100 protein-coding genes and 1 other RNA gene (2 of these 101 cut by a window edge) are annotated in these 115,343 nt (G+C 61.1%); 53 read left to right on the top strand and 48 right to left on the bottom strand.

Annotation, left to right across the window (positions count from 1 at the left end; all coding sequences use genetic code 11):
* Window positions 1-1,245 carry the 3' portion of a 2-methylcitrate dehydratase gene (gene prpD / locus KSS96_RS21420; RefSeq protein ID WP_217855308.1) on the top strand. 240 nt of this gene lie to the left of the window's left edge, so 1,245 of the gene's 1,485 nt are visible here — the last part of the coding sequence; its start codon lies beyond the left edge, outside the window; the stop codon is at window positions 1,243-1,245.
* A 60-nt stretch (window positions 1,246-1,305) separates the two neighbouring features.
* On the opposite strand, the gene KSS96_RS21415 is transcribed toward prpD, so the two are convergent.
* From KSS96_RS21415 to KSS96_RS21395, 5 genes are read right to left on the bottom strand one after another with little or no spacing between them, the layout of a single operon-like run.
* On the bottom strand, window positions 1,306-2,034 hold the full coding sequence (locus KSS96_RS21415) for an alanyl-tRNA editing protein (RefSeq protein WP_017527448.1): 729 nt from the start codon (window positions 2,032-2,034) through the stop codon (window positions 1,306-1,308).
* Between the two features lie 2 nt (window positions 2,035-2,036).
* A complete protein-coding gene (locus tag KSS96_RS21410) occupies window positions 2,037-3,029 on the bottom strand; it encodes a serine O-acetyltransferase (protein ID WP_017527449.1) in 993 nt (330 codons plus the stop codon).
* A 37-nt stretch (window positions 3,030-3,066) separates the two neighbouring features.
* Window positions 3,067-3,981, bottom strand: coding sequence for a PLP-dependent cysteine synthase family protein (locus tag KSS96_RS21405; protein ID WP_065878211.1), 915 nt, complete (start codon window positions 3,979-3,981; stop codon window positions 3,067-3,069).
* A gap of 14 nt (window positions 3,982-3,995) precedes the next feature.
* A complete protein-coding gene (moeB, locus tag KSS96_RS21400) occupies window positions 3,996-5,858 on the bottom strand; it encodes a molybdopterin-synthase adenylyltransferase MoeB (protein ID WP_017527451.1) in 1,863 nt (620 codons plus the stop codon).
* A 26-nt stretch (window positions 5,859-5,884) separates the two neighbouring features.
* On the bottom strand, window positions 5,885-6,778 hold the full coding sequence (locus KSS96_RS21395) for a DMT family transporter (protein WP_217856500.1): 894 nt from the start codon (window positions 6,776-6,778) through the stop codon (window positions 5,885-5,887).
* 160 nt (window positions 6,779-6,938) lie between these two features.
* Here KSS96_RS21395 and KSS96_RS21390 point away from each other — a divergent pair, with 160 nt between their 5' ends.
* On the top strand, window positions 6,939-8,363 hold the full coding sequence (locus KSS96_RS21390) for an aminotransferase-like domain-containing protein (RefSeq protein ID WP_017527453.1): 1,425 nt from the start codon (window positions 6,939-6,941) through the stop codon (window positions 8,361-8,363).
* 53 nt (window positions 8,364-8,416) lie between these two features.
* Here the strand turns inward: KSS96_RS21390 and ppsR are convergent, their stop codons facing one another.
* Window positions 8,417-9,235, bottom strand: a complete 819-nt coding sequence (ppsR, locus tag KSS96_RS21385; RefSeq protein ID WP_003193298.1) for a posphoenolpyruvate synthetase regulatory kinase/phosphorylase PpsR — start codon at window positions 9,233-9,235, stop codon at window positions 8,417-8,419.
* Window positions 9,236-9,413: 178 nt separating this feature from the next.
* On the opposite strand from ppsR, the gene ppsA reads away from it, so the two are divergent.
* From ppsA to KSS96_RS21345, 8 genes are all read left to right on the top strand, one after another.
* The gene (gene ppsA, locus KSS96_RS21380) at window positions 9,414-11,789 is read left to right on the top strand and encodes a phosphoenolpyruvate synthase (RefSeq protein WP_017527454.1); all 2,376 of its coding nucleotides are present in this window, start codon (window positions 9,414-9,416) and stop codon (window positions 11,787-11,789) included.
* A 106-nt stretch (window positions 11,790-11,895) separates the two neighbouring features.
* Window positions 11,896-12,885 (top strand): alpha/beta fold hydrolase, encoded by a 990-nt coding sequence (locus KSS96_RS21375; RefSeq protein WP_065878210.1) that lies wholly within the window; start codon window positions 11,896-11,898, stop codon window positions 12,883-12,885.
* A 187-nt stretch (window positions 12,886-13,072) separates the two neighbouring features.
* Window positions 13,073-13,564, top strand: a complete 492-nt coding sequence (rraA, locus tag KSS96_RS21370) for a ribonuclease E activity regulator RraA (RefSeq protein WP_017527456.1) — start codon at window positions 13,073-13,075, stop codon at window positions 13,562-13,564.
* A gap of 25 nt (window positions 13,565-13,589) precedes the next feature.
* Complete coding sequence (gene cmaX, locus KSS96_RS21365) at window positions 13,590-14,585, top strand: divalent cation transporter CmaX (RefSeq protein ID WP_017527457.1); 996 nt, start codon at window positions 13,590-13,592, stop codon at window positions 14,583-14,585.
* Between the two features lie 87 nt (window positions 14,586-14,672).
* Complete coding sequence (locus tag KSS96_RS21360; protein WP_017527458.1) at window positions 14,673-14,918, top strand: hypothetical protein; 246 nt, start codon at window positions 14,673-14,675, stop codon at window positions 14,916-14,918.
* Window positions 14,919-14,920: 2 nt separating this feature from the next.
* A complete protein-coding gene (locus KSS96_RS21355; protein ID WP_017527459.1) occupies window positions 14,921-15,745 on the top strand; it encodes a mechanosensitive ion channel family protein in 825 nt (274 codons plus the stop codon).
* 87 nt (window positions 15,746-15,832) lie between these two features.
* The gene (sigX, locus tag KSS96_RS21350; protein WP_003175518.1) at window positions 15,833-16,423 is read left to right on the top strand and encodes an RNA polymerase sigma factor SigX; all 591 of its coding nucleotides are present in this window, start codon (window positions 15,833-15,835) and stop codon (window positions 16,421-16,423) included.
* Between the two features lie 107 nt (window positions 16,424-16,530).
* Window positions 16,531-17,511, top strand: coding sequence for an OmpA family protein (locus KSS96_RS21345; protein ID WP_017527460.1), 981 nt, complete (start codon window positions 16,531-16,533; stop codon window positions 17,509-17,511).
* Window positions 17,512-17,570: 59 nt separating this feature from the next.
* On the opposite strand, the gene cobA is transcribed toward KSS96_RS21345, so the two are convergent.
* From cobA to KSS96_RS21320, 5 genes are all read right to left on the bottom strand, one after another.
* Window positions 17,571-18,314 carry a uroporphyrinogen-III C-methyltransferase gene (gene cobA / locus KSS96_RS21340; RefSeq protein ID WP_065878206.1) on the bottom strand — a complete coding sequence of 248 codons (744 nt, stop codon included), beginning with the start codon at window positions 18,312-18,314 and terminating at the stop codon, window positions 17,571-17,573.
* Between the two features lie 24 nt (window positions 18,315-18,338).
* On the bottom strand, window positions 18,339-20,009 hold the full coding sequence (locus KSS96_RS21335) for a bifunctional protein-serine/threonine kinase/phosphatase (protein WP_065878204.1): 1,671 nt from the start codon (window positions 20,007-20,009) through the stop codon (window positions 18,339-18,341).
* The gene (locus KSS96_RS21330; protein ID WP_017527463.1) at window positions 20,009-21,220 is read right to left on the bottom strand and encodes a nitrate/nitrite transporter; all 1,212 of its coding nucleotides are present in this window, start codon (window positions 21,218-21,220) and stop codon (window positions 20,009-20,011) included. The genes KSS96_RS21335 and KSS96_RS21330 overlap by 1 nt, the downstream gene beginning before the upstream one ends.
* A gap of 211 nt (window positions 21,221-21,431) precedes the next feature.
* Window positions 21,432-22,007 (bottom strand): ANTAR domain-containing response regulator, encoded by a 576-nt coding sequence (locus tag KSS96_RS21325; protein ID WP_017527464.1) that lies wholly within the window; start codon window positions 22,005-22,007, stop codon window positions 21,432-21,434.
* Window positions 22,008-22,020: 13 nt separating this feature from the next.
* Window positions 22,021-23,247 (bottom strand): CmpA/NrtA family ABC transporter substrate-binding protein, encoded by a 1,227-nt coding sequence (locus KSS96_RS21320; protein ID WP_135196190.1) that lies wholly within the window; start codon window positions 23,245-23,247, stop codon window positions 22,021-22,023.
* A 249-nt stretch (window positions 23,248-23,496) separates the two neighbouring features.
* On the opposite strand from KSS96_RS21320, the gene sctC reads away from it, so the two are divergent.
* From sctC to KSS96_RS21295, 5 genes are all read left to right on the top strand, one after another.
* Window positions 23,497-24,960: a type III secretion system outer membrane ring subunit SctC gene (gene sctC / locus KSS96_RS21315; protein ID WP_439653342.1), complete on the top strand. Its 1,464-nt coding sequence runs from the start codon at window positions 23,497-23,499 to the stop codon at window positions 24,958-24,960.
* A 15-nt stretch (window positions 24,961-24,975) separates the two neighbouring features.
* A complete protein-coding gene (locus tag KSS96_RS21310; RefSeq protein WP_017527467.1) occupies window positions 24,976-25,194 on the top strand; it encodes a FliM/FliN family flagellar motor switch protein in 219 nt (72 codons plus the stop codon).
* Window positions 25,195-25,349: 155 nt separating this feature from the next.
* Window positions 25,350-25,736, top strand: a complete 387-nt coding sequence (locus KSS96_RS21305) for a winged helix-turn-helix domain-containing protein (protein ID WP_065878199.1) — start codon at window positions 25,350-25,352, stop codon at window positions 25,734-25,736.
* A complete protein-coding gene (locus KSS96_RS21300; RefSeq protein WP_017527469.1) occupies window positions 25,729-26,181 on the top strand; it encodes a transglycosylase SLT domain-containing protein in 453 nt (150 codons plus the stop codon). The genes KSS96_RS21305 and KSS96_RS21300 overlap by 8 nt, the downstream gene beginning before the upstream one ends.
* Before the next feature lie 89 nt (window positions 26,182-26,270).
* The gene (locus KSS96_RS21295) at window positions 26,271-27,299 is read left to right on the top strand and encodes a quinone-dependent dihydroorotate dehydrogenase (RefSeq protein ID WP_017527470.1); all 1,029 of its coding nucleotides are present in this window, start codon (window positions 26,271-26,273) and stop codon (window positions 27,297-27,299) included.
* 124 nt (window positions 27,300-27,423) lie between these two features.
* On the opposite strand, the gene rmf is transcribed toward KSS96_RS21295, so the two are convergent.
* The gene (gene rmf, locus KSS96_RS21290; protein ID WP_002553055.1) at window positions 27,424-27,639 is read right to left on the bottom strand and encodes a ribosome modulation factor; all 216 of its coding nucleotides are present in this window, start codon (window positions 27,637-27,639) and stop codon (window positions 27,424-27,426) included.
* A gap of 531 nt (window positions 27,640-28,170) precedes the next feature.
* Here rmf and rlmKL point away from each other — a divergent pair.
* Together rlmKL and KSS96_RS21280 are read left to right on the top strand one after the other, a co-directional pair.
* Entirely contained in the window at window positions 28,171-30,435 is a 2,265-nt protein-coding gene (gene rlmKL, locus KSS96_RS21285) for a bifunctional 23S rRNA (guanine(2069)-N(7))-methyltransferase RlmK/23S rRNA (guanine(2445)-N(2))-methyltransferase RlmL (protein ID WP_017527471.1), read from the top strand.
* Between the two features lie 138 nt (window positions 30,436-30,573).
* Window positions 30,574-32,961: a sensor domain-containing diguanylate cyclase gene (locus KSS96_RS21280; RefSeq protein ID WP_065878197.1), complete on the top strand. Its 2,388-nt coding sequence runs from the start codon at window positions 30,574-30,576 to the stop codon at window positions 32,959-32,961.
* Between the two features lie 34 nt (window positions 32,962-32,995).
* Here KSS96_RS21280 and dacB read toward each other — a convergent pair whose 3' ends face one another.
* Window positions 32,996-34,471, bottom strand: a complete 1,476-nt coding sequence (gene dacB, locus KSS96_RS21275; RefSeq protein WP_017527473.1) for a D-alanyl-D-alanine carboxypeptidase/D-alanyl-D-alanine endopeptidase — start codon at window positions 34,469-34,471, stop codon at window positions 32,996-32,998.
* A 237-nt stretch (window positions 34,472-34,708) separates the two neighbouring features.
* On the opposite strand from dacB, the gene KSS96_RS21270 reads away from it, so the two are divergent.
* Complete coding sequence (locus KSS96_RS21270) at window positions 34,709-35,053, top strand: YggL family protein (RefSeq protein ID WP_003193255.1); 345 nt, start codon at window positions 34,709-34,711, stop codon at window positions 35,051-35,053.
* A gap of 37 nt (window positions 35,054-35,090) precedes the next feature.
* On the opposite strand, the gene KSS96_RS21265 is transcribed toward KSS96_RS21270, so the two are convergent.
* Window positions 35,091-36,281 (bottom strand): benzoate/H(+) symporter BenE family transporter, encoded by a 1,191-nt coding sequence (locus KSS96_RS21265; protein ID WP_017527474.1) that lies wholly within the window; start codon window positions 36,279-36,281, stop codon window positions 35,091-35,093.
* Window positions 36,282-36,514: 233 nt separating this feature from the next.
* On the opposite strand from KSS96_RS21265, the gene KSS96_RS21260 reads away from it, so the two are divergent.
* Window positions 36,515-37,279 carry a GntR family transcriptional regulator gene (locus KSS96_RS21260; RefSeq protein ID WP_015885332.1) on the top strand — a complete coding sequence of 255 codons (765 nt, stop codon included), beginning with the start codon at window positions 36,515-36,517 and terminating at the stop codon, window positions 37,277-37,279.
* A gap of 126 nt (window positions 37,280-37,405) precedes the next feature.
* Here KSS96_RS21260 and guaD read toward each other — a convergent pair whose 3' ends face one another.
* The 4 genes from guaD to xdhA are packed head-to-tail and all read right to left on the bottom strand — an operon-like array spanning window position 37,406 to window position 43,453.
* Entirely contained in the window at window positions 37,406-38,710 is a 1,305-nt protein-coding gene (guaD, locus tag KSS96_RS21255; protein WP_068933572.1) for a guanine deaminase, read from the bottom strand.
* A 7-nt stretch (window positions 38,711-38,717) separates the two neighbouring features.
* Window positions 38,718-39,560, bottom strand: coding sequence for a xanthine dehydrogenase accessory protein XdhC (xdhC, locus tag KSS96_RS21250; protein ID WP_065878193.1), 843 nt, complete (start codon window positions 39,558-39,560; stop codon window positions 38,718-38,720).
* A 52-nt stretch (window positions 39,561-39,612) separates the two neighbouring features.
* Window positions 39,613-42,012, bottom strand: coding sequence for a xanthine dehydrogenase molybdopterin binding subunit (gene xdhB, locus KSS96_RS21245; RefSeq protein WP_017527477.1), 2,400 nt, complete (start codon window positions 42,010-42,012; stop codon window positions 39,613-39,615).
* The gene (gene xdhA / locus KSS96_RS21240; protein WP_068933568.1) at window positions 42,005-43,453 is read right to left on the bottom strand and encodes a xanthine dehydrogenase small subunit; all 1,449 of its coding nucleotides are present in this window, start codon (window positions 43,451-43,453) and stop codon (window positions 42,005-42,007) included. Before xdhA ends, xdhB begins: the two co-directional genes overlap by 8 nt.
* A 280-nt stretch (window positions 43,454-43,733) precedes the next feature.
* Between xdhA and KSS96_RS21235 the strand changes: the two genes are divergently transcribed.
* The 9 genes from KSS96_RS21235 to KSS96_RS21195 all read left to right on the top strand — a co-directional run bounded on the left by KSS96_RS21235 (window position 43,734) and on the right by KSS96_RS21195 (window position 55,910).
* The gene (locus KSS96_RS21235) at window positions 43,734-44,393 is read left to right on the top strand and encodes a GntR family transcriptional regulator (RefSeq protein WP_017527479.1); all 660 of its coding nucleotides are present in this window, start codon (window positions 43,734-43,736) and stop codon (window positions 44,391-44,393) included.
* A 2-nt stretch (window positions 44,394-44,395) separates the two neighbouring features.
* Window positions 44,396-47,884, top strand: coding sequence for a chromosome segregation protein SMC (gene smc, locus KSS96_RS21230; protein ID WP_065878189.1), 3,489 nt, complete (start codon window positions 44,396-44,398; stop codon window positions 47,882-47,884).
* A 259-nt stretch (window positions 47,885-48,143) separates the two neighbouring features.
* On the top strand, window positions 48,144-49,013 hold the full coding sequence (gene zipA, locus KSS96_RS21225) for a cell division protein ZipA (protein ID WP_217855305.1): 870 nt from the start codon (window positions 48,144-48,146) through the stop codon (window positions 49,011-49,013).
* 87 nt (window positions 49,014-49,100) lie between these two features.
* Window positions 49,101-51,467, top strand: coding sequence for an NAD-dependent DNA ligase LigA (gene ligA / locus KSS96_RS21220; protein ID WP_137219841.1), 2,367 nt, complete (start codon window positions 49,101-49,103; stop codon window positions 51,465-51,467).
* A gap of 116 nt (window positions 51,468-51,583) precedes the next feature.
* The gene (locus tag KSS96_RS21215) at window positions 51,584-52,747 is read left to right on the top strand and encodes a zinc-binding metallopeptidase family protein (RefSeq protein WP_065878185.1); all 1,164 of its coding nucleotides are present in this window, start codon (window positions 51,584-51,586) and stop codon (window positions 52,745-52,747) included.
* 115 nt (window positions 52,748-52,862) lie between these two features.
* Window positions 52,863-52,959, top strand: an RNA gene (gene ffs / locus KSS96_RS21210) — signal recognition particle sRNA small type.
* A 208-nt stretch (window positions 52,960-53,167) separates the two neighbouring features.
* On the top strand, window positions 53,168-54,109 hold the full coding sequence (locus KSS96_RS21205) for an N-acetylmuramidase family protein (protein WP_065878184.1): 942 nt from the start codon (window positions 53,168-53,170) through the stop codon (window positions 54,107-54,109).
* 156 nt (window positions 54,110-54,265) lie between these two features.
* Window positions 54,266-55,312: an N-acetylmuramidase family protein gene (locus KSS96_RS21200; protein WP_017527485.1), complete on the top strand. Its 1,047-nt coding sequence runs from the start codon at window positions 54,266-54,268 to the stop codon at window positions 55,310-55,312.
* Between the two features lies 1 nt (window position 55,313).
* Window positions 55,314-55,910 carry a hypothetical protein gene (locus KSS96_RS21195; protein WP_065878182.1) on the top strand — a complete coding sequence of 199 codons (597 nt, stop codon included), beginning with the start codon at window positions 55,314-55,316 and terminating at the stop codon, window positions 55,908-55,910.
* Window positions 55,911-55,967: 57 nt separating this feature from the next.
* On the opposite strand, the gene KSS96_RS21190 is transcribed toward KSS96_RS21195, so the two are convergent.
* Window positions 55,968-56,873 (bottom strand): DUF2167 domain-containing protein, encoded by a 906-nt coding sequence (locus KSS96_RS21190; RefSeq protein WP_065878180.1) that lies wholly within the window; start codon window positions 56,871-56,873, stop codon window positions 55,968-55,970.
* 61 nt (window positions 56,874-56,934) lie between these two features.
* The gene (locus KSS96_RS21185) at window positions 56,935-57,798 is read right to left on the bottom strand and encodes a LysR family transcriptional regulator (protein WP_017527488.1); all 864 of its coding nucleotides are present in this window, start codon (window positions 57,796-57,798) and stop codon (window positions 56,935-56,937) included.
* A 102-nt stretch (window positions 57,799-57,900) separates the two neighbouring features.
* On the opposite strand from KSS96_RS21185, the gene KSS96_RS21180 reads away from it, so the two are divergent.
* Window positions 57,901-58,860 (top strand): DMT family transporter, encoded by a 960-nt coding sequence (locus KSS96_RS21180; protein WP_116079342.1) that lies wholly within the window; start codon window positions 57,901-57,903, stop codon window positions 58,858-58,860.
* Here the strand turns inward: KSS96_RS21180 and KSS96_RS21175 are convergent.
* Both KSS96_RS21175 and KSS96_RS21170 read right to left on the bottom strand, forming a co-directional pair.
* Window positions 58,774-59,145, bottom strand: a complete 372-nt coding sequence (locus KSS96_RS21175; protein WP_017527490.1) for a VOC family protein — start codon at window positions 59,143-59,145, stop codon at window positions 58,774-58,776. The genes KSS96_RS21180 and KSS96_RS21175 overlap by 87 nt on opposite strands.
* 55 nt (window positions 59,146-59,200) lie before the next feature.
* Window positions 59,201-59,962, bottom strand: coding sequence for a substrate-binding periplasmic protein (locus KSS96_RS21170; RefSeq protein ID WP_217855303.1), 762 nt, complete (start codon window positions 59,960-59,962; stop codon window positions 59,201-59,203).
* Window positions 59,963-60,094: 132 nt separating this feature from the next.
* Between KSS96_RS21170 and dnaX the strand changes: the two genes are divergently transcribed.
* The 4 genes from dnaX (at window position 60,095) to recR (ending at window position 64,388) form a co-directional block, all read left to right on the top strand.
* Entirely contained in the window at window positions 60,095-62,149 is a 2,055-nt protein-coding gene (dnaX, locus tag KSS96_RS21165; protein ID WP_217855301.1) for a DNA polymerase III subunit gamma/tau, read from the top strand.
* Window positions 62,150-62,192: 43 nt separating this feature from the next.
* On the top strand, window positions 62,193-62,531 hold the full coding sequence (locus tag KSS96_RS21160) for a YbaB/EbfC family nucleoid-associated protein (RefSeq protein ID WP_017527493.1): 339 nt from the start codon (window positions 62,193-62,195) through the stop codon (window positions 62,529-62,531).
* A 153-nt stretch (window positions 62,532-62,684) separates the two neighbouring features.
* The gene (gene curA, locus KSS96_RS21155; protein ID WP_116079346.1) at window positions 62,685-63,719 is read left to right on the top strand and encodes an NADPH-dependent curcumin/dihydrocurcumin reductase; all 1,035 of its coding nucleotides are present in this window, start codon (window positions 62,685-62,687) and stop codon (window positions 63,717-63,719) included.
* Between the two features lie 66 nt (window positions 63,720-63,785).
* A complete protein-coding gene (gene recR, locus KSS96_RS21150; protein ID WP_017527495.1) occupies window positions 63,786-64,388 on the top strand; it encodes a recombination mediator RecR in 603 nt (200 codons plus the stop codon).
* A gap of 171 nt (window positions 64,389-64,559) precedes the next feature.
* On the opposite strand, the gene KSS96_RS21145 is transcribed toward recR, so the two are convergent.
* Together KSS96_RS21145 and fnr are read right to left on the bottom strand one after the other, a co-directional pair.
* Entirely contained in the window at window positions 64,560-65,108 is a 549-nt protein-coding gene (locus tag KSS96_RS21145) for an adenine phosphoribosyltransferase (RefSeq protein WP_017527496.1), read from the bottom strand.
* A gap of 79 nt (window positions 65,109-65,187) precedes the next feature.
* Window positions 65,188-65,922 carry a fumarate/nitrate reduction transcriptional regulator Fnr gene (gene fnr / locus KSS96_RS21140; RefSeq protein ID WP_017527497.1) on the bottom strand — a complete coding sequence of 245 codons (735 nt, stop codon included), beginning with the start codon at window positions 65,920-65,922 and terminating at the stop codon, window positions 65,188-65,190.
* 154 nt (window positions 65,923-66,076) lie between these two features.
* Here fnr and KSS96_RS21135 point away from each other — a divergent pair, with 154 nt between their 5' ends.
* Window positions 66,077-66,541 (top strand): hypothetical protein, encoded by a 465-nt coding sequence (locus tag KSS96_RS21135; protein WP_026067235.1) that lies wholly within the window; start codon window positions 66,077-66,079, stop codon window positions 66,539-66,541.
* Window positions 66,542-66,547: 6 nt separating this feature from the next.
* Here KSS96_RS21135 and hemN read toward each other — a convergent pair whose 3' ends face one another.
* From hemN to ccoN (KSS96_RS21065), 14 genes are all read right to left on the bottom strand, one after another.
* Window positions 66,548-67,930 carry an oxygen-independent coproporphyrinogen III oxidase gene (gene hemN / locus KSS96_RS21130; RefSeq protein ID WP_017527499.1) on the bottom strand — a complete coding sequence of 461 codons (1,383 nt, stop codon included), beginning with the start codon at window positions 67,928-67,930 and terminating at the stop codon, window positions 66,548-66,550.
* 102 nt (window positions 67,931-68,032) lie between these two features.
* The gene (locus KSS96_RS21125) at window positions 68,033-68,716 is read right to left on the bottom strand and encodes a sulfite exporter TauE/SafE family protein (RefSeq protein WP_065878166.1); all 684 of its coding nucleotides are present in this window, start codon (window positions 68,714-68,716) and stop codon (window positions 68,033-68,035) included.
* Complete coding sequence (gene ccoS / locus KSS96_RS21120) at window positions 68,709-68,927, bottom strand: cbb3-type cytochrome oxidase assembly protein CcoS (protein ID WP_017527501.1); 219 nt, start codon at window positions 68,925-68,927, stop codon at window positions 68,709-68,711. The genes KSS96_RS21125 and ccoS overlap by 8 nt, the downstream gene beginning before the upstream one ends.
* 22 nt (window positions 68,928-68,949) lie before the next feature.
* Complete coding sequence (locus KSS96_RS21115; protein ID WP_065878165.1) at window positions 68,950-71,400, bottom strand: heavy metal translocating P-type ATPase; 2,451 nt, start codon at window positions 71,398-71,400, stop codon at window positions 68,950-68,952.
* Between the two features lie 113 nt (window positions 71,401-71,513).
* Window positions 71,514-72,053 carry a FixH family protein gene (locus tag KSS96_RS21110; RefSeq protein ID WP_017527503.1) on the bottom strand — a complete coding sequence of 180 codons (540 nt, stop codon included), beginning with the start codon at window positions 72,051-72,053 and terminating at the stop codon, window positions 71,514-71,516.
* Between the two features lie 15 nt (window positions 72,054-72,068).
* Window positions 72,069-73,484, bottom strand: a complete 1,416-nt coding sequence (ccoG, locus tag KSS96_RS21105; protein WP_135196186.1) for a cytochrome c oxidase accessory protein CcoG — start codon at window positions 73,482-73,484, stop codon at window positions 72,069-72,071.
* Between the two features lie 290 nt (window positions 73,485-73,774).
* Window positions 73,775-74,752, bottom strand: a complete 978-nt coding sequence (gene ccoP / locus KSS96_RS21100; RefSeq protein WP_065878163.1) for a cytochrome-c oxidase, cbb3-type subunit III — start codon at window positions 74,750-74,752, stop codon at window positions 73,775-73,777.
* Entirely contained in the window at window positions 74,749-74,934 is a 186-nt protein-coding gene (locus KSS96_RS21095; RefSeq protein WP_003175465.1) for a CcoQ/FixQ family Cbb3-type cytochrome c oxidase assembly chaperone, read from the bottom strand. The genes ccoP (KSS96_RS21100) and KSS96_RS21095 overlap by 4 nt, the downstream gene beginning before the upstream one ends.
* A gap of 6 nt (window positions 74,935-74,940) precedes the next feature.
* Window positions 74,941-75,549 carry a cytochrome-c oxidase, cbb3-type subunit II gene (ccoO, locus tag KSS96_RS21090; protein WP_003193167.1) on the bottom strand — a complete coding sequence of 203 codons (609 nt, stop codon included), beginning with the start codon at window positions 75,547-75,549 and terminating at the stop codon, window positions 74,941-74,943.
* Window positions 75,549-76,991 carry a cytochrome-c oxidase, cbb3-type subunit I gene (gene ccoN / locus KSS96_RS21085; RefSeq protein ID WP_065878162.1) on the bottom strand — a complete coding sequence of 481 codons (1,443 nt, stop codon included), beginning with the start codon at window positions 76,989-76,991 and terminating at the stop codon, window positions 75,549-75,551. Before ccoN (KSS96_RS21085) ends, ccoO (KSS96_RS21090) begins: the two co-directional genes overlap by 1 nt.
* A 423-nt stretch (window positions 76,992-77,414) precedes the next feature.
* A complete protein-coding gene (gene ccoP, locus KSS96_RS21080; RefSeq protein ID WP_017527507.1) occupies window positions 77,415-78,362 on the bottom strand; it encodes a cytochrome-c oxidase, cbb3-type subunit III in 948 nt (315 codons plus the stop codon).
* Entirely contained in the window at window positions 78,359-78,559 is a 201-nt protein-coding gene (locus tag KSS96_RS21075) for a cbb3-type cytochrome oxidase subunit 3 (RefSeq protein ID WP_010208563.1), read from the bottom strand. The genes ccoP (KSS96_RS21080) and KSS96_RS21075 overlap by 4 nt, the downstream gene beginning before the upstream one ends.
* Window positions 78,560-78,562: 3 nt before the next feature.
* Window positions 78,563-79,171: a cytochrome-c oxidase, cbb3-type subunit II gene (ccoO, locus tag KSS96_RS21070; protein WP_017527509.1), complete on the bottom strand. Its 609-nt coding sequence runs from the start codon at window positions 79,169-79,171 to the stop codon at window positions 78,563-78,565.
* Window positions 79,172-79,181: 10 nt separating this feature from the next.
* Window positions 79,182-80,606, bottom strand: coding sequence for a cytochrome-c oxidase, cbb3-type subunit I (gene ccoN, locus KSS96_RS21065; RefSeq protein WP_017527510.1), 1,425 nt, complete (start codon window positions 80,604-80,606; stop codon window positions 79,182-79,184).
* Window positions 80,607-80,685: 79 nt separating this feature from the next.
* Here ccoN (KSS96_RS21065) and KSS96_RS21060 point away from each other — a divergent pair, with 79 nt between their 5' ends.
* Window positions 80,686-81,378 carry an alpha/beta family hydrolase gene (locus KSS96_RS21060; protein WP_217855299.1) on the top strand — a complete coding sequence of 231 codons (693 nt, stop codon included), beginning with the start codon at window positions 80,686-80,688 and terminating at the stop codon, window positions 81,376-81,378.
* Between the two features lie 32 nt (window positions 81,379-81,410).
* Here the strand turns inward: KSS96_RS21060 and KSS96_RS21055 are convergent, their stop codons facing one another.
* Entirely contained in the window at window positions 81,411-82,976 is a 1,566-nt protein-coding gene (locus KSS96_RS21055; RefSeq protein ID WP_017527512.1) for a methyl-accepting chemotaxis protein, read from the bottom strand.
* 451 nt (window positions 82,977-83,427) lie between these two features.
* On the opposite strand from KSS96_RS21055, the gene KSS96_RS21050 reads away from it, so the two are divergent.
* From KSS96_RS21050 to KSS96_RS21040, 3 genes are all read left to right on the top strand, one after another.
* A complete protein-coding gene (locus KSS96_RS21050; protein WP_116079357.1) occupies window positions 83,428-84,870 on the top strand; it encodes a mannose-1-phosphate guanylyltransferase/mannose-6-phosphate isomerase in 1,443 nt (480 codons plus the stop codon).
* Between the two features lie 443 nt (window positions 84,871-85,313).
* Window positions 85,314-86,348, top strand: a complete 1,035-nt coding sequence (gene gmd / locus KSS96_RS21045) for a GDP-mannose 4,6-dehydratase (RefSeq protein WP_017527514.1) — start codon at window positions 85,314-85,316, stop codon at window positions 86,346-86,348.
* Between the two features lie 95 nt (window positions 86,349-86,443).
* Window positions 86,444-87,394, top strand: coding sequence for a GDP-mannose 4,6-dehydratase (locus KSS96_RS21040; RefSeq protein ID WP_217855297.1), 951 nt, complete (start codon window positions 86,444-86,446; stop codon window positions 87,392-87,394).
* A gap of 27 nt (window positions 87,395-87,421) precedes the next feature.
* Here the strand turns inward: KSS96_RS21040 and KSS96_RS21035 are convergent, their stop codons facing one another.
* Both KSS96_RS21035 and KSS96_RS21030 read right to left on the bottom strand, forming a co-directional pair.
* Window positions 87,422-88,306, bottom strand: coding sequence for a DMT family transporter (locus KSS96_RS21035; RefSeq protein WP_116079360.1), 885 nt, complete (start codon window positions 88,304-88,306; stop codon window positions 87,422-87,424).
* A gap of 52 nt (window positions 88,307-88,358) precedes the next feature.
* Entirely contained in the window at window positions 88,359-89,969 is a 1,611-nt protein-coding gene (locus tag KSS96_RS21030; RefSeq protein WP_370737724.1) for a methyl-accepting chemotaxis protein, read from the bottom strand.
* 404 nt (window positions 89,970-90,373) lie between these two features.
* Here KSS96_RS21030 and aceK point away from each other — a divergent pair, with 404 nt between their 5' ends.
* The 5 genes from aceK (at window position 90,374) to KSS96_RS21005 (ending at window position 98,487) form a co-directional block, all read left to right on the top strand.
* Window positions 90,374-92,083, top strand: a complete 1,710-nt coding sequence (gene aceK, locus KSS96_RS21025) for a bifunctional isocitrate dehydrogenase kinase/phosphatase (protein ID WP_065878156.1) — start codon at window positions 90,374-90,376, stop codon at window positions 92,081-92,083.
* 118 nt (window positions 92,084-92,201) lie between these two features.
* Window positions 92,202-96,113 (top strand): ATP-dependent RNA helicase HrpA, encoded by a 3,912-nt coding sequence (gene hrpA, locus KSS96_RS21020; protein ID WP_116079365.1) that lies wholly within the window; start codon window positions 92,202-92,204, stop codon window positions 96,111-96,113.
* A 267-nt stretch (window positions 96,114-96,380) separates the two neighbouring features.
* Window positions 96,381-97,502: a beta-ketoacyl-ACP synthase III gene (locus KSS96_RS21015; protein ID WP_217855295.1), complete on the top strand. Its 1,122-nt coding sequence runs from the start codon at window positions 96,381-96,383 to the stop codon at window positions 97,500-97,502.
* Between the two features lie 143 nt (window positions 97,503-97,645).
* Window positions 97,646-98,260, top strand: coding sequence for an RNA polymerase sigma factor (locus KSS96_RS21010; protein ID WP_017527521.1), 615 nt, complete (start codon window positions 97,646-97,648; stop codon window positions 98,258-98,260).
* The gene (locus KSS96_RS21005; protein WP_017527522.1) at window positions 98,254-98,487 is read left to right on the top strand and encodes an anti-sigma factor family protein; all 234 of its coding nucleotides are present in this window, start codon (window positions 98,254-98,256) and stop codon (window positions 98,485-98,487) included. Before KSS96_RS21010 ends, KSS96_RS21005 begins: the two co-directional genes overlap by 7 nt.
* Before the next feature lie 75 nt (window positions 98,488-98,562).
* Here KSS96_RS21005 and KSS96_RS21000 read toward each other — a convergent pair whose 3' ends face one another.
* Complete coding sequence (locus KSS96_RS21000) at window positions 98,563-99,885, bottom strand: putative porin (RefSeq protein WP_017527523.1); 1,323 nt, start codon at window positions 99,883-99,885, stop codon at window positions 98,563-98,565.
* 283 nt (window positions 99,886-100,168) lie between these two features.
* On the opposite strand from KSS96_RS21000, the gene KSS96_RS20995 reads away from it, so the two are divergent.
* Window positions 100,169-101,293, top strand: a complete 1,125-nt coding sequence (locus KSS96_RS20995; RefSeq protein WP_065878147.1) for a GNAT family N-acetyltransferase — start codon at window positions 100,169-100,171, stop codon at window positions 101,291-101,293.
* Window positions 101,294-101,383: 90 nt separating this feature from the next.
* On the opposite strand, the gene KSS96_RS20990 is transcribed toward KSS96_RS20995, so the two are convergent.
* The 4 genes from KSS96_RS20990 to KSS96_RS20975 all read right to left on the bottom strand — a co-directional run bounded on the left by KSS96_RS20990 (window position 101,384) and on the right by KSS96_RS20975 (window position 105,607).
* Window positions 101,384-103,216 (bottom strand): ABC transporter ATP-binding protein, encoded by a 1,833-nt coding sequence (locus KSS96_RS20990; RefSeq protein ID WP_217855293.1) that lies wholly within the window; start codon window positions 103,214-103,216, stop codon window positions 101,384-101,386.
* Between the two features lie 82 nt (window positions 103,217-103,298).
* Window positions 103,299-103,862 carry a peptidylprolyl isomerase A gene (locus tag KSS96_RS20985; protein ID WP_017527526.1) on the bottom strand — a complete coding sequence of 188 codons (564 nt, stop codon included), beginning with the start codon at window positions 103,860-103,862 and terminating at the stop codon, window positions 103,299-103,301.
* Between the two features lie 3 nt (window positions 103,863-103,865).
* Window positions 103,866-104,669: an alpha/beta fold hydrolase gene (locus KSS96_RS20980; protein WP_017527527.1), complete on the bottom strand. Its 804-nt coding sequence runs from the start codon at window positions 104,667-104,669 to the stop codon at window positions 103,866-103,868.
* Between the two features lie 14 nt (window positions 104,670-104,683).
* On the bottom strand, window positions 104,684-105,607 hold the full coding sequence (locus tag KSS96_RS20975) for a PA3225 family LysR-type transcriptional regulator (RefSeq protein ID WP_003175418.1): 924 nt from the start codon (window positions 105,605-105,607) through the stop codon (window positions 104,684-104,686).
* A 49-nt stretch (window positions 105,608-105,656) separates the two neighbouring features.
* Between KSS96_RS20975 and KSS96_RS20970 the strand changes: the two genes are divergently transcribed.
* The 3 genes from KSS96_RS20970 to KSS96_RS20960 all read left to right on the top strand — a co-directional run bounded on the left by KSS96_RS20970 (window position 105,657) and on the right by KSS96_RS20960 (window position 107,792).
* Window positions 105,657-105,971 carry a 3-phosphoglycerate kinase gene (locus KSS96_RS20970; protein WP_065878143.1) on the top strand — a complete coding sequence of 105 codons (315 nt, stop codon included), beginning with the start codon at window positions 105,657-105,659 and terminating at the stop codon, window positions 105,969-105,971.
* A gap of 151 nt (window positions 105,972-106,122) precedes the next feature.
* On the top strand, window positions 106,123-106,722 hold the full coding sequence (locus KSS96_RS20965) for an FMN-dependent NADH-azoreductase (protein WP_017527530.1): 600 nt from the start codon (window positions 106,123-106,125) through the stop codon (window positions 106,720-106,722).
* Between the two features lie 203 nt (window positions 106,723-106,925).
* A complete protein-coding gene (locus KSS96_RS20960; RefSeq protein WP_017527531.1) occupies window positions 106,926-107,792 on the top strand; it encodes a carboxylate/amino acid/amine transporter in 867 nt (288 codons plus the stop codon).
* Window positions 107,793-107,813: 21 nt separating this feature from the next.
* On the opposite strand, the gene KSS96_RS20955 is transcribed toward KSS96_RS20960, so the two are convergent.
* On the bottom strand, window positions 107,814-109,112 hold the full coding sequence (locus tag KSS96_RS20955; protein ID WP_017527532.1) for a mechanosensitive ion channel family protein: 1,299 nt from the start codon (window positions 109,110-109,112) through the stop codon (window positions 107,814-107,816).
* Between the two features lie 193 nt (window positions 109,113-109,305).
* Between KSS96_RS20955 and KSS96_RS20950 the strand changes: the two genes are divergently transcribed.
* Window positions 109,306-110,652 carry a DEAD/DEAH box helicase gene (locus KSS96_RS20950; RefSeq protein WP_003193110.1) on the top strand — a complete coding sequence of 449 codons (1,347 nt, stop codon included), beginning with the start codon at window positions 109,306-109,308 and terminating at the stop codon, window positions 110,650-110,652.
* A 51-nt stretch (window positions 110,653-110,703) separates the two neighbouring features.
* Here the strand turns inward: KSS96_RS20950 and KSS96_RS20945 are convergent, their stop codons facing one another.
* Window positions 110,704-110,979 carry a hypothetical protein gene (locus KSS96_RS20945; RefSeq protein ID WP_065878140.1) on the bottom strand — a complete coding sequence of 92 codons (276 nt, stop codon included), beginning with the start codon at window positions 110,977-110,979 and terminating at the stop codon, window positions 110,704-110,706.
* Between the two features lie 152 nt (window positions 110,980-111,131).
* Between KSS96_RS20945 and KSS96_RS20940 the strand changes: the two genes are divergently transcribed.
* From KSS96_RS20940 to copD, 5 genes are all read left to right on the top strand, one after another.
* Window positions 111,132-111,521: a hypothetical protein gene (locus KSS96_RS20940; RefSeq protein WP_017527534.1), complete on the top strand. Its 390-nt coding sequence runs from the start codon at window positions 111,132-111,134 to the stop codon at window positions 111,519-111,521.
* 124 nt (window positions 111,522-111,645) lie between these two features.
* The gene (locus KSS96_RS20935; protein WP_217855291.1) at window positions 111,646-113,358 is read left to right on the top strand and encodes a copper resistance system multicopper oxidase; all 1,713 of its coding nucleotides are present in this window, start codon (window positions 111,646-111,648) and stop codon (window positions 113,356-113,358) included.
* A gap of 10 nt (window positions 113,359-113,368) precedes the next feature.
* Window positions 113,369-114,187, top strand: a complete 819-nt coding sequence (locus KSS96_RS20930; protein WP_065878134.1) for a copper resistance protein B — start codon at window positions 113,369-113,371, stop codon at window positions 114,185-114,187.
* Between the two features lie 50 nt (window positions 114,188-114,237).
* Window positions 114,238-114,624 (top strand): copper homeostasis periplasmic binding protein CopC, encoded by a 387-nt coding sequence (gene copC / locus KSS96_RS20925; protein ID WP_017527537.1) that lies wholly within the window; start codon window positions 114,238-114,240, stop codon window positions 114,622-114,624.
* Window positions 114,621-115,343 carry the 5' portion of a copper homeostasis membrane protein CopD gene (gene copD / locus KSS96_RS20920; RefSeq protein ID WP_065878133.1) on the top strand. 159 nt of this gene lie beyond the right edge of the window, so the window shows 723 of its 882 coding nt (coding positions 1-723); its start codon is at window positions 114,621-114,623; its stop codon lies beyond the right edge, outside the window. Before copC ends, copD begins: the two co-directional genes overlap by 4 nt.

The following is a 115,343-nucleotide window of genomic DNA, read 5'->3' as shown; positions in this document are numbered from 1 at the left end:
TCATTTCGGCTGGACCCGGTCAAGGCGGCGTGGGACATCGGCTGCATCGTGCGCTGGCTCGACTACAACGACACCTGGCTCGCCGCCGAATGGGGCCACCCTTCCGACAACCTCGGCGGCATCCTCGCCGTGGCCGATCACCTGTCGCAAAAACGCCTGGCCAATGGCGACGCGCCGCTGACCGTGCGCGTGGTGCTGGAAGCGATGATCATGGCTCACGAAATCCAGGGCGTGATCGCTCTGGAAAACTCGTTCAACCGCGTCGGCCTCGACCATGTGCTGTTGGTGAAAGTCGCCTCCACCGCCGTCACCGCCAAACTGATGGGGGCCAATCGTGAGCAATTGCTGGCGGCCTTGTCCCACGCGTTTGTCGACGGGCAGGCGCTGCGGACTTACCGACATGCGCCGAACGCCGGTTCGCGTAAATCCTGGGCGGCGGGTGATGCGTCGAGTCGTGGCGTACGCCTGGCGGATATCGCGCTGCGGGGCGAGATGGGCATCCCTGGTGTATTGAGTGCGCCGCAGTGGGGGTTCTATGACGTGCTGTTCAGCCACACCAACAAGGATCTGGCCCTCAAGCCCGAAGACAAACGTGCGTTCAGCCTGTCCCAAGCCTATGGCACCTACGTGATGGAAAACGTGCTGTTCAAGATCAGCTTCCCCGCCGAGTTCCACGCGCAAACGGCTTGCGAAGCGGCGGTGACCTTGCACCCGCAAGTCAAACATCGCCTGCATGAAATCGAGCGTATCGTGATCACCACCCACGAGTCGGCGATCCGCATCATCTCCAAGGTCGGCCCACTGGCCAATGCCGCCGACCGCGACCACTGCCTGCAATACATGACCGCCGTGCCCCTGGCGTTCGGCACGCTGGTGGCCGAGCACTACGAGGATGCGTTCCACGCCGCGCACCCGATCATCGACGTGTTGCGCGACAAGATGGAAATCGTCGAGGAACCGCGCTACAGCCGTGAGTACCTGGAAGCCGACAAGCGTTCCATCGCCAATGCGGTGCAAGTGTTCTTCGTCGATGGCACCTGTACCGAGCAGGTGGCGGTGGAGTATCCGATTGGCCATCGTCGCCGTCGTGCGCAGGGCATTTCGTTGCTGGAAGACAAGTTCAAGGCCAACCTGTGCACGCGGTTTACCGGCCAGCGCAGTGCCGAAATTTTTGCCTTGTGCAAGGACCAGGCGCAGCTTGAGGCCACGCCGGTCAACCGCTTCATGGACCTGTTCGTGATCTGAAAAACGGTGCAGGACTAAATTGTGGGAGGGGCGGTGCCCCTCCCACATTCATGATCGCGTTTACTCAAATCGCAGTATCACCCTGCGGTTGTGCTTGCTCTTTTTCTCGATTTTTTCGCAGAACACCCGGCCGATTTCCTCGGTGTTGAGCACGTGGGTGCCGCCGCAGGGCTGGATATCGATGCCGGCGATTTCAATCACCCGTACCGAGCCCTGGATCACCGGCGGCGCCACCGCCTGGGTGCGGGTGATCTGCAGCAGGGTGGCGTATTCCGTGGCGGCCATCGACAGGGTTTTAACCGGGTGGGCCTGTTCTATCAGCGTATTGAGGTCGCGAGTGATGCTGTCTTTGTCGAGGGTCATTTCCGGTAAATCGAAATCCAGGCGGCCCTTGTCGGCGCTGATGCTGCAACCGGTCACGGGGGCGTCAATGATCGAGCACAACAGATGCAGGCAGGTGTGCATTTTCATGTGTTGGTAGCGCCGCTCCCAATCCAGGCCGGCGTCTACCTGCACGCCGGCGGCCAGTTGCTGCGGGCAGTGTTCCACCTGGTGCCAGATGATCGAACGCAATACCGGATCGCGCACCGTGCCTGTCACGGCTACCTGGGTGCCATCGGGCAGGCTCAAATGCCCGGTGTCGCCCGGCTGGCCGCCACCGGTGGGGTAAAACAGCGTGTGCTCCAGGGCAACGCCGTGTTCGCTGACGGCAATCACCCGTGCGCTGAAGGCGTTCTGGTAGGGCGCGCTGTCGAACAGCGCCAGGGTTTCCATGGTGTGCACGGACATGTTCAACCTCCGACGATCAGTGGGCTGGCTTGCAACAGGTGACGCACCATTGCGCTCAAGCCAGGGGGAGAGAGCAGGGTGATTTCAAATTCGGGGCCGCAGACTTTCAGGTTCAGCGGCAGGCGCGGCAGGTGGTCGCCAGTTGCCACGCGGTGCAGGCGAAATTGCAGGTGGTGGCGTTCCTTGACCGTGGGTTCGAGCATCAGCCCCGGCAAAGGGTGGAAATCGGCGTCGAGCACCGTGACCTTGTGGCTGGCATTGATCTCGCCGACCACGTGCAGGCGCTCATCCAGGGCGAAGGCTCCGAGGTAGTTGCTGTGGTCCGATTCATCGTTTTTTTGCAGTTGGATCTGGTTGACCACCTTGACCTTGGTTCCGGCGGGCACGTCCTGGGTGATCACGCACGAAGGGCTGATAAACACGTTATCGCCGATCAGTACATAGCCCAGCACGCGAGCCCCGGAGCCGACTTCGACATTGTTGCCCAGGCGCGGGTGGCGCTTGCCGTCGGGGTTGTTGGCGATACCGCGAGCTCCCAGGGTCACGCCGCAGAGGATGTAGCAGTCGTTGCCGATCTCACAGGTTTCACCGATCACCGTGCCGTAGCCGTGGTCCAGCACAAAGCGCCTGCCGATGCGCGCTGCGGGGTGAATCTCGGCCCCCGACAACACCTTGCCCTGATTGCTCAGCTTGAGGGCGATGCGTGAGAACACGCCGTTGGTCTGGTCGGGGAAGTTCCACACCAAGTGTGCAAGCCGGTAATACAGAACGGCTTTGAACGAAGCATAGGACTCCAGGATCAGTTCACCGCGCCCACGGGACGCCGGGTCGCGGTAGGCATAGGCGATCAGGTCTTCGGCCACCGCCTGCGCAGCGTTTTGCACCAGCGGCGCCAGATGCGGTTCGAGCTGTTTCATCTGCATGGGCGTGAGGGTTCTGATGAGGTGGGTGAGCAACTCATCGTGCAGTTGTTGCATGTCGATAAAGCCGCCCATGGAGGCACCCCCGCAGTCTGGATGGTTGGAAACCCGGTTATTCGAAGTTGGGCAGGTAGCTGTCGGCATTGTCGTAGACCATGGTCAACACCACCGTTTCGGGCGGTAGTTCGGGGGCGAGCCTGGCGATGGCCACCATGTTGGCGGCGGAGGACAGTCCCAGGCTGATGGCGTCGGTGCGCATGATGCGTTTCATCATGTCGAGGCAGTCCTGGCGCGAGACCTTGAGCATGCCGTCGATGACATCGAGGTTGAGGATGCTCGGGATCAGGCCAATCGACAGGCCTTGGATATGATGCGGCGCGTGCTGGTTTTTCAGCAGGTCACATTCCTCAGGTTCCACGCCCATTACGCGAAGCCCGGGCCAGGCGGCTTTGAGGGTTTCGCCGATGCCGGTGATATGGCCGCCGGTGCCGATGCCGCTGATGAAGTAATCCACGTGACGGTCACCAAAGGCGCGCAGGATTTCCGGTGCGGTGGTGTCGCGGTGGGTCTGCGGGTTGGCGCCGTTGCGTTGCTGGTTGAGCATCACGTAGCTGGGGTTTTCCAGCTGCAGTTCCATGCACTTTTCACCGTGGGAGTTGTTACCGAGACGGCTGTCCGACAGCACCACCTTGGCCCCGTACAGGCGCAGTAGCTTCTGTTTTTCGGGGCTGTAGTTGTCGGGAATCACCAGCACCACCTTGTAGCCCAGCACATTGCCGGCCATTACCAGACCAATGCCGGTATTGCCGCCGCTGGGCTCGATAATGGTTTGCCCGGCATCACGGATCAGCACGCCGCGGCGTTCGGCGTCGAGGATCATGCCCAGGGCGATGCGCGCCTTGTGGCTGCCGCCGGGGTTCAGGGATTCCAGTTTGGCGTAGACCTCGATACCGAGGTCTTCGGAAAACTGCGCCAGGCGCACGATCGGCGTATGGCCGATGGCGTCGAGAATTGAGTTATGCAGCATCGTTCAGCCCCTGCTCAGTACAACGGCATGTCGGGTTCGACGTCGCGAACCCAGTGTTTCATGCCGCCTTGCAGGACTTTGGTGTTGGCGAAGCCGGCGGCAATCAGTGTGCTGGCGGCTTGCTCGGCGCGGGTGCCGGCGTAGCAGATCAGATAATGGGTGTTATCGCGGCTGAGGCGGTCGAGTTGCCCGTCCAGCTCGGCCAGGGGGATATGCACCACGCCCGGCAACTTGCACACCTCCAGTTCGCTGGCGTCACGCACATCCAGCAGTACGTCGGCGCTGCGAGGGTGTTCGAGCAGTTGCTTGAGTACCCGTGGTTTGATGTAGCGCTCTTGGGCCAGTGACGGCGCGCTGGGTACGGCGTCGGCGCACACGGCCGGCGCCACCGATTCGCTGTGGCGCAGCTGCGAACAGCACGGGCAGTCGGCGCGGCGCTTGAAGCGGATCTCGCTGAACTTCATCGCCAGCGCATCGAAGCGCATCAGGCGCCCGGACAGAGGCTCGCCAATGCCGATCAGCAATTTGATCGCCTCGGTGGCCTGGATCATCCCGACCACGCCAGGCAGCACGCCGATCACCCCGCCCGCGCTGCAATTGGGGGCCAGTTCCGCCGGCGGTGCCTGGGGGAACAGGCAGCGATAGCACGGCCCGCCTTTATAGTTGAGCACGCTGATCTGGCCGTCGAAGCGATAGATGGCGCCATACACCAACGGCTTGCCCAATTGCACACAGGCGTCGTTGACCAAGTAGCGCGTGTCGAAATTATCGGTGCCGTCGATCACCAGGTCATAGGCCCCCACCAGCTCCAGGGCGTTGTCGGCATTCAGGGCGGTGTTGTGGGCGTTGATCTGGATATGGCGGTTGAGGTCCTGCAGGCGCTGCTTGGCGGACTCGACTTTGGGCATGCCCAGCGTGCCGTTGCCGTGGACGATCTGGCGTTGCAGGTTGCTGCTTTCCACCACGTCGAAATCCACCAGGCCCAGGGTGCCGATACCGGCTGCCGCCAGGTACAGGCTGATGGGCGAGCCCAGGCCGCCGGTGCCGATGATCAGTACCTTGGCTTTCTTGAGGTTCAGTTGGCCTTCGCGGCCGACGCCCGGCAGGGTGATGTGGCGCACATAACGCTGTACCTCTTCGTTGCTCAGGGTGTCGACGTCGATGCCGCCGGACGTCGCGAGCAACACTTCGATCCGGGCTTTTTCCGGCAAGGGTTCATCGGCTTCAATCAACGCTTCCTCCGCGGTAAACAGGAAGTGTTCCTTGAGCTGGTTGTTCTTGTCGTGAAACAGATGCTGGCGCAACTGCGGGTGGTTGGTGCAGAGGTTTTCAATGACTTCGCGCAATGTCGATCCGGGGCCCACGAGGGTCGATTCCGGCAGCTTGGCCACGCGAACCAGAATGTCGGGGAAAGAGACAGCGTTCATGGACAACTCCGTGTGCAGGTCGTTGAAAGGTTTAAGTGCGAAATGTTTGCCATCCCAGGCAAACAATTTGGAACCCAGGGCCTGGCCCCGGCGAACGTCGACCACCAGGTAGCTGACGGGGTAGATCGGTTCGCCCATGAACAGGGCCTTGTCCTGGTCTTCATCGCTGAAATAGGCGCCCACGTCCGGGTGGGAGTGATAGATCACTACCACCGGGTTGTCGCTGCGAAACGCCTTGTTCATCAGCAGGGTGTCGGCGACCGAAAAGGTGTAGCCGTTGGCCGCGCTGCGTGGGTACATCTCGGGGTTCTTGCGGTGCAGCTCATTCTGGATATTGCTGCCCAGGTACACGCTGCCGTCGGCGAAGACGAAGCCACAGCATTCCTCGGGATAGCTGCGGCTGGCGTGGGCGTAGATCTGTTCCAGGGCGGTGGGGCGGAGGACTTCCATGTTTCTCTCGCGTAGTTGTGGGAGGGTCAATTTTTCTTGGCCAGGAGTTTTTCAACGGGCAACTTGGTGATTGCGAAGCCGGCCAGCAGGATGGCCGAGTACAGCATCAGGTCGCGGGAAATCGACACGCCTTCGTACCAGGCGCCGATGATCACCGCGAACACCGGGAAGATGATGAATACGAACGACAGGATGATCGGGCTCAAGCGCTTGAGCAGCATGAAGTACACGATGAACCCGCCCACCGAGGCCACCAGCCCAAGGTAGAACAGCGCGCTCCAGGAGCGCAGGGTGATGTTTTCGAAGGTGGGCGTTTCAAACCACAGGCCGGCCACGAACAGCATCAGCCCGGCAATGCCGATGGGCAGGGTGTTGTAGGTGATCACGCTGATCGCGCTGCCTTTTTGCTTGGTGATGACATAGCACAAGGCATGCATGATCGCGGCAGTGAGAATCGCCAGTACCCCTAGGAACTCGGCGTGGTCCAAATGCAGGCCCTGGCTCTTGATGATCATGTACAGGCTGCCGAAGCCGATACCGATACCGACCACCTGGGAAAAGTAGATGCGCTCGCGCAGGAACAACGCGGAGAAGATCAGGATGAAGACGGGCATGCAACTGAACAGCAGGGCAGTGAGGCCGGACGAGACATGCATCTCGCCATAGTTGAGCAGGTAGTAGGGCACGCTGAAGTAGGACAGGGTCACGAATACGAAGAACCATCGGCTTTCCCTGGGAAACATGATCGGCTCGCGGCGCACCATGGCAAAACACAGGAACAGCGGAAACGCGATAAGAAAGCGCAGGCCGGCGGAGGTGAGGGGTGGCACGCTCTCCACGGCGATTTTGATCCCCAGCCAGGTAGTACCCCAACTCAGGCAAACGATAAGAAACATCACACTGGTCACCAGCCCGGCCAACCACTGTTTTTGGGTTTTGGTTTTGGCGGTGTTTTCGATAACGGCGGACATTGGCATCGTTTATTGCTTCCCTGAGCCGGAATTGAACTCTATATTGAGCTTGTAATGAGTTGTAAAAATCGGCGATTGAACCCGTAAAAGCACACTATTAGGGCGAAAGATGGCTGTCAAAACAAATATTGACATGGTGTCAATTATGCGTGAGGGCTTGTCCAACGGGCAGGGCGTGAAGTACAAGCGCCTGTCTGATGTCATGGAGCGGGGCATCCTCGAAGGCTTGATTGAACCCGGACGAAAACTGCCGCCCCATCGGGTGCTTTCCGACAATTTGGGGGTGACCATCGGCACCATCAGCCGGGCCTACGGCGAACTGGAGCGCCTTGGGTTGGTGGTGGCGCGAGTCGGTGACGGTACTTTCGTACGCAAGCGTGGGATGGAACGCCAGCGCGATGAAGGCTTTCGCAACGTCAGCGAGGAGCCGCGCCAGTATTTTGATATGAGTCGCAACATGCACATCCCTGGGCAGGAAACGACCTTCCTGGCCCAGAGCTTCCAGACCCTGTCGACTAATGCCAAATTCCTCCAGGACATCAGCGCCTACACCCCCGATGCCGGGCTGCCGCGTTATCGCGATGCCGGCGCGCAGTGGCTGGTGCAGCGTGATTTTCATCCGATTCCCGAGCAGGTTATCTGCGTCAATGGCGGCCAGCATGGTCTGCTCTGCTCGATGATGGCGCTGTTGCGTGCCGGCGACACGGTGGTCACCGAACAGTTGACGTACCCAGGGCTGATCACTGCCGCGCGCATGCTCGGCATACGCCTGATCGGCCTGGAAATGGACGAAGAAGGCGTGTTGCCGAGCGCGCTGGATGAAGTGTGTCGTAACCATCGGATTTCGGCGTTGTACTGCACGCCGACGATCCAGAACCCCACCACCGCGGTGCTTTCGGTGGCGCGCCGCGAAGCGTTGGTCAAGGTATGCCGCGAACACAATCTGCTGATTCTTGAGGACGAAGCCCACGGCGTGCTGGTGGAAGACCGGCCGCCCCCCCTGAGCCATTTCGCGCCCGAACGGACGATTTTGATCAGCAGCCTGAGCAAGGCGGTGTCCGCGGGCTTGCGGGTGGGTTACGTGCATGCGCCGCCGGCGCTGGTCAGCCGGATTTCGGCCGCGCTACGTTCAACCTGCTGGATGGCCACGCCGGTGACCCTGGAGTTGGCCACGCAGTGGATCGAGAATGGTACGGCCGAATACCTGCTGCGCCAGCAGATCACTGAGATCAGTCGGCGCAAAGCCCTGGTGCGTGACCTGTTGGCCGGCCTGGCGTACCGCACCCACCTCAACAGCCCGCACTTTTGGATTGAGGTACCGGAGCCGTGGCGTGCATCGGAAATCGAGGCGGAGCTCAAGCAGCACAATTACCTGATCGCCACCGCCGAGGCCTTCGCCGTGGGGCAGACGGCGGTGCCGCAGTTTATACGGGCGAGTATCTGCAATACGTCAGGGAATGATCAGTTGTTGCGGGCAGGGTTTGATGCGTTGGCGACGGCGTTGGGGCAGGGTGGGGGCAGGTTTCATCTGTAGATCCGAATGTACACCGACCCACCTGTGGGAGGGGCGGCTGCCCCTCCCATAGGTTATTTGAAGCGCCGCTCCACGCCTTTCTCCACCAGAATCTTCGCCGAAATCTCTTCCACCGAAAAATGTGTGGAATTGATGTGCGCAATATTCTCGCGCCGGAACAAATTTTCTACTTCGCGCACTTCGAACTCGCACTGGGCGTAGCTGGAGTAGCGGCTGTTGGGCTTGCGCTCGTTGCGGATGGCCGTGAGGCGGTCCGGGTCGATGGTCAGGCCGAACAGCTTGTGCGAGTGCGCGCGCAGGGCGGCCGGGAGCGTCAAGTGCTCCATGTCGTCCTCGGTGAGCGGGTAGTTGGCCGCGCGAATACCGAATTGCATGGCCATGTACAGGCAGGTGGGCGTTTTGCCGCAGCGCGACACGCCGACCAGGATCAGGTCGGCCTTGTCGTAGTAGTGGGTACGTGCACCGTCGTCGTTGTCGAGCGCGAAGTTAACCGCCTCGATACGCTCCATATAATTGGAGTTATGCCCAATGGAATGGGACTTTCCGACAGAGTATGAGGAATGTTCACTCAGCTCCTGCTCCAGTGGCGCCAGGAACGTCGAGAAAATGTCGATCATGAAACCATTCGACGTTGCGAGAATCTCACGAATGTCCTGGTTGACGATGGTGTCGAAAATGATCGGCCGAAAGCCGTCTTTTTCAGCCGCCAGATTGATTTGTTGTACCATGGCCCGCGCTTTATCCACGCTGTCGATGTAGGGGCGCGTGAATTTGGCGAAGGTAATGTTTTCGAACTGCGCGAGCAGGCTTTGACCCAGTGTCTCGGCTGTGATGCCGGTGCCGTCGGAAATAAAGAAAGCAGATCGTTTCATTTGAGCCCTGGGCCTTAAGCTGATGGCGAATCTTGGATATGATAGGCGCGATTTTGCCGTCCCGCAGTGGGCCGCATTCTCACTTATTTTCCAGGTCCAGGCCACAAGCGCTGGCGAACGCTCCTACTGAGCAGCCGGCGTCCTGAGCTTTTCCAACACAGAAAGTGGAGAGATCACCTTGGTAGAGTACGTAGTTTCCCTCGATAAGCTCGGCGTCCATGATGTAGAGCACGTAGGGGGCAAGAACGCATCCCTCGGCGAGATGATCAGTAATCTTGCAGGCGCAGGTGTGTCGGTGCCCGGTGGTTTCGCCACCACGGCCCAGGCTTACCGCGATTTCCTCGAACTGAGCGGCCTGAACGCTCAGATCCACGCCGCGCTGGATGCCCTGGACGTCGATGACGTCAACGCTCTGGCCAAGACCGGCGCCCAGATCCGCCAATGGATCATGGAAGCCGAGTTCCCTGAAAAGCTCAACGAAGAAATCCGCACCGCCTTCGCCACATTGTCTGCGGGCAACCCGGACATGGCCGTTGCAGTGCGCTCCTCGGCCACCGCCGAAGACTTGCCGGACGCTTCTTTCGCCGGCCAGCAAGAGACCTTCCTGAACATCCGCGGCGTGGAAAACGTGATCCGCGCAGCCAAGGAAGTATTTGCCTCGCTGTTCAATGACCGCGCTATTTCCTACCGCGTACACCAGGGCTTCGACCACAAGCTGGTGGCCCTGTCTGCCGGCGTGCAGCGCATGGTGCGTTCGGAAACCGGCACCGCCGGCGTGATGTTCACCCTCGATACCGAATCCGGTTTCCGTGACGTGGTGTTTATCACCGGCGCCTACGGCCTGGGCGAAACCGTCGTACAAGGCGCGGTGAACCCGGACGAATTCTACGTACACAAGCAAACCCTCGAGGCCGGCCGTCCGGCCATCCTGCGCCGTAACCTGGGCAGCAAGGCCATCAAGATGATCTACGGCGACGAGGCCAAGGCCGGTCGCTCGGTGAAAACCGTTGAAGTCGACAAGGCCGAGCGCGCGCGTTTCTGCCTGACCGACGCTGAAGTCAGCGAATTGGCCAAGCAAGCGATGATCATCGAGAAGCACTACAAGTGCCCGATGGACATCGAGTGGGCCAAGGACGGCGACGACGGCAAGCTCTACATCGTGCAGGCTCGCCCGGAAACCGTGAAAAGCCGTACCTCGGCCAATGTCATGGAACGCTACCTGCTCAAAGAGACCGGCACCGTGCTGGTTGAAGGCCGCGCCATCGGCCAGCGTATCGGCGCCGGCAAGGTGCGGATCATCAAGGACGTGTCCGAAATGGACAAGGTCCAGCCAGGCGACGTACTGGTCTCGGACATGACCGACCCGGACTGGGAACCGGTCATGAAGCGCGCCAGCGCCATCGTCACCAACCGTGGCGGGCGTACCTGCCACGCGGCGATTATTGCCCGTGAGCTGGGGATTCCAGCCGTGGTCGGGTGTGGCAATGCAACCCAACTGCTCAAGGATGGCCAGGGCGTAACCGTTTCCTGCGCCGAAGGCGATACCGGTTTCATCTTCGAAGGTGAGCTGGGCTTCGACATCAAGCAGAACTCCATTGATGCCATGCCGGACCTGCCGTTCAAGATCATGATGAACGTCGGTAACCCGGACCGCGCCTTCGACTTCGCGCAACTGCCGAACGCCGGCGTGGGCCTGGCCCGCCTGGAATTCATCATCAACCGCATGATCGGCGTGCACCCCAAGGCACTGCTCAATTACGACGGCCTGCCGCCAGAGATCAAAGACAGCGTCGACAAGCGCATCGCCGGCTACAACGACCCGGTGGGCTTCTACGTCGAGAAGCTGGTGGAAGGCATCAGCACCCTGGCAGCGGCGTTCTACCCGAAAAAGGTCATCGTGCGCCTGTCGGACTTCAAGTCCAACGAGTACGCCAACCTGATCGGCGGCAAACTCTACGAGCCGGAAGAAGAAAACCCGATGCTGGGCTTCCGTGGCGCCTCGCGTTACATCAGCGAAGCGTTCCGTGACTGCTTCGAGCTTGAGTGTCGCGCACTGAAGCGCGTGCGTAATGAGATGGGCCTGACCAACGTCGAGATCATGGTGCCGTTCGTGCGCACCCTGGGCGAAGCGAGCCAGGTGGTGGACCTGCTGGCTGAAAATGGCCTGTCCCGTGGCGAAAACGGCCTGCGCGTCATCATGATGTGCGAACTGCCGTCCAACGCCATCCTGGCCGAAGAGTTCCTGGAGTTCTTCGACGGCTTCTCCATCGGCTCCAACGACCTGACCCAATTGACCCTGGGCCTGGACCGCGACTCGGGGATCATCGCCCACTTGTTCGACGAGCGTAACCCCGCGGTCAAGAAGCTGCTGGCCAACGCCATTCAGGCCTGTAACAAGGCCGGCAAGTACATCGGTATTTGCGGCCAAGGCCCGTCCGATCACCCTGACCTGGCCAAGTGGCTGATGGAACAGGGCATCGAAAGCGTCTCGCTGAACCCCGATTCGGTGCTGGAAACCTGGTTCTTCCTGGCCGAGGGCCAGGCGTCCGCCTAAGGTCGCTACGTCAAAAGTGCCGGTCACTCGTTGAGGGTGACCGGCATTCTTATCTGTACAGGGCGGGAATCCTTGCGGACGCCGCCCTTTTTTGTGCAAGAGCATTATGCAAAGCAGCAGCAATTTGTTTCCTGTCGCCTTGATCAGCGCTGAACGTCGTGGCGACTTGAGTGAAGACGTGTACCGCCTCAAACCCGGTAACAGCCCCGACGGCACCGTCGAGCTGGCGGTTACCCGGTTGGGCCTGGCCGATGTCGCGCAAACCCGCGGCACCCCGGTTATTTTGTTGCATGGCAGTTTTTCCAATCGGCGCTTCTGGTACTCGCCTAAGGGCATCGGCCTGGGCGCCTACCTGGCGCGGCAGGGGTTTGATGTGTGGATCCCGGAAATGCGCGGTCATGGCCTGTCCAAACGCAACCACGACTACGTCAAAAATCGTATCGCCGATTACGCGCGTTACGATTTACCGGCCATCGGTGCGTTTGTGCGTGAGCAAAGCGCGCAGATTCCGCACTGGATCGGCCACTCCCTTGGCGGTATTACCCTGGCGGCCGCCCTTGGTGGGCAGTTTCTGGGGGCGCCGGCGGTGGCGTCGGTGGCGTTGTTCGGCTGTCAGGTGAGCCGTACCCACTGGCCGTTGAAAATTCCACCGGTGGAGTGGGGCGGCCGTTTCATTCTCAAGCGTCTTGCCCAACTGTCCGGCCCGCGATTCAAACGGGGCCCCGAGGATGAACCGGCCGGGGTGATGATCGAGGCCATGCGCTGGAACGGCCTGTTCGGGCGGTTCGGCGACCGCGAGCGTGACTGGTGGAAGGGCCTGGCGGACGTCGATGTGCCGCTGCTGGCAGTCAGTGCCGTGGGCGACCAACAGGACCCGGACTGGGCTTGTCGCAAGCTGTTCGAGCAGGTCGGCGCCGAGCATCGCCAGTACCTGTGCCTGGGGCGCCAGCAGGGTTTTAGCGGAGATTTCGGCCACGTGGAGATGCTGGTCAGTAAAGCCGCCCAGGTCGAAGTGTGGCCGTTGGTCGAGCGCTGGTTGAAAGACCCGCTCACACCTTTATTCGCGGCGCCGGCCGAGGCTTTGGCGCCGGTCTGATGCAGGGCTCTGCCATGGGCGTTTCGCTCCTGCAAGGTTGCGGCTAAGATATGACGCGTTAAACGCTTCTGGTCATATTCAGTCGCTTCGCCGCTATTGCGTTGCGGTGAAGCGGGTGGGATGTTGCGCGCCGGCCTCGCTGGCGCCTCTTTCGAAAGACACTTCTTTGGCAGAAAGGAATTTTTCAATGAACCATTACGTGACCCCAGACCTGTGCGACGCCTACCCGGAACTGGTGCAGGTGGTCGAGCCGATGTTCAGCAATTTCGGCGGCCGTGATTCCTTTGGTGGTGAAATTGTCACCATCAAGTGCTTCGAAGATAACTCGCTGGTCAAGGAACAAGCTGACCAGCCGGGTGCCGGCAAGGTATTGGTAGTCGACGGTGGTGGTTCTCTGCGCCGCGCGTTGCTGGGCGACATGATCGCCGAAAAAGCCGCGAAAAATGGCTGGGAAGGCCTGGTGATCTACGGTTGCATCCGTGATGTCGATGTCATTGCCCAGACCGATCTGGGTGTGCAGGCCCTGGCCAGCCATCCAATGAAGACCGACAAGCGCGGTATTGGCGACCTGAACGTGGTGGTCACCTTTGCGGGTGTGACGTTCCGCCCGGGCGAGTACATCTACGCCGACAATAACGGTGTGATCGTCTCGCCAAGCCCGCTGAAAATGCCTGAATAAACAGCGATAGCCGACAGGGGTGAGGATGTTCGAGGAAGAAAACGCGCAATGGGGGCTGGTGCATGCCCTGGTGCTGGACGGTAAAGGCGGTGCGCGTTCGATTGCCCGGACTGAGCTCGACGACCTGCAACTGCAGCCCCAGGAAAGCCTGTGGTTGCACTGGGATCGCAGCCACCCCCAAACCCAGACCTGGCTGCGCAAATCCAGTGGGCTGAGCGAGTTCGCCTGCGACCTTTTGCTGGAGGAAAACACCCGCCCGCGCTTGTTGCCGTTGCCGGAGGCCGAACTGCTGTTGTTTCTGCGCGGGGTTAACCTCAACCCAGGGGCCGAGCCGGAAGACATGGTCTCGGTGCGCATTTTCGCTGCCGCCAGCCGCGTGATCTCCCTGCGCTTGCGCCCGCTGCGCGCCACCGATGAGCTACTGGTGGAGCTGGCGGACGGCAAAGGCCCCAAAACCGCGTCTGAACTCATCCTTTATATGGCGCAGTACCTGACCAATAAAGTGCAGGATCTGGTCACGGACCTGTCGGAAGTCGTGGATACCGAGGAAGAAAAACTCGATACCGACGAACGGTATACGCCGGAGCACGGCAGCATTTTGCAGATCCGTCGGCGCGCGGCCGGGCTCAAGCGTTTCCTGGCGCCGCAACGGGATATTTTTGCCCAGCTCACACGCATCAAGTTGCCATGGTTTTGTGACGACGATGCCGACTACTGGAACGAATTGAACAACAGCCTGACGCGTTACCTCGAGGAGCTCGAACTGACCCGAGAGCGCGTGGGGCTTGTGCTTGAGGCCGAAGACCGGCGCTTGAGCGTGCGCATGAATCGCACCATGTACCGCTTCGGGATCATCACCGGAATTTTCCTGCCGATGAGTTTTTTGACCGGCTTGCTGGGGATCAATGTGGGCGGCATACCGTTATCGACGAGTCCTTATGGATTCATGGTTGCTTGCCTGTTGATGGTGTCGGTCGCCCTGGGACAATGGTGGCTATTTCGACGATTACGCTGGGTTTGAGCTGAATATGACCTGAACGTAGGAAGGGTCTCATGTGACCCGACGAATTTTACCCTCGTCTTTTAAAACACTTGCGAGAGGTCTTTTATGCACGATCCGTTCGAACAGTCTTTGCGTGACATGCTCAATGCCTCGCCGTCCAACCGCGACGACGATGCTTGCCTTGGCCGCGTGTTGAAAACCGCCAACCGGCAGGTGGGGGCGGGTGATCTGTTCGGTCTGCTCGGTCGCTGGCTGCCTGCGTTGATGATGGCCCTGAACAACGGTTCGGCCCACGTATCACCGGTTTCCCGTCATAAACCTCTTGCTCGCACTGCTGATAAGGCTGATTGAATATGGAACTTGATCTCTGGACCCAGAGCCTGGTCACCGCGATGACCGCATTGTGGACCAAGGTGGCGAACTTCATTCCCAACCTGTTTGGTGCGTTGGTGCTGGTATTGCTGGGCTTTGTCGTGGCCAAGCTGCTCGACACCCTGCTATCGAAGTTGCTTGCGAAACTAGGCCTTGACCGCCTGATGGCGGGTACCGGCCTGACCAAGCTGCTGGGGCGCGCCGGGTTGCAAGTGCCGATCTCCACATTGATCGGCAAGATCGTTTATTGGTTTGTGCTGCTGATTTTCCTGGTTTCTGCCGCTCAATCCCTTGGACTCGAGCGAGTTTCAGCTACGCTCGACATGCTGGCGCTGTATTTGCCGAAGGTTTTCGGCGGCGCGCTGGTGCTGCTGGTAGGCGTTCTGCTGGCGCAACTGGCCAATGGGCTGGTGCGCGGCGCCGCCGAAGGCGTTGGGCTGGACTATGCCGCCGGCCTGGGGCGAATCGCCCAAGGGCTGGTGATCATCATCAGTATTTCGGTCGCGATCAGCCAATTGGAAGTCAAGACTGACCTGCTGAACCACGTGATCGTGATCGTTTTGATTACCGTTGGTCTGGCTGTTGCGCTGGCCATGGGCTTGGGAAGTCGGGAAATTGCCGGTCAGATCCTGGCTGGAATCTATGTGCGTGAGTTGTATCAGGTGGGGCAACACGTACGTGTGGGCGAGGTCGAAGGGCAAATCGAGGAGATCGGTACAGTCAAGACGACGGTGCTGACCGACGACGGCGACCTGGTGTCGTTGTCCAATCGGATTCTCCTGGAGCAGCAGGTCAATAGCCGCTAATCCGGCAAACCCTGCTAATGTACGCCGCCGCAAACCCGGCTGACCGGGCTGTAGCGGACATTGACCTGACTGTCGGCACGACTTGTTTTGAATAAAGCCCAAACGCTGTCCACGCGCTATGACCCCCGTGAGCTCTCTGATGAGGAGTTGGTCGCGCGCGCACACACGGAGCTGTTTCACGTAACTCGCGCGTACGAAGAATTGATGCGCAGATATCAACGCACTCTGTTCAACGTTTGTTCAAGGTATTTAGGGAACGATAGAGATGCGGATGATGTCTGTCAGGAAGTGATGCTCAAGGTGTTGTACGGCCTGAAGAACTTCGAGGGCAAATCGAAGTTCAAGACCTGGCTATACAGCATCACGTACAACGAGTGCATCACGCAGTATCGCAAGGAACGGCGAAAGCGTCGCTTGATGGACGCGTTGAGTCTTGACCCCCTTGAGGAGGCGTCTGAAGAAAAGGCGCCGGCACCCGAGGAGAAGGGCGGACTTGATCGCTGGTTGGTGTATGTGAACCCGATTGACCGGGAAATTCTGGTGCTACGTTTTGTCGCAGAGCTGGAATTCCAGGAAATCGCTGACATCATGCACATGGGTTTGAGTGCTACAAAAATGCGTTACAAGCGTGCTCTAGATAAATTACGTGAGAAATTTGCGGGCGAGACTGAAACTTAGTGCGTGGCAAATATCTCTTACGTGTAGGCAAGTTCTGTTAGACTTGTCGCCGAGTTGTCCCCCGGTTTGTGGGACTGCTTTACAATCACCAGATGGGGATTTAACGGATGAAACTGAAAAACACCTTGGGCTTGGCCATTGGTTCTCTTATTGCCGCTACTTCTTTCGGCGTTCTGGCACAAGGCCAAGGCGCAGTTGAAGGCGAGCTGTTCTACAAGAAGCAGTACAACGATAGCGTCAAGCACATCGAAGACGGCTTCAACCCTGGCGCTCGCATCGGTTACTTCCTGACCGACGACCTGTCCTTGAACCTGTCCTACGACAAGACCAACCACACCCGTTCGAACGACGGTACTGGCAACCAGAAGATCAAAGGTGATACCGGCAGCCTCGTTGCCCAATATCACTTCGGTCAAGCTGGCGTAGACAGCCTGCGTCCATACGTAGAAGGCGGTTTCGGTCACCAGAGCCGTACCAACGTACTGGCTGACGGCCACAGCGGTCGCGACCAGACCACTTTCGCTACCGTTGGTACCGGTGTGAAGTACTACTTCACCAACAACCTGTACGCTCGTGCCGGTGTTGAAGCTGACTACGGTCTGGACAACGGCAAGTGGGACTACTCCGCACTGGTCGGCCTGGGCGTGAACTTCGGCGGTAACGCTGGCGCAGCTGCTCCAGCTCCTACCCCAGCACCAGCTCCAGAGCCAACTCCAGAGCCAGAAGCTCCAGTTGCTCAGGTTGTTCGTGTTGAGCTGGACGTTAAGTTCGACTTCGACAAGGCCGTTGTTAAGCCTAACAGCTACGGCGACGTGAAAAACCTGGCCGACTTCATGGCTCAGTACCCAGCTACCAACGTAGAAGTTGCTGGTCACACTGACTCCGTAGGTCCAGACGCTTACAACCAGAAGCTGTCCCAGCGTCGTGCTGACGCTGTTAAGCAAGTCCTGGTTAAAGACGGCGTGGCTCCTAGCCGTGTAACTGCTGTAGGTTACGGCGAATCCCGCCCAGTTGCCGACAACGCAACTGAAGCTGGTCGTGCTGTTAACCGTCGCGTAGAAGCGTCGGTTGAAGCTACCGCTCAGTAATCACTGAGATGTAGAAAAAAACCCGGCTCCGGCCGGGTTTTTTTTGCGTGAAATTTGTCTCAGGCACTTATCGCAGTTGCGACATAAGCCGCCTGTTCGGCGGCGGCGACACGGCCTATCACCAGGATGGCCGGGCTCTTCAAGGCAAATTCGTGTGCATCTTCCTGCATTCTCGATAGATCGCTGCGGCATTCGCGCTGCTGGGGCAGCGACGCATTTTCTATCATCGCGACAGGCATATCCGCGGCCATCCCGCCTTCCAGCAACTGCTGACGGATCTCTTCCAGCTTGGCCACGCCCATATAAATCACCAGCGTTGTGCCGCCTTCAGCCAAGGCACGCCAATTGAGTTGGCTGTCGTCCTGAGTGTGCGCCGTAACCAGGGTCACGCCGCGGCTGACACCACGCAATGTCAGTGGAATGGCGCAGTTGGTCGCGCCCGCCAACCCGGCGGTAATCCCGTTGACCAGCTCCACTTCGACGCCGCGCTCGCGCAGCCACATGGCTTCTTCGCCTCCGCGCCCGAAGATGCACGGGTCGCCGCCCTTAAGCCGCACCACACACTTGCCCTGGCGTGCGTAACGGAGTATCAGGCGGTGGATAAAGTCCTGCGGGGTTGAGCGGCAGCCGCCACGTTTACCCACAGTAACTACCCGCGCCCCGGTGCAGTGCTGCAGTACCACTGGGTTGACCAGGTCATCGATCAACACCACATCGGCTTCGTTCATTGCCCGTACCGCCTTGAGGGTCAACAACTCCGGGTCGCCGGGGCCAGCGCCCACCAGCCAGACTTTTGCATTCATGAGGGTTCCCTCGTGTAGATGAATTCAGCTATGAAAGAGTGAATACAGCAGTATCAGGTTGATCAGCAGCGACAGCAGCGCCAGGGTTCGCCAGACCTTCAACGGTTCGCGCTCCAGCAGTGGCCTGGGGCGAATGCTCAGCTCGCGTCGATCGGCTTGCTCCAGCACCAGCAACCATTCTTCGGCGGTTTCGTAGCGTTGTGCAGGTTGTGCCGCCACGGCTCGCTCCAGGCTGAGCGGTAGCCAGTCCGGCAGGTCGGGGCGATAGCGGCTGGCGCTGAACGGCTGAGTGAACCTGGGCCGCTGGAAGGCTTCGATTTCGCCGTAGGGGTAGTGCCCGGTCAGCAGGTAATACAGCGTGACGCCAACACTGTATAAATCCTGCTGAGGCGTAGGACGCTCGCCATTGAAGGCCTCGGGTGCGATAAAGCTTGGGGTCCCGGGCAGCGCATGGGCTTGATCCTCTGAAAGGCCCGGGCAATATGCCAGCCCAAAATCCAGCACACGCAACTCACCGTCGTCTCCCAGCAGCAGGTTTTCCGGCTTGATGTCGCGGTGCAGGATCTGGCGGCGATGCAACATGCCCACCGCTCGCAGCAAGCGCTCTGCCACGCACTGCCACTGCGCCAGGGGTAACGGGCCCTGGCGCTGGAAAAGTTCGGCGAGGGTCTGTCCCCGATATTCGCGCATCACGTAATACAAATGCTGACGCGCGCTGGCCGCATGAACTTCGGGAAACGCCCGACCGGCCACGCGTCGCAAGAACCATTCTTCCGCGAGCAGGGCCTGGCCGGCGTCGCTGTCGTTGTCGCGGTTCAGCGGCAGGGTTTTCAGGAGCCAGGGTTGCTGCTGGGCATCGCGTACTCGGTATAACAATGACTGGCGGCTTTGCGCCAGCAGGGCGTCTACCTGCCAGCCCTCGAAGTGTTGGCCGGGTTTCAAGGTCGGCGGCACGGGCCACTGCTGCAAGTGCACCAGGGCATCGCCCAGCGTGGCTTCGCCGAGGGTATCGATGCGCACCAGCAGGGCGCTTGCATTGTCCTGGCTACCGGCCAGGTGCGCCGCGTTGACCAGCGTGTTTACCGCCAGGTCCAGGTCAGTCTGCTCGCGCAGGATCGCGCGGATGCTGTGATCGCCCAGGGTGGCCCAAACGCCATCGCTGAGCAGCAGGAAGCATTCGCCCTCACGCAATTGGCCGTCGAGAAAATCCAGCACCAGGTGTTGATCCAGGCCAAGCGCACGCTTGAGCACATGCTGCATGCCCGGCTGCTCCCACACGTGATCTTCGCTGATGCGCTGCAACTCGCCGTCTAGCCAGCGATACGCCCGACAATCGCCCACATGCGCCAGGGTGAAACGTTGCCCGCGAAATACCAGGGCGCTGAGCGTGGTCAGCAACGGCTGGCCACCGCCATTGGCCTGCAGCCAGCGGTTTTGCGCCAGCAGCAAGCGTTCCAGTGCCTGTGCCACGCCCCAGGTTTGCGGCGTGGCGTAGTAGTCCATGGCCAGGGCCTGTAAGGTCGAGCGGGCAGCCAGGCCACCGTCGGCGCATTGGCTGACACCGTCGGCCATGGCGCACAGGTAACCTTTGCTTGCGGCCAGTTCCGCCACGGGCGTGACCACCCGCAGCGCGTCCTGGTTTTCTGCCCGGGGGCCGATGGCGCTGGCCTGGGCGACGCTCAGTTGCAGGCTCATCAGACGCGCGCAGCAGTCACGGCCGCCGAGCCCCAGGTGGTTCTCCAGCGACGCTTGACGCCATGCAGGCCGAACCAGGCCAGCACGCCCAGGCTGGCGAACAACCACAGGGCCAATTGATAGCTGCCGGTGCTTTGCTTGATGGCGCCCATCCCGGCGGCGAGGGCGAAGCCGCCGATGCCGCCGGCCATGCCGATCAGGCCGGTCATTACGCCGATTTCACGCCGGAAACGCTGTGGCACCAATTGGAATACCGCGCCGTTGCCTGCGCCCAGGCCGAGCATCGTGCAGACGAAAAGTGCCAGCGCCGCGTAGGAACTGGGCAGGTTGAAACCCACCGCCGCAATGCAGATTGCCGCCACGCTGTACATGCCGAGCAGGGTACGGATCCCGCCGAAGCGGTCGGCCAGGGCACCGCCCAGGGGGCGCATCAGGCTGCCACCGAACACGCAGGCGGCGGTGTAGTAGCCTGCGGTCACCGGGCTCAGGCCGTACTGGTCGTTGAAGTAACCGGGAAGGGCACTGGCCAGGCCGATAAAGCCGCCGAAGGTTACGCTGTAGAAAAACATGAACCACCAACTGTCGCGGTCACCCAGGGCCTTGAAGTAGTCAGCCATGGATTTCGCTTTAGGGCGCTCAGGCGCATTTTGCGCCAGCCAGGCGAACACGATCAGGGTCAGGATCAGCGGAATCAGTGCGAAACCGAATACATTGCTCCAGCCAAACGCCGCCGCCAGCACGGGCGCCAGCAAGGCCGCGAACACGGTGCCCGAGTTACCGGCACCGGCAATGCCCATGGCCTTGCCCTGGTGTTCCGCCGGGTACCACTGCGAGGCCAGGGGCAATGCCACCGCGAAGGAAGCGCCGGCCATGCCGAGGAACAGTCCCAGCAGCAACGCTTGCTCGTAAGTGTGAATCCCCAGTTTCCAGGCGCCGAACAACGCGACGATCACGATGACCTGACCCATCATCCCGGCGGTCTTGGGCGACAGCTTGTCGGCCAGCATGCCCATCAAAAAGCGCAGCACCGCGCCCGCCAGGATCGGAGTGGCCACCATCAGCCCGCGTTGCTGGGTGGTCAGGTGCAGGTCGGCGGCAATCTGCACCGCCAGCGGGCCCAACAAATACCAGACCATGAAGCTCAGGTCGAAATACAGGAACGCGGCAAACAGGGTCGGGGTGTGCCCGGATTTCCAGAAGCTTGATTTCATCACGCACCTCAACGGTTGGGAGTCTTGTAAGAAGGCCTGGTGATGGAGTCGCCGGCTGAGGCCACCCCACCGGCCCCCATGACGGGGGCCAAAAACGAAAAAACGCCGCCACCGGGTTCGCGTGGGCAAACCGGATGTGCGACGTCTTTGTCGTGGAGGGGCAACCGCCGTTGGTTACCTGTGTTGATTGTTTAGCAAGAGATGAGCCAAATCAGCCGAGCAACTCGCTCATGGCGATAATCTGCTCAGCCACCTGGATCAGTTTCTGCTGGCGGCTCATGGCCTGGCGGCGCATCAGGGTGTAGGCCTCTTCCTCATTGCAGTCTTTCATTTTCATCAACATGCCCTTGGCCAGTTCGATGCGTTTGCGCTCGGCCAACTGTTGGTCCCGGGCCTGAAGCTGGGCGCGCAGGGCCTGGTCGCTTTCGAAGCGGGCCATTGCCACGTCGAGAATCGGCTGCAGGCGCTGGGCCTGGATACCTTCGACGATGTAGGCGCTGACGCCAGACTTGATTGCCTGGCGCATCACATCCGGGTCATGTTCATCGGTAAACATCACGATCGGCCGGGGTTGGTCGCGGCTGACCAGCACCACCTGTTCCATCACATCGCGGCCCGGTGACTCGGTATCGATCAGGATCACGTCCGGGCGCACCGTTTCGACGCGTGCCGGCAGGTCGATGGTCAGGCCCGACTCATCGATCACCTCAAAACCGGCTTCGATCAGTGCGGTTCTGAGGCGTCCGACCTTGCGCGGGGTGTCATTGATCAACAGGATTCGCAGCATGGAAGTACTCCTGTCAGCGCAAGGCTTGGCGGCTGGCGTGATCGGCCAGCGCATGCAGGCGAAAGCTGCGGGCGTAGTCGGCCGGGTCAGAGCCATCCCACACCTTGCCGTCGATCAACTGGCTGCTGCGCATGTCGCGTTGCGCTGCACTGATGCCCAACGCCTCGGCCGCCTGGCGATACAGCGCCAGTTGCTGCACCTGGCGCGCAACGCCCAGGTAGTCGGGGTCGTCGCGCAGCAGGCCCCAGCGGCGAAACTGGGTCATGAACCACATGCCGTCTGAGAGGTACGGCAGGTTTACCTCGCCGTCAGCAAAAAAGCGCAGCGCGTGGGGGTCTTGCCACTGGTTGCCCAGGCCGTCGTCATAAGTGCCCAGCAGGCGCGGTTCGATGCAATTGAGCGGGGCATCCAGATAGTCACGGCCGCTGAGCAACTGCGCGGTGGAACGGCGGTTTTCGGTGCTCTCTTCTATAAACCGGCTGGCTTCGAGGATGGCCATCACCAATACCCGGGCGGTATTGGGGTATTGGTCGACGAATGCCTGGGTGCAGCCGAGCACTTTTTCCGGATGATCGGGCCAGATCGCCTGGGTGGTCGCCAGGGTAAAGCCCTGGCTTTGCGCGACTGCGCTGGCGCTCCAGGGTTCGCCGACGCAAAAGCCGTCGATACGCCCGGCCTGCAGGTGTGCAACCATTTGCGGGGGCGGGACCACGACGCTGTCCACGTCCTGCAACGGATGAATGCCTTGGCTTGCGAGCCAGTAATACAACCACATGGCGTGCGTGCCTGTGGGAAAGGTCTGGGCAAAGGTCAGTTTTGTTCGGCTTTGGTGCACGTGGCGGTCCAGTGCCTCAGGAGTGACCACCCCCTGCTGCTGCAGGCCGTGGGAGAGGTTGATGCTCTGGCCGTTCTGATTGAGCCCCATCAATACCGCCATCTCGGTGGGCGCGACGCCGCCGATACCCAGGTGCACGGCATAGATCAACCCGTACAGGCTGTGGGCGGCGTGCAGTTCGCCGCTGACCAGTTTATCCCGCAGGTTGGCCCATGAGGATTGGCGCTTGAGGTTCAGGGTCAGGCCATAGGGCTGGGCGAAACCCTGGGTCGCGGCCACCACCAGGGACGCGCAATCGCTCAAGGCCATGAAGCCCAGGTCGAGGCTGCTCTTTTCCGGGGCATCACTGCCGTTGACCCATGCCAGCGGGTCGTTTATCGGGCTGTTGCCAACCGAATCGCTCATCAACACCTACCTTTTCTTTCAAAAAAAAGCGCCGTTCCCGCAGATGACGGTGCACGTCATGGCGGGTAACGACGCCTTTGTCCATCAGCCCGCTCCGCCGTTGGTGCGCGCTTTGATACGGAGTGCATAGCAAGGCACATGCCACGGGCCGGCAGGGGCAATCGCTCGTCAACTTTCCATCAAGATTGAAATCGGGCTGGCTCTCAGTATGGCCGCTTCTTAAACCCAGGCCGCCCCAGGAACCCCACGGTGTACGCTGATTTCACTGCATTGATGTCTCGCCTGCGGCGTTGTCGCGGGCTGCTGTTTGCCGCGCTGATGCTGGGGAACATGCTCGCCAGGGGCGCCACCTATGAAGCGCGGGACGAGAGCCTGCACACTGTTTTCAGCGCTTTGTCGGTGCCCTTGGGCGTGCCCGTGGTTGTGAGCCGGGAAGTGGCGCGTCAACGTTTCAGTGGGGTGCTGGCGCTCGACGCATCGCAACAGACGCTGGAGTCCCTGGCGCTGCAGCACGGCTTGATCTGGTATGGCGATGGGCAAGCGATTTTTGTCTATGACGCCAGTGAGGCGAAAAGCTCGGTGGTGGCGCTGCGGCATCTTTCCATCGACCGGTTTCGCAGCCTCATGCGTCGTTCGGGGCTCGATGAGACGCGCTACCCCTTGCGCGTCAGCGAGGGGCGCACCTTCTATGTGTCGGGGCCGCCCAACTACGTCGACCAGGTGTTGCGCCTGGCTCAATTGATGGACCGCCAGCGCGCCGGGCTGCGCGTGGGTAGCCAGGCCTTTGGCGTGGCTCACGTGCTGAATACCCCTGTGGCCGACCGCGAGTACGCCATGGGCGACCAGAAGGTGACGGTGCCGGGCATGGCGTCGACGATCCAGGCCCTGCTGGCGAGTGAGCACAAGGGGCCGCTGGCTGACCGGAGCCTTGGGGTGACCGCTTATGCCGATACCAACAGCCTGCTGATCAAGGGTAAACCTGCACAGGTGAAGTTTATCGAGCAACTGGTGGCGGAACTGGACACGCCCAGGCGAGCCGTCGAAGTCTCGTTGTGGCTGGTGGACATGAACCGTGACGACATGAAAAAGCTGAACCTCGTCCCGGACAATCAAACCAGCGCATCAAACGCGCACGTTCCGGCGCCGCTGGAAGACCGGCAGTTGATGGAGCAGATCGCCGCGCTTGAACGTCGACGCCGTGCAAGGGTGGTGACGTTACCGGTGGTGCTTACCCAGGAGAACGTACCGGCCGTGTTCGAAGACAACCATACCTTTTACCTGTCGGCTCCCGGAAACGACACGGCTGACTGGAAACCTGTGCCCTATGGTTCTCAGGTCAGTGTGCTGCCGCGCATTGTTGAAGCGAATCAAATCGAGATGTTGCTCAATGTGCAGGATGGCCGCCAGGTCAGTGAGGTGGGGCGGCGTGGTAAACCCACAGCCGTTGGGCGTGTGAGTGTGAGCACGGTGGTGCGCGTGCCCCAGGGCCGGCGCCTGTGGCTGGGAGCGTTCCGGCGTGACGCGCGCGAGCCGGCGTACGGCGTGGCGCGAAGCGATCCTGCCGAGGTTCGTCTGTTTGTGGTTCAGGCCCGGGTGGTCAGCAGCGAAGGGCAGGGCATGTCTGCAGGCTTGGGGCCTCCGCCCTTGACTGCGGCGCAGTACGAGCGGGTGCAACGCGCGTTTGTACGACCGGGCAGTGATCTCTCTCCGTGAATAAGGCGTTAACCCATGCATCTGGAAATTCTTCTGCAGGAACAACTGATCAGTCGCAGGCGCCTGGCCGCCTTTGCGCCTGGGAAGGTGTTGCCGTTGGCGCCCACGGTCATCCATAGCGTTGAGGTGCGGGTCAACGGCCAGCTGTTTGCCTTGGGTGAGCTGGTGCAGTTGGAGGATCGACTTGGGGTTGAGCTGTACGAGGTCTATCAACAATGGGCGCCAGATGGTTGAAGAAAATTCCGACAGGGCAGTTCTTGAAGTCGCCGGATCTATGGCTTTTTTCCTAGCGTGGCTTGCGAAGCAGGTTTCTATAGTCGTGGCGTGGGCGCTGGAGCCCGTATGGAAAATAAGGATTTCAATGTCATTAGTTGGATGCCGAGGTAGCTATGGCCGTCGTGGATGAACGTATGCCGACGACTTCACTGGTCTTTGCCCATTGGACGTTGCATGGCGATGGCCGCCTGACCGGCAGGACCACGGACGTTCAACTGCCGCCCAAGGAGTTGCAGGTTCTGCGGTTGCTGTTGGGGTCTGGCGGGGTGCTGATGACCAAGGATCATCTGTTGGAGCAGGCGTGGCCCCAGGGGGAAGTTGCCGAGGAGTCGCTGACACGTTGTATCTATTCGCTGCGCAAACACCTTGGCGCCGACAAGACATTTATCAAGACGATCTATGGCAGAGGGTATCGCTTTACATGCCCAGTGGAGACCGAGACGCGCATGAGAGCGGCTGGGCAGGTGTGCTTGACCTGCGGCCGAGTCAGCCATGGGTAGGTTCTGGCGCAGGGCCTTCCTGTTTATGGCGGTGATGAGCAGTGAGCAGGCGCTGGCCTTTTGCTGGGAGGAAACGGCCCGTCGCTACGATATCGAGCCGGAATTGCTGCAGGCCATCGCTGCCGTGGAGTCGGATAATCGGCCAGAGGCGGTCAACCCTGCCAACCGCAACGGCAGCCGGGATATCGGCCTGATGCAAATCAACAGCATCCATTTGCCCCGCCTGCTCCAGTCGGGCATTACCGAGGAGCGGCTATTGCGTGAGCCCTGCCTGTCGGTGGAGGTGGCGGCTTCGATTCTGGCCGAATTCATCCAGCGGTTTGGCTACAACTGGACGGCGGTGGGGGCCTACAACGCGGGCACCGGGCCCGAGCGTGAGGCACTGCGCATGCGCTATGCAGAAAAGATCTGGTCGCGTTATGAGGCGCTGATGCAGCAGCGTTAGTAAGGTTTGGCCGGCACGCCTCGCGTGCATGGTGTGACCCCGGCTATAATCGGCGCCACCTTTCGCTGCCATCCGAGTCTAGCCCGCCCATGTATACCCTGGCCCGCCAGCTGTTGTTCAAACTCTCCCCGGAAACCTCCCACGATCTGTCCCTGGACCTGATCGGCGCGGGCGGCCGCCTGGGGCTCAATGGCCTGGTATGCAAGGCACCGGCAAAAATGCCGGTGTCGGTGATGGGGCTCGATTTTCCCAATCCGGTCGGGCTGGCTGCGGGCCTGGACAAGAATGGCTCGGCCATCGACGGCTTCGCGCAATTGGGTTTTGGCTTTGTCGAGATCGGCACCGTGACGCCGAGACCGCAACCGGGTAACCCCAAGCCGCGTATTTTCCGCCTGCCGGAAGCGCAGGCGATCATCAACCGCATGGGCTTCAACAACTTGGGCGTTGATCATCTGCTGTCGCGGGTTCAGGCCGCCAAGTACAAAGGCATCCTGGGCATCAACATCGGCAAGAACGTTGACACCCCGGTCGAGCGTGCGGTGGATGATTACCTGATCTGCCTAGACAAGGTCTACGCCCACGCCAGCTACGTCACCGTCAACGTCAGCTCGCCCAACACCCCGGGTCTGCGCAGCCTGCAATTTGGCGACTCGCTCAAGCAACTGCTCGAAGCCTTGCGCCAGCGCCAGGAAGACCTGGCCGTGCGCCACGGCAAACGCGTGCCCCTGGCCATCAAGATTGCCCCGGACATGAGCGATGAAGAAACCGTGCTGGTAGCCCAGGCGCTGGTGGATGCCGGTATGGATGCGGTGATTGCAACCAACACTACCCTGAGCCGGGTCGGCGTCGAAGGCCTGGCCCATGGCGATGAAGCCGGTGGCCTGTCGGGCGCGCCGGTACGGGACAAGAGCACCCATATCGTCAAGGTGCTGGCTGCCGAGCTGGCCGGTCGTTTGCCGATTATCGCGGTAGGCGGTATTACCGAAGGTAAGCATGCGGCCGAGAAGATCGCCGCGGGCGCCAGCCTGGTGCAGTTGTACTCCGGTTTTATCTATAAGGGCCCTGAACTGATCCGCCAGTCGGTGGATGCGATTGCGGCATTGCCCAAAAAAGCCTGAGCCACAGCCCATAAAAAGGGCTCCATAAAGGAGCCCCCTGGGCCGAAGCCCGCCGCCCGGATAGGACGTGCGTGGTTAAGTCGTTACATATTCAAAGGTGGTGTGTCGGAATTAAGTGCCCTGATTAGCCGACGGCGTGAAGTTCGTTGAGTCTGTGGATTCCCGCAGTGCCAGTCATACCGTCCCAGTTGTCGCCGCGTCCTTCTCGCCAGCCGTTGATCCAGGCTTGGCGTACCGACGGTAGAGTAAATGGGCAAAGCTCACGGGATTTGCCATGAACGCCATATTGATATCCGCGTAAAAAAGCTCTTTCCAACGGATCACGCTTAAGTCTTCTCATAGGGTGTTTCCCTCACTTGTTGACTGTCTTGATATCCTTCGGCCTCGTCTGAGGCCGGGCAGAGTTTTTCTGCCGTTGGTGGGCTCGCTGCCGGCGTGGCGAGCCAAGTGTCGGCGTCGTTACGGCGCCAACCTGTGTTGAGTTCTAACCAATAGGTCACATGGATTCAATGATCGTTTTGTCATAAGCACGTAACGATAACGATGCTATAGCCATAAGCTGGGCTGGCTTTTCGCCCCATTTGTGTGGCAAAGCCAGCTATGATGCAGCCTGCATAGAGGACGGGTTGAGTCCTTAAGTGAGAATGTCCTCCTGTTGCAGTCGGTTTTTATTCGACGAAGGGTCGGAATATTTCTTTTTGTTGCTTAAAAAATTCATCCTGCCCCGTCACTAAAGGCTCAAGGGCCCGGCAGACGGGGTGGAACGGCACATTCGTGCCACGCGAGCACTCTTCAAGAAAAGTGCTCGATTGAAAATCGAACCGGCGATGCGTCGCCCGTTCACTTATCGCTGAAAAGCCTGGAATGCCCCATGTCGGACCGTTTTGAACTCTTCCTCACTTGCCCCAAAGGCCTCGAAGGCCTGCTGATCGAGGAAGCCGTCGGGCTTGGCCTTGAGGACGCGCGCGAGCACACCTCGGCCGTGCGCGGCATGGCCGACATGGAAACCGCCTATCGCCTGTGCCTCTGGTCGCGCCTGGCCAACCGTGTGCTGCTGGTGCTCAAGCGCTTCCCGATGAAGGACGCCGAAGACCTCTACCACGGCGTGCTGGATATCGAGTGGGCCGATCACATGGTGTCTGACGGCACCCTGGCGGTGGAATTCAGCGGTCACGGTTCGGGCATCGACAACACCCACTTCGGCGCGCTGAAGGTCAAGGATGCAATCGTCGACAAATTGCGCACCCCGACCGGCGAACGGCCCTCCATCGACAAGATCAACCCGGACCTGCGTATCCACCTGCGCCTGGACCGTGGTGAAGCCATCCTGTCCCTCGACCTCTCCGGCCACAGCCTGCACCAACGCGGTTATCGCTTGCAGCAAGGCGCGGCGCCGCTGAAGGAAAACCTGGCGGCCGCGATCCTTATCCGCGCTGGCTGGCCGCGTATTGCCGCTGAAGGCGGCGCGCTGACCGACCCGATGTGCGGCGTCGGTACGTTCCTGGTCGAAGGCGCGATGATTGCCGCCGACATGGCGCCCAACCTCAATCGCGAACTGTGGGGCTTTACGACCTGGCTGGGTCACGTTCCGGCGCTGTGGAAGAAACTGCACGCAGAGGCCACTGAACGCGCGGCCATCGGCATGAACAAAACCCCGCTGTGGGTACGTGGCTACGAGGCGGACCCGCGGTTGATCCAGCCCGCGCGCAACAACATCGAGCGCGCCGGCCTGAGCCACTGGATCAAGGTGTATCAGGGCGAAGTGGGCACCTTCGAGCCGCGCCCGGACCAGAACCAGAAAGGCCTGGTGATCTGCAACCCACCCTACGGCGAACGCCTGGGTGACGAAGCCAGCCTGTTGTACCTCTACCAGAACCTTGGCGAGCGTCTGCGCCAGGCGTGCATGGGTTGGGAAGCGGCGGTATTCACCGGCGCGCCGGACCTGGGCAAGCGCATGGGCATCCGCAGCCACAAGCAGTACTCGTTCTGGAACGGCGCGTTGCCGTGCAAATTGCTGCTGATCAACGTCAACCCGGACCAGTTCGTCACAGGCGAGCGCCGCACCCCGGAGCAGCGCCAGGCCGAACGTGAGCAGGCCGCTTACGATCAGGCCCCGGTCGAGCCGCAAGAGCGTCAGTACAACAAGAACGGTAACCCGATCAAGCCGGCCCCGGCCCCGGTGGTGGAGCAGGCGCGCTTGAGCGAAGGCGGGCAGATGTTCGCCAATCGCCTGCAAAAGAACCTTAAGTTGCTGGGCAAGTGGGCCAAGCGCGAAGGCGTGGACTGCTACCGTGTGTACGACGCCGATATGCCGGAATACTCCATGGCCATCGACCTGTACCACGATTGGGTCCACGTACAGGAATACGCCGCGCCCAAGTCCATCGACCCGGAAAAAGCCTCCGCGCGCATGTTCGATGCCCTGGCCGCCATCCCCCAGGCACTGAACATCGACAAGAGCCGCGTCGTGGTCAAGCGTCGCGAGCGCCAGAGCGGCACCAAGCAGTACGAGCGCCAGAGCGCCCAGGGCAAGTTCACCGAGGTCAGCGAAGGCGGCGTGAAGTTGCTGGTCAACCTCACCGATTACCTGGACACCGGCCTGTTCCTGGACCACCGCCCGATGCGCATGCGCATTCAGAAAGAGGCGGCCGGCAAGCGTTTCCTCAACCTGTATTGCTACACCGCCACCGCCAGTGTGCACGCGGCCAAGGGCGGCGCGCGCAGCACCACCAGCGTCGACCTGTCCAAGACCTACCTGGACTGGGCCCGTCGCAACTTCTCGCTCAACGGTTTCTCTGACAAGAACCGTCTGGAGCAGGGTGATGTGATGGCGTGGCTGGAGGCCAGCCGCGATGAGTTCGACATGATCTTCATCGACCCGCCGACCTTCTCCAACTCCAAGCGCATGGAAGGCATCTTCGACGTGCAGCGTGACCACGTGCAGTTGCTCGACTTGGCCATGGCCCGCCTGGCACCGGGCGGCGTGCTGTACTTCTCGAACAACTTCCGCAAGTTCCAGCTCGAGGACAACCTCAGCGCACGCTATGCGGTCGAGGAAATCAGCGACAAAACCATCGACCCGGATTTTGCGCGTAATGCCAAGATCCACCGGGCCTGGAAAATCACCGCTCGCTGATCGCCGTAGCCAACAGCCGCACGCCTGGTTTATTCCGCGCTTGCGGCTTTTTTGCGCTGGTCAAACCCTGGGTCGGTAGCTATAACTAAGGCCTAGCCAAAGTGACACCCCCGCACGCTGGCGTTGTGAGTGTTGCCTATGCCGTTGCAAGCTGTCCGCCCGAAAATCCTAGGCTTTATCAGTGAACAGGCGTCGGCTTGGCTGGTGGCATTGGTGGTGTTTCTGTCAGGGTGTGCCCTGGCACTCGTCGTCGCCTGGGCCGCCTCCGATCTCTATCAGCAACAGGTGCGCCAGCGCTTCCAGTTGCTGGTCAACGAGCGGTATACCCGCTTGCAGGAACGCTTCGATGATCAGGAACAACGCCTGAACAGCCTGCGAAGGTTCTTCGTTAACTCCAATGATGTGTCCCGCGAAGAGTTCGATGGTTTCGCCCAGCCTTTATTGCTGCGCGCCCGTGCCTATGCCTGGGCGCCGCGGGTATTTCATGAGCAGCGCAGCCAGTTTGAGCAAGAAGCGTCGCGCTTGCGCGGTGAGCCTTTTACGATCCGTGAATTGAACTCGGCCGGTGAGTTGGCCCCGGCGCCGGAGCGCAATGAGTACGTGCCGGTACTCTACATCCAGACACAAAGCCAGCTGGGGTCGCCCCTGGGCTTTGACCTGCTGGCCCAGCCCCTGCGGCGCTCAACCCTTGAGCGCGCACAAAAGAGCGGCCGGTTGGCGGTGTCCCAACCTATGCAATTGGTGGGCGTGGAGCCCGCCTACGCCACCGGGGTATTGCTGGTGGCGCCAGTCGCTTCGGAGCAGTCCGCGACTGAGTTTCGTGGCTATGTGATGGCCGTCATCAGCATGCGCCAACTGATGGCCGACGGTTTGCCCAAGCCGGAGCGGGACAACCTGGTGATGCAGATCATCGATACCTCCGACCAGCAAAGCCGCGTGCTGTATGCCTCCGACACTACGTTGGGCGACAGCGGGCTGGTGGGCGCGCGCCGTCTTACCCTGGGTGACCATGTTTACGCGCTCACCCTGCGCCCGAGCCGGGTGTTCGACCAGTCCAACCATTCTTCGCTGACCGCCATCCTGACCATGGGTGGGTTGCTCAGCCTATTGCTCAGCGCCTTGCTCTATGTGCTGGTCAGCCAGCGCCAGCGCGCCTTGAAACTGGTGGAGCAACGCACCGTACAGTTGCGCCTGCGCGAGCAGGAATTGCGCGACGCCCACGGCCAATTGCGCAGTGTGCTGAATGCCGCCACCCAGGTCGCGATCATCGCCACTGACCTGCGGGGCGTCATCAATACGTTCAATGCCGGTGCCGAACAGATGCTCGGGTTCACGGCCGAGCAGGTGGTGGGCAAGTTGACCCTGGAGAGCCTGCACCTGCCGCAAGAGCTGGAAACGCGCTCCGCCAGCCTGAGCGTGACCCTGGGCAAGCGCATTCCCGCCAGCCAGGCGATGCTGGGAGAAAATACCGACAACCTGCATGAAGCCCACGAATGGACCTTGGTGCGCCGCGATGGCAGCCAGTTGACGGTGAACATGCTCGCCACGGTGTTACTCGATGATCATGGTTTGTGGATCGGGCACTTGGCGATCTACCTGGATGTTACCGAGCAGAAGCGCGCCTACGAGGCCTTGGCGGCGCGCGACCGCCTGTTGAAGAAACTCAGCGCCCACGTGCCCGGCGGGATTTTCCAGTTCACCCTGGAACCCCAGGAGAACTGGCGCTTTATCTATGCCAGTGATGGCATGCGCGACATTTATGAAATCGAAACGGGGGTGTTGCAGCAGGACGCGAAGAAGGCCTTCGAACGTATCCATCCGCTGGATGTGGAACGTGTGCGCGACTCGATACGGCTGTCGGCGTTGCAGTTGAGTCACTGGCGCGAAGAGTACCGGGTGATGCTGCCGCAACGCGGCCTGCGCTGGATTCGTGGCGAGGCTACCCCCGAAGAGTTACCCGGTGGCGGTACGTTATGGCACGGCTATGTGTCGGACATTTCCGATCTCAAACGGGTGGAAGAAGAGCTGCGGGCGCTGTCCATTACCGACTCCCTCACCGGTATTCATAACCGTCGTTATTTCCAGGATCGTCTGAAGGCCGAGATGGTTCGGGTCAACCGGACTTGCGGGGCGCTGTCGGTGATCATGCTGGACATCGATCATTTCAAACGGATCAACGACAAGCATGGGCATGCCGTCGGCGATGGCGTGTTGCAGGAGTTATGCAAACGCATCAGCCAGCGCCTGCGGCGCACCGACGTGTTCTGCCGCTTGGGGGGCGAGGAGTTCATGGTGCTGTGCCCCAACACTGACGGTGAGCAGGCCTATAACCTGGCAATGGATCTGTGGCAGTCGCTGCGCAACGAGCCGATGGCCCCGGTGGGTATCGTCACCGCCAGCTTTGGTGTGGCCAGTTGGCGGGTCGACGAAGGCATCGATGGCTTGTTGCTGCGCGCGGACTCGGCGGTTTACTTGGCCAAGCAGACGGGCAGGGACCGGGTGGAAACCGAACTCTTGCGGGTCTGATGGCCGACGCAGGGCAACAGGTGTGCGGTGTCTGTCAGAGTACGGGAGCCGCGGCCGCCAGTTTAGGCTGGCGATACAGGTCCAGCAGCACCTGATCCAACACCGACGAAGCGCCCCATGGCTTCGGATCATTCAGAATCGCTACCACTGCCCAGGTGTTGCCGTTGTTATCACGGCTGAACCCGGCGATGGCGCGCACGGTGTTCAAGGTGCCGGTCTTGACGTGGGCTTCGCCGCGCATGGCGGTGGTCTTCAGGCGTTTGCGCATGGTGCCGTCAGTGCCGGCAATCGGCATCGAGCTGATGTATTCCGCGGCATAGGGACTTTTCCAGGCGGCTTGCAGCATGGCGGCCATCTCGCGGGCGCTGACCCGTTCGGCACGGGACAGGCCGGAGCCGTTCTCCATCACCAGGTGCGGCGCGGTGATGCCTTTCTTCGCCAGCCACTGGCGCACCACGCGTTGCGCGGCCTTGGCATCGTCGCCATCGGCATCGTTGCGAAACTGCGCGCCGAGGCTTAGGAACAACTGCTGGGCCATGGTGTTGTTACTGTATTTGTTGATGTCGCGGATGATTTCCGCCAGGTCCGGCGAGAATGCACGGGCCAGCACCTTGGCATCCTTGGGGACCGGTGCCTGGATATCACGGCCCTGGATGCTGCCGCCCAGTTCCTTCCAGATCGCACGCACAGCGCCGGCGGTGTAGGTGGCGTGGTCCAACAGTGACAGGTAGGTCTGCGAACTGCAGCCGTCGGCCAACTGGCCGCTGACGGTGACCGTTACGCTGCCATCGGCGGCGGTGACCGGGTTGTAGCGCACGTCACCGGTGCATTGCTTGGCGTTGGAAACCTTGACCTGATTGTCGATGCGAATACTGGCGATCGGCGGCTCGACCGACACGATCACGCGCCCGGAGTCATTGCGGGTCACGAAGCGCAAGGCCTTGAGGTTAACCAGCAACGCGTCGGGCTTGACCAGGAACGGTTTGTTCTCGTCATTGCCATCGTCGTTGAACTCGGGCAACTGCGGCTGGATAAAGAAGCCGCGGTCCAGCACCAGGTCGCCGGTGACTTGCTGCACGCCGTTGGCGCGCAGGTCGCGCATCAGCAGCCAGAGCTTTTCCATGTTCAGCTTGGGATCGCCGCCGCCCTTGAGGTACAGGTTGCCCTGCAACACGCCACCGCTGAGGGTGCCGTCGGTGTAGAACTCGGTTTTCCACTGATGGTTGGGCCCGAGCATTTCCAGGGCCGCGTAGGTGGTGACCAACTTCATGGTGGACGCGGGGTTCACCGAGACGTCGGCATTGAAGACGGTGGGGGTGCCTGGCCCGTTGAGGGGGATCATCACCAGGGACAGCGCGGTATTTTGCAGCTTGGCCTTCTGAAGGGCCTGCGCAACGTTGGGTGGCAGGGTGTTATTGACTGGGGCGGCCTTGGCGCAGAAGGCCAGTGGCAGAAGAAAACCGGCAAACAGAACTGAACGCAACGAGGGGGAACGCAACGATTTGATCATAAAGAATAAAACCCTACTGCTGAGGAGGGTGAAAAAAGGCGAGGGGTATGGATGAAAATCCCTCAATGGTCATGAAAGTGTCGGCATTATGCCCCAAGGTAGGCGCACTTGTAGCTGAACCATAGCTGGAAATCGGCGTTTTTTTGCCCGCATCGCACCGCCTGTCCCAGAGAGTCGGGCAATCGCCGCCTTAAACTGCTAAAGTGCCGCCCGTTATTACTTAAGAGGATTGTTCCAATGGCGACTAACCGTTCCCAGCGTCTGCGCAAAAAACTGTGCGTTGATGAATTTCAAGAGCTGGGTTTCGAACTGAACCTGGACTTCAACGAAGGCCTGAGTGAAGAAGCTATCGACGCTTTCCTCGAAGCATTCATCAAAGAAGCCATGGAAGCCAATGGCCTGGGCTACGTCGGCGGCGATGACTACGGTCTGGTTTGCCTGCAGAAGCGTGGCTCGGTATCCGAAGAGCAGCGCGCTGCTGTCGAAGCCTGGCTGAAAACCCGTTCCGAGCTGACCAAGGCTGAAGTCAGCCCGCTGCTGGACGTGTGGTATCCGGAAAAGCCGATCAACGCGGCCAAGTGATACTGAAAAAAACGGCGACCTGAGGGTCGCCGTTTTTTTATGCCTTGCGCCAGTTCAGAATCAGCAGTGTCAACACCCCCGCGACAATTCCCCAGAACGCCGACCCGATGGAAAACAACGTCAAGCCTGACGCGGTGACCATAAAGGTGATCAGCGCCGCTTCCCGTTCCTTCGGCTCGTTCATGGCGATGCTCAGGCCATTGATGATCGAGCCAAACAACGCCAAGGCCGCAATGGACAGCACCAGTTCCTTGGGCAACGCGGCGAACAGTGCCGCCAACGTCGCGCCGAACACCCCGGCAATCCCGTAGAACACACCGCACCACACGGCTGCCGTATAGCGCTTGTTACGGTCTTCATGGGCATGGGGCCCGGTGCAGATAGCCGCGCTGATGGCCGCCAGGTTGATGCCATGGGAGCCGAACGGTGCCAGCACCAACGAGGCCAGGCCTGTGGCGGTGATCAGCGGCGAGGCCGGCACGTTGTAGCCATCGGCCCGCAGCACGGCGACGCCCGGCATGTTCTGTGAGGTCATCGCCACCACGAACAGCGGAATGCCGATGCTGATGGTCGCCGCCACTGAAAAATGCGGCGTGGTCCATACCGGCGTTGCCACTTCCAGGTGAAAGCCGCTGAAATCCAGCAACCCCATCAGACCCGACAGTGCAGTGCCGATCACCAGCGCGGCCAGCACCGCATAGCGCGGCGACAGGCGCTTGATGATCAAGTAAGTGAAAAACATTCCCAGCACCAGGCCGGTGCGATGTTGCGCGGCGACGAAAATCTCGCTGCCGATCTTGAACAGAATGCCGGCGAGCAAGGCCGCCGCCAGCGACGCCGGAATGCGCTTGACCAGTTTTTCAAAGCTGCCGGTCAGCCCGCAGATGGTTACCAGCACCGCACAGGTGATGTAGGCACCGATGGCTTCGCCATAAGTCACGCCGCCCAGGCTGGTGATCAATAGCGCGGCACCCGGCGTGGACCAGGCGATGGTAATGGGCGTGCGATAACGCAGGGACAGGCCGATGCTGCACACCGCCATACCGATGGAAATCGCCCAGATCCACGACGAAATCTGCGCCGTGGTCAAGCCGGCGGCCTGGCCGGCCTGGAACATCAGCACCAGAGAGCTGGTGTAGCCGGTCATCATGGCGATAAAGCCTGCGACGATGGCCGAGGGGGACGTGTCGGCCAGCGGGCGCAAGGGCGCTTGAGCGGCGTCGGTCATGGTGAGGTGTTCCTTTTACCGGAGAAATTACAGATTCAAGCCTAAACTCAAACATGACCGCCCCTTGCAATACAGCCGAGGCCGCAAACAGCCGTACAGTGTGTTGGCGCATTGGGTTGTGTACAATGTGCCACGTTTTTAGGTGATACTTGCCAGCGACCCGTTGTTGCCGTATTACCCTAAAGTTGCCGTATTACCGTTAATTCGCCGCCGTTCTCCCTACCCGAGTGCCCATGAACGAACAGTTGCAACCTCTCAAGAAACAACCGCGAGCCGGCAAGGCCGGACGCAGCGGAACCCAGGACGATATCGTCTACGCACATATCTTCGAGGCCATCCTCGAACAACGCCTGGCGCCCGGAACCAAATTGAGCGAAGAGGCACTGGGCGAAATCTTCGGCGTGAGCCGCACCATTATTCGCCGCGCCCTGTCGCGCCTGGCCCATGAGGGCGTGGTGCTGCTGCGGCCCAATCGCGGTGCGGTGGTTGCCAGCCCCAGTGTCGAAGAAGCGCGCCAGGTGTTCCTCGCGCGGCGGCTGGTGGAGCGGGCGATCACTGAATTGGCGGTGCAACACGCCACGGCCGAGCAGTTGGCCGAGTTGCGCCAGATGGTCAATGACGAACGCGACAGTTTCTCCCGTGGGGACCGTGGTGCGGGTATCCGCCTCTCCGGCGAGTTCCACCTCAAGCTGGCCGAGGCGGCCAAGAACGCCCCGCTGATCAGCTTCCAGCGCAGCCTGGTGTCCCAGACATCGTTGATCATCGCCCAGTACGAAAGCGGCAACCGCTCGCACTGTTCCTACGATGAGCACACCCAATTGATCGATGCGATCGAAGCCCGCGACGCGGCGCTGGCGGTGAACCTGATGATGCATCACATGGATCACATCGACAGCAAGCTCAACCTCGATGAAGAGAGCGCGTCGGATGATTTGCATGCGGTGTTTTCGCATTTGTTGCAGACCAAGAAGCCGGGGCGCTCTTCTATAAAGTTGTAAACCCGATCAGAAATGTGGGAGAGGGCTTGCTCCCGATAGTGCTGTATCAGTCACCTCATTCAGTGACTGACACCCTGCTATCGGGAGCAAGCCCCCTCCCACATTTGTTTTGTGTTGTGGCTGAAACTAGCGTTGATGCACGAGTTGGCCGGCGGCATAGGTCTGCAACACCGTCCGATCATCCCCCAGCGTCATGAGTACAAACAACGTCTCGGCGATGTTGTTGGCCTGCTTCAGGCGATAGCTCAGCAGCGGCGTGGCGTTATAATCCAGCACCAGAAAATCCGCATCGGTGCCCGGCTGCAAGGTGCCGATCTTGTCTTCCAGGCGCAGCGCCCGCGCGCCGCCCAGCGTCGCCAGGTACAGCGATTTGAACGGGCTCAAGCGCGCGCCCTGCAACTGCATGACCTTGTAGGCTTCGTTGAGAGTTTGCAGCAGCGAAAAGCTGGTGCCGCCGCCCACGTCCGTGCCCAGGCCGACATTCAATTTGTGTTTCTCTGCCATCGGCAGGTTGAACAAGCCACTGCCGAGGAAGAAGTTCGACGTCGGGCAGAACGCCACCGCCGAGCCGGTCTCCGCCAGCCGCGCGCATTCGTCATCGCACAGGTGTACGCCGTGGGCAAACACCGAACGCTCGCCCAGCAGGTTGTAGTGGTCATACACATCCAGATAGCCGCTGCGCTCGGGGAACAACGCTTTCACCCATTCGACTTCCTGTTTGTTCTCACTGATGTGGGTCTGCATGTACAGATCCGGGTATTCCCCCAGCAGTTGCCCGGCCAATGCCAATTGTTCCGGCGTGCTGGTCGGCGCGAACCGCGGCGTGACCGCATAGTGCAGGCGGCCCTTGCCGTGCCAGCGCTCGATCAGTGCCTTGCTTTGCTGGTAGCCGGATTCGGCGGTGTCGGTGAGGTAGTCCGGCGCGTTGCGGTCCATCATCACCTTGCCGGCGATCATGCGCAGGTCGAGCTTCTCGGCCGCTTCAAAAAATGCACTCACCGATTGCGGGTGCACGCTGCCGAATACCAGCGCGGTGGTGGTGCCGTTGCGCAGCAGTTCCTTGATAAAAATGTCCGCCACTTCTTCGGCATGGGCCTTGTCGGCGAACTGGCTTTCACACGGGAACGTGTAGGTGTTGAGCCAATCCAGCAACTGTTCGCCATAGGCGCCGACCATGCCGGTTTGCGGCAGGTGGATATGGGTGTCGATCAGGCCTGGGGTGATCAGTGCGTCCTGGTAATGGGTGATGTCGATATCGGCCGGCAGGGTCGGCAGCAGGTCGCTGGCGTGGCCGATGGCGCTGATCTGGCCGTTATCGATTACCAGCAGGCCGTCTTCGAAATATTCGTAGGACGCTTCGATGCCCACTTCGGCGGGGTCGGCGAGGCTGTGCAGGATGGCGGCGCGGTAGGCTTTGCGAGTCAAAGGCATGCTGTTCTCAATTGATAGCTTGGCTGCGACGCGAAGCCGGCAGCAGTTTGGCAATGGGTTCGGCGTTCGCGGTGTGCTGGCCGAAATGGGCGTTGTAGGTGGCGATGATTTCCCCGGCGATGGAGATGGCAATCTCCACCGGCAATTTGCCCTTCACCTCGGTGAGGCCCATGGGGCAATGCATGCGTTGCAATTGCGCGGCGTCGAAGCCGCGATCACGCAGGCGGTGTTCGAACTTCACACGTTTGGTCTTCGAACCGATCAGGCCGAAGTAGGCAAAGTCATTGCGTTTGAGCAGGGCGGCGGTGAGTTCCAGGTCCAGCGCGTGATTGTGCGTCATGACGATGCAGTAACTGCCCATGGGCAAGTCGGCAATTTCGTCCACCGGCTCGTCGCTAACGATTTTACGTACGCCCGGAGGAATATTTTCCGGAAACTCCTGCTCGCGTGAGTCGATCCAGCGCACTCGGCACGGCAGGCTTGCCAGCAAAGGCACCAGCGCACGGCCGACATGGCCGGCGCCAAACACCGCGATCTGCGCCTGCACCCGGCCCATGGGTTCGAACAGCAGCACGGTCGCGCCGCCGCAGCATTGGCCCAGGCTGGCGCCGAGGCTGAAGCGCTCCAGATGGGTGGTCTGCCGACCGTGCGCGAGCATATCGCGGGCGAGCTGCATGGCTTTGTATTCCAGGTGCCCGCCGCCGATGGTGTCGAAGGTCTGCGTGGCGCTGATCACCATCTTGGAGCCGGCGTTGCGCGGCGTGGAGCCGAGTTCTTCGATGATGGTCACGAGTACGCAGGGTTCGCCACGGTGTTGCAGGTCGGCGAGGGCGCTGATCCAGTTGTTCATAGTCACCTCTTGTGGTGTCTGCCAGGCCGCTATCGGGGGCAGCGCCTCGGTCCTAAAGCGAAGCCGATTCGGTTTCAGTCTCTACAGGCACAACCGCCTGCAACCGCCGCATCTGCTCGCACCCCCACAACACCCGCTCCGGCGTCGCCGGCGCATCGATCTTGGGCTGCTGGCGATAGTCAGCCAGGCTCGCCACGGCATCCTTGATCGCGCACCACGACGCAATCCCGAGCATGAACGGCGGTTCGCCCACAGCCTTGGAATGGAACACCGTGTCTTCCGGGTTCTTGCGGTTTTCCACCAGCTTCACGCGCAGGTCCAGCGGCATGTCGGCCACGGCCGGGATCTTGTAGCTGGCGGGGCCATTCGTCATCAGCTTGCCCTTGTCGTTCCACACCAACTCTTCCATGGTCAGCCAGCCCATGCCCTGGATGAAGCCGCCTTCCACCTGGCCGATGTCGATGGCCGGGTTCAAGGAGGCGCCGACGTCGTGGAGGATATCGGTGCGCAGCATTTTGTATTCACCGGTCAGGGTGTCGACGATCACTTCGCAGCAGGCCGCGCCAAAGGCGTAGTAATAGAACGGACGCCCACGGGACTGGCTGCGGTCGTAGAAGATTTTCGGGGTCTTGTAGAAACCGGTGCTCGACAGCGACACCTGGGCGAAATACGCCTGCTGGATCAACGTCTCGAAGGTCAGGATCTGCTCGCGCACGCGCACATGCCCGTTATGGAATTGCACGTCGGCTTCGCTCACGTCGTACTTGCGCGCGGCAAATTCCACCAGGCGCTGCTTGATGGTTTCGGCGGCGTTCTGCGCGGCCTTGCCGTTCAGGTCTGCACCGCTGGAGGCGGCGGTCGGCGAGGTGTTGGGAACCTTGTCGGTGTTGGTGGCGGTGATCTGCACGCGGTCGATGTCGACCTGGAACACCTCGGCCACCACCTGGGCGACCTTGGTATTCAGGCCCTGGCCCATTTCGGTGCCGCCGTGGTTCAGGTGGATGCTGCCGTCAGTGTAGATATGGATCAGCGCGCCGGCCTGGTTGAGGAAGCTGGCGGTGAACGAGATCCCGAATTTCACCGGGGTCAGCGCCAGGCCTTTCTTGAGGATCGGGCTGTGCGCGTTGTACAGGCGAACCGCTTCGCGGCGCTCGGCGTACTGGCTGCTGGCCTCAAGCTCGGCGGTCATTTCTTCGAGCATGTTGTGCTCGACGGTCTGGTAGTAGTGGGTGACGTTACGCTCGGTCTTGCCGTAGTAGTTGGCCTTGCGCACTGCCAGCGGGTCCAGCGCCAGATGCCGGGCGATGGCGTCCATCACTTCCTCGATGGCGACCATGCCTTGCGGGCCACCGAAGCCACGGTAGGCGGTGTTGGACGCGGTGTTGGTCTTGCAGCGGTGGCCGTTGACGGTGGCGTCGCCCAGGTAATACGCATTATCGGCGTGGAACATGGCCCGGTCGACAATCGAGTTGGACAGGTCCGGCGAGCAGCCGCAGTTGCCCGCCAACTCCAGGTTGATGCCGTGCAGGCGCCCGTTGTCGTCAAAACCCACGTCGTATTCGATGTAGAAGGGATGGCGCTTGCCGGTCATCAGCATGTCTTCCACGCGTGGCAGGCGCATTTTGGTCGGTTGGCCGGTCAGGCGCGCGACCACCGCGCACAGGCATGCCGGGCTGGCCGCTTGGGTTTCCTTGCCGCCAAAACCACCGCCCATGCGGCGCATGTCGACGACGATCTTGTTCATCGACACGTCGAGTACTTCGGCCACCAGCTTTTGCACTTCGGTGGGGTTTTGCGTGGAGCAGTAGACGATCATGCCGCCGTCTTCGGTAGGCATTACCGAAGAGATCTGGGTTTCCAGGTAGAAGTGTTCCTGGCCGCCGATATGCAGCGTGCCCTGGATACGGTGTTTCGCGGTGGCCAGTGCGCCCGCCGAATCACCGCGTTGGTGGGTGTGGCTGTCGAGCACGAAGTGCTTGTTGCGATAGGCCTCGACCACATCCAGCACCGGCGCCAGGTCTTCATATTCGATCACGGCGGCCATCGCGGCCTTGCGTGCGGTGTCCAGGTCGCGGGCGGCCACCGCCAGCACCACCTGGCCGACGAACTGCACCGTGTCGATGGCCAGCAGCGGGTCGCCGGGCAGCAGCGGGCCGATGTCTTTGAGGCCCGGTACGTCTTCGTGGGTGATGACGATGCGCACGCCGTCAAAGGCGTAGCACGGCGCGGTGTCGATACTGAGGATTTTCGCGTGGGCGCGGTCGGACATGCGCGCATACAGGTGCAATTGGTTGGGGAATTCCAGGCGGTCATCAATGTACTGCGCTTCACCGCTGACGTGCTTGGCGGCGCTGTCATGCTTGACGCTGCGACCTACCCCGGTGGTCAGGTCCTGGGCGAACAATTGGGCGAGTTCGGCCTGGGTTTTTTCCACGGCGTGATGGTTAGACATAAGCGGTCACCCGAGTCTCGATGTGCGGCGTTTGCAGTTCGATGAAGTATTTGCGCAGCAGGTTCTGGGCGCTGAGCAGGCGGTATTCCTTGCTGGCGCGAAAGTCCGACAGCGGGGTGAAATCCTGGGCGAGGGCGGCGCAGGCTTTTTCCACGGTGGCGGCGTTCCAGGTGGCGCCGATCAGTACGCTTTCGCAGTGCTTGGCGCGTTTTGGCGTGGCCGCCATGCCGCCGAACGCCACGCGTGCATCGCTGACCACGCCGTTGTCGAGCTTAAGGTTGAAGGCTGCGCACACCGCTGAAATATCATCGTCCAGACGCTTGGAGACCTTGTAGGCACGGAACAGAGCATGGCCCTTGGGCACGATGATTTTTTCGATAAATTCGCTGTCCTGGCGGGCGGTGACGCGGTAGTCGATAAAGTAGTCTTCCAGCGCCAGCGTACGTCGGGCTTCACCCCTGCACAGCACGATCTGCGCGCCCAGGGCGATCAACAGCGGCGGCGAGTCACCTATCGGCGAGGCGTTGCCGATATTGCCGCCCAGGGTGCCCTGGTTGCGGATTTGCAGGGAGGCGAAGCGGTGCAGCAAATCGCCGAAGTCCGGGTATTCGTGGTGCAGCGCGCCGTAGCAATCGGACAGCGGTGTGGCGGCGCCGATTTCCAGGCGGTCGTCGAACGACTCGATGCGTTTCATCTCTTCGATATTGCCCACGTAGATCATCACCGGCAGCACGCGGTGAAACTGCGTGACTTCCAGCGCCAGGTCGGTACCGCCGGCCAGCAAGCGCGCTTGCGGGTAGGCGTCATAGAGATCGGCTAGGTCGGCCACGGTGAGCGGCACCAGGCAGCGTTTGTCGCCGCTGTTGAGTTCGCCGGTTTGCGTGGGGGCGATGGCCTTGAGGCGGGCAATGGTCTCGGCCTGGCGGCTGTCGAACTGGTCCTGCGGCTTGTTGCAGCAAGCTTGTTCGGCGGCGGCGAGGATCGGCCGGTAACCGGTGCAGCGGCACAGGTTGCCGGCCAGGGCTTCGTGGGCCTTGGCGCTGTCGGGGGTGTCGCTGTTCTTTTGCAGGGCAAACAACGACATCACAAAACCCGGTGTGCAAAAGCCGCACTGTGAGCCGTGGCACTCGACCATGGCCTGCTGCACGCTATGCAGTTGGCCCTGGTGCTTGAGGTCTTCGACGCTGATCAGCTGCTTGCCGTGCAGGGACGAGACAAAGGTCAGGCACGAATTGAGGCTGCGATAACGGATCCGCTCGGCGCCTTGATCGTCGGTATGCAACTCGCCGACCACCACGGTGCACGCGCCGCAATCGCCGCTGGCGCAGCCTTCCTTGGTGCCGGGCTTGCCCACATGCTCACGCAAATAGTTGAGCACGGTCAGGTTGGGGTCCAGGGCGTGCTCGCTACGGAGTTCCTGGTTGAGTAAAAACTGGATCACGGAAGGCCTCGCAGACTCATTATTGTTGTTAACCGCTTTGCGCCGAATCTAGTCATGTCTGACTTTTCGGTCAATGGTTTTCTGACCTAAGGGTCAAGAAATTGCGATCACAACCTGTTCAATTATGGTTCAGTCTTCTGCAACCGTTGTTTCTGGCGGTGTGTGGCGGTTCACGTCTGCTTATTTCATGCCAAATTCGCCCCCGTGGGCGTAGCGCCATCAGCGGGCCAATGCGCTACACTGCCGCGCTTGTACCGATAGAAGATTTTGAAGGGAAAACATGACGTTCAAGGCGCCGGACAGTCTCGCCGAGCAAATCGCTCACCACCTCGCCGAACGCATCATTCGCGGCGATCTCAAGCCTGGGGAACGGATCCAGGAACAGAAAGTCACGCTGGCGCTCAATGTCAGCCGTGGTTCCGTGCGCGAAGCCTTGCTGATCCTCGAGCGGCGCCACCTCATCGCGATCCTGCCGCGCCGGGGCGCGCACGTCACCGAGCTCACCGCGCACAAGGTGCAGAGCCTGTGCACGCTGATGAGTGAGCTGTATATCCTGCTCGGCAATGCGGTTGCCCTGGGCTGGCAGACTCAGGCCGACATGGCGCCGTTCGTGCAGATCCAGCAGCGCCTGGTAAGCAATTTCGAGCGCCAGGACATCCGCGCCTTTGTCGAAGAGTGCTTCAACGTGATGCGCGCCGCGTACCCCTTCGCCAACAACCCGTATCTGCAGGAAACCGTCGAGAACCTGCAACCGGCGATGAACCGCGCTTATTACCTGGCCCTGGATCAGCGCAAAGCGTCCATGAGCGAGTACCTGGCGTTGTTCGAGCAACTGCTCGCCGCCGTGCTGGCCCGCGACCTGCCGCAGATCCGCCTGGTGTTGTCGGCCTACTGCCAGCGCAGCAGTTCCTTGGTTATCGCAGCGTTGGCGGACGCCTAAGCGTGCGGCTCAAGTGCATCAAGTTGGCGGGGTTCAAATCCTTCGTCGACCCGACCACGGTGAACTTCCCCAGTAACATGGCGGCGGTGGTCGGGCCCAATGGTTGCGGCAAGTCGAACATCATCGATGCCGTACGTTGGGTGATGGGCGAGAGCTCGGCGAAAAACCTGCGCGGCGAGTCGATGACCGACGTCATCTTCAACGGCTCCACCAGCCGCAAACCGGTAAGCCAGGCCAGTATCGAACTGGTGTTCGACAACTCCGACGGCACTCTGATCGGCGAATACGCGGCCTACGCGGAAATCTCCATCCGCCGCAAAGTCACGCGCGACAGCCAGAACAGCTACTTCCTCAACGGCACCAAGTGCCGGCGACGCGACATCACCGATATCTTCCTCGGCACGGGGCTTGGGCCACGCAGCTACTCGATCATCGAGCAGGGCATGATCTCCAAGCTGATCGAAGCCAAGCCCGAAGACTTGCGTAACTTTATCGAAGAAGCGGCCGGCATCTCCAAGTACAAGGAGCGCCGCCGCGAGACCGAAAACCGCATCCGCCGTACCCACGAAAACCTCGCTCGCCTGACCGACCTGCGCGAAGAGTTGGAGCGCCAGTTGGAGCGCCTGCATCGCCAGGCCCAGGCGGCCGAGAAATACCAGGAATACAAGGGCGAAGAACGCCAGCTCAAGGCGCAACTGTCGGCCCTGCGCTGGCAGGCCTTGAACGATCAAGTGGGCCAGCGCGAAGCGATCATCGGCACCCAGGAAATCAGCTTCGAAGCGCTGGTGGCCGAGCAGCGCAATGCCGACGCCAGCATCGAACGCCTGCGTGATGGCCACCATGACCTGTCCGAGCGCTTCAATCTGGTGCAGGGCCGCTTCTATTCGGTGGGCGGCGATATTGCTCGCGTGGAGCAGAGCATCCAGCACGGTCAGCAGCGTCTGCGCCAGTTACAGGACGATCTCAAGGAGGCCGAACGCGCGCGCCTGGAGACCGAGTCCCACCTGGGCCATGACCGCACCTTGCTGCTGACCCTCGGCGAAGAGCTGGACCTGCTCACCCCCGAGCAGGAAGTCACCAGCGTCGCCGCCGAAGAGGCTGCCGCTGCCCTGGAAGAAGCCGAAACCACCATGCACGGCTGGCAGGAGCAGTGGGACGCCTTCAACCTGCAATCGGCCGAGCCGCGTCGCCAGGCCGAGGTGCAGCAGTCGCGCATCCAGCAACTGGAAACCAGCATGGAGCGCCTGGCCGAGCGCCAGCGTCGCTTGCAGGAAGAGCGCGTATTGCTCGCCGCCGACCCGGAAGACGCGGCGATCATGGCGCTGAGCGAGCAACTGGCCGAAAGCGAAATGACCCTCGAAGAGCTGGAGGCCAGCGAAGAACAGCAAGTGGAGCGCCTGGAGCAATTGCGTCAACAACTGCAACAGGCGACCCAGGCGCAACAGCAGGCCCAAGGCGATTTGCAGCGCCTCAATGGCCGGCTGGCGTCGCTTGAGGCCTTGCAGCAAGCCGCCCTGGACCCTGGCACCGGCACCGCCGAATGGCTGCGCGACCAACACTTGGCCGAGCGCCCGCGCCTGGCCGAAGGTTTGAAGGTGGACGCCGGCTGGGAACTGGCGGTAGAAACCGTGCTGGGCGCTGACCTGCAAGCGGTGCTGGTGGATGATTTTGGCGGCTTCGACCTGGCCGGGTTTGCCCAGGGCGATCTGCGTTTGCTCAGCCCCGCCGCCGATGGCACGCGGATGCCGGGTAGCCTGCTGGACAAGGTCGAGGCCGCGATTGACCTGTCGCCGTGGTTGGGCCAGGTCAAGCCGGTGGACTCCCTGGAGCAGGCCCTGGCCGGGCGCGGTCAACTGGCCGCCGGCGAAAGCTTGATCAGCCGCGACGGTTATTGGGTGGGCCGGCACTTTCTGCGGGTGCGTCGCGCCAGCGAGGCAGAGAGCGGCGTATTGGCCCGAGGCCAGGAAATCGTCAACCTGACCGCCGAGCGTGAAGAGCGCGAAGCCACCCTGCACAGCCTGGAAACCGAATTGCAAACCCTGCGCGCCACCCAGCGCCAGCAAGAGACCGGCCGCGAACACCTGCGCCGCCTGTTGCAGGACGAAGCGCGCCAGCAGGGCGAATTGAAAGCACAACTGTCGGCCAGCAAGGCCAAGGCCGAGCAACTGACCCTGCGCCGCACCCGCCTCGACGAAGAAGTGGCTGAGATGGGTGAGCAGCGCGCCCTGGAGCACGAACAGATCGGCGAAGCACGCCTGCACTTGCAGGAAGCCCTCGACAGCATGGCGCTGGACACCGAGCAGCGCGAATTGCTGCTGGCCCAGCGCGACAGTCTGCGCGAACGCCTCGACCGTGTGCGCCAGGAAGCGCGCCAGCACAAGGACCACGCGCATCAACTGGCGGTGCGCCTCGGCTCGCTGCGCGCCCAGCACGCGTCCACCGCCCAGGCCCTTGAGCGCCTGGAGATGCAGTCCGAGCGCCTCACCGAAAAGCGCGAGCAACTGAGCCTCAACCTGGAGGAGGGCGAAGCGCCGCTGGAAGAACTGCGCCTGAAGCTTGAAGAGTTGCTCGACAAGCGCATGACCGTCGACGAAGAGCTCAAGACTGCACAAATCGCCCTGGAAGATGCCGACCGCGAACTGCGCGATGCGGAAAAACGCCGGACCCAGGCCGAGCAGCAATCCCAATTGATTCGCAGCCAGCTGGAACAGCAGCGCATGGAATGGCAAGCCCTGACCGTGCGCCGCAAAACCCTGCAAGACCAACTGCTCGAAGACGGCTACGACTTGCACGGCGTGCTCAACACGCTGACCGCCCAGGCCAATGAGAAAGACGCCGAAGAAGAACTTGAGCGGATTGCCGCGCGTATCCAGCGCCTGGGCGCGATCAACCTCGCCGCGATTGACGAGTACCAGCAGCAGTCCGAGCGCAAACGTTATCTGGATGCCCAGGACGCCGACCTGGTCGAAGCGCTGGACACCCTGGAAAATGTGATCCGCAAGATCGACAAGGAAACCCGCAACCGCTTCAAAGATACCTTTGATCAGATTAATGGCGGTTTACAGGCGTTATTCCCAAAAGTTTTCGGTGGAGGCAGCGCCTACTTGGAACTGACGGGCGAAGATCTACTCGATACAGGGGTAACGATCATGGCGCGGCCTCCGGGCAAGAAGAACAGCACCATCCATTTGTTGTCCGGCGGCGAGAAAGCCCTGACTGCATTGGCCCTGGTATTTGCCATCTTCAAGTTGAACCCGGCGCCGTTTTGCATGCTCGACGAAGTGGATGCCCCGTTGGATGACGCGAACGTGGGCCGCTATGCGCGACTGGTCAAAGAGATGTCCCAGACCGTGCAGTTCATCTATATCACCCACAACAAGATCGCCATGGAAATGGCCGATCAGTTGATGGGGGTGACGATGCACGAGCCGGGCTGTTCGCGTTTGGTCGCGGTGGATGTCGAAGAGGCGATGGCGATGGTGGAGTCCTGACCCATGCTGACTGAGAATTTTCTTAGCACGGCGTAGGGCGATTTACCGGCTTGGCGAAAGTGGCAAATGGACATATTTGTTCAAGGCATTTTGACAGACGGTGTAAAGTTATCTTTGGTCGTGCTAGTTTAATGTCAATTTTTCGTGTGCGTGGGCAAAACGCCATTCAGAACATAGAGTTGGCGCCACGTTTTAAAGCGGTTTGCACGGTGCTAAACCCCTTATTTTTCAGCATTTTTTATTAGAGGCACGGGATTACATGGAAATCGGTCTGCGCGAGTGGCTGATCGTCATCGGCATTATTGTCATTGCCGGTATTCTTTTTGATGGCTGGCGCCGCATGCGCGGTGGCAAGGGCAAGCTCAAATTCCGTCTGGACCGCAACCTGTCCAACTTGCCCGACGACGACGGCAGCGCCGAGCTGCTGGGGCCGCCCCGTGTGCTGGATACGCATAAAGAGCCGCAGCTGGACGAGCACGACTTGCCGTCGATGAGCGCGCCGTTGCGCGAAGCCCGCGAGCCGTCGTCCAAACGTGGCAAGAGTGGCAATACCGGCGCCGCCGAGCCGCATCAGGGCGACCTGAACCTGGATGTGGACGAAGGCCCGAGCTTCAGCAGCCGCGATGATGATTTCCCGGATGAAAACACCGGCAAGACCTCCAGCGCGCCACGTCAGTCGGTCAACGATCAGCCGGCCGCCGAAGAAGTATTGGTGATCAGCGTAATCTGCCGCGACGCCGCCGGCTTCAAGGGCCCGGCACTGCTGCAGAACATCCTCGAAAGTGGCCTGCGTTTCGGCGAGATGGACATCTTCCACCGTCACGAAAGCATGGCCGGTAACGGTGAAGTGCTGTTCTCCATGGCCAACGCGGTCAAGCCGGGTACCTTCGACCTGGACGATATCGACCTGTTCAGCACGCCCGCGGTGAGTTTCTTCCTTGGCTTGCCAGGCCCGCGTCACCCCAAGCAAGCGTTCGACGTGATGGTGGCCGCTGCCCGCAAGCTGTCGCAGGAACTCAACGGCGAGCTCAAGGACGACCAACGCAGCGTCCTCACCGCCCAGACCATCGAACACTACCGTCAGCGCATCGTCGAATTCGAGCGTCGCGCCCTGACACAGAAACGCTGAGGTTTGGTTTCCAGCGTTGTCGATAGAATTAAGCGCACCAACATTTGAGCAGCTTCGGCTGCTCTTTTGCTTTATGAGAGAACACCCATGACCGCCGCCCATACCCGCATCCTCGAACTGCGCGCTGAACTGGATCAGCACAACTACCGTTACCACGTCCTCGACGAGCCGAGCATTCCGGACGCCGAATACGACCGCCTGTTCCACGAGCTCAAGGCCCTGGAGGCCGAGCACCCGGACCTGGTGACGCGTGATTCACCGACGCAGCGGGTCGGCAGTGCGGCGTTGTCGGCGTTCACCCAGGTCAGGCACGAGATCCCGATGCTCAGCCTGGGCAACGCCTTTGACGAAACCACCATGCTGGAGTTTGACCGCCGGGTCACCGAAGGCCTCGACCTGCCGGTGGGCGATCTGTTTGGTGGTGGCGCGGCGGTGGAATACAGCTGCGAACCCAAGCTGGACGGCCTGGCGGTCAGCCTGCTGTACCAGGACGGCGAGCTGGTGCGCGGCGCCACCCGTGGCGACGGCACCACTGGCGAAGACATCAGCGTCAACGTGCGCACCGTGCGCAATATTCCGTTGAAGCTGCACGGCAGCGGCTGGCCGGCGACCCTGGAAGTGCGCGGCGAAGTGTTCATGTCCAAGGCCGGTTTCGAGCGGCTTAACGCCTCGCAACTGGAGGTGGGCGGCAAGACCTTCGCCAACCCGCGCAACGCCGCCGCCGGCAGCCTGCGCCAGTTGGATTCAAAGATCACCGCCAGCCGCCCGCTGGAATTCTGCTGTTATGGCATCGGCCAGGTGACCGCCGACATCAGCGACACCCATATCGGCAACCTGAAGCAGTTGCAGAAGTGGGGCATGCCCATCAGCCACGAGCTGAAGCTGGCCAAGGGGATCCAGGAGTGCCTGGATTACTACCGCGACATCGGCGAGCGGCGTAACAGCCTGCCCTATGAAATCGACGGCGTGGTGTTCAAGGTCAACAGCATCGCCTCCCAGCGCGAACTGGGCTTCCGTGCGCGGGAGCCGCGTTGGGCCATCGCGCATAAATTCCCGGCCATGGAAGAACTTACCGAGCTGCTCGACGTGGAGTTCCAGGTCGGCCGCACAGGCGCCGTCACCCCGGTGGCGCGCTTGAAGCCGGTCAAGGTCGCCGGGGTAACCGTGTCCAACGCCACCTTGCACAACATGGACGAAGTCGCGCGCCTGGGCCTGATGATCGGCGATACCGTAATCATCCGTCGTGCTGGCGATGTGATCCCGCAAGTCGTGTCGGTGGTCACCGAGCGCCGCCCGGAACACGCCCGTGCCGTGCAGATCCCCGAGAGCTGCCCGGTGTGCGGCTCTCACGTTGAGCGCACGCAACTGGTCAAGCGCAGCAAGGGCAAGGAAACCGTCAGCGAAGGCGCGGTTTACCGCTGCGTCGGCCGGCTGGCCTGCGGTGCGCAGCTCAAGCAGGCGATCATCCATTTTGTCTCGCGCCGGGCCATGGACATCGACGGCCTGGGCGATAAAACCATCGAGCAGCTGGTGGATGAAAAACTCATCGGTTCGCCGGCAGACCTCTACAAACTCAAATACGAGCAGATCATCGACCTGGAAGGCTTTGCCGATATTTCCAGCAAGAAGCTGATCGCGGCCATCGAAAACAGCAAGGCGCCGACCCTGGCGCGGTTTATCTATGCCTTGGGCATTCCCGATGTGGGCGAGGAGACCGCCAAGGTGCTGGCGCGCTCCCTGGCGTCCCTGGAACGCGTGCAGAAGGCCTTGCCCGAAGTGCTGACGTATTTGCCCGACGTGGGCCTGGAAGTGGCGCACGAGATCCACAGCTTCTTTGAAGACAGCCATAACCAACAGGTGATCGGCGCGCTGCTGGCGCCGCACGAATGCGGCTTGCAGTTGCAGGACCAGGGTGAGCTGAGCGCCGAGTTTGCCGCCAGCACTACCTTGGGCGGTTTGCTCGATAAATTGCACGTACCCAGCGTGGGCCCGGGCGCCGCGCAGAAACTCGCGGACAAGTTCGGCAGCCTCGAAGGCGTGATCCAGGCCGACTGGCTGGACATGCGCCAGGCGCTGCCCGAGAAGCAGGCCAAGGCCGTACGGGACTTCTTCGACAATGCCGAAAACGCCCGTCATGCCCTGGCCATCGAGCAGCAGCTCAAGGATTTCGGCATGCACTGGCAGAGCGAGAAGAAGGTCGTCGAAGGCTTGCCTGAGGCAGGCCACACCTGGGTGCTCACGGGCTCCCTGGAGCTGATGAGCCGCGACGTGGCCAAGGAAAAACTCGAAAGCCTGGGCGCCAAAGTGGCAGGCTCGGTGTCGGCGAAAACCCATTGCGTGGTCGCCGGGCCGGGTGCCGGTTCAAAGCTGGCCAAGGCCAGCGAACTGGGGTTGAAGGTGCTGGACGAAGAGGCGTTTGTCGCGTTCCTTGCCAAACACAACATTGTGCTCTGACGCGGCGCCTGTGGTAGCGGGCTTGCCCCGCGCCGGGCCGCCAGGCAGCACCAAACAAAGTGGAACGATCCCAACCCCCAGATGATCTAGTCTCAGTCATCCAGGGAGAGATCGCCATGTTCCGCTACTTCGAGCAACTCAGTTCGCGCATCGCCGCACCGTTCATGGCCGACACCTCGCGTGACAGCAAGGTCTGGCAGTGCCGCTGCGGCCAATCGCTGTTCTTTCGCAACAGCCAGTGCCTGGCCTGCCAGGCGCTGTTGGGCTATCAGCCGCAGCAGAGTCGTTTGTCTTCCCTGCAACCCGGCCCTGTCGAAGGCACCTGGCTACAAGACGGCAACCTCGACGCAGGCGCCTTCCGCCGCTGCGCCAACCTTGACACTCCGGCCGCCTGCAACTGGCTGATCCCCGCTCATAGCACCGCAACGCTGTGTGTCGCCTGCAGCCTCAACCGCACCATTCCCGATCTGTCGATGCCGGAAAACCACGAGCGCTGGCTCAAAGTCGAGACCGCCAAGCGCCGCCTGGTAGCGCAACTGATCAGCCTTGGCCTGCAAGTGGTGCCCAAGCGCGTTGACGAAGACACTGGCCTGGCGTTCGATTTCGTCGGCATTGACCTCGAAGGCAACGCGCCCATGACCGGCCACGCGAACGGCCTGATCACCCTGGACATCAAAGAGGCCGACGACGCCCACCGTGAGAAAATCCGCGTGCAGATGCGCGAGCCTTATCGCACGTTGCTCGGCCATTTTCGCCATGAAGTCGGCCATTACTACTGGGATCGGTTGATCGCCACTGCTCACTGGCTGGAGCCGTTTCGCCAGTTGTTCGGTGACGAGCGCGCCAGTTATGCCGACGCGCTCGACCAGCATTACCAGAACGGCCCGCGCCCGGATTGGCAGCACACCTGCGTCAGCGCTTACGCCACCATGCACCCTTGGGAAGACTGGGCCGAAACCTGGGCCCATTACCTGCACATGATGGACGCCGTCGACACTGCCCTGGGCTTTGGCATGAGCGCCCGCGAGATGGACCTGGAATATCAGCCGTTTCCGCTCACCACCCTCTACGACCCTCAACACCCCGACGGCCCGGCGTTTCTGTCGTTCATCAACGCCTGGATCGAACTGGCCGCCATGCTCAACGAGCTGTCACGCAGCATGGGCCAGCCGGATTTCTACCCCTTCGTGCTGCCCCCGGCGGTGATCGCCAAGCTGCACTTTATTCACCTGGTGATCCAGCAAGAGGGTGGCAGGGCGGATGAGGCTGTGATTCTGTAGGGCGACAAGTACTTGAACCCCTTGATTTTTTAATCCAAAACCAACGGTTGTAACTTCCGATCAGATCGGTACAATGGCCCCGCTTGCCGAGAGGCAGGCGTCGTTATGGTGACTCCATCGGTCCCCCCGCAACGATTACCCGTGAACCTGGTCAGAGCCGGAAGGCAGCAGCCACAGCGGGAACATTGTGTGCCGGGGTGTGGCTGGTGGGGTTGCCTCCATAACGCTCTTCCTTGTGGCAACCCTGCCTGTTTCAAACCAAAAAACTTTTTTTTACGCCCATCTGCCGATTTTTATGCAGTGGCGACGACCTATCGCTGGAAAACCCTTAACCACCTGCTAGCTTGAATCGTGTAAGCGACCCCGTGCTGGAGTAGTGAAGAAGTGATGGCACTCCTTTAATCAATAAGGATAAGTGCCATGACGAGTGTTCAAGGTGTTCCCGAATCCCTCAGTGCCTCAGTCGGCACCCCAGGCAAGGCGCGCAATGTGCTTGCCGATGTTCAAGCCGTTCAACGTCTGTTTAATTTGATCACGCCCGCATCCGCTTCGCTGCTGGTGGTCGACGGCAAGTGCGGCCCTTTATTGCTTCAACGCATCAAGGACTATCAATCCAATCGCCTCCAGTTCACGCATCCCGACGGGGTGATTGACCCGGCCGGCCGGACGTTCAACCGCCTGGTCGAAGATGCGCACAAGGCAAGTCGCGGCATGCCGCTCGCCGCGCCAGGTAAATCACCGTTGGTCACCACGCCTGTGTGCGACGGTCATGTAGCGCTGACAGACGCGGACTTTCAAAGCGCCGCCGCTGTATTGGGCAACGGTATTTCGGTGAATATCCTCAAGGCGTTCGCCACGGTGGAGTCCGGTGGGCGTTCCGGGTTCGGGCCAACATTAATGCCCGTGATCGCCTATGAAGGGCACATCTTCCGCAGGTACACACAGCATAGATTCGACAAGGCCTATCCTTTTCTTTCGTACCCTTATGTGGAAAAGGCCGGTGCGCAATGGCGTGCCAATAACAAGACTCAGGTAACGGCTTGGGCCACGCTGGCCGCGGCGTATAACCTGGACGCGGACGCAGCGCTGATGTCGGTGTCTTATGGCATGTTTCAGATCATGGGCTTCAATTACGCCGCGTGTGGTTATAAGTCGGTGGTCGATTTTGTCACGGCGATGAAACTCAATGCCGGCCAGCAATTGATCGCGTTCGTCGGGTTTTGTCGCAAAAGCCCTGCGTTGATCAAGGCCATGAAGAATAAGGATTTTGCCGGCATGGCTCGGTATTACAACGGAGCAGACTATGGCGACTATGACCGGCGTATCCAAAAAGCCTATGACGCGCTGGAAAAGAAAAAATAGCCGAGCATGATGGGTGTTTCACAACGTCTGAGGCGATCACTGGACAACTCAAAACCATCTTGTTAGTTTCCGCCGGCCACTTGTATCAGAGTATGACAATGGCGCCGAATTGATATTGAAGTGCTATCACTTCTTTAACTAACAAGGATGTATGTGATGAAAAGCCTGCAAGGGTTACCCCGTCTTATCAGTGCTTCGGTCGGCGCGCCGGGTAAAGCCCGCAACTTGCCCGCCGATGTTCAGTGCATCCAGTATCTGTTCAATTTGATCATTCCCAAGATGGGTTTTCCGCTGGCCGAAAACGGCAAGTGTGATAGCCAGTTGGTGCAATGCATCAGCCAGTATCAGTTCCGTCATCTCAAGTACGCGCACCCTGACGGTGTGATCGACCCTACCGGTCGCACGTTTAACAGCCTGATCGAAGAAGCGGTGAAAGTGCCGGTCAAAGCCTTTCCAACCATGCGTATCCCGAGCTTTCTCAACGCGTTCGGTAATGGCAACGGCGATGCGGTGCAGGCGACGGTCAATGTGTACCTGGACCGCATGCGCGCAATGATCGAGGCCGAGCGACGTAACCGGCAGCTGATGCTCCAGGCCACGTGCGACGGCGGCATGACGCTCAGCGAAACCGATTTCCAGAACGCCGCCACGCAACTGGGCAGCGGTATTCCGGTGAACATCATCAAGGCCTTCGCCACCGTGGAGTCCGGCGGGCGCTCCGGGTTCGGGCCGGCCAAGTTGCCGGTGATCGCCTTTGAAGGTCACTTGTTTCGCAAGTACACCAAGCACATCTACGACCAGGCGCACCCGCTGCTGTCTTACCCTTACGTGAAAAAAGCCGGACCGCAGTGGCAAACAAACAACAAGGACCAGATCAAAGCCTGGGAAACCATGGCCACTGCGTTTGCCCTGGACCAGGAAGCCGCACTGATGTCGGCCTCGTGGGGCATGTTCCAGATCATGGGCTTCAACTTTGCATCGTGCGGTTACAAGACGGTATTTGAATTTTCGGCGGCGTTGAAAGTGAATGCCGGCAACCAACTCAAGGCATTTCTCGGTTTTTGCAGCAAGAGCCCGGCGTTGATGAAAGCCATGAAGGCCAAGGACTTTACCGGCATGGCGCGCAACTATAACGGCGAGGACTACGGTAACTACGACGTCCTGATGAAAAAAGCCTACGAAAAACTGGAAGGGAAAAAATAGGATGATCCGTTTACTAGCGGTAGGTGTGTTGTCGTTGTGCGCCGTGGCACCCGCCTTGGCCGGTTCGGCCGCGTTGCATTCAGGCAAATACGAAGGGCTGATGTTGGCGGTGACGCCGGACCATCAGGTCGAAGGCTTCTATTCGGAATCAATGGGCGAGGGCGTCAGCCGCGGTTGCACGTTCTACCTGCAAGGCAAGCCTGGCGCGCTGACCACCTGGCTCGACACAACCTACCCCGGCAGCGTGGCGCCTTCAGCGGATGGCGTGACCTTGACCGTGGAAGAAGGGCGCCAGCATCCCGGTTGTCTGAATGTGCTGATGCCGGAGATCGCCACCGGCCTGGACCTGACCCAGACCGCCGACAAAAAATGGATCGGCCTGGTCACCGTGTCGGCCGACAAGGCGTACCTGCTGAAAACTCCCAGCGCCAAGCCCGCCAAGCGTCCCTACATCGTCAAGGGTGATGTAGTGGGCCTGCTGGCACTCAAGGACGGCTGGGCTGAGGTGGAGTTCACCAACGCCGATGATCGTTCGTTCACCGGCTGGATCAGCCAGGATCAATACAGCCGCCTCGCCGCGCCCACTGTCCAGAACTGAGTGACTTCCCCCGCGCCGCTGTGTGCCAGGCACGCAGCGGCGTTTTCATGCCTGGGCTCAGGACTTGTTACGGCCGAACAGCTTGCGTACCCCGGCGAGTAACGCCACTACGCCAATCACCAGAAACTTCTTTGCCGCCAGCAGGAATATGCCGATCTTGGCGAACAGCCCGGCCTTGGCGGCAATCCCGCCGGCCACCAGCGCGGCCAGGCCGTACGTGGCCAGCTTGTCGGTTTTGGGGTTGAAGTCGGTGTAGAGGTTGCCGTCGGTGAAGTTGGTAAAGGCCAGGACCTTGGGCAGTTCTTGCTTGATGGTCGACAGGTCGGCCATGGCCGCGACGGCGTTGAGTTCCAGCACGCCTTCACGACCCAGCACGCGGATGCTGTAGTTGAGTGTGTTCTGCTCGGCGTCGTCGGCTTTCAGTTCCCGCGCCCAATACATCTTGTGCGAGGTTTCGTCGTAGTGCGGCGGTTCGGCCCAGCCCAGCAGGTGCAGGCCGGCGTAGCCTTGTTTCTGGCGTTCTTTGTTGTCGGCTTCGTCTTCTTCTTGCATCTGCTTGAGCAGGTCGGTGTAGTCGATTTTTGCAGCATCCTCGTCGGAAATATGCCCGTCGGCCTTATAGCTCACGATCACGCCCCAGCCACGCTCGGACAACGGGCTGACCGCTTTGGGCACGATCATGCCCAGGGTCTTGAAGCCCGGCGGGTTGCCCCAGCCATCGGTGAGCAGGCGCTCGGTGTCGGCGGGGTTGAGGTAATAGAATTCGTCGTTGAGCTTGAGGGTGGCAATGCCACTGGGCAGGGTGACCGTGCCGGTTTGTTGTTTGAGCGACGCGAGAAAATGCTCGGCGGTCTCGGCGGGCGCACTGGCTTCAACCGGGGCAGCGGGTGTGGAAGCGGCAAAAGCGGGGGCGACAGGCAGGCTCAGCACGGCCGCCGCCAGCAATAGGCGGAAGTAATTCATGGTAGTCCCTTACATTTTGAATTAATTTCGCGGAAGGATAACCGAAATAACCTGTTACAGGTTAGCTGAAGGTCTCGCGCAGCAGGCCGGCAAACGCATCCCGTGCCAGGTGGCGTTGGGTGTCCTTGTGCCAGAACAGCAGGTTGTCCACGGCCTGCAATTCGTCAAACCGGTACGACGCCAACTGATCGGCCTGCTCATAGCGCGCCAGGATGCCCTCCGGCGCCAGGGCCACGCCAATACCGGCACTCACACAACCAATGATCGTGCCCCAACTGGCATAGCTGGCGACGGTCGGCTTGAAGGCGTGGGGTTTGAGCCAGTTTTCCAGCGCCGCCCGGTAAGGGCAGCCCGGCGGCCACACCAGCAGGGTGCGCCCGGCGAGGTCCTCGGCACTGTGGATCGGCGCGCTGCAGGCGCTGGCGATCAGCACCAGGCGTTCGCTGTAGACCACGCTGTGTTCGAGCTTGGCGCGCGGGTTGCTGGCAGCCACCAGGGCGACATCCAGGCGATGGTGCTGCAGGTCGTCGAGCAACTGGGCCCAGGAGCCGGTCACCAGCTCCAGGCTGACGTCGGGGTAGCGTCGGTGATATTCGGCCAGCAGCGGCGGCAGGCGGCCGCTCGCGCTGGACTCCACCGCGCCGATGCGCAAGGTGCCACGGGGAATCGCGGTGGCGTCCACCGCGCGCTTGGATTCGTCCACCAGCGCGAGGATGCGCTCGCAGTATTCCAGGAAAATTTCACCGGCGGCACTGATGGCCAGCCCGCGTCCGGAGCGGATAAACAGCGGCGTGCCCAACTCGCTTTCCAGCTGCTTGATGCGTGTGGTGATGTTGGAGGGCACGCAGTGCAATTGCTGTGCGGCCTGGGCCACGCTGCCGGTTTGCGCCACGGCTCGCACCATTTTCAGTTGGGCCAGTTCCATTGCTCAGTTCCGCTGATTTCAGAAGTCAGAAACACTTAATTGTCCTACGAGGCGCACGGGCCAAGACTGACGCAATCCCTTCGCAGTTTCTGGACGCCATCGATGAAAACCCCGTCACCCGTGAAGCTTACGCTAGTCATTGCCGGCGTGATCCTCTGTTGGGCTTTTTCGCCGACTGGCGTGCACATGGGCCTGCACAGCTACAGCCCGGGCCAACTGGCGTTGCTGCGGTTTCTGATTGCCTCGGTGTTCATGGGCGGTGTGGCGCTGGTGGTGGGCATCGGCCGGCCGCGCCTGCGGGATGTGCCCTGGTTGCTGGTGTTGGGTTTTTTCGGCGTGTTCCTGCACCACATGAGCCTCAATGCCGGGCAGCAATGGGTGACGGCGGCGGCGTCCAGCGTATTGGCGCAGTCGGTGCCGCTGTTCAGCGTGCTCATTGCGTTTTGCTGCCTGAAGGAACGCGTCAGCGCCTGGCGTTGGGGCTGTGTGCTGCTGGGCTTGCTGGGGGTGCTGGTGGTGATCTGGGGCGACCTGGGCGTGGGCGATCTCGACCCGCGCGGGTTACTGATCCTGCTGGCGGCGCTGTCATGGAGCGTGTATTTCGCCATCCAGAAACACTATGCCCACCGCTACAGCCCGTTGACCATGGCGTGCTACATGGTGTGGTCGGGCACCCTGATGCTCTGCGTCAACCTGCCGGGCCTGCCAACCGCCGTGATGCGGGCGCCGTTGCAGCAGAACCTGGCGGTGCTGGTGCTGGGTATTTTCCCCAGCGCCTTGGCCTACCTTGCCTGGGGCTATGTGCTCAAGCATGTCGAGGTCAGCCGTGCGTCGGTGGCGATGTATCTGATCCCGCCGGTGGCGATGGTGATGGCCGCGACGCTGCTGGGTGAACGGATCACCCTGCAGGTGGTGCTCGGCGGCGTGATTGTGTTGGCGAGTGTGGCGGCCATCAGTCTGGAGGGGCGTTGGCGCTCAGTCGTTCAGGCTGAACGCGCGCAAGCGGTGACCGTCGGGGTCTTGGGCGACGAAGGTGTAGCCGAAGTCCACGGCGGTCGGTGACTGCAGGATCGGCGCGCCGCGCTCTACCCATTGATCGTGCAGCGCCCTGACGGCGGCAGTGTCAGCCAGGGCAAAGCCCACTTCGCCGCCCCCGCCGGTGGCCGTGGCGGCCGGCTGCACGGTGTGGCGCGACCACAGGCCCAGCTTCACGCCGTTGTCGAGGATGAACAGGGCAAAGGTCGGATTGAGCTCCACGGGCGGCTTGCCCAGCAGGCGGCTGTAGAAATTGGCGCTGGTGGCCGGGCTGTCGACATACAGCAGGAAGTAATGGGCGAGGGTGTTCATGCAGGCTCCTTGGGGTACGAACGTTGAGTGGCGCCGAGTCTATAAGGCAGCCCTGTCAGTTCCTGTCAGGAGTGTGCAGCGGCACCGGATCCTCGCCGGTGTACAGCTTGATGATGTCGTCGATTTCGCCGGACATCTTCATGTGCAGCAGCGCGCGCAGAATTTTTTGCACCGGTACGGTGGGGTCATTGCGCACGACGCAGCCGAGGTCTTGCTCATTAATCACGGCCACCTTGTGCAGCCGTTGGCCGATCGGCATTTTTTGGTTGAAGCGGTCGACGCTCCATTCGTTGCTCGCCGCGTAGGTGTAACGCCCGGCCACCAGTTTGTGCAGCACCTGTTCTTCGCTGCGTGCATCGTCCCGGCTGAGCTGGCCGTTGGCAAACAGCGGATCGAGGATGGCATAGCGATAATTGAGCACCGTGCCGATCGACTGTGGCGCCAGCTTGAGTATCTGTACCGGCTGGCTGCGGGTACTTACCAGTACGTTGCGCTGCACCATCAGCGGCACGCTCCAGATGTAATCGCCCGACAGGTTATCGACCCATGACGGCGTGACGTAACAGCGCACGTCAATTTCACCATGGGCCATGGACGCGGCGATCCGTGCGCGTGCCAGTACCTGGAAGTGCGCCGGATGGCCAACGTGGGTGGCCAGGCTCGACATCAAGTCATACAAAATACCCTGGGTTGGCCGGCCATTATCCAGTTGCACCATGGGCATCGCCCAACTGTCGGACACCGAAAAGCGCAGCGGTGCAGGCGCCGCAAGGCTCGCCGTGGTGATCATCCATAAAGCGCCCAGGACTACGCGCATATTCTCTCCGGGTTCAGGCCTTTGCAGGCCACTGCGCAGAGCTTAGTCAGATTAGACGAGCGTGCCGGATGCAATTTCCCCCTTGCTCCGCTAGCATTACGGGCTTCCGCTTCCCAGTTGCGACGGTTTTCGATGAGTTATCAGGTTCTTGCACGTAAATGGCGCCCGCGCTCGTTCCGCGAAATGGTCGGCCAGACCCATGTGCTCAAGGCTCTGATCAATGCCTTGGACAGCCAACGGCTGCACCATGCCTACCTGTTCACCGGCACCCGTGGGGTGGGCAAGACCACTATTGCGCGCATCATCGCCAAGTGCCTGAACTGTGAAACCGGCATCACCTCGACGCCCTGCGGCACCTGTTCGGTGTGCCGGGAAATCGACGAAGGGCGTTTCGTCGACCTGATCGAGATCGACGCTGCGAGCCGCACCAAGGTCGAAGACACCCGCGAACTGCTCGACAACGTGCAGTACGCGCCGAGCCGCGGCCGCTTCAAGGTCTACCTGATCGACGAAGTGCACATGCTGTCCAGCCATTCCTTCAACGCCTTGTTGAAAACCCTGGAAGAGCCGCCGCCCTACGTCAAATTCATCCTGGCCACCACCGACCCGCAGAAGCTTCCTGCAACGATTCTGTCGCGGTGCCTGCAGTTCTCTCTGAAAAACATGACCCCCGAGCGCGTGGTCGAGCATTTGACCCACGTGCTGGGCGTCGAGAACGTGCCGTTCGAAGACGACGCACTGTGGCTGCTCGGCCGCGCCGCCGATGGCTCGATGCGGGATGCCATGAGCCTCACCGACCAAGCCATCGCCTTTGGTGAAGGCAAGGTCATGGCCGCCGATGTGCGCGCGATGCTCGGCACCCTCGACCACGGCCAGGTGTTCGACGTGCTGCACGCGCTGATCGAAGGTGACGCCAAGGCGTTGCTTGAAGCGGTGCGCCACTTGTCGGAACAGGGCCCGGATTGGAACGGCGTGCTGTCGGAAATCCTTAATGTGCTGCACCGCGTTGCCATCGCCCAGGCCCTGCCGGAAGGGGTCGACAACGGTCATGGCGACCGCGACCGCGTATTGGCCCTGGCCCAGGCGCTGCCGGCCGAAGATGTGCAGTTCTACTACCAGATGGGGCTGATCGGTCGCCGCGACCTGCCGCTGGCGCCGGACCCGCGGGGTGGCTTCGAGATGGTGCTGCTGCGGATGCTGGCCTTCCGGCCTGCGGACTCGGCAGACGTACCGAGGCAGCCGCTAAAGCCAGTGGGGATCAGCCAGGCCACAGTTGATTCCGCCAAACCAGTGGCTGGCGCGGCGGTCGTCGCGCCAGTGGTTGCTGCGCCTGCCCCGGCGCCTGCGCCTGTCGCGGCGGCGCCGGTGGCCGAGCCTGCGCCGGTTATCGAAGCCGAGCCCGCGCCTGTCGTCGACCTGCCGTGGAACGACCCGGTAGAACCCGAGCCCGAACCCGAAGTCGAGCTGCAACCCGCCGTGGAGCCCGTGCTGGAAACCACCGGCGAGCAGCCCGAGCTGACGCCAATGCCTGCGCCGACCCCGGACAGCGCAGTGCCGGCCGCGCCGGAGTGGGTGTCGGCGCCGGTGCCCGAGCCGACCGTGGCCCAGGTCGATAGCGCCACGCCGGGCATCGACCTCGATGACGACGAGCCGCCGCTGGACGAAGACTACATCGAGCCGGACATGGATTCGGCCTACAGCTACCTAGACGACCTGGCCAGCGAACACGCCGCCGAGCCTGCGCCCGAGCCCGAGCCTGAACCCGCTGCGGCCCCGGCCACCGGCCTGGCGTTGCAATGGCTGGAACTGTTCCCGAAACTGCCGATCTCCGGCATGACCGGTAGCATCGCCGCCAACTGCACGCTGATCTCCATCGAGGGCGACCACTGGTTGCTGCACCTGGACCCGGCCCATAGCGCCCTGTTCAACGCGACCCAGCAACGCCGGCTCAATGACGCGCTCAACCAGTACCATGGGCGCACGCTGACCATCGCCATCGAGTTGATCAAGCCCGAGCAGGAAACCCCCGCCCAGGCCGCCACACGCCGGCGCCTCAACCGCCAGCGCGAGGCTGAAGAGTCGATCCACGGCGATCCGCTCATCCAACAAATGATGCAACACTTCGGTGCGGTCGTCCGCCACGATACTATTGAACCTGTCGAAGCCCCGGTGCCCCAGGCGTCATAACACCGGGCTATTAACTGATCCACGAACGTTTGAGGTGATTCCCATGATGAAAGGTGGCATGGCCGGCCTGATGAAGCAGGCGCAGCAGATGCAGGAAAAAATGGCCAAGATGCAGGAAGAACTGGCCAACGCCGAAGTCACCGGTAAAGCCGGTGGCGATATGGTCAGCGTGGTGATGACCGGTCGTCACGACATCAAGCGCGTGAGCATCGACCCAAGCCTGCTCGAAGGCGTCAGCGATGACGACCGTGAAGTGCTGGAAGACTTGTTCGCCGCCGCCGTCAACGACGCCGTGCGCAAGATCGAAGCCAACAGCCAGGACAAAATGTCCGGTGTGACCGCTGGCATGCAGCTGCCACCGGGCATGAAGCTGCCGTTCTGATCGGCAGTCTGCGCTAAGCTCCAATGCCAGGCCTCGTGCCTGGCATTTTTTTGTCTGCCGGTGATCGCTCCAGCAGGTGGGAACGATCTGAACCCCAACCACCTGATGATGGTCTGCACCCTGTACCGATGAATTCGATAAAGGAGCCCCTTCATGCCTCAAGAACCGACACTCAACCAGCGCATCGTCCTGGTCTCGCGCCCTCACGGCGCGCCCACCCCGGAAAACTTCCGCCTGGAGCGCGTGAGCCTGCCGGAGTTGGCGGACGGCCAGGTACTGCTCAAAACGCTGTACCTGTCCCTCGATCCCTACATGCGTGGGCGTATGAGCGATGCCCCGTCCTACGCCGCACCGGTGGAAATCGACGAGGTAATGACCGGGGGCGCTGTCAGCCGTATCGAACAGTCGCGTCATCCTGAATTCGAGGTGGGCGACCTGGTGGTCGGCGCCACCGGCTGGCAGAGCCACAGTATTTCCGACGGCCGCAACCTGATGCCGGTGCCCAAAGGCCTGCCCAGTCCGTCAATGGCCCTGGGTGTGCTGGGCATGCCTGGCATGACTGCCTACATGGGCCTGATGGACATCGGTCAACCCAAGGCCGGCGAAACCCTGGTGGTCGCCGCGGCATCCGGCGCGGTGGGCTCGGTGGTGGGCCAGGTGGCCAAGCTCAAGGGCTTGCGTGTGGTCGGCGTCGCGGGCGGCGCCGACAAGTGCCGTTATGTGGTGGATGAGCTTGGCTTTGATGCCTGTATCGACCACAAGAGCGCGGAGTTTGCCGATGAGTTGGCCCAAGCCTGCTTCAACGGTGTGGACATCTACTTCGAGAACGTCGGTGGCAAAGTATTCGACGCCATAGTGCCCTTGCTCAACTCCAAGGCTCGCATTCCCCTGTGCGGGCTCATCGCCGGCTACAACGCCCATGAGGCGCCCAGCGGGCCTGATCGCTTGCCGGCCTTGCAACGTACCCTGTTGACCAAGCGTGTGCGGATCCAGGGCTTTATCGTATTCGACGACTACGGCGACCGTCAGCCCGAGTTCCTCAGCGCCATGGCGCCTTGGGTACGCGACGCTAAGATCAAGTTCCGCGAAGACGTGGTCGAGGGCCTGGAGCGCGCGCCCGAAGCCTTTATCGGTTTGCTCGAGGGGCGCAACTTCGGCAAGTTGGTGGTGCGCGTCGCCCAGGATTGAGGATTTGACGCTAATCCGGGGCGCGGGTATAAACCGCGTCTCGTTGTTTTGTCGGACCATTGCCCCATGAGCTTCAGCCCCCTGATTCGCCAACTGATCGACGCCCTGCGCACGTTGCCCGGCGTCGGCCAGAAAACCGCCCAGCGCATGGCGCTGCAACTACTGGAGCGCGATCGCAGCGGCGGTTCCCGGTTGGCCCAGGCCCTGAGCCAGGCCATGGAAGGTGTGGGCCACTGCCGCCAGTGCCGCACCCTCACCGAAGAAGAACTCTGCCCGCAATGCGCCGACCCGCGCCGCGACGACACGCTGTTGTGCGTGGTGGAAGGGCCGATGGACGTGTACGCGGTGGAGCAGACCGGTTATCGCGGGCGCTACTTTGTGCTCAAGGGCCATCTGTCACCCCTGGACGGCCTGGGCCCGGAGGCTATCGGCATTCCGCAACTGGTGGCGCGGATCGAAGAGCAGGGCACCTTTACCGAAGTGATCCTGGCCACCAACCCGACCGTGGAAGGTGAAGCCACTGCGCATTACATCGCCCAACTGCTGAGCAACAAAGGCCTGATCACGTCGCGCATCGCCCATGGCGTGCCGTTGGGCGGAGAGTTGGAGTTGGTGGACGGCGGCACCCTGGCGCACTCGTTCGCCGGTCGCAAGCCGATCGCGCTCTAGCGGACACTGCAGGGCTAAAAATGTGGGAGGGGGCTTGCTCCCGATAGCAGTGGGTCAGTCAATGAATGTGTTAACTGATACACCGCCATCGGGAGCAAGCCCCCTCCCACAATGGTTTTGCAGTGTTAGTGAGATATATGTTGTCCGCGATGTCCTCAGCCCGGCCACTCGTTAACGTTCAGTCAACGCAAACTGCGTCAGGCAAAAAGTCGGAATCCCCATATCTTCCAAGCGCTGCGAGCCGCCCAGTTCCGGCAGGTCAATAATCGCCGCCGCTTCAAAGACCTTGGCGCCCATGCGCCGCACCAGGTTCGCCGCTGCGATCAAGGTTCCGCCGGTGGCGATCAGGTCATCGAAGATCAGCACCGAGTCACCTTCGCACAGGCTGTCGGCGTGCACTTCCAGGAAGGCTTCGCCGTACTCGGTCTGGTAACCCTCGGCCAGCACATCGGCCGGCAGCTTGCCCTGCTTGCGGAACAGAATCAGCGGCTTGTTCAGTTGGTAGGCGATGATCGACCCGATCAGGAAACCACGCGCATCCATGGCGCCGATATGGCTGAAATCGGCTTCGACATAACGGTGGGCAAAGGTGTCGGCCACCAGGCGCAGGGCCTTGGGTGATTGGAACAACGGCGTGATGTCACGGAAGATCACCCCAGGCTTGGGGAAGTCGATGACAGGGCGGATCAGGGATTTGATGTCGAACGAATCGAAGGTCATCGTCGAAGAGTCCTGGGAGGAAAACGGACTCGGAGTATACCTGCGGCCTCGCTGCTTGGCGCGGCCGCAGATGTCTGGCTCAGCCTTCCAGAGAGCCGCCGGCCAGCGCGCACAGCTGGATCGGATCGAGGATGTGCACTTCCTTGCCTTCGGCGGCCAGTAGTTCGTTCTGCTGGAAACGGGTAAATACGCGGGACACGGTTTCCACCGCGAGGCCCAGGTAGTTGCCGATTTCGTTGCGCGACATGCTCAGGCGGAACTGGTTGGCCGAGAAGCCACGGGCACGGAAGCGCGCCGATAGATTGACCAGGAAGGTGGCAATGCGCTCATCGGCGGTTTTCTTCGACAGCAACAACATCATTTGCTGGTCGTCACGAATTTCGCGGCTCATCACGCGCATCAACTGGCGGCGCAGTTGTGGCAGTTGCAGGGCCAGTTCGTCGAGGCGTTCGAAGGGAATTTCGCATACCGATGTGGTCTCCAGCGCCTGGGCCGACACCGGGTGAATCTCGGTGTCCATGCCCGACAGCCCGACCAGCTCGCTGGGCAGGTGAAAACCGGTGATCTGTTCTTCGCCGCTGTCGCTGAGGCTGAAGGTTTTCAAGGCGCCCGAACGTACTGCATAGACGGAATCGAATTTGTCGCCCTGGCGAAACAGAAACTCGCCTTTTTTCAGCGGGCGACCACGTTTTACGATGTCGTCCAGCGCGTCCATGTCTTCCAGATTCAATGAAAGTGGCAAGCAGAGCGGGGCCAGGCTGCAATCCTTGCAGTGGGCCTGGCCGTGAGCGCGCAGTTTGGCTGGCTCGGACATTTCTTAAATCCTTGTGGGAAAACACACATAAGACGTAAGGGTAACGCACAGTGAGGGGGTGAGGCCAGCCTGTACAAAAAAACGCGGTCGGTATAAAGATCCGCAAAAAACGGCCGATAGTCTGCTATCGACTCTTCATTCACGGGCTAAATTGATGCTTTCTTTCAATACTAATCTCGCAGCCAGCGTCAGCATCCCAGCGGCTCAGGCCACTAAAGACGACGCTGTGAAAGAGAAGGATGACGTGACGGGTGTGGCGGAAGTAGCCAAGCCTGGCGTTTCGGTAACGATTTCCGGTGCCGCAATGAAAGCTGCGGCGGCGCAGAAAACCTCCAACAACGATATTGATGACAGTGGCCTGGCAGACAACGTCAAGCAACTGCTGAAGATGATTCGCGACATCAAAAAGCAGATCGCCGAGAAACAAGCCGAAATGGCGGCCGTGATGGCCGACAAGAACCTCAGCCCTGAACAGGCCAGGGCCAGGCTCGCCGGCCTGCAATCGGCCTTGAGCGGCTTGCAGGCCGGCTTGACCAGTGCTCAGGCATCCTTGGCCAAGGCGATGAAGGATATGAGCGCCGGCGATGCGATCAAGGCCTCCGGCCTGGCGATGAAATAGCCGCGCTTAGATCACCCGCGAAAACCGCTGCCGGTTCTGGTGTTCCAGGTACGTATCGAACACCATGCACACCGACCGCACCAGCAAGCGCCCGGCAGGCAATACGCGAATGCCCTGGGCGTCGAGCTCGATCAGGCCGTCGGTGGCCATGGTCTCCAGTTGCGGCCAGATCTCGTCGAAGTACCCGCGAAAATCAATGTTGAAGGCCTGTTCGATGCGTTCGAATGCCAGGCTGAAATTACAGATCAACTGCTGAATCACCTCCCGCCGCAACCGATCGTCCGTGGTGCAGACCAAGCCACGGCTGGTGGCCAGTTGCGCGCCGGCCAAGGTGTTCTGGTAGCCGTTGAGGTCGCTGCTGTTCTGGCAGTACAGGTCGCCGATCTGGCTGATTGCCGACACGCCGAGCCCGATCAGGTCGCAGTGACCGTGAGTGGTATAGCCCTGGAAGTTGCGTTGCAGGGTGCCTTCTTCCTGGGCGATGGCCAATTCGTCATCGGGCAGGGCGAAATGGTCCATGCCGATGTAACGATAGCCGGCCAGGGTCAGTTGCTCGATGGTGGTGTGCAGCATCAGCAGTTTTTCGGCGGGCGACGGCAGGTCGTCGGTGTTGATGCGCCGCTGGGGCATGAAACGCTCCGGCAGATGCGCGTAGTTGAACACCGACAGGCGGTCCGGTTGCAGCTTGATCACTTCTTCCACGGTGCGCGCGAAGTTGATCGGCGTTTGCTTGGGCAGGCCGTAGATCAAGTCGATGTTGATCGAGCGAAATTGCAGGGTGCGCGCCGCGTCGATCACCGCGCGGGTTTCCTCCAGGCTTTGCAGGCGATTGACCGCCCGTTGTACCTCGGGGTCGAGGTCTTGCAGGCCCACGCTGATACGGTTGAAACCCAGCTCGCGCAACAGGCCCATGGTGGCCCAGTCGGCTTCGCGCGGGTCGATCTCGATGCCGTAGTCGCCGGAATCATCCTCAAGCAAATTGAAGTGCTGGCGCAGGCAGGCCATGACCTGGCGCAATTCGTCGTGGCTGAGAAAGGTGGGGGTGCCGCCGCCGAAATGCAGCTGTTCAACCGGCTGTTTCGGGTCGAGGTGGCAGGCCACCAGTTGAATCTCCTGCTCAAGGCGTTGCAGGTAGGCGTGGGCGCGACCACGGTCCTTGGTGATCACCTTGTTGCAGGCGCAGTAGTAGCAGATGTTCGCGCAGAACGGCACATGCACATACAGCGACAATGGTCGCACGGCCTTGCGGCTTTCGCGCAGGGCATGGAGCAGGTCGAAGGTGCCGACCTGGCTGTCGAATTGTACGGCGGTGGGGTAGGACGTGTAGCGCGGTCCTGCCAGGTCGTAGCGATGAATCAGATCGGTATCCCAACGAATGGCGTCGAGCATGCGGGCGTCCCCCGGATAGGCTAGTGGGCCGAGTCTAGGGGCTGTGCGGGGCAGGCACCTTGATTTGCATCAACAGGGAGCGGCGCTATGCCACATGGCCCTTTAGTGGCCCATTAGCCAGTGCTGATGCGGCCCCGGCAAGGTCCATATGCCAAACACCATCACCAGCAAGCCACCGGCCATACGCACACTGCGTTTACGCAAGAGTGCGGTCACGCGTTCGGCCGCGAGCCCTGTCGCCAGCAACACTGGCCAGGTGCCCAGGCCGAACGCCAGCATCAGCAGCGCACTGTCCAGCGCATTGCCCTGGCTAGCGGCCCACAGCAGCGTGCTGTAGACCAACCCGCACGGCAACCAGCCCCACAGCGCGCCCAACAGCAAGGCGCGCGGCAGGCTGGACACCGGCAGCAAACGGTTGGCAACCGGTTGGATATGCCGCCACAGGCCGCGCCCGAGGCTTTCGATGCGGGTCAGCCCGCTCCACCAGCCGGCCAGGTACAGGCCCATGCAGATCAGCAGTGCACCCGCGAGCACCCGCATGAGCATCGCCGCCGGGCTATTGGCCACGGCCCAGCCGGCCAGGCCGATCAACAGCCCGGCGGTGGCATAACTGAAGATGCGCCCCAGGTTGTACGCCAGCAGCAGGCGAAACCTGCGGCGTCGTTGCTCCTTGGGAATGGCCAGGGTCAGCGCGCCCATCAGCCCGCCGCACATGCCCAGGCAATGGCCGCCGCCCAGCAAGCCCAGGATCAGCGCGGAGACCAGCAAGGGGGCCAATTCAAGCATGGGGCGGGTCTTGGGGCTTGGGCGGTTGTTCGGCGCTATTGGCTTCGTCGACGGCGGCCAGGTGGTTAGGGTCCTGGTCATCGAACAGCACGCTGTGGGCCGGGCCGTCGAGGTCGTCGTACTGGCCGCTGTCCACGGCCCAGAAAAAGATGTAAATGGCGATCGCCACGATCAGCAGCGCCGCTGGAATCATCACGTATAAAGCTGGCATCTGCACTCCATGCCCGCGCGGCTCACGCCGGCAGCGGGCGGGTGATTGAGGGGGCGCCGCCTGCTGGCGCGCTCGGCAGGCGAGTCAGGCGCAGGGCGTTGAGCACCACGGTCAACGAACTGATGGACATGCCGACCGCCGCCCAGATGGGGGTGATCCAGCCGAGGGCGGCAAACGGCAGCATCAGGCCATTGTATAGACCCGCCCACAGCAGGTTTTCAATAATCACCCGTCGGGTGCGTCGGGCCAGGCTGAAGGCCTGTACCAGGGCGTCCAGGCGGTTGGACAGCAGCACCGCATCGGCGCTGGTCTTGGCCAGGTCGGTGGCCGAGCCCATGGCCACGCTGATATCGGCGGCGGCGAGTACCGGTACGTCATTGACGCCGTCGCCGAGCATCAGCACCTTGCGGCCTTCCTTGTGCAGTTGTTGCAGCACCTGCAACTTGTCATCGGGGCGCAGGCCACCGTGGGCCTCGTCGATACCCAGCTCAAGGGCGACGCTGGCGACCATCGGCGAGCTGTCCCCCGACAGCAGCAGCGTGCGCCAACCGCGCGCCTTGCACGCGGCGAGCAGGGCGGGGGCGTCGCTGCGCAGGCGGTCGTCCAGCACGAACCAGGCGAGGGCACCGTCGCGGTCGCCCAGCAGCAGCCATTGCCCGGCGTCGTCCGGTGAAGCAGGGGCCGGGCAACCACTGAGTTCACACACAAAACCCGGCTGGCCGATGCGCAATAAGCGCCCGCCCACACAACCCTCCAGGCCCAGGCCCGGGGAGCTGAGTACCTCATCGGCGGCCAGCGGCGCGCGGCCAAAGGCCCGGGCAATCGGGTGTTCCGAGCGGTTTTCCAGGGCGGCCGCAAGGCTCAGGCAGCGGTCGCTGCTCAGTTCGCCCAACGGCCGAATCGCCCGCAGTGCCAAGCGGCCCTCGGTGAGGGTGCCGGTCTTGTCGAAAATCACCGTGTCGATCTGGTTCAGGCCTTCCAGCACATGACCGCGAGTCAGCAGCAGCCCGAGTTTATGCAGGGTCCCGGTGGCGGCGGTGAGGGCCGTCGGCGTGGCCAGGGACAAGGCGCACGGGCAAGTCGCGACCAGCATGGCCAGTACGATCCAGAATGCTCGCGATGCATCCAGTTCCCACCACAGCAGGCCGATCAGCGCGGCGGCGATCAGCGAACACAGCAAGAACCACTGCGCGGCGCGGTCGGCGATTTGCGCCAGGCGCGGCTTCTCGGCCTGGGCCCGTTCCAGCAGGCGCACAATGGCGGACAAACGCGTCTCATGGCCCAGGGCGCGCACTTGGACGGTCAACGGGCCCTCGACATTCAGGGTGCCGGCCGTGACCGCATCACCGACCTGACGCGGTTGCGGCAGGTACTCGCCAGTGAGCAGCGATTCATCGATGCTGGACTGGCCGTCGAGGATTACACCATCCGCCGGCAGCACCGCGCCCGGATGCACCAGTACACGGTCGCCCAGGGCCAGTTCGCTCAACAGGATGCGCTCGCTCTGGCCATCGGCCTGCACGCGCAGGCACGAGGCGGGCAACAGGTTGACCAACTGCGCAGTGGCCGCCGCCGTGCGCTCGCGGGCACGCCGTTCCAGGTAGCGCCCCGCCAGCAGGAACAGCGCAAACATGCCCACCGCATCGAAGTAGAGTTCGCCGACACCGGTGATCGCGGTCCAGATTCCCGCCAGATAAGCCCCGCCAATGGCCAGGGAGACCGACACGTCCATGGTCAGGTGGCGCGTGCGCAAGTCGCGCATGGCGCCCTTGAAGAACGGCGCGCAGCTGTAGAACACGATGGGCGTGGTCAGAAACATCGCAACCCAACGCAAGATGACGTGCAGTTCCGGGCTCAGGTCGATATTGAATTCGGGCCAGGTGGCCATGGTCGCCATCATCGCCTGGAACCAGAGCAGCCCGGCCACTCCGAGTTGACGCAGGGCCAGGCGGTTTTCGCCGGCCAGTTGCTCGGCGGCGCGGTCGGCTTGATACGGGTGAGCGGCGTAGCCGATATGGCGCAGTTCACTGAGCACCTGGCTCAGTGGCAGTTGCCCGTCGGCCCAACGCACTTGCAGGCGATGGTTGGACAGGTTCAGCCGCGCCTCGGCCACGGCGGGCAGGCTGCGCAGGTGTTTTTCGATCAACCAGCCACAGGCGGCGCAGCTGATGCCTTCCATCAGCAGGGTGGTTTCAGCCAGTTCGCCCTGGTGGCGCACGAACGGTTTTTGCACGTCGGCGCGGTCGTACAGCGCCAGTTCGTCCACCAGTTGCACCGGCAGCGTTTCGGGGTTGGCCGAGGCTTCGCTGCGGTGCTGGTAATAGCTTTCCAGGCCGCCGGCGACGATGGCTTCGGCGACTGCCTGGCAGCCCGGGCAGCAGAGCTCACGGCGCTCGCCGAGGATATCGGCGGTGAACCGGCTGCCCGGCGGAACGGGCAGGGCGCAGTGGTAGCAGGGAGTTGGGCTGGTCATTGGTTTGGATCTTGGTTGGCTGGGAGGGCCTCATCGGGGGCAAGCCCCCTCTCACAGGGGAACGCATTCCAACTGTGGAGGGGGCTTGCCCCGGATGCGCGAAGCGCGGGCTTTTACTTCTTGAGGTCTTCGGCCCCTTGCAGCGGCTCGTCGCCCAGCAGCAAGTCCTTGTCGTGGCTGACCTCTTCTTCTTCGAACAGGCGCCAGGTCTTGTCGCCTTCCACCCCCAGCAGTTCCACGAAGCGGCGGCCTTCGACCTTGTCGGTGACCTGGCCGATGTAGCGGCCGGGTTCGCTGTCGCTGCGGGCCAGGTTGATCTTGCGATCCTTCTCCGGCTGGGTCGGGGAAATCAGATTGAGTTCCAGGGTGGTCGGGTTGCTGTAGCCGGTGAGGTTCAGCTCGACTTCACCGGTCAGTTCATCCAGATGCAGCTTGGCGCGCAATTGCAGGGTCTGGCCCAGGCGTTCGCGGTCCAGGGAACGGTTGATGCCCTTGCCAGCCTCGTAGTAATTGTCGTTGACCAGGTTGTCCGGGTTGTTCACCGCGATGGTTACCATGGACAAGGTCAAGGTCACCGAGCAGGCGAGGATTCCAATGATGATCCAGGGCCAGAGGTGCTTGTACCAAGGGCTTGCGGCAGTGGTTGCGGGCATTCTCGTGTTCCCTGTTTAACGAACTTGTGGGCCGATGAACCGGCTCTTGGCTTCAATACGGACGCTGGTGTCATCGGCATCCTTGAGGATGAAGGTCACCTCGTTGGTACTCGACGGCAGTTGTTCCGGCGCGCTCGACAGCTCCACCGGCATGCTCACGATATCCCCGGCGGCCACTTTGATTTCGCGTCGGCCTTGCAGCTTGAGGTCCGGCAGGCCGGCGGCGTCGAGCACGTAGGTGTGGTCGCGCTGGTCTTTGTTCATGATCTTCAGGCTGTAGACGTTTTCGATACGGCCTTCGGCGTTTTCGCGGTACAGCACGCGGTCTTTGCTCACGTCGAAACCCACCAGTGAACGCATGAAAAACGCGGCGGCCAACAGGCTCATCATCGCCAGCAGCACCAGGGCGTAACCGATCAGGCGTGGGCGCAATTTGTGGGTCTTTTGCCCCGACAGGTTGTGTTCGGTGGTGTAGCTGATCAGGCCGCGCGGGTAGTCCATCTTGTCCATGATGTTGTCGCAGGCGTCGATGCACGCGGCGCAACCGATGCACTCGATCTGCAGGCCGTCGCGGATGTCGATCCCGGTGGGGCACACCTGTACGCACATCGTGCAATCGATGCAGTCGCCCAGGCCCTGGGCCTGGTAGTCGCTACCTTTTTTACGCGGGCCGCGCAGTTCGCCACGGCGCGGGTCGTAGGACACGATCAGGGTGTCTTTGTCGAACATCACGCTCTGGAAACGGGCGTATGGGCACATGTAGATGCACACCTGTTCGCGCAGCCAGCCGGCGTTGCCGTAGGTGGCGAGGGTGAAGAAACCCACCCAGAAATACGACCAGCCGTCGGCCTGGCCGGTGAAGAAGTCGAACACCAGTTCGCGGATCGGCGAGAAGTAGCCGACAAAGGTCATGCCGGTGACAAAACCGATCAATAGCCACAGGGTGTGCTTGCTGAATTTGCGCAGGAACTTGTTGGCGCCCATCGGCGCCTTGTCCAGCTTGATGCGCTGGTTGCGGTCGCCTTCGGTGACTTTTTCGCACCACATGAAGATCCATGTCCACACGCTTTGCGGGCAGGTATAGCCGCACCACACGCGGCCGGCGTACACCGTGATAAAGAACAGGCCAAACGCCGCCACGATCAGGATGCCCGACAGCAGAATGAAGTCCTGAGGCCAGAAGGTCGCGCCGAAAATGAAGAACTTACGCTCCGGCAGGTTCCACCATACGGCCTGGTGGCCACCCCAGTTCAGCCACACCGTGCCGAAGTAGAGCAGGAACAGCCCGGCACCGCCGAGCATGCGCAGGTTGCGGAACAGGCCGGTGAACGCGCGGGTGTAGATCTTCTCGCGCGCGGCGTAGAGATCGACCGTTTTAGTGTCGGTTTTGGCAGGCGGGGTAACGTCATGTACCGGTATCTGGTCTCTCATCATTGCATCCCACGGCGGTGGAGATTTGCCTCGGTCAGTACGTGCCGGCCGCGGTCAAATTAAGGGTCTTGCAGTGGCTTAATGATACGCCCCCGATGGTACGCCAAGGGTGCGACCTTTGGTCGCGTTGGGGGAAATCAATTGATGGTGTACGTGATCTGGATCAATTGACTTGGGAAGTATGGACGGTTTTGGCGGGGCAAGCCTTCAAAACACCAAGGATCCAATGTGAGAGGGGGCTTGCTCCCTCCCACATTTGTCTTTCTGTATTTCTTAAGTAATGGTCAGCCTTACTGGCCCTCAGCCTTCTTGTCCCCATGGGACAAGCTGTACACATACGCCGCCAACAAATGCACTTTGTCGTTGCCTTGCAGTTGCTCCTGCGCCGGCATCTGGCCCTGGCGGCCATAACGGATGGTCTGTTGCAGTTGGGCGAAGCTTGAGCCGTAGATGAACGCACCGGGGTGGGTCAGGTCGGGCGCGCCCATGGCGGGGGTGCCTTTACCGGCCGGGCCGTGACAGGCCACGCAGTTGGCGGCGAAGAGTTTTTCGCCGTTGGCCACGTCAGCCTTGGCGCCTTCCGGCAAGGTGCGACCGTCGAGCTTGGTCACCACAAAGCCCGCTACGTCGGCCACGCCTTGCTCGCCGATGACTGCGGCCCAGCCCGGCATCACCGCGTGGCGGCCTTTCATGATGGTTTCCTTGATGGTGTTCGCCTCGCCACCCCAGCGCCAATCGGCGTCGGTCAGGTTGGGGAAACCGTAGGCACCCTTGGCGTCGGAACCGTGGCACACCGAGCAGTTGGAGGCGAAAAGGCGGCCGCCCATCTTCAAGGCTTGCGGGTCCTTGGCCACCTCTTCAATGGGCATCGACGCGAATTTGGCGAAGATCGGCCCGAACTTGGCGTCCGACCTGGCCATTTCCTTTTCCCACTCGTGGACGCCGGTCCAGCCGGTCTGGCCATTGGCGAAGGGCGTTTGTTTTTCAGTGTCGAGGTAGTTGTAGCCCGGCAGCAGGCCTTTCCAGTTGCCCAGGCCGGGGTAGAGCACCAGGTAACCGAGGGCAAACACGATGGTGCCAACGAACAGCATGAACCACCACTTGGGCAGTGGGTTGTCGTACTCCTCGATGCCGTCGAACGAGTGGCCGACGGTTTCGTCGGTTTGTTCGGCGCGCTGGCCCTTGCGGGTCGACAGCAGCAGCCAGGTCAGGGCGAAGATGGTGCCCAGGCTGAGGACTGTGACGTACAGACTCCAGAACGTAGTCATTCTTTGTTACTCCTAGAAGCTTGCTCGACGTGCTTGATGGCTTCGGGGTCATCCGCAAAGGGCAGCAAGGTCGCGTCTTCAAACTCCGACTTGCGCTTGGGGCTGAACACCCACAACGCCAGACCGATAAAAGCCACCATCACGACAACGGTGCCCAGGCCACGAATCATCCCGATATCCATGAAGAATCACCGTTTGCTTTTGATGATGGTGCCCAGGCCCTGCAGGTAGGCCACCAGTGCGTCCATTTCGGTCTTGCCCTTCACGGCTGCGGCTGCACCGGCGATATCTTCGTCGGTGTAGGGCACGCCCAGGGTGCGCAAGACTTCCATCTTCTTCGCGGTGTCCTTGCCGTCGAGCTTGTTTTCCACGAGGAACGGGTACGCCGGCATTTTCGACTCGGGCACAACGTTGCGCGGGTTGTACAAGTGCGCACGCTGCCAGTCATCGGAGTAACGCCCGCCCACACGGGCCAGGTCCGGGCCGGTACGCTTGGAACCCCACAGGAACGGGTGGTCCCATACGCTTTCACCGGCCACCGAATAGTGGCCATAGCGTTCGGTTTCGGCACGGAACGGCCGGATCATCTGCGAGTGGCAGCCGACACAACCGTTGGCGATGTAGACGTCGCGGCCTTCCAGTTCAAGGGCGGTGCGTGGCTTCATGCCTTCGACCGGCTTGTTGGTGACATCCTGGAAAAACAGCGGAACGATCTGGGTCAGGCCGCCGATGCTCACGGCGATGACCATGAAGAAGGCCAGCAGGCCGATATTCTTCTCGACTACTTCATGCTTCATCAGTGGGCTCCCACAACGGCGATCTTGGCGGCGGCTTCGGCTTGTGCAGGGTCCGAGGCACGCACGGTGCGCCAGACGTTGTAGGCCATGAACAGCATGCCGGCGGCAAAGAACGCACCGCCCAGGGCACGGACAATGTAGCCAGGGTGGCTGGCTTGCAGCGCTTCGACGAAGGAGTAGGTGAGGGTGCCGTCATCGTTGATCGCACGCCACATCAGGCCTTGGGTGATGCCGTTGACCCACATCGAGGCGATGTAGAGCACGGTACCGATGGTCGCCAGCCAGAAGTGCGTGTTGATCAGCCCGACGCTGTGCATCTGCGCGCGGCCGAACAGCTTGGGAATCATGTGGTACAGCGCGCCGATGGAGATCATTGCCACCCAACCGAGGGCACCGGCGTGTACGTGGCCGATGGTCCAGTCGGTGTAGTGGGACAGCGAGTTGACGGTCTTGATCGCCATCATCGGCCCTTCGAAGGTCGACATGCCGTAGAACGCCAGGGACACCACGAGAAAGCGCAGGATCGGGTCGGTGCGCAATTTATGCCAGGCGCCCGAGAGGGTCATCATGCCGTTGATCATGCCGCCCCAGCTCGGGGCCAGCAGGATGATCGACATCGCCATGCCCAGGGACTGCGCCCAGTCCGGCAGGGCGGTGTAGTGCAAATGGTGCGGACCGGCCCAGATGTACAGGGTGATCAGTGCCCAGAAGTGCACGATGGACAGGCGATACGAGTAAATGGGACGTTCGGCCTGTTTAGGCACGAAGTAGTACATCATCCCCAGGAAACCGGTGGTGAGGAAAAAACCTACGGCGTTGTGGCCGTACCACCACTGGATCATCGCGTCCGTCGCGCCGGCGTAGGCCGAGTAGGACTTGAACAGGCTGACCGGCAACGACGCGTGGTTGACGATGTGCAGCATCGCCGTGACCACGATGAAGGCACCGTAGAACCAGTTGCCCACGTAGATATGTTTGGTCTTGCGCTTGACGATGGTGCCGAAGAACACCGCACCGTAGGTCACCCAGACAATCGCCAGCAAAATGGCGATCGGCCATTCCAGCTCGGCGTATTCCTTGGTGGTGGTGTAGCCCAGCGGCAGGCTGACGATGGCGCCGATGATGACCGCTTGCCAACCCCAGAAGGTAAAGGCGGCGAGGCCGTCGGAGATCAGCCGCGTCTGGCAGGTGCGCTGCACGACATAGTAAGAGGTGGCAAACAGCGCGCATCCGCCGAAAGCGAAAATCACCAGGTTGGTGTGCAGTGGGCGTAGACGGCCGAAGGTCGTCCAAGGCAGGTCGAAATTCAATTCCGGCCAAACCAGTTGCGAGGCGATGAACACCCCGAGCCCCATGCCAAGGATCCCCCAGACCACCGTCATGATGGCGAACTGGCGGACTACCTTATAGTTATAAGCAGTCGGACTGATTGCTGTGCTCATTCTAAGGTTCCACGGTTTAGGTTTTTTTATAGGTAAAATCGGCCGCAAGTATGGAGAAAGCGAGGGGCCATTGCAACGCAACGGCTGACCTGGATCAATGCGTTCCACGCCAGATTCTGCGCCCTTTCCATGTTTGGCGTAAGGACAAATCCGAAATGGAAAGCTGATCAAGTGGACAGGAAAATTGCGGGGTCACAACGGGTGTCGTTGGGCGTACCGCAATCGCTGCGCTTGAAAGCAAGCGTAGACCCGAATGGCAGGAGGGGAAAGGTGTGCTTTGGAAGGGTGCGACACTTGGTCGCGCCAAAAGATGCCGCACGGTAGCGAGCGAACAAAAAACCTGTGGCAAGGGATCTTGCTGGGGTAAGGGAGCAAGCTCCCCGCAAAAAGTGACCGCCCCAGGGTCGGGGCGGTCGTCAACGCTTACTGCGGTTGGGCTTGCGGCGTTGCGCCGTTGGCGTTATGGGACAGGCTGTACACGTAAGCCGCCAGCAAATGCACCTTGTCATTGCCTTGCAGCACGTCCTGCGCCGGCATCTGGCCCTGGCGGCCGTGGCGGATAGTCTGCTGCAACTGCGCCAGGCCGGTGCCGTAGATATAACCGCCGGGCAGCGTCAGGTTCGGCGCGCCCATGGCTTCCATGCCGTGGCCTTGTGGGCCATGGCAGGCTACGCAGGTGGTGTTGAACGCAGCTTGACCGGCGGCCAGGTCAGCAGTGCTGTCGGCCGGCAGTGGCAGTTTGGCCAAGTCGTGACGCACATAGGCGGCGACGTTTCTTACACCATCATCACCCAATATCTCACCCCAGGCCGGCATCGCCGCGTGGCGACCGTTCAGGATGGTGGTCTTGATCGCTTCGGCCGAACCGCCCCAGCGCCAGATAGTGTCTGCCAGGTTAGGGAAACCGTACGCGCCCTTGGCATCCGAACCGTGGCACACCGCGCAGTTGGAGGCGAACAAACGCCCGCCCATTTTCAGCGCTTGCGGGTCCTTGGCCACTTCTTCCACGGGCATGGCCGAGAATTTGGCGAAGATCGGCCCGAACTTGGCGTCGGCCTTGGCCATTTCCTTGTCCCACTCCTTGGCCTGGGTCCAGCCGCCTTCATAACCGGGCAATATGCCTTTCCAGTTGCCCAGGCCCGGGTAGAGCACCAGGTAGCCGACGGCAAACACCAGGGTGCCGGCGAACAGCATGAACCACCACTGCGGCAGGGGGTTGTCGTATTCCTCGATACCGTCGAAGGCGTGGCCCATGGTCTGGTCGACGCTGCCCTTGGTCTCGCCCTTGCGGGTGCCGATCAACAGCCAGGTCAGGCCGATCAGGCTGCCGATGGTCAGTACACAGATCCATGTACTCCAGAATAGGGTCATGGCCGGGTGCTCCTTATTGCAGGCTCTTCTTGAGCGTCGGATGGAGAAGGTTCATCGGCGAAGGGCAGCAGGCGCGCCTGCTCGAATTCCGCATTGCGGCGGTTGTTGAACACCCACAGTGACAGGCCGATAAAGGCGATGGCGACGACCAGCGTGCCAAGGCCGCGGATGGTGCCCGCATCGAATTCAAATCCCATGGCTCACCTCTTGCTCTTGATGGCGGTGCCGAGCACTTGCAGGTATGAAACCAGCGCGTCCATTTCGGTCTTGCCCTTGAGGCTGGCGACGGCGCCACTGATGTCGTCGTCGGTGTACGGCACGCCGAGGGTGCGCATCACCTTCAACTTGCTCTCGGTGTGGCTGCTGTCGACCTGGGCCGTGACCAGCCATGGATAGGCCGGCATTTTCGACTCCGGTACCACGTTGCGCGGGTTGTACAAGTGCGCGCGATGCCAGTCGTCCGAGTAGCGTGCGCCGACGCGTGCCAGGTCCGGCCCGGTGCGCTTGGAACCCCACAGGAAGGGGTGGTCCCACACGCTTTCACCGGCGACCGAGTAGTGGCCGTAACGTTCGGTTTCGGCGCGGAACGGACGGATCATCTGCGAGTGGCACTGTACGCAGCCTTCGCGGATGTAAATGTCGCGGCCTTCCAGTTGCAGCGCGGTGTAGGGCTTCATGCCTTCGACCGGCTTGTTGGTCACGTCCTGGAAGAACAGCGGGACGATCTGGGTCAGGCCGCCGATACTCACGGCGAGTACCATCAGCAACATCAGCAGGCCGACGTTTTTTTCAATCGTTTCGTGTTTCATCACGGACTCCTCAGGCCAACTGCGCAGTGGCAGTGGCTTCGACAGGCTGCGGCGAACGCACGGTGCGCCACGTGTTGTAAGCCATCAGCAGCATGCCGCTGAGGAACACCGCGCCGCCCACCAGCCGCACGATGAAGCCTGGGTGGCTGGCCACCAGGGTTTCGACGAAGGAGTAGGTCAAGGTGCCGTCTTCGTTGACCGCACGCCACATCAGGCCCTGGGCGATGCCGTTGACCCACATCGAAGCGATGTAGAGCACGGTGCCGATGGTGGCCAGCCAGAAGTGCGCGTTGATCAGGCCGAGGCTGTACATCTGCTCGCGACCGAAGATTTTCGGGATCATGTGGTACAGCGCGCCGATGGAGATCATCGCCACCCAACCCAGCGCCCCGGCGTGTACGTGGCCGATGGTCCAGTCGGTGTAGTGGGAGAGGGCGTTGACGGTCTTGATCGCCATCATCGGACCTTCGAAGGTCGACATGCCGTAGAAGGCCAGGGAGACAACAAGGAAGCGCAGGATCGGGTCGCTGCGCAACTTATGCCAAGCCCCCGAGAGCGTCATCATGCCGTTGATCATGCCGCCCCAGCTTGGCGCCAGCAGCACCAGCGACATCACCATGCCCAACGACTGCGCCCAGTCCGGCAGCGCGGTGTAGTGCAAGTGGTGCGGGCCGGCCCAGATGTACAGGGTGATCAGCGCCCAGAAGTGCACGATGGACAAGCGATAGGAATACACCGGGCGCTCGGCCTGCTTGGGTACGAAGTAGTACATCATCCCCAGGAAACCGGCGGTGAGGAAAAAGCCTACCGCGTTGTGCCCATACCACCACTGCACCATGGCATCCGTCGCACCGCCGTAGAGGGAGTAGGACTTGGTCAGGCTGACCGGGATTTCCAGGTTGTTGACGATATGCAAAATCGCCACGGTGATGATGAACCCACCGAAGAACCAGTTACCGACGTAAATGTGCTTGGTGTTGCGCTTCATCACCGTGCCGAAGAACACGATGGCGTAGGCCACCCAGACAATGGTGATCAGGATGTCGATCGGCCATTCCAGCTCGGCGTATTCCTTGGAACTGGTGTAGCCCAGCGGCAAGGTGATCGCGGCCAAGAGGATGACCAACTGCCAGCCCCAGAAGCAGAACGCGGCGATTTTCGGCGCGAACAGCTGAGTCTGGCAGGTGCGCTGCACCGAGTAGAACGAGCTGGCAAACAGCGCGCAGCCACCGAAGGCGAAGATCACCGCGTTGGTGTGCAGCGGGCGCAAGCGGCCGAAGCTGGTCCAGGGCAAATCGAAGTTGAGCGCGGGCCAAACCAATTGGGCGGCGAGAAAAACCCCGAGCCCCATGCCGACGATGCCCCACACCACCGTCATAATGGCGAATTGGCGGACCACCTTGTAGTTATAGGCGGTACTTAAAGTAGTGTTCATGGTTCCCCATCCACGGTTCAACCCAAGCAAGTGCGGCACTTGGGCTGGAGTTATAGGCAGACTAAATAGCGAGGCAAGCATGGGCAAAGAGCACAAGGCCAGTATTGACGGGGATCAATGGGCGCAGTGTGCGCGGGAACATGGGTGGTTATGGGATGTCGCATCGGGCCCGGCGGCGGGTACCGCGCCGACGCTGATCCTGGCCCACGGCGCCGGCGCCCCGATGGACTCGTCTTTCATGAGCGACATGGCTGCACGCCTTGCCGGGCATGGCGTGAACGTGTTGCGCTTCGAGTTTCCCTATATGGCCCAGCGTCGGCTGGACGGCGGCAAACGCCCACCGAACCCGGCGCCGAAACTGCTGGGTGCCTGGCGTGAGGTGCATACCGTAGTGCGACGCCATGTCGCTGGGAAACTGGCCATCGGTGGCAAGTCGATGGGTGGGCGCATGGCCAGTTTGTTGGCCGATGAAGTCGGCGCCGATGGCCTGGCGTGCCTGGGGTATCCCTTCTATGCGGTGGGTAAGCCTGAGAAACCACGGGTCGAGCACCTGGCGGGCTTGAAAACACCGACGCTGATTGTGCAGGGCGAGCGCGATGCCTTGGGCAATCGGGCGGCGGTAGAAGGCTATGATTTGTCGCCGAGCATCGAGGTGATGTGGCTGGAGGCGGGGGATCATGACTTGAAGCCGTTGAAGGCTTCCGGGTTTAGCCATGAGCAGCATGTGGAGGCTGCGGCAGTGAGGGTGGCCGGGTTTCTCGGCGCCCTCTAGGGCCCTATCGGGGGCAAGCCCCCGATAGCGGTTTACCGGTTAAACCGCTCCACCAGCGAGTACTGGGTATTAGCGGTATGCGTCAGCTCTTCACTCAACTGCGCCGAGTTCAACGCCTGCTCCGAGGTCTGGTCCGCCAGCAACGCAATGGTGCTGATATTGCGACTGATCTCCTCGGCCACCGAGCTTTGTTCCTCGGTCGCCGCGGCGATTTGGGTTGTCATGTCGGTGATATGCGCCACCGCCTCACTGATGCCCACCAGCGCCTGGTCTGCTTCCATCACCCGCGCCACGCCTTCTTCGGCCTGGCGATGCCCGGCGTCCATGGTCTGTACGGCGGCGGAGGCGGTTTGCTGCAGCTTGGCGATCAGGGCATGGATCTGCCCGGTCGATTCAGCCGTGCGTTGCGCCAGTTGGCGAACCTCGTCAGCCACTACCGCAAAACCACGGCCCATTTCGCCGGCACGTGCCGCTTCGATGGCTGCGTTCAATGCCAGCAAGTTGGTCTGGTCGGCAATGCCTTTGATCACGTCAACCACGCCACCGATCTCATCGCTGTCCTTGGCCAACTGCGTGACGGTCACCCCCGTTTCCCCGACGGCCAGCGACAAGCGCTGAATCGCCTCGCGGGTTTCCCCGGCGATATCGCGACCGCGACCGGTCAGGCGGTTGGCCTCCTGGGTCGCATCGGCGGTGCGCTGCACGTGGCTGGCCACTTCCTGGGTCGTCGCCGCCATCTGGTTGACCGCCGTGGCCACCTGTTCGGTTTCGACGCGCTGGCGTTCCAGGCCGCTGGAGCTGTTGTGCGCCAGGGTGTTGGACTGCGCGGCTTGGTCGTTGAGGTGTTCGGCGGTGTCCTGCAAGCGCGTAAGACAGGTCTTCAGACGTGCCTCCTGGCTGAGGATCGACATCTCCAGGCGCGCCTGGGCGCCGCGGCTGTCGGTGTACATCTGCGCGATCAGCGGGTCGGACGTGGTTTGCTCGGCCAGGCGCAACAGGCGCTTGAGCCCGCGCTGCTGCCAGCTCAGGCCCAGCAGGCCCAACGGTACCGACAAGCCCGCCGCCAGGGCAAAGCCCCAGTGGGAATTGAGCGACGCGCCGATCATGAAACTTAACTGGCTGATCAGGATAAATGGCACCCAGTCCTGCAACACCGGCAGCCACTTGTCCCGCTGGGGAACGGCCGACTTGCCCTGGTTGATGCGTTGGTAGAGCGCTTCGGCCCGGCGGATCTGCTCGGTGGTGGGCTTGATGCGTACCGATTCGTAGCCGACCACCTGATTGCCTTCGAAGACCGGCGTCACATAGGCGTTAACCCAGTAATGATCGCCCGTCTTGCAGCGGTTCTTGACAATGCCCATCCATGGCAAGCCTTGTTTGAGCGTTGACCACATATGCCCGAACACTGCAGCCGGCACATCCGGGTGACGTACCAGGTTGTGCGGCGCACGCAGCAGTTCTTCACGGGAGAACCCACTGATCTCGACGAACGCGTCGTTGCAGTAAGTGATCACGCCTTTGGCATCTGTGGTGGAGATCAACCGTTGCTGAGCGGGGAAGGTACGTTCGCGCTGGGTAACGGGTTGGTTATTACGCATGGTTTTTTTATCCGCAAGGCTTTGAAGGGTTGTCGGCCGTGATCTGTGATTGTTGAGTGGATTTTCCGATAAGCAGTGTAGACACAGTCCCGGCGCAAGGGCGCGAGCATTCATGTGGCGTACACCGATGGGCTGCAGAGCGTGGGGTGTTTTTGCGGGCGTTCGGTTGTTTGAGGCGCAAAATCGACACGTCCCTTGGCAGGCTTTTTTCCTGGGCCATAAAAAATAGTTTTTGTCTGTCGGATGACGGGTCTTTTCCTAGACATAAATGACCATTTAAATAAGAATGTTCGGGGTAATTTGTAAGAGAAACGCCATAACCTCCTCCAAACGCTCCGGCGATTTGATTTTTTAGCTCAAAGACTCTAGTCGCTTTGCTTTCGAGTCTGTTCGTCGCGAGGAGGCGAGGGCGACGGCCGAAATAAAATGACATTGCGTAAAGGAGTACAGTGTGGCACTCGTTCCAGTCATTATTTGCGGCGGTGCGGGTAGCCGTCTGTGGCCTGTTTCCCGTTCAGCGCATCCCAAACCGTTTATTGAATTGCCAGATGGTGGCAATTTAATTCGGAAGACTTATGCTCGTGCCTTGGCTTTGGAGTCGGTCAGCGAAGTATTGACCATCACCAATCGTGATCTTTATTTCAAGACGCTCGATGAGTACGGCGCGCAGGCTCCGGAATTCACCAATTTAAGTTTCGTTCTGGAGCCATTCGGACGTAATACGGCTGCCGCAGTCGCACTCGCGGCCCAGGAAGTTGCACGAACTCATGGGCAAGATGCCATCATGTTAGTGCTGCCTGCCGATCACTTAATAGATAATCACGCTGCATTTGCCCAGGCCGTTTGCTCTGCTTCGGAACTGGCAAAAGACGGCTGGCTGGTGACGTTCGGTGTAAAACCGGAGTTTGCGGAAACCGGTTACGGCTATATCCAAAAAGATAATGACGGCCCCCTTGGTAATGGGTTCAAGGTCAAACGTTTCGTCGAGAAACCGGACCTGGAAACGGCTCAAGGGTATGTGGCGTCGGGCGATTATTTTTGGAACTCCGGCATGTTCTGCTTCCGCGCGGGTACGCTGATCCAAGAAATGCAACTGTGCGCGCCGGATGTATCCAGCGCCGTGGACGCGTGCCTCGCAGGTTCCGGCACGATGACGGGTCACAGCCACCGCAGCCTGCACTTGGAGCCGGGCAGCTTTGCCAGGGTGCCGGACATCTCCATCGACTTCGCACTGATGGAGCGCTCAAGCAAAGTGGCGACGGTGCCTTGTGACATCGGTTGGAGCGATATCGGTTCGTGGAACGCCATGAGTGAACTGTCCCCGGCGGATGAGCACGGCAATCGCATTGACGGCGAGGCTATTTGTCATAACTCCAACAACAACTATGTGCGCAGCCATCGCCGACTGGCGGCTTTGGTCGGCGTTCAAGACCTGATCATTGTCGACACGACCGATGCCCTGCTGGTTGCACACAAAGATCACGCGCAAGACATCAAGGCTATCACTGCTCAGTTGAAGAAAAATGGGCATCAGTCCCATCTGGACCACACCACCGTGCGCCGTCCGTGGGGGGCCTACACCACCTTGGAAGACGGGCAGCGGTTCAAGATCAAGCGCATTGTCGTCAAGCCCCAAGGTTCGTTGTCGCTGCAGATGCACCATCACCGCAGCGAGCACTGGATTGTGGTCAGCGGTATGGCACGCGTGGTCAATAATGACCGCGAATTTCTACTCAATACCAATGAATCAACCTTCATTCCTGCCGGGCACACCCATCGGCTGGAGAATCCGGGGGTCATTGACTTGGTATTGATCGAAGTGCAGAGCGGTGATTACTTGGGTGAAGACGATATCGTGCGGTTCGAGGATATTTACGGTCGGGCCGGCATCTGAGTCATGCGCCGTTGGAAACACGTTTGAGGGCTCGCGGTTTGCCCGGCATCGCTTGGGTTGGGGTAGAGGATTATTCACCCATTGGCGCAGGTTGCGATTTAAGTGCTGATGTTGCCCAGCGTGCCGCCTGCGAAGTTGCAGGGTATTGAAGTAAATGCACTGTCGGGATTGTTTGCGACGCAGAGATTTTGATGAGGTTCACACCGCCGTATTTACAGTTGAGCCGAATGTAAAGTGAAACTCCATTGCGCATGCCCAAGAGCATTCATGGGGCAATTGTGCCGCTGGTTTTTTGCTGGTGTAACAAGATCAATTTTTGGTAAGCGCGTCGCTTGGGCGTGCTCATGTTTTCGGATAGAACGGGTAATGGACTGTACTCTTCATTACGATCTGAGTAGGTCAGCCTCGTTCGTTATAGGATTTATTTTCGAAGGGGATTTTTCATGAAAAAAGCAATTATCACCGGTGTTACTGGCCAAGACGGTGCGTACCTTGCTCAGCTCTTGCTGGAAAAAGGCTACACCGTATATGGCACCTATCGCCGTACCAGTTCGGTCAATTTCTGGCGGATGGATGAGCTAGGTGTCACCCAGCACCCAAACCTGCACCTGGTCGAATACGATCTGACGGATCTGTCCTCCAGCATTCGTCTGCTGCAGACCACGCAGGCCACTGAAGTCTACAACCTGGCTGCCCAGAGCTTCGTCGGTGTGTCCTTCGACCAGCCGGTGACCACCGGTGAAATCACGGGCTTAGGCGCGGTCAATTTGCTGGAAGCCATCCGCATCGTTAACCCGAAGGTGCGCTTCTACCAGGCCTCTACTTCGGAAATGTTCGGCAAGGTTCAAGCGATTCCACAGGTCGAATCCACGCCCTTTTATCCGCGCAGCCCATACGGCGTTGCCAAGTTGTACGCGCACTGGATGACCATCAACTACCGCGAGTCCTACGGGATATTCGGGACCAGCGGTATCTTGTTCAATCACGAGTCGCCACTGCGCGGCCGTGAGTTTGTTACCCGTAAGATCACTGACTCCGTCGCCAAGATCACCCAAGGCAAACTGAGCGTCCTGGAGCTGGGCAACATGGACGCCAAGCGCGATTGGGGTTTTGCCAAAGAGTACGTGGAAGGTATGTGGCGCATGCTGCAAGTCGATGAGCCAGACACCTTCGTGCTGGCGACCAATCGCACTGAAACAGTACGTGACTTTGTATCGCTGGCATTCAAAGCGGTTGAGATCGACCTGGAATGGAAAGACAAGGGTGACCAGGAGCACGCGATTGACGCACGCACCGGCAATACCGTGGTGCGGGTCAACCCGAAGTTCTACCGACCTACCGAGGTGGAGTTGTTGATCGGCGATCCAGCAAAAGCCAAGGCGGTCCTGGGTTGGGAACCAAAAACCAGCCTGGAGGAACTGTGCCGGATGATGGTTCAAGAAGACTTGCGTCGTAACGAACAAGGCTTTTCGTTCTAAGGCCAGAAGGGCGCAGTCACTTGCGTTGCAGTGGGCGGGTTCTATTTGAACCCGTTCGGTCCTACTTATGTTGTTCAGGCCAAAGGTGAATAGCGGTGAAACATGTTCTGGTGACTGGAGCCAACGGCTTTGTCGGTAAAGTCCTGCTCGGGCAACTATTGGCGGCAGGCTATCGAGTAAGTTGTGCTTGCACTACGCCCAACCCGTCACCTCGTGAAGGCGTGGAGCAGGCCATACTGGATATCCGTGATCCAAGTGCCTGTGCGGCGACGCTTGAACGGTTAAAGCCAACCCATATTATTCACCTGGCGGCCATTTCCCACGTGCCAACCAGTTTTCAAGACCCTCTGCTGACTTGGAATACCAATGTCATGGGCAGCCTGAATCTGCTGGAAGCCGTGAAACAGAAGGCCCCGGATGCCTTTGTTGTGTTCGCCAGTTCCTCTGAAGTGTATGGCGAGGCGTTCAAGGCTGGCGTAGCGCTGGACGAAAGCAGCCCGTGCTTGCCGATGAACCCTTATGCGGCCAGTAAATTGGCTGCGGAGTTGGCACTCGAGCAGTATTTCAAGCAGGGTGTGCGAGGCGTGATTGCGCGCCCTTTCAACCATATTGGCAGCGGCCAGTCTCCTGACTTCGTGACGGCATCGTTTGCCCGACAGATCGCACGCATCGAAAGCGCAGAACAAGCGCCGGTCATGCAAGTCGGCAATCTGGAGGCATGCCGCGATTTCCTCGATGTGCAGGATGTGTGTGCCGCTTACGTGCAGTTGCTCAAGCTGAGCGATCGTCACGATTATCCCCGTTTGTTCAATATCGCATCGGGGCAGTCGCGCAAAATTCGCGACATTCTTGACGAGATGATCAGCCAAAGTACCGTGGCTATTTCTGTTGAGCTTGACCCTCAACGCTTGCGGCCGTCCGATATCCCGGTCGCGGTGGGTAACTGTGACCGCATCCGCAACGTGCTCGGCTGGCAGCCAACTATCCCGCTGGAAGACACCCTGGCTTCGTTGTTGGCTGACTGGCGGTCGCGCACAGACGCATAAAACGTGTCCTCACCGAGCAACTCGCGCCTACGATTTTTGCGGGCGCAACACCAACCCCAACGCCCCCCCAATCAACACCCCTCCATACACGTGCGCCATCGACAACGGCTCCCCCAACAGCAAAGCCCCCCACAACACCCCAAACGGTGGGATCAAAAACGTCGTGGTCATCGATTTCACCGGTCCGATGGATGTCAGCAGCCGGAAGTACAAAACATACGCGAACGCTGTACACACCAAGCCCAACCCCAGCAGCGACATCCACACCTGCCACCCACCCCAGCTCGCGGGCGGATGGCTGATGGCGCTGTAGGCAAACAACGGCAGCAGGAACAACGTGGCGCCGAGCATGCTGCCCAACGCCGACAGGCGGCTGTCCAAGCCGCCGCGTTGGTCCAACCAGCGCCGCGCCAGGAACCCGGCAAAGCCATAACAGGTGGTGGCCAGCAGGCAGGCCAGCGCGCCTATCAATAATTCCAGGTCAAACGCCACTGGCCCCGCGCGGGTCAGTACGCCCACGCCGAACAAGCCCAGGCACACGCCGGCGAGTTTCGAGGGGGTGAGGCGCTCGCTGAAGAACAGCCCGCCGATCAGTACGCCCATCAGTGGCGTGGTCGCGTTGAAAATCGCCGAATAGCCCGCCGGCAGCACTTGGGCCGCCAGCGAATACAGGGTTGCGGGGATGCCGGAGTTGATCACGCCCAGCAGCAGCACGGTCTTGAACTTGCCCTGGAAGTCCCAGCTCACCCGCATCACTGTCAACATCACCAGCAGCCCGGCGGCGGCAATCGATACGCGGAAAAACGCGGTGGGCACGGTGCCGATTTCCGGCGCAATAATGCGCATGAACAGGAAGCTCGCGCCCCAGATGGCAGCCAGCCCCAGCAGGTAGAGGGTGTCGACAGGTCTCACGCAACGCTCCTACATCAATCAGGCGGCGAGTGTTGCACGCCGCTTTCATTGATTACAGAACAAACCGCGTCACCAGCCCATTCAGGTCCACCGCCAGGCGCGACAGTTCCTGGCTGGCGGCGCAGGTTTGGGTGGCGCCGGCGGCGGTCTGGGTGGACAGGTCGCGAATATTCACCAGGCTGCGGTCCACCTCCCGCGCCACCAGTGCTTGTTGCTCGGCGGCGCTGGCGATCACCAGGTTGCGCTGGCTGATCTGCGAGATGGCGGCGGTGATTTTCTCCAGGGCGCTGCCGGCGCTGTTGGCCCGTTGCAGGGTTTGGCCGGCGTGTTCGGCGCTGCTGTTGAGGGCCTCGACGGTGTTCTGGGTACCTTGCTGGATGCTGGTGATCATCTGCTCGATTTCCTGGGTGGAGTCCTGGGTGCGCTGGGCGAGCGAGCGCACCTCATCGGCGACTACCGCAAACCCGCGCCCGGCTTCACCGGCGCGCGCGGCTTCAATGGCGGCGTTGAGCGCCAGCAGGTTGGTTTGCCCGGCAATGCCACGGATCACCTCCAGCACCTTGCTGATGTCCTGCGCCTGTACGGCCAGGCCTTCGGCCTTGTTCGAGGCGCCGAGCACTTCCTCCACCAGGTTCTGGATCGAACTGATGGTTTCGCTGATCTGGTAGTGGCCGTGCTTGCTGTCTTCGTCCGAGGCCTGGGACGCTTCGGCGCTGGACACCGCGTTACCCGCCACTTCGTCCACCGCTGCGCTCATCTGGTTGACGGCGGTGGCGGCCTGTTCGATTTCATCGTTCTGTGCCTGCAGGCCACGGGTGCTCTGGTCCATCACCGAACTCATTTCCTCGGCCGCCGAGGCCAGTTGCTGGGCCGACTCGCTGATGCCTCGGATGGTGCTCTGCAACTGCGCCTGCATGCTGGCCAGCGCGCTGAGCAGTTGGGCCGGTTCATCGGTGCCACTGACCTTGATCGGCTGGCTCAAGTCGCCGTTGGCGATGGTGCGTGCCACGCTCAGGGCCTGGGCGATTGGGTGGGTGATGCTGCGAGTCAACAACCAGGCCATCAGCAAGGTGGCGATCAGCGCACCCACGATAATCAGGCTGACCACCCACTGCGCGCTCGAATACATCTGTGCCGCCGAATCGGCGGCGGCCTCGACGCCGTTCTGGTTGAACACGATCAGGTTTTCCAGGCTCTGGCTGAGGACCGCACCCTGGGGGGCGAGGCGACTGACGAGCAGGTCGAGGGCGTCCTGCTGCTGATCCTTGTCCACCAGCGCGATCATTTGGCTAGCGATGGCGAGGTAGGTCGCCACATTGGTTCTCAGGGTTTTGAGCAACTCGCGTTCTTCGTCGTTGCTCAGCAAGGTTTCATGCCGGTCGAGCAAGGCTTGCAGCTCGCTGCCGGTGCGGGTGATCAGGCCTCGGCTGGTGTCACGCACCCGCGATTCGTCGGTGCTCACCATGCGCAGGGACTCCAGGCGGACCGTGGCGATCAAGGCGGCGCTGTCGTGGATGTTCTCGATGCTCGGCATCCAATTCTGTTCAATGACCAGCGCACTTTCGCGCAGCTTGACCATCTGGCCCAGCCCAAACAGCCCCACGATCACCAGCAAAGCGGCCAAAACCCCAAAACTCAGGCTGGCGCGCAGCCCGATCCGCATATTCCTCAACGACATCTCAATGCTCCTTGTGCGATTAAAACCTGCTCCCGTAGCGGTCTTTTGACCTTGTCAGGGCGGGAGAGGGCGCGCTGTATATCAAAGTGCCATCAAGCTAGTAATCGGGGTTTCCCTTACTTGGATCCAAAATCATGGCGCATTGCCAGGTTCAAGACCGTTGGCGCTTTTCCAGGGCGGGGTGGCAAGCCACGCGTTTGCGGGGCTAGAGGCGCGGCGGCGGGTGACGTGTGCGCACGTTTATTGACCGATTGGTCGACTTATAAAAAATCAAAATAAATGCATGAAGTGAACGAAGCTGTACAACGCGGCGTAAAAAATCGTCCTTCTCCTGCTCTCCTACACTGGCTAAGCTCAGGGCTTCCAGATGCCCGTTCGAGGTTTCCCGCATGCCGCAGTCCGCCCCCGCCATCGCCCGAATGATCCTCGATGGCTTCGATGATTACCGCGAGCACTTCCGCCAGATCACCGACGGCGCCCGCGAGCGATTCGAAAAGGCCCAGTGGCAACAGGGCCAGGCGGCGTCGGCGGCGCGCATCAACCTGTATGAGGACAAAGTTCTTGAGGTGACCACACGCCTGCGCGCCAGCTTCGATGCCGCGCTGTTGCTGAAGATTGACCTGTGGCCCCTGGTTAAAAGCGCCTACATCGGCCTGATCGACCTGCGCTTCGACGATGAACTGTCGGAGACCTGGTACAACTCGATCTTTTGCGGCCTGTTCAGCCACGACCTGATCAGCGACGGCTGCATGTTCATTCACACCACACGGCCAAGCCTGCGCCGGGCACGCGCGGCGCAAACTCGCACGTACGCACCGGCCGGCAACATTGCGCCGGTGCTGGCGCAAATTTTCACGGACTTCAGCTTCAGCGAACCCTACGCCGACTTGCCCGCCGACCTGCGGCGCCTCCAAGCGCAACTGCGCGAGAACCTGCCGGATTGGGTGTGCAAGGACCCGGACCTCAAGATCGAGCTGTTTGCCTCGGTGCTCTACCGCAACAAAGGCGCCTACCTCGTAGGGCGCATCTACACCCGTGACGAACAATGGCCCTTGGTGATCCCGCTGTTGCACCGCGAGGGGCAGGGGATCCAGATCGATGCGTTGATCACCGACGAAGCCGAGGTGTCGATCATCTTTTCATTCACCCGCTCCTACTTCATGGTCGACGTGCCGGTACCGGCGGAATTCATCGGCTTTCTCAAGCGCATCCTTCCGGGCAAACACATCGCCGAGTTGTACACCTCCATCGGCTTCTATAAACACGGCAAGTCGGAGTTCTACCGCGCGCTGATCAACCACCTGGCGACCACTGACGATCAATTCATCATGGCTCCCGGTGTGCGCGGCATGGTCATGAGCGTGTTTACCCTGCCGGGCTTCAACACCGTGTTCAAGATCATCAAGGACCGCTTCTCACCGTCGAAAAACGTCAACCGCGCCACGGTGATCGAGAAGTACCGCCTGGTTAAAAGCGTTGATCGTGTCGGGCGCATGGCCGATACCCAGGAGTTCGCCGACTTCCGTTTTCCGCTGAGCAAGTTCGAGCCCGAGTGCCTTGCCGAGCTGTTGGAAGTGGCCGCCGGCACGGTCGAGGTGGAGGGCGACACGGTGCTGATTCGCCACTGTTGGACCGAACGGCGCATGACCCCGCTCAACCTCTATCTCGACAACGCCAACCCCGCCCAGGTGCGTGAAGCCCTGGAAGACTACGGCCTGGCCATCAAGCAACTGGCGGCGGCCAATATCTTCCCCGGCGACATGCTGCTGAAGAATTTCGGTGTCACCCGCCACGGTCGCGTGGTGTTCTACGACTACGACGAGATCTGCTTTCTTACCGAAGCCAACTTCCGCCACATCCCCGCACCGCGTACCCCGGAGGATGAAATGGCCTCCGAGCCCTGGTACTCCATCGGCCCGCTGGACGTGTTCCCGGAAGAGTTCCCGCCGTTCCTGTTTGCCGATGCCGGCCAGCGCAAGCTGTTCAATGAACTGCACGGCGAGTTGTACAACGCCGACTATTGGAAGGGCCTGCAAGACGCGATTCGGGCCGGCAAGGTGATTGATGTGTTTCCGTATCGCAGAAAAGAGCCGCTGTAAGCGTCAAACGGCAAGAGAAAACCACACGGTGCTTACTGAGTGCTTGAAGCTTGCCGCTTGCTGCTGCTTTTCTGCGACAATCCGCCCCCTGCCTATATAGAAGACCCTTGCGTACCTGATGACCGACCAAGCGCCCACTATCGACCAACTGCTCAAAAACCTCGATCACGCCATGCTCGCCGACCGCCACCGCTTGCGTCGGCAGTTGCTTGAGCTGCGCAAGAAACCCGACGAGGAGAAGCTGGCGCAGTGGGTCACGCGCCTGCAGGCTTCCTGCGCCCAGGTCACGGCGCGGCGCGCCAGCCTGCCGGTGATTCGCTACGACGACAGCCTGCCGATCGCGGCCAAGCGCGACGAGATCAAGACGGCGCTGCAAAAGCATCAGGTGCTGATCATTGCCGGCGAAACCGGCTCGGGTAAAACCACCCAGTTACCGAAAATCTGCCTGGAGATCGGCCGCGGCCAGTACGGCCTGATCGGTCACACCCAGCCACGCCGGATCGCCGCGCGCAGCGTCGCCAGCCGCGTGGCCGAAGAGCTGGCCACGCCGCTCGGGGCGTTGGTCGGCTATCAAGTACGCTTCGAAGACCAGAGCGACTCCAATACCCTGGTCAAGCTGATGACCGACGGCATCCTGCTGGCGGAAACCCAGAACGACCGCTACCTGGAACGCTACGACACGATCATTGTCGACGAAGCCCACGAACGCAGCCTGAACATCGACTTCCTGCTGGGTTACCTCAAGACCCTGCTGCCGCGGCGCCCGGACCTGAAAGTCATCATCACCTCGGCGACCATCGACCTTGAACGGTTTTCCAAGCACTTCGACGATGCGCCGATTGTCGAGGTCTCGGGCCGCACCTTCCCGGTGGACACCTGGTATCGCCCGCTGACGCTGGAACAGGACGAGGAGGGCAACCGCGTCGAGGACGACTTGACCGTTGACCAGGCGATCCTCGCCACCCTCGACGAAATCGCCGCCTATGAGCGCAGCGAACGGCGCAGCCCCGGCGATGTGCTGGTGTTTTTGCCGGGCGAGCGCGAGATTCGCGACGCCGCCGAGATGCTGCGCAAGGCCCAGCTCAAGCACACCGAAATCCTGCCACTGTATGCGCGCCTGTCGCCGGCCGAGCAGCAGCGCATTTTCCAGTCCCACCCCGGCCGCCGGGTGGTGCTGGCGACCAACGTCGCGGAAACCTCGCTGACCGTGCCGGGCATTCGTTACGTGATCGACAGCGGCACCGCGCGCATCAGCCGCTACAGCTACCGCGCCAAGGTGCAGCGGCTGCCGATCGAGGCCATTTCCCAGGCCAGCGCCAACCAGCGTAAAGGCCGTTGTGGCCGGGTGGAGCCGGGCATCTGTATCCGCCTGTACAGCGAAGAAGATTTTATCGGCCGCCCGGAATTCACCGACCCGGAGATCCTGCGCACCAACCTGGCCGCCGTGATCCTGCAAATGCTGCACCTGCGCCTGGGCGAGATCACCGATTTCCCGTTTATCGAACCGCCGGATGGCAAGGCCATCAGCGACGGTTTCAACCTGCTGCAAGAGCTGTCGGCGGTCGACCGCAACAGCCAGCTCACGCCGCTGGGCCGTCAACTGGCGCGCCTGCCGGTGGACCCGCGCATGGGCCGCATGCTGCTCGAAGCCGCCAAGCTCGGCAGCTTGCAGGAAGTGCTGATCGTCGCCAGCGCGATGTCGATCCAGGATCCGCGCGAACGCCCGCCCGAGCGTCAACAGGCCGCCGACCAGGCCCACGCCCAATGGAAAGACCCGGACTCGGACTTCGCCGGGCTGGTCAACTTGTGGCGCGGCTTTGAAGAACAACGCCAGGCGCTCACCGCCAGCCCGCTGCGCAACTGGTGCCGCAAAAATTTCCTCAACTATTTGCGCCTGCGCGAATGGCGTGACTCCCATCGCCAGTTGAGCCTGATCTGCCGCGACATGCAGCTGGCCCTCAACAAAGAGCCGGCCGACTATCCGAAACTGCACAAGGCCGTGCTGGTGGGCCTGCTCAGCCAGATCGGCCAGAAGACCGAAGAGGGCGATTACCTCGGCGCGCGTCAGCGTCGCTTCTGGATTCACCCGTCATCGGGCATCGGCAAAAAACGCCCGCAATGGCTGATGACCGCCGAGCTGGTGGAAACCACCAAGCTCTATGCGCGCATGGTGGCCAAGATCGATGCCGACTGGATCGAGCCGTTGGCCGGGCACCTGATCAAGAAAAACCACTTCGAACCGCACTGGGAAAAAAAGCGCGGCCAAGTAGTGGCCTTCGAGCAGATCACCCTGTTCGGGCTGATTGTGGTCGGGCGCCGGCCGGTGCATTACGGGCCGATTGACCCGGTGGTGTCCCGCGAGCTGTTTATCCGCGAAGGCCTGGTGCGTGGCGAGATTCAGTCCCGCGCCAAGTGCCTCACGGCCAACCAGCAGTTGCTGGAGCAGCTCGACGAACTGGAAGCCAAGGCGCGCCGCCGCGACATCCTGGCCGACGAAGAAACTCTGTACGCCTTCTACGACGCGCGCTTGCCGGCGGAGATCCACCAGACCGCGACTTTTGACAGTTGGTACAAGGTCAACAGCCAGAAAGACCCGCAGTTGCTGATCATGCGTGAGGAAGATGTGCTGGCCCGCGAAGCCAGTGAAGTCACCGCCGCGCATTACCCGGACACCTTGCACCTGGGCGACCTGGCCCTGGCGCTCAGCTACCACTTCGAACCCAACCACCCGCGCGATGGCGTGACCTTGCGCGTGCCGGCGCCGCTGCTGCCGGCCTTGCCGCCGGAGCGCCTGGAATGGCTGGTACCGGGGTTGATCGAAGCCAAGTGCATTGCCTTGGTGCGCAACTTGCCCAAGGCCCTGCGCAAGAACTTCGTGCCGGTGCCGGACTTCATCAAAGCCGCGCTGCAACGCATCGAATTCGGCCAGGGCTCTTTGCCGCAGGCACTGGGCCGCGAACTGCTGCGCATGACCGGCGCGCGGGTCAGCGATGAAGCCTGGGCTGAAGCGGCGCAGCAGGTGGAAAACCACCTGAAGATGAACCTGGAAGTCGTCGACGCCCAGGGCAAGTTCCTCGGCGAAGGCCGTGACCTGGCCGAGCTGACCGCACGGTTCGCCGAAGCCAGCCAGGCCGCCCTGGCCGTGCCGCACACCGCGAAGAGCCAGCAACCGGTGGAGGCCAAAGTGTTCGCCGCCGTGGCCGAGAAAACCCAGCAGAACATCGCCGGGCTGTCGATGACCGTGTATCCGGCGCTGGTGGAAGAAAACGGCACGGTCAAGGAAGGGCGTTTTTCCACCGCAGCCGAAGCCGAGTTTCAGCACCGCCGCGCCTTGCAGCGTCTGTTGATGCAGCAACTGGCGGAACCGGCCAAGTTCCTGCGCGGCAAATTGCCCGGCCTGACTGAGTTGGGCCTGATGTACCGCGAATTGGGGCGTATCGACGCGCTGGTGGAAGACATCCTGCTGGCCAGCCTCGACACCTGCGTGCTGGACGGCGAAGCCAGCCTGCCGCGTGATGGCGCGGGCCTGGCCGCCTTGGCCGAGCGCAAGCGTGGCAGTTGGACCGAGCATGCCGAACGCCTGGCGCGCTTGACCCTGGACGTGCTGAAACTCTGGCATGGCCTGCAAAAGCGCTTCAAAGGCAAGATCGACCTGGCCCAGGCCGTGGCGCTCAACGATATCAAGCAGCAGTTGAGCAACCTGGTGTACCCGGGTTTTGTGCGCGAAACCCCGGCACAGTGGCTCAAGGAGCTGCCGCGATACCTCAAGGCCATCGAACTGCGCCTGGAGAAACTGCCGGGCCAGGTGCAGAAGGATCGGGTGTGGAGCGGCGAACTCGGCGGGTTGTGGGCGCAGTACCAGAACCGTCTGAATAAACATACCCAGGAAGGCAAGCGCGACCCTCAGTTGGAGCTCTACCGCTGGTGGTTGGAGGAATATCGCGTGTCGTTGTTTGGCCAGCAATTGGGCACCAAGGTACCGATTTCCGACAAACGCTTGAGCAAGCAATGGGGCCAGGTAGAGCCCTGAAGCCTTGCTCGGTTTCCAGCACACAGCAGGTTCAAATGTGGGAGGGGGCTTGCTCCCACATTTAAAAGAGGCGCTTTTGAGAGAGGGCGCCAAATTCCTGGGTTTGTGGCAAACTTCGCCGCTATAAATCCCGGGATCGCCGCAAACGGCGGCGGCCCGATGGAATAAAGCATTGCCAGTTTGATGTCCGCCAGGCGGAATAAAACTACTTAAAGTTTGGTACGACGGTACCAATATCTTCTGCCTGACAGACATAGAGGAACGACCGTGCATAACGTCGTCATCAGCGGCACTGGCCTGTACACCCCTGCCAACAGCATCTCCAACGAAGAGCTGGTGCAGTCTTTCAATACCTATGTGCAACAGTTCAACCGCGACAACGCTGCCGCCATCGAGCGCGGGGACGTGCAGGCGCTGACCGAATCCAGCGCGGCGTTTATCGAGAAGGCATCCGGCATCAAGAGCCGCTTTGTGATGGACAAGGACGGCATCCTTGACCCGCAACGCATGACCCCGCGCCTGCCCGAGCGCAGCAATGACGAGTGGTCGGTACTCTGCCAGATGGCTATCGGCGCTGCCGAGCAAGCCTTGCAGCGCGCCGGCAAGACCGCCGCCGACATCGATGGCGTGATCGTCGCCTGTTCCAACCTGCAGCGTGCTTACCCGGCCATCGCCATCGAAGTCCAGGAAGCCCTGGGCATCGCAGGCTTCGGCTTTGACATGAACGTGGCGTGTTCCTCGGCCACGTTCGGCATCCAGAATGCCGCCAACAGCATCCAGCTGGGCCAGGCCCGGGCGATCTTGATGGTCAACCCGGAGGTCTGCACCGGTCACCTTAATTTCCGCGACCGCGACAGCCACTTCATCTTTGGCGATGCGGCCACGGCGGTCGTCCTCGAGCGCGCCGACCTGGCGACCTCCAAGCACCAGTTCGACGTGGTGAGCACCAAGCTGCTGACCAAGTTCTCCAATACCATCCGCAACAACTTCGGCTTCCTCAACCGCGCGGCGGAGGAAGGCATCGGCGCGCCGGACAAACTGTTCGTGCAGGAAGGCCGCAAAGTCTTCCGCGACGTGTGCCCGATGGTGGCCGAGCTGATCGGCGTGCATCTGGCGGAAAACCAGCTGGAGGTGGCTGATGTGAAGCGCTTCTGGCTGCACCAGGCCAACCTGAGCATGAACCACCTGATCGTGAAGAAGCTGCTGGGCCGCGAAGCTACCGTGGAAGAGGCCCCGGTAATTCTCGATACGTACGCCAATACCAGCTCGGCCGGTTCGGTGATTGCGTTTCACACTTATCAGGATGATCTGCCCAAGGGCGCGGTCGCGGTACTCAGCTCGTTTGGCGCGGGCTATTCAATCGGCAGCGTGATCCTGCGCAAGCGCTGAGAATGCGCTGGCGCGCGATCAACTGCGGGAGCGGGCTTGCGAAAGCGCTCGGCCAGTCACCGGATACTGTGGCTGACACGGCCCCTTCGCGAGCAAGCCCGCTCCCACATTGACCGTATTCCACGGCAAGATCGAGGTTAACGATGGCAGCAGTGGACGACACGCACCTGCTTGAACGTTTGCTCAAGGGTGAGCAGCGGGCCTACAAGGAATTGGTCGTCACCTACCAGAGCGCCATGCGCGCGGTGGCTTATGCGATTGTCGGCCAGCGCCATGCCGATGAAGTGGTGCAGGACGCCTGGCTGTCGGTGGTGCGCAACCTGGGCAAATTCGAAGGGCGCTCCAGCCTCAAGACCTGGCTGCTGACCATCACCGCCAACGCTGCCAAGGGCCGCTACAAACAGAATCGTCGCGAAGTGCTGCTCGACGATTTACCGTCGCCCCACGGCACCATCGGCGATGATCGCTTCAGCCCCGACGACGGTCACTGGGCTGTTGCCCCGTATGCCTGGCACCAGGACACGCCGGAAGCGCTGCTCACCGAAGACGAACTGCGCAAATGCCTGGAACATACGTTACTCAGTTTGTCGCAACTGCAAAGCAGCGTGCTGGTGCTGCGCGAGCGCCAGGGCCTGGAATTGGAAGAGATCTGTAATCTCCTGAGCCTCACGCTCTCCAATGTCCGTGTGCTGTTGCACCGAGCGCGGCTGAAAGTCTTCGCCACGGTGGAGCATTTTGAGGAAACGGGCGAATGTTGACCTGCAAGGAACAAGTGGCGCGATCCAGTGATTATCTCGATGGGCAATTGACCTTTCGCGAGCGTCTGCTGGTGCGTCATCACTTGATGTTCTGCCCGAACTGCCGCCGGTTTATTCGTCAGATGCGCCTGCTGCAGGCGACGCTGAAGATCATGCCGCAGGAGCCGGTGAAAGAGGCTGATGCCCTGGCGCAGCGGCTGGCGGCCGAGCGGCTCAAGGATCTGTAAGACGGTTGCAAATCAAAAACGGCAAGTGACGCGCTTCTCCTTGAAGCGTGCCGCTTGCCGCTTGACGCTGCTTGTTTAGAACTTGGCCTCGGCATCCAACTGCAAGGTATTGGCGTTGGCGTCACGCTGGGTGCGGCTGGCGAAATCCGCCTTGGTCAGGAAGTAGGTGGCGCCGACCGCGAAGTTCTTGTCGATGTCGTAACCCACTTTGAGCTTGTGCCCGCGCGAGCCGGTGGTGCCGTTGGCAAAGTCCGAGTCGGTGAAGGCACCCACCACGGCGTTACGTTGCGTATCGCGGTAGTTGTAGTCCAGGTTGAAACCGAACACCTTGGACTTGGCGCCCAGCAACCAGGCGGTGTCCTGATCGGTAGAGGCGTCGTTGTTTTTCACGTATTGGCCATACAGCGACAGCGGAACAGCCAGGCCGCCGATGTCCAGTTGGCTGAAACCTTCGTACAGGCGGAACTCTTCGTTGGCCGAGTTACCGTTGACCGCCAGGGCGCATGGCGTGGTGGTCGTGGTGCAGCGGCTGTCCTCATCGTTCTGGTAGGCGTACACGCTGCCGCCCACGGTCAGTTTGAGGTTGTCGGTCAGCGCGAAGCGCGAACCCAGTTGGCCGGCCGTCAGGCGCAGGTCGTGACGGAACTGCACGCCGTCGCCGTCCACGTTGTCCTTGAGGTTGTAGTTGCCGATGCTGCCGAACACCTCGGCGCTGCCACCCAATGGGTACTTGTAGGTCAGGGCCAGGCCTTCCGGGTTGATATCGCTATCCCAGATCACGTCGCCCATGTTGACCCAGGGTTGCAGCATCTTGCCGCCGATCACGTGCAGGTTCTTGATCTGGTCGGGGTGGTAGTCGATATAGCCCAGGTCCAGCCAGATCGACTTCTTGTCGAAGTAACCATCCTGGTCCTGGTTGGTGGAACGCGCATCGTCGCCGCCGCCGGTGGCGATACGAATACCGGTGTCCACTTGCGGGTTGATTTCGGTGTAGGCGCCCAGGCGGGCACGAATACGCTGACGGTCCTTGTCGCGCCCGCCGTTGTTGGGTTCGCCATCGATCTTGATGGTTTCCTGACGGAACCGCACATCACCCTTGAACTGCGTCTTGGCGGCCCAGGCCAGCTTCTGGTCGAAGCTGCTCAGCTCGTTGGTTTTTTTCGCGGTGGCCGCGATCTGTTCGTTGGTCTCTTGTTGAGCTTGCCGTGCGATCTGCTGTTCTTTCTGGTCTTTGGCCAACTCACTTTGCAGTTCGGTGTACTGCGCAGCGGTAATCTGGCCGTTGGCCTTGAGCATGTCGAGCAATTTAGCGTCGACTGCGGCGCTGGCCGGAACGCTCAGGGCCAGTAACAGGCCGCCGCACAGGGCCGCCGCAGTTTTAGTGGAAGCAAGACGCATATCAATCTCCGAAAGTGAGGAGGGATGGCAAACCATCCAGGACACAACCGACCGATGACGGACGGAAAAATAGCCGCCTGCTAGAACCAGGCGCTCTAAAAACAGGCGTCAGTATCGCGAGGGTTTATGACGCAGCAGTGGCGAAGTGATGTCATCTACATGACAAATCACTCAGCCTTGGAACTAATGGTTTAGAGCCTTGTCGTGCGATTTGAAGGTGTGCCAGGCCCGCCGATAAGCGATACTCGCCAGGCTTTCACGCCCTGAAGTAGTGAGGATGCCGATGCCGCTGCAACGCCTGGACAGCCTGTCCGAAATCGACCCGCAGGTGTGGGACGCCCTCGCGCCGCAGGCCCAGCCTTTTGTGCGGCATGCGTTCCTGAGCGCACTGGAAGACAGCGCCAGCCTGGGCCCGCAATCGGGCTGGCGACCCGAGCATTTGCTGCACTGGGAGGGTGATCGGCTGGTGGCGGCACTGCCGGGTTATCGCAAGTGGCATTCCTACGGTGAGTATGTGTTCGACCATGGCTGGGCCGACGCCTGTGCGCGGGCGGGTATCGACTACTACCCCAAGCTGCTCACGGCCGTGCCCTTCAGCCCGGTCAGCGGGCCACGGCTATTGGCCGCCAACGCCGAGGATGGCTTTGAACTGCTCAACAGCCTGCCGGGTTATCTGGAAATCGAAGGGCTTAGCAGTGCGCACGTCAATTTCACCGATGCGTTGGCCGATGAGGCGCTGGCCCGGCAACCGGGCTGGATGCAGCGCCTGGGCTGCCAGTTTCATTGGCAGAACCGTGGTTATCGCGACTTCCAGGATTTCCTCGACGCCCTCAGTTCACGCAAGCGCAAGCAGATGCGTAAAGAACGTGAACAAGTGGCGGGGCAGGGCATCGATTTCGAATGGTTGCAAGGTGGTGAACTGAGCGAGGCGCAGTGGGATTTTGTCTACGCCTGCTATGCCAACACCTACGCGGTACGCCGCCAGGCCCCGTACCTGACCCGCGCGTTTTTCAGTCTGCTGGCCGAACGCATGCCCCAGGCCATCCGCGTGGTACTGGCCAAGCAAGGCCCGCGGCCCGTTGCCATGGCCTTCAGCCTGATCGGGGGTGACAGTTTTTATGGTCGCTACTGGGGCTGCCTGGCGGAATTCGATCGCCTGCATTTCGAAACCTGTTTTTACCAGGGCATGGACTACGCCATCGCTCAGGGCCTGCAACGCTTCGACGCCGGCGCCCAGGGCGAGCACAAACTGATTCGCGGGTTCGAACCGGTGATCACCCGTTCCTGGCACTACCTGCGTCATCCGGGGTTGAAGAATGCCGTGGAGGACTTCCTCGAGCGCGAGCGGGTGGGGATTGTGGCCTATGCCGAAGAGGCGAGGGCGGCCCTGCCTTATCGGCAGGCGTGAGTCGTCCCGATAGCACTAACCCGTCAACGCACTGTTGACTGCCCCAGCGCTATCGGGAGCAAGCCCGCTGTGGTAGAGGCGGGGCAGTATTCAATCGATACCCACAAACCCCCCGGTCTGGTGCTGCCACAACCGGGCATACAGCCCCTTATGCGCCAGCAGCTCGGCATGGCTGCCACTTTCGGCAATCTGGCCTTTTTCCAGCACCACCAGGCGATCCATCCGCGCAATGGTCGACAAGCGGTGCGCAATCGCGATTACCGTCTTGCCTTGCATCAGGGTCTCCAGGCTTTCCTGGATCGCCGACTCGACTTCCGAGTCGAGCGCCGAGGTGGCTTCGTCCATGATCAGGATCGGCGCGTCCTTGAGCAGTACGCGGGCGATAGCGATGCGCTGGCGTTGCCCGCCCGACAGTTTCACCCCGCGTTCGCCCACGTGGGCATCCAGCCCGGTGCGGCCTTCGGCGTCCGACAGCAGCGGGATGAACTCATCGGCGCGGGCCTTGTGCACGGCGGCCCAGAGTTCTTCGTCGGTGGCGTCGGGCTTGCCGTACAGCAGGTTGTCGCGGATCGAGCGGTGCAGCAACGAGGTGTCCTGGGTGATCATGCCGATCCGCTCGCGCAGGGACTCCTGTGCCACCTCGGCGATGTTCTGGCCGTCGATCAGAATGCGCCCGCCTTGCAGGTCATAGAGGCGCAGCAGCAGGTTGACCAGTGTCGACTTGCCCGCCCCCGAGGGGCCGATAAGGCCGATTTTTTCGCCGGCCTTGATCTCAAGGTTCAAGTCGCCAATGATCCCGCTGCGTTTGCCGTAGTGAAAATCCACCTGTTCAAAACGCACTTCGCCGTGGGGCACGCTCAGGCGTGGGGCGTTGTCGCGGTCGACCACCGCCAATGGTTGGGCGATGGTCTTGAGGCCGTCCTGCACGATGCCGATGTTTTCGAAAATGCCGTTGACCACCCACATGATCCAGCCGGACATATTGACGATGCGAATCACCAGGCCCGTGGCCAGCGCGATGGCGCCTACGGAGATCAGCGATTGCGTCCACAGCCACAGGGCCAGGCCGGTGGTGGTGACGATCAGCAGACCGTTCAGCACGGTGATCACCGCATCCATGCTGGTGAGCACGCGTGCCGCCAGCTGGGTTTTTTCGGTTTGCTCAATGATCGCTTCCTTGGCGTATTCCTGCTCATTCTGCGTATGGGCGAACAGCTTCAAGGTGGTGATGTTGGTGTAGCCGTCGACGATGCGGCCCATGAGTTTGGAGCGCGCTTCGGAAGACATCACCGAGCGTTCCTTGACCCTTGGCACGAAGTAACGCAAAGCCAGGCAGTAGCAAATGATCCAGGTGATCAGCGGGATCATCAGCCGCCAGTCGGCCTCGGCAAACAACACCAGCGAAGTGATGGCGTAGATCGATACATGCCAGATGGCCTCCGCGGTTGCCACCGCAGAGTCACGCAGGGCGTTGCCGGTTTGCATGATGCGCTGGGCAATGCGCCCGGCGAAATCATTCTGGAAGAAATTCAAGCTCTGCTTGAGCACGTAGCTGTGGTTCTGCCAGCGGATCTGGCTGGTCATGCCGGGGTTGATGGTCTGGTGCACCAGCAGATCATGCAGGCTGTTGAAAATCGGCCGCAGCAGCAGGGCGACCACGGCCATCCAGATCAGCTCGGCGCTGTGCACTTGGAAGAAGTTGGCGGGCGGTGTGCCCTGGGCCAGGTCGATAATGCGGCTCAGGTAGCTGAACAGCGCGACTTCGATCAATGCGCCGACCAGCCCCACCACGAGCAGCGCGGCAAAGCACGGCCACACCTGGCGCAGGTAGTAGAGGTAGAAGGGCAGGACTTTATCGGGCGGGGCGACGCTGGGGGCGTCGCGGAAAATATCGATCAGTTGTTCAAAACGACGATAGAGCATTAGGGTTGACGCCCGCCGGGCGGGCTCTCCTTTCAAATGCGCGCGCAGCCTTGTGGGCTACGCGCGAAGCATCCTGCAAACCTCAGTCGATGCGCTTGGCCGACTTGATGATCACAGGATCGATTGGCACGTTTTGCATGCCCTGCTTGGTGGTGGTCTGGGAGTTGACGATGATGTCGACCACGTCCATGCCCTTGACCACTTTGGCGAACACGGCATAACCGGCATCGCGACCTGGGTCGAGGAAGGCATTGTCGGCCACGTTGATGAAGAACTGGCTGGTGGCCGAATCCGGGTTCGAGGTGCGGGCCATCGACAGTGTGCCGCGCACGTTATGCAGGCCGTTGCTGGCTTCGTTCTTGATCGGCGCTTCGGTCGGCTTTTGCGACATCTGCTGGGTGAAGCCGCCGCCCTGGACCATGAAGCCTGGGATCACCCGGTGGAAAATCGTGTTGGTGTAAAAGCCCTTGTCGACATAGGCCAGGAAGTTCTTGGTACTGATCGGCGCCTTCACCGGGTCCAGTTCGATTTCAATCTGGCCGTTGGTGGTGTCGAGCAAAACGTGCGGCGCCTTGGCCGGCTCAGCCGCCATCAGGTTGGCAGCGAACAAGGCGGAACCGGCAAAGAAGGCGATTTTTTTCAGCATGGGTCAGTGATCCTGGGTAGTGGTGTCGACGGTCGTTAGAAAGTCGAGCAGGGTAGCGTTAAAGACTTCGGGTTGATCCAAGGGCGTGGCGTGACGGGAATCCTCGATCACCACCAGTCGCGCATCGGGCAGCAGTTTTACATAGATTTCTTTCTGGGCCACGGGGGTGTAGTCGTGGTCGGCGCTGATGACCAGGGTTGGACAGGTAATCCGCCAAAGTCGTTCCTGCACACCCCAGCCCACAATCGCATCGAAGCTGGCGAGATAAGCACGTTTGTCGTTTTTTGCCCAGCGTTCGGCCATCTTGCGGCGCAGGTCGGCCTGCTCCGGTTTGGGAAATAATCGGTCACCCAGCGCCTTGCCGATGGTGCTCAGGCTGAGTACGCGGGCCAGGGTCCGGCGCTTGGCCCATTGCCAATAATCATCGGCGCTGCGCACTTTTACCTCGGGGGCACTGTTGACGATGCACAGGCTCCTGACCAGGGCGGGTTGGTCCACGGCCAACTGAAACGCGATCATGCCGCCCATGGACAGGCCCACTACATGGGCGGGCGGCAGGTTCAAGTGGTCGAACAGTGCCAGCAGGTCATGGGCAAACCCCTGGATGCTGTAGCGCTCGCGGGGTTTGTCGGAGCGCCCGTGGCCGCGAACGTCGACCACGACCAGGCGGTAGTGCCTGGCCAGTACCGGCACTTGCAGTTCCCAGTCCTGGCTGCTGGAGCCGAGGCCGTGGATCAGCAGCAGCGGGGTGCCGTGGCCGTATTCCTCGTAGTGCAGGCTGCAGTCGTCGTGGTCGAACCAGGCCATGCATGAACTCCGTCTCAGGCTTGCCGGGGGGCGGCGAAAGGTGCGTCCAGCGGGGCCGTGTCAAAAGTGCGCAGCAACTCCACCAGGATCTGCGTTGCGGGCCCCAAGGGTTTGTCTTTGTTTGAGTACAGGTAGAACGTAGGGTGGCGGCTGCCACCCTGCTCCAAGGGTAGTTGCTTGAGCACGCCCTCGGCGAGTTCGCGCTCGATCATGTGCCGGGGCAACCAGGCAAAGCCCAGGCCGCTGCCGACGAAGGATGCCGCGGTGGCCAGGCTGCCGACGGTCCAGCGCTGCTCGGCGCCGAGCCAGCCCACATCGCGGGGTTGCTGGCGGCCGGAGTCGCGGATCACCACTTGCATCTGGCTTTCCAGGTCCTGGAAGCTCAGCTCGCGATTCATGCGGTGCAGGGCGTGCTCGGGATGGGCCACGGCGACGAATTCCACGTCGCTCATTTCCGTGCCCAGGTAACCGGGGATGCTGAAGCCGCAGATCGCCAGGTCGGCCACGCCCTCGATCAGCAGTTCCTCGACGCCCGACAACACCTCTTCACGCAGGCGCACGCGGCAGCCACGGCTCTGCGGCATAAAAGCGCTGAGCGCACGTACCAGGCGTGCGTTAGGGTAGGCGGCATCGACCACCAGCCGCACTTCGGCTTCCCAGCCCTGTTCCATATGGTGGGCGAGGTCTTCCAGTTGGCTGGCGTTTTTGACTAACTGCCGGGAGCGCCTCAATAGCACTTCGCCGGCATCGGTCAGCACCGCCTTGCGCCCATCGATGCGCAGCAGTGGCACGCCGAGCTGGTCTTGCATGCGGGCCACGGTGTAGCTCACCGAGGACTGCGAACGGTGCAGCGCTTCGGCCGCCTGGGCGAAGCCGCCATGGTCGACCACGGCTTGCAGCGTGCGCCATTGATCGAGAGTAACGCGGGGCGCTTTCAAGATAGGTTCCTCTTGTCCTAAGCTGGCGGTCCTTATTGGAGACTGCCGAATGAGAAAATTCTGTTGTGTGTTGCTGGCGCTGCTGCCGATGAGCGCGTTCGCCTACCCCATCGACGTGACCAAAAAGATCGATGGCGTGAGCGTGGACTACACCGCCTCCGATGTGGACGGCGACATCAGTTCGATTCAACTCAATAACTACGGCACCCGAGACGCGGTGTGCTCGGTAACCTTCACCAACGGCCCGGAAGCGCCGCGACGTCGCACGGTCACGGTACCGGCGGGCAAAAGCACCAACACCACGGTGAAGTTCAACCGCGCCATTATCAAGATGCGTATTGCCCTGGCTTGCGCGCCGAAATAAAGCGGCAGCGGAGCATGCCCACAGGAATACTCCGCTTATCAACAAATTTCTAGATGGGTTGCAGCAGTTTTTTGCGCTTTTTTATCGAATGAGCCTTGGTTAATCTTTTCTCCATCGACTTACAGCAGTTTCAGATGGAGCCTACGAAGCCATGTCCAACGTTCTGATCATCGAAAGCAGCGCCCGCCAAACGGATTCGATCTCCCGCCAATTGACCCGGCAGTTCATCAGCCAATGGCAGGCCGCCCACCCGGCGGATCGGATCACCGTGCGTGACGTGGCCCGTGAACCGGTGCCGCACCTGGACGCCAACTTGCTCGGCGGCTGGATGAAACCGGCGGAGCAGCGCAACGACGACGAACAGATTTCTCTGGACCGCTCCAACGAGTTGACCGACGAACTGCTGGCCGCCGACGTGCTGGTCATGGCTGCACCGATGTACAACTTCGCCATCCCGAGCACCTTGAAAGCCTGGCTGGACCACGTGTTGCGGGCCGGCGTGACCTTCAAGTACACCGCGACCGGACCGCAGGGTTTGCTGACCGGCAAGCGCGCCATTGTGCTCACCGCTCGCGGCGGCATTCATACCGGCGCCAGCTCCGATCACCAGGAACCGTACCTGCGCCAGGTCATGGCCTTTATCGGGATTCACGATGTGACTTTCATCCATGCCGAAGGGGTGAACCTGAGCGGTGACTTCCAGGAGAAGGGCATCAATCACGCCAAGGCGCTGATCGCCCAGGTGGCGTGATCCTTTAATCGTCACGTAATCGCCCGGTGTTTATATCGCTTCACGCAAACCCTTCAAGTACGCGTATCGAACCTCCCTTTGCACTTGTTGCTCCTGAGTGCTCCTGCCCAGCTGACGCTTTAGCGAGGTCGGGTTTTTTTTGCCCCGAGTTTCTTCACATCCCGAAAACCTTTAATGTCGCGCCCATTCAAAACGAGGCGCGCATGGGCTATCTACTGGTTGTCACCCTGATACAGGCTTTTTCCTTCAGCTTGATCGGCGAATACCTCGCCGGCCACGTCGACAGCTACTTCGCGGTGCTGGTGCGTGTGGTACTGGCCGGGCTGGTGTTTATCCCGCTGACGCGCTGGCGCTCGGTGGAGCCTGCGTTCATGCGCGGCATGCTGGTGATCGGCGCCCTGCAGTTCGGTGTGACCTACGTGTGCCTGTACCTGAGCTTTCGTGTGCTCACGGTGCCGGAGGTGTTGCTGTTCACCATTCTTACGCCGTTACACGTGACCTTGATCGAAGATGCCCTCAACCGACGCTTCAACCCGTGGGCGCTGGTCGCCGCACTGGTGGCGGTGGCGGGCGCGGCGGTGATTCGTTTCGACCAGATTACCCCGCACTTCCTGATGGGCTTTTTGCTGCTGCAACTGGCCAACTTCACCTACGCCGCCGGGCAAGTGATGTACAAGCACCTGGTGGCGCGTTATCCGAGTGACCTGCCGCATTACCGGCGTTTCGGCTACTTCTACCTCGGCGCCTTGTTGGTGGTGCTGCCGGCATTCCTGTTGTTCGCCAAGGCCGATTTCCTGCCGCAAGCGCCGCTGCAATGGGGTGTGCTGGTGTTCCTGGGCCTGGTCAGCACCGCGCTCGGCATGTATTGGTGGAACAAAGGCGCGTGCCTGGTGCATGGCGGCACGCTGGCAGTGATGAATAACCTGCATGTGCCGGTGGGGTTGTTGCTGAACTTGCTGATCTGGAACCAGCACGAGCCGCTGGGGCGTTTGGCATTGGGCGGGTTGGTGATTCTGGGGGCGGTGTGGATCAGTCGGTTGGGTGTGCGCAAAGCCCCGACCCGCGCCTGAGCACACCGCTGAGCCGAGGCGTTATATAGCGCGGTGTTCGGTGGTCGGCAAGTGGCTGGCCCCCACCACCGCCGGCAACATCCCCGCGCGTAAGTCATTGCCACTCGGCTGCTGATATAAGCTCAAGCCGAACTCCGGCAGCACCGCCAGCAGGTAATCGAAGATATCGCCCTGGATGCGCTCGTAATCGGCCCACGCCGTGGTGCGGGTAAAGCAGTAGATCTCCAGCGGCACCCCCTGGGCGGTGGTTTGCATCTGGCGCACCATGCACGTCATGTTCGGCTGGATGTCCGGATGGCTTTTCAGATAAGCCAGGGCGTAGGCGCGGAAGGTGCCGAGGTTGGTCATGCGCCGGCGGTTGGCCGACAGTTGCGCGGTGTTGCCCTGGGCCTCGTTCCAGGCCTTGAGCTCGGCCTGTTTGCGGCTGATGTAGTCGGTGAGCAGGCGAACCTGGGTCATGCGGACTTCTTCATCGTCATGCAAAAAGCGTACGCCGCTGGCGTCGATGTACAGGCTGCGCTTGATCCGGCGCCCGCCCGAGGCCTGCATGCCGCGCCAGTTCTTGAACGACTCGGACATCAGTCGCCACGTGGGAATGGAGACGATGGTCTTGTCGAAATTCTGCACCTTGACCGTGTGCAGGGTGATGTCCACCACATCGCCGTCGGCGCCGACCTGGGGCATTTCGATCCAGTCGCCCACGCGCAGCATGTCGTTGCTGGTGAGCTGCACACTGGCGACGAACGAGAGCAGGGTGTCCTTGTACACCAACAGAATTACCGCCGACATCGCACCCAGGCCCGACAGCAGCAACAGCGGCGAACGATCGATCAGGGTGGCGACGATGATGATCGCGCCAAACACGAACAGCACCATCTTCGCCAATTGCACGTAGCCCTTGATCGAACGGGTACGCGCGTGTTCGGTGCGTGCGTAGATGTCCAGCAGGGCATTGAGCAGGGCGCTCATCGCCAACACCAGGAACAGAATGGACAGGGCCAGCGCAACATTGCCGATAAACAGGATGGCGGTCTTACTCAGGGCCGGCACCAGGTACAGGCCGAACTGGATCACCAGCGACGGCGTCATCTGCGCCAGGCGGTGGAAGACTTTGTTGTGCCGCAGGTCATTGAGCCAGTGCAGCGCCGGTTGCCGGCCGAGCAGTTTGACGGCGTGGAGGATGAGGTAACGCGCCACCCGTCCGAGTAACAGGGCGACGACCAGCAACACCAGAAAACCCAGGCTGGCATGCAGCATCGGGTGTTCGTCGAGGGCGCCCCAGAGGTCTTGGACGTTGAGCCAGAGCTGTTTGATATCCATGGGTGAAACCGATTCTTCTGTTAAGACAAGATGGGGCGATTAGAGCATTTAAGTGCTGCAAAGTTGACCTTGCGTATAAATTCCATGACAAAAATCAGCTGTTTAGCCCCGTGCGCGTAAAGAAACTCGGTTTGGACGCCCGAAACCGTTACCCTATGCAGCTGATATTTTGTATTTCTTCGAGGTAGCACCCGTGTTTTCCCAATTCGCCCTGCACGAACGCCTGCTCAAAGCCGTGGCCGAGCTTAAATTTGTCGAGCCTACGCCTGTGCAAGCAGCGGCCATCCCGCTCGCGCTTCAAGGGCGTGACCTGCGGGTGACGGCTCAAACCGGTAGCGGCAAGACCGCCGCGTTCGTCCTGCCGGTCCTGAACCGTTTGATTGGCCCGGCCAAGGTCCGCGTCAGCATCAAGACCCTGATTCTGCTGCCGACCCGCGAGTTGGCCCAGCAGACCCTCAAGGAAGTCGAGCGCTTCTCGCAGTTCACGTTCATCAAGTCCGGCATTATCACCGGCGGCGAAGACTTCAAGGTCCAGGCGGCCATGCTGCGCAAGGTGCCGGACATCCTCATCGGCACCCCGGGCCGCATGATCGAGCAACTCAACGCCGGCAACCTTGACCTCAAGGAAGTCGAAGTGCTGGTGCTGGACGAAGCCGACCGCATGCTCGACATGGGCTTTGCCGACGATGTGCAGCGCCTGGTCGGCGAATGCGTCAACCGTCAGCAGACCATGCTGTTCTCCGCCACCACCGGCGGTTCGACCCTGCGCGACATGGTCGCCAAGGTGCTGAACAACCCTGAGCACTTGCAGGTCAACAACGTCAGCGACCTGAACGCGACCACGCGTCAGCAGATCGTCACTGCCGACCATAACGTGCACAAAGAGCAGATCCTCAACTGGCTGTTGGCCAACGAGACCTATCAGAAGGCCATCGTGTTCACCAACACCCGCGCGGCGGCCGACCGCATCTACGGTCGCCTGGTGGCCCAGGAATACAAGGCGTTCGTGCTGCACGGCGAAAAAGACCAGAAGGACCGCAAGCTGGCCATCGACCGCCTCAAGGCCGGTGGCGTGAAGATTCTGGTCGCCACCGACGTCGCTGCCCGCGGTCTGGACGTGGACGGCCTGGATCTGGTGATCAACTTCGACATGCCGCGCAGCGGCGACGAGTACGTGCACCGTATCGGCCGTACCGGGCGTGCCGGCAACGATGGCCTGGCCATCTCGCTGATCTGCCACGGCGACTGGAACCTGATGTCGAGCATCGAGCGCTACCTCAAGCAGTCGTTCGAGCGCCGTACCATCAAGGAAGTCAAAGGCACCTACACCGGGCCGAAAAAGGTCAAGGCCTCGGGCAAGGCAGTTGGGGTGAAGAAGAAAAAGACCGACGCCAAGGGTGACAAGAAGAAAACCGGTGCCAAGTCGCCGACCAAGCGCAAGATCGCCAACCGGCCGAAGACCGACAACCTGTCGCTCGTCAGCAAGGACGGCATGGCCCCGCTCAAGCGCCGCAAGCCAGAAGCACCCGCTGCCGAGTAAGGCGCCGGCTGCTGTGAAAAAAAACCGGACATTGTTCGGTTTTTTTTGCCTTCAGTTTTTGGCCTTGGCGGCGGCTTCTTTCAGCTCTTTGAGGCGTGCGTCGATCAACTGGCACTTATCGGGCAATCGCGCGCTTTCGGTGTCCAGGTCCATTTTTTGTAGCTCGGCATTCATCTCCTTGGCCTGGGTCGGGTTTTGCTCGGTCAAACGGGTGACTTCCTTGGCCAGCGCTTCACGCTTGGCCGTGGCTTCTTCGGGCGTGCAGGCCCAGGCGGGCAGGGCGGTAAGCAGTGCGGTGGCGATGGCCAGGGTTTTCAGGGTGCTCATGGTTCGGACCTCCTTGGTAATGATGTGCGGTTGAGGGGGCGAACGTCTGGAAAGTTCAGAGAAGTGACGCTCGTCCGTTTGGCTGAACGGCTGCCGACGCGGTGTGTCACTCCTTATGACGGGCTACTTTTTCGCCTGCAGGAGGAATCAGGATGACGACTTACAACTGGGATTTGATCGAACGTCTGCTGCATGAAGTGCAGAACGGCGAAGGCAGCTTTGCCCCACGCAAATACGCCGAACAGGAAGCCGCGGATAAGGCCACGGCAGGCGAGGACACCGGCAACCTGGATGCGCTGAAGAAGACCGCCGCCGATTACGAGGCGTTGCTGTTCAAGCGCGGTTTTATCGAATCACGCCCGGAGGAAGAGGGCGGCAATGGCGAGAATTTCATTTTGACGGCGCTGGGCGCGCAATTGCTGGCGCTGATCGACAGTTCCATTCCGGGCAATGACCACCCGCGCCAGGTGCTGGACGAGCAAGCGGATGCGCTGGACCCAGCGACATTTGCCGACGTGGCCTCCAAGGCCCAGATCGCCTGACCTCATCACGCGCCGGCACCCGCCTGGCCGGCGCGAAACTGTCGGATCGGTAATCTGCCGCTAAGGTTGCTGACAGCCGGCGCCGCCTAATCTGCTGCCATTCAACTCATGGACTTGAATCGGCATGCATTCCACTACCTCCAGACGCACTTTCGTCAAAGGCCTGGCCGCCGGCGGCCTGTTGGGCGGGCTCGGGCTTTGGCGCCCCCCGGTGTGGGCGCTGACCAGCCCCGACCAGCCGACGGTGCTGGCGGGCACTGAATTTGATGTGTTCATCGGCCAGACCGTCGTCAACCTTACCGGCCAGGCGCGCACCGCGTTGACCATCAACGGCAGCCTGCCCGGCCCGCTGTTGCGCTGGCGCGAAGGCGACACCGTGACCCTGCGCGTAAAAAACCAGTTGGCCGCGCCTACCTCGATTCACTGGCACGGGATTGTGCTGCCTTCGACCATGGACGGCGTGCCAGGGCTGAGCTTCAAGGGCATCGAGCCGGGCGGCGTGTTTGTCTATCAGTTCACGCTCAAGCAGCACGGCACCTACTGGTACCACAGCCATTCGGGGTTCCAGGAGCAACAGGGCGTGTACGGCCCTTTGGTGATCGACCCCAGGGAGCCGGAGCCTTACACCTATCAGCGCGATTACGTGGTGATGCTGTCGGACTGGACCGACGAAGACCCGGTGGCCCTGATGAAGACCCTCAAAAAGCAGTCCGATTACTACAACCTGCACAAACCTACCGTGGGTGATTTTGCGCGCGATGTGGGCAAGCAGGGCTGGTCGGCCACCGTTGCCGACCGCTGGATGTGGGCGCAGATGAAGATGAACCCCACCGACCTTGCCGACGTCAGCGGCCAAACCTACACCTACCTGCTCAACGGCCAGCCGCCCGGTCGGAACTGGACCGGGCTGTTTCAGGCCGGGGAAACGATTCGCCTGCGCTTTATCAATGGCTCGGCGATGACCTATTTCGATGTGCGCATTCCGGGCCTGAAAATGACCGTCATCGCCGCCGACGGCCAGCCGGTGACGCCGGTCAGCGTGGACGAGTTGCGCATCGCGGTCGCCGAAACCTTTGATGTGCTGGTGGAGCCCACGGCCGAGGCTTACACCTTGTTTGCCCAATCGATGGACCGCACCGGCTATGCCCGAGGCACCCTGGCCCGGCGGGCCGGCGCGGTGGCCCCGGTGCCGCCGCTCGACCCACGTGTCTGGCTGAGCATGCAAGACATGAGCATGGGCGGCATGGACCACGGCGCCATGGCGGATATGCCCGCAATGGAAGGCATGGACCACAGCATGGGCGCGATGCCGATGCAGGCGCACCCGGCCAGCGAGGCAAACAACCCGCTGGTGGACATGCAGGCCATGAACCCGCTGCCCAAGCTCGACGACCCGGGTATCGGCCTGCGCGACAACGGCCGGCGGGTGCTGACCTACGCCGACCTGCGCAGCACGTTCGAGGACCCTGATGGCCGTGATCCCACGCGTACCATCGAGTTACACCTCACCGGGCATATGGAGAAGTTCGCCTGGTCATTCAATGGTGTGAAGTTTTCCGATGCCGAGCCTCTGCAACTCACCTATGGCGAGCGCGTGCGGCTGGTACTGGTCAACGACACCATGATGAGTCACCCGATCCACTTGCATGGCCTGTGGAGCGACCTGGAGGACGAGAACGGCCAGTTCCAGGTGCGCAAACACACCATTGATATGCCGCCGGGGTCGCGCCGCAGTTACCGCGTGACCGCCGATGCCTTGGGCCGCTGGGCCTATCACTGCCACCTGCTGTACCACATGGAAATGGGCATGTTCCGTGAAGTGCGCGTGCATGAATAAGGAAGCGAATATGAGCCACCGGGTTTTAGCGGTTTGCATGGCGCTGGTGTTCAGTTCGCTGGCGACCGCCGAAGAAGAGTTCCAGGGGATGAGCCCCGCAGTGCCGGCGTTGACCGAAAGCCGCACGCCGATCCCGGTGCTGACCGACGCGGACCGCGCGGCGGTGTACAACGAGCCGGGCGGGCACAACGTGCATGACAGTGCCGTGCATTCGATGCTGCTGTTCAACCAGTTGGAATGGCAGGGCGGTGAAGGCAGTGGGGCGCTGAATTGGGACGTCAAGGGCTGGGTCGGCGGTGACGTCGACCGCCTGTGGCTGCGCAGCGAAGGCGAGCGCAGCGCCGGGCGTACCGACAGCGCCGAAGCCCAGGCGTTGTGGGGGCATGCGATCAGCCCATGGTGGGATGTGGTGGGTGGCGTGCGCCAGGACTTCAAGCCCGATGACAGCCAAACCTGGGCCGCGTTCGGTGTGCAGGGCATGGCGCTGTACAACGTCGAAGCCGAGGCGACGCTGTTTGTCGGCGAGTCGGGACGCACCGCCGCGCGGCTGGAAGGGGATTACGACGTCCTGCTGACCAATCGCCTGATTCTGCAGCCGACCGCCGAACTCAACTTTTATGCGCAAAACGATCCGCAGCGTGGCGTGGGGGCGGGCTTGTCGCAGAGCGAACTGGGCCTGCGCTTGCGTTACGAAATACGCCGGGAGTTTGCGCCTTACGTGGGTGTCAGCTGGAACCGCACCTATGGCCAGACGGCGCACTACGCCCGGGAAGAAGACGAAGACATCAGCCAATGGCGCTGGGTCGTCGGTGTGCGCCTGTGGTTTTGAGCTTTTTCTTATACCTATAACTCGCCGCCTGGAGCGGCCTGGAGCCTTGCATGTCGATGTTGAAAACTGCGTTAGCGGGAGGTGCCCTATGGGCCGGATTAATGTTCAGCGTGTCGGTTTCGGCCCATCCGAAACTGCTGTCCTCCGCCCCTGCGGCCGGTGCCCAGGGGGCCGCGCCGGGGGTGATTGAACTGCGCTTCTCGGAAAACCTGCTGACGCAGTTTTCCGGGGCCAAGCTGACCATGACCGATATGCCCGGCATGCCCAATTCGCCGATGCCGGTGAAGGCCAGTGTGGCGGCGGGCACTGACCCCAAAGTCATGCTGATCAAGCCTGCGTCTGCGCTGACGGCAGGCACCTACCGGGTCGACTGGCGCGCGGTGTCATCCGATACCCACCCGATCACCGGTAACGTCGTGTTCAGCGTCCAGCCATGAGCGAACTGAGCCAAATCCTGTTGCGCTTCGCGCTTTATCTGGACCTGATGCTGGTGTTTGGCCTGGGGCTTTTTGGCCTCTACGGGCTGAAGGCCGCAGAGCGTACGCTGTTGAATTTCAAGAGACTGCTGGGGTGTACGGCGGGCCTTGGCGTGTTGCTGTCGATCGCATCGATGTTGAGCATCACCCAGGCCATGAGCGGAGCCACGGATTGGCCGACGTTGTGGCCGCACCTGTACATGATGCTGGCGCAGACAGACTTGGGATGGACAGCGTGCCTGCGCCTGGCGGCGCTGGTGCTGGTCGCCTTCAGCGCCAGCCTGCATCTGGCCACGCTGTTTGGCGGTGTTGCCCTGGTGACGCTGATGTGGAGCGGGCACGGCGCGATGCACGAGGGCGCGCAAGGGGTGTGGCACATGCTCAGCGACGGTGCGCACCTGCTGGCGGCGGCGGGGTGGGTGGGTGCGTTGGCGGCGTTTGGCCTGTTGCTGATGCGCGCGTCGGTGCCGGACGCGCGCCGCGTTGAGGCATTGGCCGCTGCATTGGCGGGGTTCGAGCGAATCGGCGCGGGGTTCGTCGCCGTGCTGATCGTCAGCGGGGTGGCGAATTATCTATGGGTGGTGGGGCCGAATCTGGACGGCCTCACCGGCGGCATCTACGCGTTGCTGTTGAGCCTGAAATTGGGCTTGTTCGGCGTGATGTTGGGGCTGGCGGCGCTC

The organism is Pseudomonas asgharzadehiana (assembly GCF_019139815.1).
GTDB lineage: Bacteria > Pseudomonadota > Gammaproteobacteria > Pseudomonadales > Pseudomonadaceae > Aquipseudomonas > Aquipseudomonas asgharzadehiana.
This window is presented reverse-complemented; position numbering and strand designations above follow the sequence as displayed.

Coding starts and splice junctions, on each gene's coding strand:
- KSS96_RS21415 (WP_017527448.1), bottom strand. CDS start 2,034: ATGTCCGTGCACACCATGGAAACCCTGGCGCTGTTCGACAGCGCGCCC.
- KSS96_RS21410 (WP_017527449.1), bottom strand. CDS start 3,029: ATGGGCGGCTTTATCGACATGCAACAACTGCACGATGAGTTGCTCACC.
- KSS96_RS21405 (WP_065878211.1), bottom strand. CDS start 3,981: ATGCTGCATAACTCAATTCTCGACGCCATCGGCCATACGCCGATCGTG.
- moeB (WP_017527451.1), bottom strand. CDS start 5,858: ATGGAAGTCCTCCGCCCCACCGCCCTGGAACAGATCTACGCCCACGCC.
- KSS96_RS21390 (WP_017527453.1), top strand. CDS start 6,939: ATGGCTGTCAAAACAAATATTGACATGGTGTCAATTATGCGTGAGGGC.
- ppsR (WP_003193298.1), bottom strand. CDS start 9,235: ATGAAACGATCTGCTTTCTTTATTTCCGACGGCACCGGCATCACAGCC.
- KSS96_RS21375 (WP_065878210.1), top strand. CDS start 11,896: ATGCAAAGCAGCAGCAATTTGTTTCCTGTCGCCTTGATCAGCGCTGAA.
- rraA (WP_017527456.1), top strand. CDS start 13,073: ATGAACCATTACGTGACCCCAGACCTGTGCGACGCCTACCCGGAACTG.
- cmaX (WP_017527457.1), top strand. CDS start 13,590: ATGTTCGAGGAAGAAAACGCGCAATGGGGGCTGGTGCATGCCCTGGTG.
- KSS96_RS21360 (WP_017527458.1), top strand. CDS start 14,673: ATGCACGATCCGTTCGAACAGTCTTTGCGTGACATGCTCAATGCCTCG.
- KSS96_RS21355 (WP_017527459.1), top strand. CDS start 14,921: ATGGAACTTGATCTCTGGACCCAGAGCCTGGTCACCGCGATGACCGCA.
- KSS96_RS21345 (WP_017527460.1), top strand. CDS start 16,531: ATGAAACTGAAAAACACCTTGGGCTTGGCCATTGGTTCTCTTATTGCC.
- cobA (WP_065878206.1), bottom strand. CDS start 18,314: ATGAATGCAAAAGTCTGGCTGGTGGGCGCTGGCCCCGGCGACCCGGAG.
- KSS96_RS21335 (WP_065878204.1), bottom strand. CDS start 20,009: ATGAGCCTGCAACTGAGCGTCGCCCAGGCCAGCGCCATCGGCCCCCGG.
- KSS96_RS21330 (WP_017527463.1), bottom strand. CDS start 21,220: ATGAAATCAAGCTTCTGGAAATCCGGGCACACCCCGACCCTGTTTGCC.
- KSS96_RS21325 (WP_017527464.1), bottom strand. CDS start 22,007: ATGCTGCGAATCCTGTTGATCAATGACACCCCGCGCAAGGTCGGACGC.
- KSS96_RS21320 (WP_135196190.1), bottom strand. CDS start 23,247: ATGAGCGATTCGGTTGGCAACAGCCCGATAAACGACCCGCTGGCATGG.
- KSS96_RS21310 (WP_017527467.1), top strand. CDS start 24,976: ATGCATCTGGAAATTCTTCTGCAGGAACAACTGATCAGTCGCAGGCGC.
- KSS96_RS21305 (WP_065878199.1), top strand. CDS start 25,350: ATGGCCGTCGTGGATGAACGTATGCCGACGACTTCACTGGTCTTTGCC.
- KSS96_RS21300 (WP_017527469.1), top strand. CDS start 25,729: ATGGGTAGGTTCTGGCGCAGGGCCTTCCTGTTTATGGCGGTGATGAGC.
- KSS96_RS21295 (WP_017527470.1), top strand. CDS start 26,271: ATGTATACCCTGGCCCGCCAGCTGTTGTTCAAACTCTCCCCGGAAACC.
- rmf (WP_002553055.1), bottom strand. CDS start 27,639: ATGAGAAGACTTAAGCGTGATCCGTTGGAAAGAGCTTTTTTACGCGGA.
- rlmKL (WP_017527471.1), top strand. CDS start 28,171: ATGTCGGACCGTTTTGAACTCTTCCTCACTTGCCCCAAAGGCCTCGAA.
- KSS96_RS21280 (WP_065878197.1), top strand. CDS start 30,574: ATGCCGTTGCAAGCTGTCCGCCCGAAAATCCTAGGCTTTATCAGTGAA.
- dacB (WP_017527473.1), bottom strand. CDS start 34,471: ATGATCAAATCGTTGCGTTCCCCCTCGTTGCGTTCAGTTCTGTTTGCC.
- KSS96_RS21270 (WP_003193255.1), top strand. CDS start 34,709: ATGGCGACTAACCGTTCCCAGCGTCTGCGCAAAAAACTGTGCGTTGAT.
- KSS96_RS21265 (WP_017527474.1), bottom strand. CDS start 36,281: ATGACCGACGCCGCTCAAGCGCCCTTGCGCCCGCTGGCCGACACGTCC.
- KSS96_RS21260 (WP_015885332.1), top strand. CDS start 36,515: ATGAACGAACAGTTGCAACCTCTCAAGAAACAACCGCGAGCCGGCAAG.
- guaD (WP_068933572.1), bottom strand. CDS start 38,710: ATGCCTTTGACTCGCAAAGCCTACCGCGCCGCCATCCTGCACAGCCTC.
- xdhC (WP_065878193.1), bottom strand. CDS start 39,560: ATGAACAACTGGATCAGCGCCCTCGCCGACCTGCAACACCGTGGCGAA.
- xdhB (WP_017527477.1), bottom strand. CDS start 42,012: ATGTCTAACCATCACGCCGTGGAAAAAACCCAGGCCGAACTCGCCCAA.
- KSS96_RS21235 (WP_017527479.1), top strand. CDS start 43,734: ATGACGTTCAAGGCGCCGGACAGTCTCGCCGAGCAAATCGCTCACCAC.
- zipA (WP_217855305.1), top strand. CDS start 48,144: ATGGAAATCGGTCTGCGCGAGTGGCTGATCGTCATCGGCATTATTGTC.
- ligA (WP_137219841.1), top strand. CDS start 49,101: ATGACCGCCGCCCATACCCGCATCCTCGAACTGCGCGCTGAACTGGAT.
- KSS96_RS21215 (WP_065878185.1), top strand. CDS start 51,584: ATGTTCCGCTACTTCGAGCAACTCAGTTCGCGCATCGCCGCACCGTTC.
- KSS96_RS21205 (WP_065878184.1), top strand. CDS start 53,168: ATGACGAGTGTTCAAGGTGTTCCCGAATCCCTCAGTGCCTCAGTCGGC.
- KSS96_RS21200 (WP_017527485.1), top strand. CDS start 54,266: ATGAAAAGCCTGCAAGGGTTACCCCGTCTTATCAGTGCTTCGGTCGGC.
- KSS96_RS21195 (WP_065878182.1), top strand. CDS start 55,314: ATGATCCGTTTACTAGCGGTAGGTGTGTTGTCGTTGTGCGCCGTGGCA.
- KSS96_RS21190 (WP_065878180.1), bottom strand. CDS start 56,873: ATGAATTACTTCCGCCTATTGCTGGCGGCGGCCGTGCTGAGCCTGCCT.
- KSS96_RS21185 (WP_017527488.1), bottom strand. CDS start 57,798: ATGGAACTGGCCCAACTGAAAATGGTGCGAGCCGTGGCGCAAACCGGC.
- KSS96_RS21180 (WP_116079342.1), top strand. CDS start 57,901: ATGAAAACCCCGTCACCCGTGAAGCTTACGCTAGTCATTGCCGGCGTG.
- KSS96_RS21175 (WP_017527490.1), bottom strand. CDS start 59,145: ATGAACACCCTCGCCCATTACTTCCTGCTGTATGTCGACAGCCCGGCC.
- KSS96_RS21170 (WP_217855303.1), bottom strand. CDS start 59,962: ATGCGCGTAGTCCTGGGCGCTTTATGGATGATCACCACGGCGAGCCTT.
- dnaX (WP_217855301.1), top strand. CDS start 60,095: ATGAGTTATCAGGTTCTTGCACGTAAATGGCGCCCGCGCTCGTTCCGC.
- KSS96_RS21160 (WP_017527493.1), top strand. CDS start 62,193: ATGATGAAAGGTGGCATGGCCGGCCTGATGAAGCAGGCGCAGCAGATG.
- curA (WP_116079346.1), top strand. CDS start 62,685: ATGCCTCAAGAACCGACACTCAACCAGCGCATCGTCCTGGTCTCGCGC.
- recR (WP_017527495.1), top strand. CDS start 63,786: ATGAGCTTCAGCCCCCTGATTCGCCAACTGATCGACGCCCTGCGCACG.
- KSS96_RS21145 (WP_017527496.1), bottom strand. CDS start 65,108: ATGACCTTCGATTCGTTCGACATCAAATCCCTGATCCGCCCTGTCATC.
- fnr (WP_017527497.1), bottom strand. CDS start 65,922: ATGTCCGAGCCAGCCAAACTGCGCGCTCACGGCCAGGCCCACTGCAAG.
- KSS96_RS21135 (WP_026067235.1), top strand. CDS start 66,077: ATGCTTTCTTTCAATACTAATCTCGCAGCCAGCGTCAGCATCCCAGCG.
- hemN (WP_017527499.1), bottom strand. CDS start 67,930: ATGCTCGACGCCATTCGTTGGGATACCGATCTGATTCATCGCTACGAC.
- KSS96_RS21125 (WP_065878166.1), bottom strand. CDS start 68,716: ATGCTTGAATTGGCCCCCTTGCTGGTCTCCGCGCTGATCCTGGGCTTG.
- ccoS (WP_017527501.1), bottom strand. CDS start 68,927: ATGCCAGCTTTATACGTGATGATTCCAGCGGCGCTGCTGATCGTGGCG.
- KSS96_RS21115 (WP_065878165.1), bottom strand. CDS start 71,400: ATGACCAGCCCAACTCCCTGCTACCACTGCGCCCTGCCCGTTCCGCCG.
- KSS96_RS21110 (WP_017527503.1), bottom strand. CDS start 72,053: ATGCCCGCAACCACTGCCGCAAGCCCTTGGTACAAGCACCTCTGGCCC.
- ccoG (WP_135196186.1), bottom strand. CDS start 73,484: ATGAGAGACCAGATACCGGTACATGACGTTACCCCGCCTGCCAAAACC.
- ccoP (WP_065878163.1), bottom strand. CDS start 74,752: ATGACTACGTTCTGGAGTCTGTACGTCACAGTCCTCAGCCTGGGCACC.
- KSS96_RS21095 (WP_003175465.1), bottom strand. CDS start 74,934: ATGGATATCGGGATGATTCGTGGCCTGGGCACCGTTGTCGTGATGGTG.
- ccoO (WP_003193167.1), bottom strand. CDS start 75,549: ATGAAGCATGAAGTAGTCGAGAAGAATATCGGCCTGCTGGCCTTCTTC.
- ccoN (WP_065878162.1), bottom strand. CDS start 76,991: ATGAGCACAGCAATCAGTCCGACTGCTTATAACTATAAGGTAGTCCGC.
- ccoP (WP_017527507.1), bottom strand. CDS start 78,362: ATGACCCTATTCTGGAGTACATGGATCTGTGTACTGACCATCGGCAGC.
- KSS96_RS21075 (WP_010208563.1), bottom strand. CDS start 78,559: ATGGGATTTGAATTCGATGCGGGCACCATCCGCGGCCTTGGCACGCTG.
- ccoO (WP_017527509.1), bottom strand. CDS start 79,171: ATGAAACACGAAACGATTGAAAAAAACGTCGGCCTGCTGATGTTGCTG.
- ccoN (WP_017527510.1), bottom strand. CDS start 80,606: ATGAACACTACTTTAAGTACCGCCTATAACTACAAGGTGGTCCGCCAA.
- KSS96_RS21060 (WP_217855299.1), top strand. CDS start 80,686: ATGGGCAAAGAGCACAAGGCCAGTATTGACGGGGATCAATGGGCGCAG.
- KSS96_RS21055 (WP_017527512.1), bottom strand. CDS start 82,976: ATGCGTAATAACCAACCCGTTACCCAGCGCGAACGTACCTTCCCCGCT.
- gmd (WP_017527514.1), top strand. CDS start 85,314: ATGAAAAAAGCAATTATCACCGGTGTTACTGGCCAAGACGGTGCGTAC.
- KSS96_RS21030 (WP_370737724.1), bottom strand. CDS start 89,969: ATGCGGATCGGGCTGCGCGCCAGCCTGAGTTTTGGGGTTTTGGCCGCT.
- aceK (WP_065878156.1), top strand. CDS start 90,374: ATGCCGCAGTCCGCCCCCGCCATCGCCCGAATGATCCTCGATGGCTTC.
- hrpA (WP_116079365.1), top strand. CDS start 92,202: ATGACCGACCAAGCGCCCACTATCGACCAACTGCTCAAAAACCTCGAT.
- KSS96_RS21010 (WP_017527521.1), top strand. CDS start 97,646: ATGGCAGCAGTGGACGACACGCACCTGCTTGAACGTTTGCTCAAGGGT.
- KSS96_RS21005 (WP_017527522.1), top strand. CDS start 98,254: ATGTTGACCTGCAAGGAACAAGTGGCGCGATCCAGTGATTATCTCGAT.
- KSS96_RS21000 (WP_017527523.1), bottom strand. CDS start 99,885: ATGCGTCTTGCTTCCACTAAAACTGCGGCGGCCCTGTGCGGCGGCCTG.
- KSS96_RS20995 (WP_065878147.1), top strand. CDS start 100,169: ATGCCGCTGCAACGCCTGGACAGCCTGTCCGAAATCGACCCGCAGGTG.
- KSS96_RS20990 (WP_217855293.1), bottom strand. CDS start 103,216: ATGCTCTATCGTCGTTTTGAACAACTGATCGATATTTTCCGCGACGCC.
- KSS96_RS20985 (WP_017527526.1), bottom strand. CDS start 103,862: ATGCTGAAAAAAATCGCCTTCTTTGCCGGTTCCGCCTTGTTCGCTGCC.
- KSS96_RS20980 (WP_017527527.1), bottom strand. CDS start 104,669: ATGGCCTGGTTCGACCACGACGACTGCAGCCTGCACTACGAGGAATAC.
- KSS96_RS20970 (WP_065878143.1), top strand. CDS start 105,657: ATGAGAAAATTCTGTTGTGTGTTGCTGGCGCTGCTGCCGATGAGCGCG.
- KSS96_RS20965 (WP_017527530.1), top strand. CDS start 106,123: ATGTCCAACGTTCTGATCATCGAAAGCAGCGCCCGCCAAACGGATTCG.
- KSS96_RS20960 (WP_017527531.1), top strand. CDS start 106,926: ATGGGCTATCTACTGGTTGTCACCCTGATACAGGCTTTTTCCTTCAGC.
- KSS96_RS20955 (WP_017527532.1), bottom strand. CDS start 109,112: ATGGATATCAAACAGCTCTGGCTCAACGTCCAAGACCTCTGGGGCGCC.
- KSS96_RS20945 (WP_065878140.1), bottom strand. CDS start 110,979: ATGAGCACCCTGAAAACCCTGGCCATCGCCACCGCACTGCTTACCGCC.
- KSS96_RS20940 (WP_017527534.1), top strand. CDS start 111,132: ATGACGACTTACAACTGGGATTTGATCGAACGTCTGCTGCATGAAGTG.
- KSS96_RS20935 (WP_217855291.1), top strand. CDS start 111,646: ATGCATTCCACTACCTCCAGACGCACTTTCGTCAAAGGCCTGGCCGCC.
- KSS96_RS20930 (WP_065878134.1), top strand. CDS start 113,369: ATGAGCCACCGGGTTTTAGCGGTTTGCATGGCGCTGGTGTTCAGTTCG.
- copC (WP_017527537.1), top strand. CDS start 114,238: ATGTCGATGTTGAAAACTGCGTTAGCGGGAGGTGCCCTATGGGCCGGA.